Source organism: Infirmifilum sp. NZ (assembly GCF_022693705.1).
Lineage (GTDB): Archaea > Thermoproteota > Thermoprotei > Thermofilales > Thermofilaceae > Thermofilum.
Genome location: NZ_CP094288.1, coordinates 1,516,810 through 1,628,363, shown reverse-complemented (window position 1 = coordinate 1,628,363; position 111,554 = coordinate 1,516,810). Strand labels below are relative to the sequence as shown.

Annotated in this window: 128 protein-coding genes and 1 pseudogene (2 of these 129 only partly in view); 42 read left to right on the top strand and 87 right to left on the bottom strand. The window is 55.0% G+C overall.

Going from position 1 to position 111,554, the window contains the following annotated elements; translation table 11 throughout:
• Positions 1 to 854 carry the 5' portion of an N-acetylglucosamine-6-phosphate deacetylase gene (gene nagA / locus MOV14_RS08910; protein WP_318536976.1) on the bottom strand. It extends 304 nt beyond the left edge of the window, so the window shows 854 of its 1,158 coding nt (coding positions 1-854); it begins with the start codon at positions 852 to 854; its stop codon lies off the left edge, out of view.
• A gap of 176 nt (positions 855 to 1,030) precedes the next feature.
• On the opposite strand from nagA (MOV14_RS08910), the gene MOV14_RS08905 reads away from it, so the two are divergent.
• The 4 genes from MOV14_RS08905 (at position 1,031) to MOV14_RS08890 (ending at position 5,677) form a co-directional block, all read left to right on the top strand.
• Positions 1,031 to 2,200 carry an SIS domain-containing protein gene (locus MOV14_RS08905; protein ID WP_318536975.1) on the top strand — a complete coding sequence of 390 codons (1,170 nt, stop codon included), beginning with the start codon at positions 1,031 to 1,033 and terminating at the stop codon, positions 2,198 to 2,200.
• An 18-nt stretch (positions 2,201 to 2,218) separates the two neighbouring features.
• Positions 2,219 to 3,532, top strand: a complete 1,314-nt coding sequence (locus MOV14_RS08900) for a class II D-tagatose-bisphosphate aldolase, non-catalytic subunit (RefSeq protein ID WP_318536974.1) — start codon at positions 2,219 to 2,221, stop codon at positions 3,530 to 3,532.
• 110 nt (positions 3,533 to 3,642) lie between these two features.
• Positions 3,643 to 4,617, top strand: coding sequence for a BadF/BadG/BcrA/BcrD ATPase family protein (locus MOV14_RS08895; RefSeq protein WP_318536973.1), 975 nt, complete (start codon positions 3,643 to 3,645; stop codon positions 4,615 to 4,617).
• 73 nt (positions 4,618 to 4,690) lie between these two features.
• Positions 4,691 to 5,677: an ABC transporter ATP-binding protein gene (locus tag MOV14_RS08890; protein WP_318536972.1), complete on the top strand. Its 987-nt coding sequence runs from the start codon at positions 4,691 to 4,693 to the stop codon at positions 5,675 to 5,677.
• A 583-nt stretch (positions 5,678 to 6,260) separates the two neighbouring features.
• Here MOV14_RS08890 and MOV14_RS08885 read toward each other — a convergent pair.
• From MOV14_RS08885 to MOV14_RS08865, 5 genes and pseudogenes are all read right to left on the bottom strand, one after another.
• A complete protein-coding gene (locus MOV14_RS08885) occupies positions 6,261 to 6,584 on the bottom strand; it encodes a hypothetical protein (RefSeq protein ID WP_318536971.1) in 324 nt (107 codons plus the stop codon).
• Positions 6,585 to 6,673: 89 nt separating this feature from the next.
• Positions 6,674 to 7,251: pseudogene (locus MOV14_RS08880) on the bottom strand (ABC transporter permease).
• 196 nt (positions 7,252 to 7,447) lie between these two features.
• Entirely contained in the window at positions 7,448 to 7,918 is a 471-nt protein-coding gene (locus MOV14_RS08875) for an ABC transporter permease (protein ID WP_318536970.1), read from the bottom strand.
• Complete coding sequence (locus tag MOV14_RS08870; RefSeq protein ID WP_318536969.1) at positions 7,860 to 8,213, bottom strand: hypothetical protein; 354 nt, start codon at positions 8,211 to 8,213, stop codon at positions 7,860 to 7,862. The genes MOV14_RS08875 and MOV14_RS08870 overlap by 59 nt, the downstream gene beginning before the upstream one ends.
• A 116-nt stretch (positions 8,214 to 8,329) precedes the next feature.
• A complete protein-coding gene (locus MOV14_RS08865) occupies positions 8,330 to 9,535 on the bottom strand; it encodes an ABC transporter substrate-binding protein (RefSeq protein WP_318536968.1) in 1,206 nt (401 codons plus the stop codon).
• A 461-nt stretch (positions 9,536 to 9,996) separates the two neighbouring features.
• Here MOV14_RS08865 and MOV14_RS08860 point away from each other — a divergent pair, with 461 nt between their 5' ends.
• A complete protein-coding gene (locus MOV14_RS08860; protein ID WP_318536967.1) occupies positions 9,997 to 10,719 on the top strand; it encodes an HAD family hydrolase in 723 nt (240 codons plus the stop codon).
• Here the strand turns inward: MOV14_RS08860 and MOV14_RS08855 are convergent.
• Positions 10,678 to 12,279, bottom strand: coding sequence for a PTS system mannose/fructose/sorbose family transporter subunit IID (locus MOV14_RS08855; protein WP_318536966.1), 1,602 nt, complete (start codon positions 12,277 to 12,279; stop codon positions 10,678 to 10,680). The genes MOV14_RS08860 and MOV14_RS08855 overlap by 42 nt on opposite strands.
• A 102-nt stretch (positions 12,280 to 12,381) precedes the next feature.
• Here MOV14_RS08855 and MOV14_RS08850 point away from each other — a divergent pair, with 102 nt between their 5' ends.
• From MOV14_RS08850 to MOV14_RS08835, 4 genes are read left to right on the top strand one after another with little or no spacing between them, the layout of a single operon-like run.
• Entirely contained in the window at positions 12,382 to 13,266 is an 885-nt protein-coding gene (locus MOV14_RS08850; protein ID WP_318536965.1) for a DUF7916 family protein, read from the top strand.
• 7 nt (positions 13,267 to 13,273) lie between these two features.
• Complete coding sequence (locus tag MOV14_RS08845) at positions 13,274 to 13,702, top strand: PTS sugar transporter subunit IIA (protein ID WP_318536964.1); 429 nt, start codon at positions 13,274 to 13,276, stop codon at positions 13,700 to 13,702.
• 25 nt (positions 13,703 to 13,727) lie between these two features.
• Complete coding sequence (locus tag MOV14_RS08840) at positions 13,728 to 14,231, top strand: PTS system mannose/fructose/N-acetylgalactosamine-transporter subunit IIB (RefSeq protein ID WP_318536963.1); 504 nt, start codon at positions 13,728 to 13,730, stop codon at positions 14,229 to 14,231.
• A gap of 18 nt (positions 14,232 to 14,249) precedes the next feature.
• Positions 14,250 to 15,359, top strand: a complete 1,110-nt coding sequence (locus MOV14_RS08835) for a Gfo/Idh/MocA family protein (RefSeq protein ID WP_326403768.1) — start codon at positions 14,250 to 14,252, stop codon at positions 15,357 to 15,359.
• On the opposite strand, the gene MOV14_RS08830 is transcribed toward MOV14_RS08835, so the two are convergent.
• Genes MOV14_RS08830 through nagA (MOV14_RS08820) form a run of 3 tightly spaced genes read right to left on the bottom strand, consistent with a single transcriptional unit; the run spans position 15,351 to position 19,558 of the window.
• Entirely contained in the window at positions 15,351 to 16,571 is a 1,221-nt protein-coding gene (locus MOV14_RS08830; RefSeq protein WP_318536962.1) for a hypothetical protein, read from the bottom strand. The two genes, MOV14_RS08835 and MOV14_RS08830, sit on opposite strands and share 9 nt — an antisense overlap.
• Positions 16,572 to 16,573: 2 nt before the next feature.
• Complete coding sequence (gene glmS / locus MOV14_RS08825) at positions 16,574 to 18,403, bottom strand: glutamine--fructose-6-phosphate transaminase (isomerizing) (RefSeq protein WP_318536961.1); 1,830 nt, start codon at positions 18,401 to 18,403, stop codon at positions 16,574 to 16,576.
• A 3-nt stretch (positions 18,404 to 18,406) separates the two neighbouring features.
• On the bottom strand, positions 18,407 to 19,558 hold the full coding sequence (gene nagA, locus MOV14_RS08820) for an N-acetylglucosamine-6-phosphate deacetylase (protein ID WP_318536960.1): 1,152 nt from the start codon (positions 19,556 to 19,558) through the stop codon (positions 18,407 to 18,409).
• A gap of 258 nt (positions 19,559 to 19,816) precedes the next feature.
• On the opposite strand from nagA (MOV14_RS08820), the gene MOV14_RS08815 reads away from it, so the two are divergent.
• The gene (locus MOV14_RS08815; protein ID WP_318536959.1) at positions 19,817 to 19,978 is read left to right on the top strand and encodes a hypothetical protein; all 162 of its coding nucleotides are present in this window, start codon (positions 19,817 to 19,819) and stop codon (positions 19,976 to 19,978) included.
• Positions 19,979 to 20,038: 60 nt separating this feature from the next.
• Complete coding sequence (gene ptsP, locus MOV14_RS08810) at positions 20,039 to 21,754, top strand: phosphoenolpyruvate--protein phosphotransferase (RefSeq protein ID WP_318536958.1); 1,716 nt, start codon at positions 20,039 to 20,041, stop codon at positions 21,752 to 21,754.
• 1 nt (position 21,755) lies between these two features.
• Here ptsP and MOV14_RS08805 read toward each other — a convergent pair whose 3' ends face one another.
• On the bottom strand, positions 21,756 to 22,031 hold the full coding sequence (locus MOV14_RS08805) for an HPr family phosphocarrier protein (RefSeq protein WP_318536957.1): 276 nt from the start codon (positions 22,029 to 22,031) through the stop codon (positions 21,756 to 21,758).
• 136 nt (positions 22,032 to 22,167) lie between these two features.
• Between MOV14_RS08805 and MOV14_RS08800 the strand changes: the two genes are divergently transcribed.
• Positions 22,168 to 23,223 (top strand): AAA family ATPase, encoded by a 1,056-nt coding sequence (locus MOV14_RS08800; protein ID WP_318536956.1) that lies wholly within the window; start codon positions 22,168 to 22,170, stop codon positions 23,221 to 23,223.
• Between the two features lie 203 nt (positions 23,224 to 23,426).
• On the opposite strand, the gene MOV14_RS08795 is transcribed toward MOV14_RS08800, so the two are convergent.
• Complete coding sequence (locus MOV14_RS08795; protein WP_326403767.1) at positions 23,427 to 26,792, bottom strand: InlB B-repeat-containing protein; 3,366 nt, start codon at positions 26,790 to 26,792, stop codon at positions 23,427 to 23,429.
• A gap of 73 nt (positions 26,793 to 26,865) precedes the next feature.
• Between MOV14_RS08795 and MOV14_RS08790 the strand changes: the two genes are divergently transcribed.
• The 4 genes from MOV14_RS08790 to MOV14_RS08775 all read left to right on the top strand — a co-directional run bounded on the left by MOV14_RS08790 (position 26,866) and on the right by MOV14_RS08775 (position 29,317).
• Positions 26,866 to 27,117, top strand: a complete 252-nt coding sequence (locus tag MOV14_RS08790) for a hypothetical protein (RefSeq protein WP_318536954.1) — start codon at positions 26,866 to 26,868, stop codon at positions 27,115 to 27,117.
• Positions 27,118 to 27,235: 118 nt separating this feature from the next.
• Complete coding sequence (locus MOV14_RS08785; RefSeq protein ID WP_318536953.1) at positions 27,236 to 27,601, top strand: DUF86 domain-containing protein; 366 nt, start codon at positions 27,236 to 27,238, stop codon at positions 27,599 to 27,601.
• A 50-nt stretch (positions 27,602 to 27,651) separates the two neighbouring features.
• A complete protein-coding gene (locus tag MOV14_RS08780; protein ID WP_318536952.1) occupies positions 27,652 to 28,089 on the top strand; it encodes a nucleotidyltransferase domain-containing protein in 438 nt (145 codons plus the stop codon).
• 217 nt (positions 28,090 to 28,306) lie between these two features.
• Positions 28,307 to 29,317: a 2-hydroxyacid dehydrogenase gene (locus MOV14_RS08775; RefSeq protein WP_442786709.1), complete on the top strand. Its 1,011-nt coding sequence runs from the start codon at positions 28,307 to 28,309 to the stop codon at positions 29,315 to 29,317.
• A 157-nt stretch (positions 29,318 to 29,474) separates the two neighbouring features.
• Here MOV14_RS08775 and MOV14_RS08770 read toward each other — a convergent pair whose 3' ends face one another.
• From MOV14_RS08770 to MOV14_RS08745, 6 genes are all read right to left on the bottom strand, one after another.
• Entirely contained in the window at positions 29,475 to 29,717 is a 243-nt protein-coding gene (locus MOV14_RS08770) for a hypothetical protein (protein ID WP_318536950.1), read from the bottom strand.
• Positions 29,710 to 30,267 (bottom strand): hypothetical protein, encoded by a 558-nt coding sequence (locus MOV14_RS08765; RefSeq protein WP_318536949.1) that lies wholly within the window; start codon positions 30,265 to 30,267, stop codon positions 29,710 to 29,712. Before MOV14_RS08765 ends, MOV14_RS08770 begins: the two co-directional genes overlap by 8 nt.
• Entirely contained in the window at positions 30,257 to 30,493 is a 237-nt protein-coding gene (locus MOV14_RS08760) for a hypothetical protein (protein WP_318536948.1), read from the bottom strand. The genes MOV14_RS08765 and MOV14_RS08760 overlap by 11 nt, the downstream gene beginning before the upstream one ends.
• Positions 30,494 to 30,652: 159 nt before the next feature.
• Positions 30,653 to 31,303: a hypothetical protein gene (locus tag MOV14_RS08755; RefSeq protein ID WP_318536947.1), complete on the bottom strand. Its 651-nt coding sequence runs from the start codon at positions 31,301 to 31,303 to the stop codon at positions 30,653 to 30,655.
• A gap of 179 nt (positions 31,304 to 31,482) precedes the next feature.
• Complete coding sequence (locus MOV14_RS08750) at positions 31,483 to 32,349, bottom strand: SDH family Clp fold serine proteinase (RefSeq protein WP_318536946.1); 867 nt, start codon at positions 32,347 to 32,349, stop codon at positions 31,483 to 31,485.
• 208 nt (positions 32,350 to 32,557) lie between these two features.
• Entirely contained in the window at positions 32,558 to 33,496 is a 939-nt protein-coding gene (locus MOV14_RS08745) for an LEA type 2 family protein (protein ID WP_318536945.1), read from the bottom strand.
• 390 nt (positions 33,497 to 33,886) lie between these two features.
• Here MOV14_RS08745 and MOV14_RS08740 point away from each other — a divergent pair, with 390 nt between their 5' ends.
• From MOV14_RS08740 to MOV14_RS08735, 3 genes are all read left to right on the top strand, one after another.
• Entirely contained in the window at positions 33,887 to 34,075 is a 189-nt protein-coding gene (locus MOV14_RS08740; protein WP_318536944.1) for a hypothetical protein, read from the top strand.
• Positions 34,065 to 34,193, top strand: coding sequence for a hypothetical protein (locus MOV14_RS09995; RefSeq protein WP_326403696.1), 129 nt, complete (start codon positions 34,065 to 34,067; stop codon positions 34,191 to 34,193). The genes MOV14_RS08740 and MOV14_RS09995 overlap by 11 nt, the downstream gene beginning before the upstream one ends.
• 116 nt (positions 34,194 to 34,309) lie before the next feature.
• Complete coding sequence (locus MOV14_RS08735) at positions 34,310 to 34,474, top strand: hypothetical protein (protein WP_318536943.1); 165 nt, start codon at positions 34,310 to 34,312, stop codon at positions 34,472 to 34,474.
• 230 nt (positions 34,475 to 34,704) lie between these two features.
• Here the strand turns inward: MOV14_RS08735 and MOV14_RS08730 are convergent, their stop codons facing one another.
• The 10 genes from MOV14_RS08730 to MOV14_RS08685 all read right to left on the bottom strand — a co-directional run bounded on the left by MOV14_RS08730 (position 34,705) and on the right by MOV14_RS08685 (position 41,137).
• Complete coding sequence (locus MOV14_RS08730; RefSeq protein ID WP_318536942.1) at positions 34,705 to 35,175, bottom strand: type II toxin-antitoxin system VapC family toxin; 471 nt, start codon at positions 35,173 to 35,175, stop codon at positions 34,705 to 34,707.
• Positions 35,145 to 35,375, bottom strand: a complete 231-nt coding sequence (locus MOV14_RS08725; protein WP_318536941.1) for a hypothetical protein — start codon at positions 35,373 to 35,375, stop codon at positions 35,145 to 35,147. Before MOV14_RS08725 ends, MOV14_RS08730 begins: the two co-directional genes overlap by 31 nt.
• A 707-nt stretch (positions 35,376 to 36,082) precedes the next feature.
• A complete protein-coding gene (locus tag MOV14_RS08720) occupies positions 36,083 to 36,835 on the bottom strand; it encodes a hypothetical protein (RefSeq protein ID WP_318536940.1) in 753 nt (250 codons plus the stop codon).
• Between the two features lie 734 nt (positions 36,836 to 37,569).
• Positions 37,570 to 37,785: a hypothetical protein gene (locus MOV14_RS08715; protein ID WP_318536939.1), complete on the bottom strand. Its 216-nt coding sequence runs from the start codon at positions 37,783 to 37,785 to the stop codon at positions 37,570 to 37,572.
• 873 nt (positions 37,786 to 38,658) lie between these two features.
• The gene (locus tag MOV14_RS08710; protein ID WP_318536938.1) at positions 38,659 to 39,099 is read right to left on the bottom strand and encodes a type II toxin-antitoxin system VapC family toxin; all 441 of its coding nucleotides are present in this window, start codon (positions 39,097 to 39,099) and stop codon (positions 38,659 to 38,661) included.
• Entirely contained in the window at positions 39,068 to 39,340 is a 273-nt protein-coding gene (locus tag MOV14_RS08705) for a DUF6364 family protein (RefSeq protein WP_326403766.1), read from the bottom strand. Before MOV14_RS08705 ends, MOV14_RS08710 begins: the two co-directional genes overlap by 32 nt.
• Before the next feature lie 250 nt (positions 39,341 to 39,590).
• Positions 39,591 to 39,911 (bottom strand): nucleotidyltransferase domain-containing protein, encoded by a 321-nt coding sequence (locus MOV14_RS08700; RefSeq protein WP_318536936.1) that lies wholly within the window; start codon positions 39,909 to 39,911, stop codon positions 39,591 to 39,593.
• Positions 39,889 to 40,281, bottom strand: a complete 393-nt coding sequence (locus tag MOV14_RS08695; RefSeq protein WP_318536935.1) for a HEPN domain-containing protein — start codon at positions 40,279 to 40,281, stop codon at positions 39,889 to 39,891. The genes MOV14_RS08700 and MOV14_RS08695 overlap by 23 nt, the downstream gene beginning before the upstream one ends.
• Before the next feature lie 296 nt (positions 40,282 to 40,577).
• Positions 40,578 to 40,955, bottom strand: a complete 378-nt coding sequence (locus MOV14_RS08690; protein ID WP_318536934.1) for a PIN domain-containing protein — start codon at positions 40,953 to 40,955, stop codon at positions 40,578 to 40,580.
• 5 nt (positions 40,956 to 40,960) lie between these two features.
• The gene (locus MOV14_RS08685; RefSeq protein WP_318536933.1) at positions 40,961 to 41,137 is read right to left on the bottom strand and encodes an antitoxin family protein; all 177 of its coding nucleotides are present in this window, start codon (positions 41,135 to 41,137) and stop codon (positions 40,961 to 40,963) included.
• A 140-nt stretch (positions 41,138 to 41,277) separates the two neighbouring features.
• On the opposite strand from MOV14_RS08685, the gene MOV14_RS08680 reads away from it, so the two are divergent.
• From MOV14_RS08680 to MOV14_RS08670, 3 genes are read left to right on the top strand one after another with little or no spacing between them, the layout of a single operon-like run.
• Positions 41,278 to 41,499: a hypothetical protein gene (locus MOV14_RS08680; RefSeq protein WP_318536932.1), complete on the top strand. Its 222-nt coding sequence runs from the start codon at positions 41,278 to 41,280 to the stop codon at positions 41,497 to 41,499.
• Positions 41,492 to 41,641, top strand: coding sequence for a HepT-like ribonuclease domain-containing protein (locus tag MOV14_RS08675; protein WP_318536931.1), 150 nt, complete (start codon positions 41,492 to 41,494; stop codon positions 41,639 to 41,641). Before MOV14_RS08680 ends, MOV14_RS08675 begins: the two co-directional genes overlap by 8 nt.
• Positions 41,625 to 41,936 (top strand): nucleotidyltransferase domain-containing protein, encoded by a 312-nt coding sequence (locus MOV14_RS08670; RefSeq protein ID WP_318536930.1) that lies wholly within the window; start codon positions 41,625 to 41,627, stop codon positions 41,934 to 41,936. Before MOV14_RS08675 ends, MOV14_RS08670 begins: the two co-directional genes overlap by 17 nt.
• Before the next feature lie 119 nt (positions 41,937 to 42,055).
• Here the strand turns inward: MOV14_RS08670 and MOV14_RS08665 are convergent, their stop codons facing one another.
• The 6 genes from MOV14_RS08665 to MOV14_RS08645 form a co-directional block, all read right to left on the bottom strand.
• Entirely contained in the window at positions 42,056 to 42,544 is a 489-nt protein-coding gene (locus tag MOV14_RS08665) for a PaREP1 family protein (RefSeq protein WP_318538157.1), read from the bottom strand.
• Positions 42,545 to 43,024: 480 nt separating this feature from the next.
• Positions 43,025 to 43,165, bottom strand: coding sequence for a hypothetical protein (locus MOV14_RS08660; protein WP_318536929.1), 141 nt, complete (start codon positions 43,163 to 43,165; stop codon positions 43,025 to 43,027).
• Positions 43,162 to 43,290 (bottom strand): hypothetical protein, encoded by a 129-nt coding sequence (locus MOV14_RS09990; protein WP_326403691.1) that lies wholly within the window; start codon positions 43,288 to 43,290, stop codon positions 43,162 to 43,164. The genes MOV14_RS08660 and MOV14_RS09990 overlap by 4 nt, the downstream gene beginning before the upstream one ends.
• The gene (locus MOV14_RS08655; RefSeq protein WP_318536928.1) at positions 43,283 to 43,777 is read right to left on the bottom strand and encodes a hypothetical protein; all 495 of its coding nucleotides are present in this window, start codon (positions 43,775 to 43,777) and stop codon (positions 43,283 to 43,285) included. Before MOV14_RS08655 ends, MOV14_RS09990 begins: the two co-directional genes overlap by 8 nt.
• A gap of 150 nt (positions 43,778 to 43,927) precedes the next feature.
• Positions 43,928 to 44,647: a hypothetical protein gene (locus MOV14_RS08650; protein WP_318536927.1), complete on the bottom strand. Its 720-nt coding sequence runs from the start codon at positions 44,645 to 44,647 to the stop codon at positions 43,928 to 43,930.
• Between the two features lie 140 nt (positions 44,648 to 44,787).
• Positions 44,788 to 45,546: a PD-(D/E)XK nuclease family protein gene (locus MOV14_RS08645; RefSeq protein ID WP_318536926.1), complete on the bottom strand. Its 759-nt coding sequence runs from the start codon at positions 45,544 to 45,546 to the stop codon at positions 44,788 to 44,790.
• Positions 45,547 to 45,950: 404 nt separating this feature from the next.
• Between MOV14_RS08645 and MOV14_RS08640 the strand changes: the two genes are divergently transcribed.
• Complete coding sequence (locus tag MOV14_RS08640) at positions 45,951 to 46,160, top strand: hypothetical protein (protein WP_318536925.1); 210 nt, start codon at positions 45,951 to 45,953, stop codon at positions 46,158 to 46,160.
• Positions 46,161 to 46,391: 231 nt separating this feature from the next.
• Here MOV14_RS08640 and MOV14_RS08635 read toward each other — a convergent pair whose 3' ends face one another.
• The 28 genes from MOV14_RS08635 to MOV14_RS08510 form a co-directional block, all read right to left on the bottom strand.
• Entirely contained in the window at positions 46,392 to 46,916 is a 525-nt protein-coding gene (locus MOV14_RS08635; protein ID WP_318536924.1) for a PaREP1 family protein, read from the bottom strand.
• 387 nt (positions 46,917 to 47,303) lie between these two features.
• A complete protein-coding gene (locus MOV14_RS08630) occupies positions 47,304 to 47,975 on the bottom strand; it encodes a PD-(D/E)XK nuclease family protein (protein WP_318536923.1) in 672 nt (223 codons plus the stop codon).
• A gap of 591 nt (positions 47,976 to 48,566) precedes the next feature.
• Complete coding sequence (locus MOV14_RS08625) at positions 48,567 to 48,926, bottom strand: retroviral-like aspartic protease family protein (protein WP_318536922.1); 360 nt, start codon at positions 48,924 to 48,926, stop codon at positions 48,567 to 48,569.
• Positions 48,927 to 49,106: 180 nt separating this feature from the next.
• On the bottom strand, positions 49,107 to 49,241 hold the full coding sequence (locus MOV14_RS09985) for a hypothetical protein (RefSeq protein WP_326403689.1): 135 nt from the start codon (positions 49,239 to 49,241) through the stop codon (positions 49,107 to 49,109).
• Positions 49,242 to 49,369: 128 nt separating this feature from the next.
• A complete protein-coding gene (locus MOV14_RS08620; protein WP_318536921.1) occupies positions 49,370 to 50,092 on the bottom strand; it encodes a glycosyltransferase in 723 nt (240 codons plus the stop codon).
• Between the two features lie 27 nt (positions 50,093 to 50,119).
• Positions 50,120 to 50,548 (bottom strand): hypothetical protein, encoded by a 429-nt coding sequence (locus MOV14_RS08615; RefSeq protein WP_318536920.1) that lies wholly within the window; start codon positions 50,546 to 50,548, stop codon positions 50,120 to 50,122.
• A gap of 141 nt (positions 50,549 to 50,689) precedes the next feature.
• Positions 50,690 to 51,799 (bottom strand): DegT/DnrJ/EryC1/StrS family aminotransferase, encoded by a 1,110-nt coding sequence (locus tag MOV14_RS08610; RefSeq protein ID WP_318536919.1) that lies wholly within the window; start codon positions 51,797 to 51,799, stop codon positions 50,690 to 50,692.
• A gap of 6 nt (positions 51,800 to 51,805) precedes the next feature.
• Entirely contained in the window at positions 51,806 to 52,867 is a 1,062-nt protein-coding gene (locus MOV14_RS08605; protein ID WP_318536918.1) for a GDP-mannose 4,6-dehydratase, read from the bottom strand.
• A gap of 44 nt (positions 52,868 to 52,911) precedes the next feature.
• Positions 52,912 to 53,226, bottom strand: a complete 315-nt coding sequence (locus MOV14_RS10035) for a GNAT family N-acetyltransferase (RefSeq protein ID WP_442786682.1) — start codon at positions 53,224 to 53,226, stop codon at positions 52,912 to 52,914.
• Between the two features lie 162 nt (positions 53,227 to 53,388).
• Positions 53,389 to 54,489 (bottom strand): glycosyltransferase family 4 protein, encoded by a 1,101-nt coding sequence (locus tag MOV14_RS08600; RefSeq protein ID WP_318536917.1) that lies wholly within the window; start codon positions 54,487 to 54,489, stop codon positions 53,389 to 53,391.
• Positions 54,490 to 54,552: 63 nt separating this feature from the next.
• Positions 54,553 to 56,283 (bottom strand): hypothetical protein, encoded by a 1,731-nt coding sequence (locus MOV14_RS08595; protein WP_318536916.1) that lies wholly within the window; start codon positions 56,281 to 56,283, stop codon positions 54,553 to 54,555.
• Complete coding sequence (locus MOV14_RS08590; protein ID WP_318536915.1) at positions 56,280 to 56,996, bottom strand: glycosyltransferase family 4 protein; 717 nt, start codon at positions 56,994 to 56,996, stop codon at positions 56,280 to 56,282. The genes MOV14_RS08595 and MOV14_RS08590 overlap by 4 nt, the downstream gene beginning before the upstream one ends.
• A gap of 19 nt (positions 56,997 to 57,015) precedes the next feature.
• Positions 57,016 to 57,426 (bottom strand): hypothetical protein, encoded by a 411-nt coding sequence (locus tag MOV14_RS08585; RefSeq protein WP_318536914.1) that lies wholly within the window; start codon positions 57,424 to 57,426, stop codon positions 57,016 to 57,018.
• Positions 57,419 to 58,552 (bottom strand): glycosyltransferase family 4 protein, encoded by a 1,134-nt coding sequence (locus tag MOV14_RS08580; RefSeq protein ID WP_318536913.1) that lies wholly within the window; start codon positions 58,550 to 58,552, stop codon positions 57,419 to 57,421. Before MOV14_RS08580 ends, MOV14_RS08585 begins: the two co-directional genes overlap by 8 nt.
• A complete protein-coding gene (locus MOV14_RS08575) occupies positions 58,552 to 59,775 on the bottom strand; it encodes a glycosyltransferase family 4 protein (RefSeq protein WP_318536912.1) in 1,224 nt (407 codons plus the stop codon). Before MOV14_RS08575 ends, MOV14_RS08580 begins: the two co-directional genes overlap by 1 nt.
• On the bottom strand, positions 59,768 to 60,820 hold the full coding sequence (locus MOV14_RS08570) for a nucleotidyltransferase family protein (protein WP_318536911.1): 1,053 nt from the start codon (positions 60,818 to 60,820) through the stop codon (positions 59,768 to 59,770). The genes MOV14_RS08575 and MOV14_RS08570 overlap by 8 nt, the downstream gene beginning before the upstream one ends.
• Complete coding sequence (locus MOV14_RS08565; RefSeq protein WP_318536910.1) at positions 60,817 to 61,401, bottom strand: hypothetical protein; 585 nt, start codon at positions 61,399 to 61,401, stop codon at positions 60,817 to 60,819. Before MOV14_RS08565 ends, MOV14_RS08570 begins: the two co-directional genes overlap by 4 nt.
• A gap of 229 nt (positions 61,402 to 61,630) precedes the next feature.
• Positions 61,631 to 62,527 (bottom strand): glycosyltransferase family 2 protein, encoded by an 897-nt coding sequence (locus tag MOV14_RS08560; RefSeq protein ID WP_318536909.1) that lies wholly within the window; start codon positions 62,525 to 62,527, stop codon positions 61,631 to 61,633.
• A gap of 185 nt (positions 62,528 to 62,712) precedes the next feature.
• Positions 62,713 to 64,017, bottom strand: a complete 1,305-nt coding sequence (wecB, locus tag MOV14_RS08555) for a non-hydrolyzing UDP-N-acetylglucosamine 2-epimerase (RefSeq protein ID WP_318536908.1) — start codon at positions 64,015 to 64,017, stop codon at positions 62,713 to 62,715.
• A complete protein-coding gene (locus MOV14_RS08550; RefSeq protein WP_318536907.1) occupies positions 64,014 to 65,177 on the bottom strand; it encodes a glycosyltransferase in 1,164 nt (387 codons plus the stop codon). Before MOV14_RS08550 ends, wecB begins: the two co-directional genes overlap by 4 nt.
• 25 nt (positions 65,178 to 65,202) lie before the next feature.
• Positions 65,203 to 65,613, bottom strand: coding sequence for a hypothetical protein (locus tag MOV14_RS08545; RefSeq protein ID WP_318536906.1), 411 nt, complete (start codon positions 65,611 to 65,613; stop codon positions 65,203 to 65,205).
• Positions 65,610 to 66,443 carry a type VII toxin-antitoxin system HepT family RNase toxin gene (gene hepT, locus MOV14_RS08540; RefSeq protein WP_318538156.1) on the bottom strand — a complete coding sequence of 278 codons (834 nt, stop codon included), beginning with the start codon at positions 66,441 to 66,443 and terminating at the stop codon, positions 65,610 to 65,612. Before hepT ends, MOV14_RS08545 begins: the two co-directional genes overlap by 4 nt.
• Positions 66,444 to 66,448: 5 nt before the next feature.
• Positions 66,449 to 66,892: a type VII toxin-antitoxin system MntA family adenylyltransferase antitoxin gene (mntA, locus tag MOV14_RS08535; protein ID WP_318536905.1), complete on the bottom strand. Its 444-nt coding sequence runs from the start codon at positions 66,890 to 66,892 to the stop codon at positions 66,449 to 66,451.
• 69 nt (positions 66,893 to 66,961) lie between these two features.
• Positions 66,962 to 67,267, bottom strand: a complete 306-nt coding sequence (locus MOV14_RS08530; RefSeq protein WP_318538155.1) for a nucleotidyltransferase domain-containing protein — start codon at positions 67,265 to 67,267, stop codon at positions 66,962 to 66,964.
• A gap of 1 nt (position 67,268) precedes the next feature.
• Positions 67,269 to 67,457: a HEPN domain-containing protein gene (locus MOV14_RS08525; protein ID WP_318536904.1), complete on the bottom strand. Its 189-nt coding sequence runs from the start codon at positions 67,455 to 67,457 to the stop codon at positions 67,269 to 67,271.
• A gap of 59 nt (positions 67,458 to 67,516) precedes the next feature.
• Positions 67,517 to 68,974: an oligosaccharide flippase family protein gene (locus MOV14_RS08520; protein ID WP_318536903.1), complete on the bottom strand. Its 1,458-nt coding sequence runs from the start codon at positions 68,972 to 68,974 to the stop codon at positions 67,517 to 67,519.
• A gap of 30 nt (positions 68,975 to 69,004) precedes the next feature.
• Positions 69,005 to 69,436: a hypothetical protein gene (locus tag MOV14_RS08515; RefSeq protein ID WP_318536902.1), complete on the bottom strand. Its 432-nt coding sequence runs from the start codon at positions 69,434 to 69,436 to the stop codon at positions 69,005 to 69,007.
• A gap of 42 nt (positions 69,437 to 69,478) precedes the next feature.
• Positions 69,479 to 70,348, bottom strand: a complete 870-nt coding sequence (locus tag MOV14_RS08510) for a hypothetical protein (protein WP_318536901.1) — start codon at positions 70,346 to 70,348, stop codon at positions 69,479 to 69,481.
• Between MOV14_RS08510 and MOV14_RS09980 the strand changes: the two genes are divergently transcribed.
• The gene (locus MOV14_RS09980; RefSeq protein WP_326403686.1) at positions 70,332 to 70,454 is read left to right on the top strand and encodes a hypothetical protein; all 123 of its coding nucleotides are present in this window, start codon (positions 70,332 to 70,334) and stop codon (positions 70,452 to 70,454) included. The genes MOV14_RS08510 and MOV14_RS09980 overlap by 17 nt on opposite strands.
• Positions 70,455 to 70,638: 184 nt before the next feature.
• Here MOV14_RS09980 and MOV14_RS08505 read toward each other — a convergent pair whose 3' ends face one another.
• On the bottom strand, positions 70,639 to 71,355 hold the full coding sequence (locus MOV14_RS08505) for a hypothetical protein (RefSeq protein ID WP_318536900.1): 717 nt from the start codon (positions 71,353 to 71,355) through the stop codon (positions 70,639 to 70,641).
• A 194-nt stretch (positions 71,356 to 71,549) separates the two neighbouring features.
• Here MOV14_RS08505 and MOV14_RS08500 point away from each other — a divergent pair, with 194 nt between their 5' ends.
• The 14 genes from MOV14_RS08500 to MOV14_RS08435 all read left to right on the top strand — a co-directional run bounded on the left by MOV14_RS08500 (position 71,550) and on the right by MOV14_RS08435 (position 84,341).
• Positions 71,550 to 72,251: a hypothetical protein gene (locus tag MOV14_RS08500; protein WP_318536899.1), complete on the top strand. Its 702-nt coding sequence runs from the start codon at positions 71,550 to 71,552 to the stop codon at positions 72,249 to 72,251.
• Complete coding sequence (locus MOV14_RS08495; RefSeq protein WP_318536898.1) at positions 72,229 to 72,471, top strand: hypothetical protein; 243 nt, start codon at positions 72,229 to 72,231, stop codon at positions 72,469 to 72,471. Before MOV14_RS08500 ends, MOV14_RS08495 begins: the two co-directional genes overlap by 23 nt.
• Positions 72,468 to 74,255 carry a hypothetical protein gene (locus MOV14_RS08490; RefSeq protein WP_318536897.1) on the top strand — a complete coding sequence of 596 codons (1,788 nt, stop codon included), beginning with the start codon at positions 72,468 to 72,470 and terminating at the stop codon, positions 74,253 to 74,255. The genes MOV14_RS08495 and MOV14_RS08490 overlap by 4 nt, the downstream gene beginning before the upstream one ends.
• Complete coding sequence (locus MOV14_RS08485; protein WP_318536896.1) at positions 74,252 to 75,133, top strand: DUF4350 domain-containing protein; 882 nt, start codon at positions 74,252 to 74,254, stop codon at positions 75,131 to 75,133. Before MOV14_RS08490 ends, MOV14_RS08485 begins: the two co-directional genes overlap by 4 nt.
• Before the next feature lie 24 nt (positions 75,134 to 75,157).
• Entirely contained in the window at positions 75,158 to 76,168 is a 1,011-nt protein-coding gene (locus tag MOV14_RS08480; protein WP_318536895.1) for an AAA family ATPase, read from the top strand.
• A complete protein-coding gene (locus tag MOV14_RS08475) occupies positions 76,165 to 77,451 on the top strand; it encodes a DUF58 domain-containing protein (protein WP_318536894.1) in 1,287 nt (428 codons plus the stop codon). The genes MOV14_RS08480 and MOV14_RS08475 overlap by 4 nt, the downstream gene beginning before the upstream one ends.
• A 194-nt stretch (positions 77,452 to 77,645) precedes the next feature.
• A complete protein-coding gene (locus MOV14_RS08470) occupies positions 77,646 to 78,593 on the top strand; it encodes a hypothetical protein (protein WP_318536893.1) in 948 nt (315 codons plus the stop codon).
• Positions 78,577 to 79,680: a hypothetical protein gene (locus tag MOV14_RS08465; RefSeq protein WP_318536892.1), complete on the top strand. Its 1,104-nt coding sequence runs from the start codon at positions 78,577 to 78,579 to the stop codon at positions 79,678 to 79,680. The genes MOV14_RS08470 and MOV14_RS08465 overlap by 17 nt, the downstream gene beginning before the upstream one ends.
• Positions 79,673 to 81,232: a hypothetical protein gene (locus MOV14_RS08460; protein ID WP_318536891.1), complete on the top strand. Its 1,560-nt coding sequence runs from the start codon at positions 79,673 to 79,675 to the stop codon at positions 81,230 to 81,232. The genes MOV14_RS08465 and MOV14_RS08460 overlap by 8 nt, the downstream gene beginning before the upstream one ends.
• Positions 81,213 to 81,911: an ABC transporter ATP-binding protein gene (locus MOV14_RS08455; RefSeq protein ID WP_318536890.1), complete on the top strand. Its 699-nt coding sequence runs from the start codon at positions 81,213 to 81,215 to the stop codon at positions 81,909 to 81,911. Before MOV14_RS08460 ends, MOV14_RS08455 begins: the two co-directional genes overlap by 20 nt.
• Before the next feature lie 31 nt (positions 81,912 to 81,942).
• A complete protein-coding gene (locus MOV14_RS08450) occupies positions 81,943 to 82,362 on the top strand; it encodes a hypothetical protein (protein WP_318536889.1) in 420 nt (139 codons plus the stop codon).
• Positions 82,359 to 82,853 carry a DUF1616 domain-containing protein gene (locus tag MOV14_RS08445; protein WP_318536888.1) on the top strand — a complete coding sequence of 165 codons (495 nt, stop codon included), beginning with the start codon at positions 82,359 to 82,361 and terminating at the stop codon, positions 82,851 to 82,853. The genes MOV14_RS08450 and MOV14_RS08445 overlap by 4 nt, the downstream gene beginning before the upstream one ends.
• A 1-nt stretch (position 82,854) precedes the next feature.
• Positions 82,855 to 83,415 carry a DUF1616 domain-containing protein gene (locus MOV14_RS08440; RefSeq protein WP_318536887.1) on the top strand — a complete coding sequence of 187 codons (561 nt, stop codon included), beginning with the start codon at positions 82,855 to 82,857 and terminating at the stop codon, positions 83,413 to 83,415.
• 20 nt (positions 83,416 to 83,435) lie between these two features.
• Positions 83,436 to 84,341 carry a glycosyltransferase family 2 protein gene (locus MOV14_RS08435; RefSeq protein WP_318536886.1) on the top strand — a complete coding sequence of 302 codons (906 nt, stop codon included), beginning with the start codon at positions 83,436 to 83,438 and terminating at the stop codon, positions 84,339 to 84,341.
• A gap of 180 nt (positions 84,342 to 84,521) precedes the next feature.
• On the opposite strand, the gene MOV14_RS08430 is transcribed toward MOV14_RS08435, so the two are convergent.
• The 4 genes from MOV14_RS08430 to MOV14_RS08415 form a co-directional block, all read right to left on the bottom strand.
• Positions 84,522 to 85,541, bottom strand: coding sequence for a glycosyltransferase family 4 protein (locus MOV14_RS08430; RefSeq protein WP_318536885.1), 1,020 nt, complete (start codon positions 85,539 to 85,541; stop codon positions 84,522 to 84,524).
• Between the two features lie 74 nt (positions 85,542 to 85,615).
• Positions 85,616 to 86,794 (bottom strand): glycosyltransferase, encoded by a 1,179-nt coding sequence (locus MOV14_RS08425; protein WP_318536884.1) that lies wholly within the window; start codon positions 86,792 to 86,794, stop codon positions 85,616 to 85,618.
• Positions 86,795 to 87,138: 344 nt separating this feature from the next.
• On the bottom strand, positions 87,139 to 87,576 hold the full coding sequence (locus tag MOV14_RS08420; protein WP_318536883.1) for a hypothetical protein: 438 nt from the start codon (positions 87,574 to 87,576) through the stop codon (positions 87,139 to 87,141).
• A 344-nt stretch (positions 87,577 to 87,920) separates the two neighbouring features.
• On the bottom strand, positions 87,921 to 88,874 hold the full coding sequence (locus tag MOV14_RS08415; protein ID WP_318536882.1) for a glycosyltransferase family 4 protein: 954 nt from the start codon (positions 88,872 to 88,874) through the stop codon (positions 87,921 to 87,923).
• Between the two features lie 739 nt (positions 88,875 to 89,613).
• Here MOV14_RS08415 and MOV14_RS08410 point away from each other — a divergent pair.
• Complete coding sequence (locus tag MOV14_RS08410; RefSeq protein ID WP_318536881.1) at positions 89,614 to 90,363, top strand: hypothetical protein; 750 nt, start codon at positions 89,614 to 89,616, stop codon at positions 90,361 to 90,363.
• 60 nt (positions 90,364 to 90,423) lie between these two features.
• Here MOV14_RS08410 and MOV14_RS08405 read toward each other — a convergent pair whose 3' ends face one another.
• Positions 90,424 to 91,008, bottom strand: a complete 585-nt coding sequence (locus tag MOV14_RS08405; protein ID WP_318536880.1) for a hypothetical protein — start codon at positions 91,006 to 91,008, stop codon at positions 90,424 to 90,426.
• A gap of 419 nt (positions 91,009 to 91,427) precedes the next feature.
• Here MOV14_RS08405 and MOV14_RS08400 point away from each other — a divergent pair, with 419 nt between their 5' ends.
• A complete protein-coding gene (locus MOV14_RS08400; RefSeq protein WP_318536879.1) occupies positions 91,428 to 93,206 on the top strand; it encodes a hypothetical protein in 1,779 nt (592 codons plus the stop codon).
• A 229-nt stretch (positions 93,207 to 93,435) separates the two neighbouring features.
• On the opposite strand, the gene MOV14_RS09975 is transcribed toward MOV14_RS08400, so the two are convergent.
• Both MOV14_RS09975 and MOV14_RS08395 read right to left on the bottom strand, forming a co-directional pair.
• Complete coding sequence (locus MOV14_RS09975) at positions 93,436 to 93,564, bottom strand: hypothetical protein (RefSeq protein ID WP_326403682.1); 129 nt, start codon at positions 93,562 to 93,564, stop codon at positions 93,436 to 93,438.
• A 335-nt stretch (positions 93,565 to 93,899) separates the two neighbouring features.
• A complete protein-coding gene (locus tag MOV14_RS08395) occupies positions 93,900 to 94,175 on the bottom strand; it encodes a transcriptional regulator (RefSeq protein ID WP_318536878.1) in 276 nt (91 codons plus the stop codon).
• A gap of 84 nt (positions 94,176 to 94,259) precedes the next feature.
• Between MOV14_RS08395 and MOV14_RS08390 the strand changes: the two genes are divergently transcribed.
• The gene (locus MOV14_RS08390) at positions 94,260 to 94,970 is read left to right on the top strand and encodes a nucleotidyltransferase family protein (protein WP_318536877.1); all 711 of its coding nucleotides are present in this window, start codon (positions 94,260 to 94,262) and stop codon (positions 94,968 to 94,970) included.
• 13 nt (positions 94,971 to 94,983) lie between these two features.
• Here MOV14_RS08390 and MOV14_RS08385 read toward each other — a convergent pair whose 3' ends face one another.
• The gene (locus tag MOV14_RS08385; RefSeq protein ID WP_318536876.1) at positions 94,984 to 95,793 is read right to left on the bottom strand and encodes a 4-vinyl reductase; all 810 of its coding nucleotides are present in this window, start codon (positions 95,791 to 95,793) and stop codon (positions 94,984 to 94,986) included.
• A gap of 234 nt (positions 95,794 to 96,027) precedes the next feature.
• On the opposite strand from MOV14_RS08385, the gene MOV14_RS08380 reads away from it, so the two are divergent.
• Complete coding sequence (locus tag MOV14_RS08380; protein ID WP_318536875.1) at positions 96,028 to 96,771, top strand: SIS domain-containing protein; 744 nt, start codon at positions 96,028 to 96,030, stop codon at positions 96,769 to 96,771.
• Positions 96,772 to 96,773: 2 nt separating this feature from the next.
• On the opposite strand, the gene MOV14_RS08375 is transcribed toward MOV14_RS08380, so the two are convergent.
• The 16 genes from MOV14_RS08375 to MOV14_RS08300 all read right to left on the bottom strand — a co-directional run.
• Positions 96,774 to 98,060, bottom strand: a complete 1,287-nt coding sequence (locus MOV14_RS08375) for a glutamine synthetase family protein (protein WP_318536874.1) — start codon at positions 98,058 to 98,060, stop codon at positions 96,774 to 96,776.
• A gap of 71 nt (positions 98,061 to 98,131) precedes the next feature.
• Entirely contained in the window at positions 98,132 to 99,490 is a 1,359-nt protein-coding gene (locus MOV14_RS08370) for an NADH-quinone oxidoreductase subunit N (protein ID WP_318538154.1), read from the bottom strand.
• Positions 99,490 to 101,565 carry an NADH-quinone oxidoreductase subunit 5 family protein gene (locus MOV14_RS08365; RefSeq protein WP_318536873.1) on the bottom strand — a complete coding sequence of 692 codons (2,076 nt, stop codon included), beginning with the start codon at positions 101,563 to 101,565 and terminating at the stop codon, positions 99,490 to 99,492. Before MOV14_RS08365 ends, MOV14_RS08370 begins: the two co-directional genes overlap by 1 nt.
• A 14-nt stretch (positions 101,566 to 101,579) precedes the next feature.
• On the bottom strand, positions 101,580 to 103,094 hold the full coding sequence (locus MOV14_RS08360; RefSeq protein WP_318536872.1) for a complex I subunit 4 family protein: 1,515 nt from the start codon (positions 103,092 to 103,094) through the stop codon (positions 101,580 to 101,582).
• The gene (locus MOV14_RS08355; RefSeq protein ID WP_318536871.1) at positions 103,087 to 103,395 is read right to left on the bottom strand and encodes an NADH-quinone oxidoreductase subunit NuoK; all 309 of its coding nucleotides are present in this window, start codon (positions 103,393 to 103,395) and stop codon (positions 103,087 to 103,089) included. Before MOV14_RS08355 ends, MOV14_RS08360 begins: the two co-directional genes overlap by 8 nt.
• A complete protein-coding gene (locus MOV14_RS08350) occupies positions 103,396 to 103,902 on the bottom strand; it encodes an NADH-quinone oxidoreductase subunit J (protein WP_318536870.1) in 507 nt (168 codons plus the stop codon).
• Positions 103,889 to 104,365, bottom strand: coding sequence for a NuoI/complex I 23 kDa subunit family protein (locus MOV14_RS08345; protein WP_318536869.1), 477 nt, complete (start codon positions 104,363 to 104,365; stop codon positions 103,889 to 103,891). Before MOV14_RS08345 ends, MOV14_RS08350 begins: the two co-directional genes overlap by 14 nt.
• Positions 104,358 to 105,380, bottom strand: coding sequence for an NADH-quinone oxidoreductase subunit NuoH (nuoH, locus tag MOV14_RS08340; protein ID WP_318536868.1), 1,023 nt, complete (start codon positions 105,378 to 105,380; stop codon positions 104,358 to 104,360). Before nuoH ends, MOV14_RS08345 begins: the two co-directional genes overlap by 8 nt.
• Before the next feature lie 5 nt (positions 105,381 to 105,385).
• The gene (locus MOV14_RS08335) at positions 105,386 to 106,606 is read right to left on the bottom strand and encodes an NADH-quinone oxidoreductase subunit D (RefSeq protein WP_318536867.1); all 1,221 of its coding nucleotides are present in this window, start codon (positions 106,604 to 106,606) and stop codon (positions 105,386 to 105,388) included.
• A complete protein-coding gene (locus MOV14_RS08330; RefSeq protein ID WP_318536866.1) occupies positions 106,590 to 107,069 on the bottom strand; it encodes an NADH-quinone oxidoreductase subunit C in 480 nt (159 codons plus the stop codon). The genes MOV14_RS08335 and MOV14_RS08330 overlap by 17 nt, the downstream gene beginning before the upstream one ends.
• Positions 107,047 to 107,565, bottom strand: coding sequence for an NADH-quinone oxidoreductase subunit B (locus tag MOV14_RS08325; protein ID WP_318536865.1), 519 nt, complete (start codon positions 107,563 to 107,565; stop codon positions 107,047 to 107,049). Before MOV14_RS08325 ends, MOV14_RS08330 begins: the two co-directional genes overlap by 23 nt.
• 14 nt (positions 107,566 to 107,579) lie before the next feature.
• Positions 107,580 to 107,936 (bottom strand): NADH-quinone oxidoreductase subunit A, encoded by a 357-nt coding sequence (ndhC, locus tag MOV14_RS08320; protein WP_318536864.1) that lies wholly within the window; start codon positions 107,934 to 107,936, stop codon positions 107,580 to 107,582.
• Between the two features lie 128 nt (positions 107,937 to 108,064).
• Complete coding sequence (locus MOV14_RS08315; RefSeq protein WP_318536863.1) at positions 108,065 to 109,363, bottom strand: complex I subunit 5 family protein; 1,299 nt, start codon at positions 109,361 to 109,363, stop codon at positions 108,065 to 108,067.
• A complete protein-coding gene (locus MOV14_RS08310) occupies positions 109,364 to 111,034 on the bottom strand; it encodes an NADH-quinone oxidoreductase subunit 5 family protein (RefSeq protein WP_318536862.1) in 1,671 nt (556 codons plus the stop codon).
• A 2-nt stretch (positions 111,035 to 111,036) separates the two neighbouring features.
• On the bottom strand, positions 111,037 to 111,336 hold the full coding sequence (locus MOV14_RS08305) for an NADH-quinone oxidoreductase subunit K (protein WP_318536861.1): 300 nt from the start codon (positions 111,334 to 111,336) through the stop codon (positions 111,037 to 111,039).
• Positions 111,333 to 111,554: the 3' portion of a hypothetical protein gene (locus tag MOV14_RS08300; protein ID WP_318536860.1), read on the bottom strand. It continues 216 nt past the right edge of the window; the window shows 222 of its 438 coding nt (coding positions 217-438); the start codon falls outside the window, past its right edge; it ends in the stop codon at positions 111,333 to 111,335. The genes MOV14_RS08305 and MOV14_RS08300 overlap by 4 nt, the downstream gene beginning before the upstream one ends.

Sequence of the window (111,554 nt, the reverse complement as noted above, 5' to 3'; positions counted from 1 at the left end):
GGCATATCCGTAGCTGCTATCGAGTCCGTTATTAGTACAACTCTGTTTGGCGTCGCGTAGTCTATGATCATCTTAACTACAGCCTGGTGCAGATGTATAAAGTCGGCTATTACCTCCAGGTAGACGTCGGGGGATTGAAGAAGGGCAATGGCGATGCCGGGCTCCCTGTGATGAAACCTCGTCATGCCGTTAAATAGGTGGTTTGCTTTAGAAACCCCTAGCCTGATGCTTTTCAAGCCATCTTCGTATGATGCATTCGTGTGACCGGCGCTAACAACAATACCAGATCCTTTGGCATACCTCACCAGCTCTTCAGAGCCTTTGAGTTCAGGTGCGATTGTGACCTGCTTTACTATTCCGCATGCCTCTACGAGGTCTTTGAACTCCCTTGCATCTGGCGGTCTAATAAAGGATTTGTTCTGAGCGCCAGCGGCTTCAGGGTTTATGTATGGACCTTCTAGATGAATCCCGAGTATCTTAGCACCGTGGGATGGCTTCCACAACTGTAAGGCCTCTCTAACAGCCTTACAGGACTCTTTCAAAATTTCAAGAGGGGCTGTAACTGTTGTCGGTAAGAAGCTCGTTACACCGTGCTCAGAGTAGTGTTTAGCCATTTCGAGAATTTTACGTGGATCCCTGTCGTTTGTCACGTCAAGGCCTCTGATGCCGTGGGTATGAGTATCTATGAAGCCAGGCATGGCTATGAGTCCCTCAGCATTGATCACATTTTCTGCAGAGCCGCTATAGGGCTCTCTACCCACTTCCTCGATAACGCCGTCTTTAATCGATATATACCCGTTCCTAGTGATCTCAGAGGAGGATATTATTGTGGCGTGTCTTATGACAGTTCGCATAATATCCATGTAGCATTTTTGTGCTTGAATATTAAAACTTATGTTTAAATTTTTGTGTTATAAATGTAAAACGTCATTGATTGGCAATGCACTATACTCCAAGATGTAATTGCATATAAAGCCCGAGTTGCTGTAGACAAACTATTTAATGATAGCAGTAGCTTTTTCAAAGTGATATGGGAGAGAGCACCTTTCCAATTGAAGAGTACACAGCTAAGGGGGCTTTTCATACGATAAGGGAAATTAAGCAACAACCATCCCTATGGATTGAAATTTACAAGGAGATACTGTCTAAAAGCCATACTATCCTAGCGTTCATCGAAAAAGCATTAAGCGGAGGAAATACACATATTTTGCTAGCAGGAGCCGGCACCTCAGGCTATGTTGGTTTTATAAGTGAGGGTTACTTAAGAAGAAAACTTTCGTTAAATGTTAAGGCTCAAGAGTCTCCGGACATCGTGGCTTCACCACATGATCATATCGTCCATGAGAATCCTTTGCTTCTAGTGTCACACGCACGTTCGGGCGACAGCCCTGAAAGCCTTGCAGTCGTTAAACTCGTGGAGAAAATGGCGAAGCAACCGTTCTTCTTAAACATAACATGCAATCGTAACGGTAGGCTAGCTAGATATGGCGAAGGCAAGGAGAATTTCCTGAACATAATTTTGCCTGAAAAGGCAAATGATAAAGGATTCGCAATGACCAGTAGCTTCACTTCTATGCTTCTAGTCGATCTACTTATCCCTGAACTGAAGAATCCCAAGGATGCAGAGGAAAAAGTGAGGAAAATATCTAGCGAGGCGTCGAGAATTCTTTCAAGGGACTCGAACCGAATTAGGGAAATCGCTGAGAGAGAATTCGAGAGGGCCATCTTCCTCGGTAGCGGCGGGTTAAAAGGTTTAGCCGCTGAGGCTTCTCTTAAAATGCTTGAACTATCACGGGGGATTATTGCATCTACGTATAATAGCCCTCTAGCCCTGAGGCATGGACCCAAAGCGTTTATAAATAAGAAATCACTTGTTGTGGCATTCCTCTCGAATAATTACTACACGTGGAGGTACGAGGTCGATTTCCTTGAGGAGTTGGCTTCGGATGAAAACAAGGGTACTATCGTCGTCTTCACACCATTCAAAAACAGGATTAATGAAGCTGATTACGTATTTTATCTCGAGGAGGATTTTTCAGACATAGAACCAGAGTTTTTAGCTTTGCCATATGCTGTTTACGCTCAACTTTTAGCTCTTTACAAGTCCTTAAGCCTAGGCATTACCCCAGATAACCCGTATCCTGAGGGACGGCTTAGCAGAGTAGTGAGAGAGTTTAAGATATACGATATTCCACAGTAGTTATATTCGGTGACAGCAGTGTCCGCTGAAAATCCTCTCTTGGAAGTCGTACGAAGGTACAAAAATGGAGAACTCATCGGTGCCCCTTCGATATGCAGCTCAAACGAGTTTGTGCTTAAGGCCACCTTTAAAGTCGCTGTAGAGATGAATTCTCCGTTCGTCTTGATAGAGGCCACATCGAATCAAGTTAACCAGTTTGGCGGTTACACAGGTTTAACACCATCCGATTTTTACGTGCTTGTACAGAAAACAGCTAAGCAGTACGGTTTCCCTCTAGACAGAGTAGTTGTTGGTGGTGACCATTACGGTCCTCTTCCTTGGACAAAACTTCCACCCGACAAAGCAATGGAGCTGAGCAAACAGCTGGTTATTGAAGCCGTGAAAGCTTCTTTTAGGAAGCTTCACATTGATACTACCGTTCCTTTAGCGACCGATAAAGAGCCTTTATCTTCTGACGTAATTTTCACTAGAACAGTAGAGCTGATAGCAGCAGCAGAGGAGGCGTATGAAAAATCGGGTAGAAACGATTCTCCGATTGTCTATGTTATAGGTAGCGATGTCCCCACTGCCGGGGGAAAATTAAAGAATTCAGAAGAAGTAACCGAGCCAGAAAAACTGCGAGAAGACCTTGAATTATTCCGTGAGAAAATAACTGAAAGAGGCTTATCAGATATTTGGAAACGAGTTATTGCCGTTGTAATAAAACATGGAGCAGAGTTTGAGCATGATAAGATACTTCCGTATAGGCATGAGAAAGTGAGAGAGCTAAAGGAAGTTATTAAAGCCTATCCACATATTGTTTTTGAGGGGCATTCAACTGATTACCAGCCTTATGCTGTCCTAAAACAAATGGTGGAAGATGGAATAGTTATTCTTAAGGTGGGCCCTGCTCTGACTTTTGCCCTAAGAGAGGCCTTAATGTCGCTGAGCATGATAGAGGAGGAGATTTACAGATCTATCCTACCGCAGAAGGTGTCACGCTTCCGGTCTGTTCTAGAGGAAAACATGCTTCAGGATCCCACTCACTGGTCTAAATATTATTCTCCAAAAGATCCGAATTTAAGGCAAAAGCTCTTATTCAGCTTCTACGACCGCAGTCGCTACTACTTAGCTAATCCTAGGGTTTCGCATTCCATTGACGTGCTCTTCGAGAACCTTAAAAAAAGTAGCATCCCGTTACCCCTGCTCAGTCAATACATGCCTACACAATTTAGTAAAGTGATTGAAGGTAAAATGCAACTAGAGCCAGAAAGTCTAGTTCTTGATAAAATCTCAGAAAAGCTTACACCCTATTTCTCACTTATCTTAACCTCAAAGAAAACACCTAGCTAGTCGGGGTATAAACAATATTAGCGTGTCGAAACCTTTCCCGATAACTTAGCAACAATACGAATATTGGTCTCAAGGTTAGAGAAATGTAAATAATTGAATTAGGTAAAGGTATGAGTATGAAGTTCCTGCTTGTAGATATTGGAAAAACGAAAACTGTCAGCGCTGTTGTGGGAGAAGAACTTGAGCTTCTAGGCCTTGGCTTCTCTGGCCCTGCAGACGTCATCCTCGAGGAAGAAGTTATCGTGCAGAACTTGAGCCGCTCACACCGTAGCGCGTTAGAGTCGGCGCAGCTGGATCTAGACGACCTTGACCTTATCGTACTATCCTGGGCAGGACTTGATACCCGAGAACAGCACACTAGAGCAAAAGAGATTGCAGAGAGAGTGGGTCTTCCAGCCGATAAAACCCACATCATCCATGACGCTCTAGCTGCGCTCTATGCTGTCACTCTCGGGAGACCTGGGGTAGCAGTAATTGCGGGAACAGGAGCTATCGCAATAGGCTTAGACGCGGAGGGCAGGACTACTAGGTCCAGCGGCTGGGGTTGGCTCATAGGTGACGAGGGGAGTGGTGCGTGGATTGCGCTACAGGCATTGAACTCGGCATCAAGGGCTTACGACGGTCGCGGGCCATGGACCTCTCTCGTAAAAAGGATTAGTGACTACTTCGGGGTCCATGACCTCCTGGAAATAATCGACAAGATCTACCTGGATGTGTCTAAAGGCGATATCTCCAAGGTTGCTGGGATTTCTAGAATAGTTGACGAGGAAGCGCAGAGAGGAGACGAGATCTCGAGGGCTATCCTGGTGAGGGCTGGAAAGGAGCTCGCACTTTCTGCAGTGACAGTGGCAGACCGGCTGGGACTAGAAGCGCCTGTAGTGGGTGAAGTAGGCAGTGTATTTAAGTCTAGGACTGTTTGGGAGGCCTATCTGCTCGAACTTAAGGAAAAGATTCCGAATGCTATCGTAAAGGAACCATACGTGGGCTCACAGGCGCTCGTTGGCTGCCTGGTTTATGCGATGATTAAAAGCGGACGCGAAGTGGGCGAATCCCTAGTAGAGAGACTTAGAATGAGACTACCCTGAGTCTTATAGCTTGATTTATACCTTTGAATAAGAAACGTTTTTATCTCCTGGAGATGGGTAGAAGCCGAGCTGAATGGTTGAGGTTAGGGTCGAAGGGGTCACTAAATCCTTTGGGGGAGTGCCAGTGCTAAAAAATGTGGAACAGGAGGCTAAAAGTGGACAGCTGGTCTGCATTCTTGGCCCAAGCGGTTCTGGAAAATCAACATTGCTTAAGATCATCGCTGGCCTTATCAGACCCGATAATGGAAGAATACTCTTTGATGGAGTAGACGTTACTGAATTACCGTCATGGAAGAGAGGAATTGGATATGTTTTTCAGAATATAGCCCTGTTTTCGCATTTAACAGTATATGACAATATTGCGTTCGGTATGAGATTGAGAAAGCTTCCTAGGGATGAGATTGACCGGAGAATAAAGAATATGCTAAAACTTGTGAAGATGGAAGGGTTTGAAAAAAGGAAACCCACCCAGCTGAGTGGGGGGCAAGCGCAGAGAGTAGCTATAGCTCGAGCCCTCGTTATAGATCCTAAAGTTCTCTTATTTGACGAGCCCCTAGGTCATCTTGACGCGAAATTGAGGGAGGAGCTAAAATACGAAATCAGAAGGATCCAGAAGGAAACAGGCAAAACTGCCATTTACGTTACGCATGATCAAAGCGAGGCATTTGCAATAGCAGACTACATTTATATCCTACGGGACGGGAAGATAGAGCAAAGTGGAACTCCTATCGAGTTATACCTTACTCCGAAATCTCCTTTTGTTGCTGAATTCGTCGGCCTTAGTAACTTTATCAGCGGCAAGATCATTTCAATGGATCGTGAAAAGTACCTTGCGGAAGTAGATGCCAACGGTATGAGGCTGTATGTGAAAAGCAGTTCTGATGCCCGAGTCGGTGACGAGGTCATAGTGTCAGTTAGACCTGAAGATGTTACTGTGATACCTAACGAGGATGAAGCCTCTCAATTCAAGGAGAAATTCGCGAACATTCTACCAGCAAAAGTATTGAAGAAAGTGTGTAGGAGCCTATCTAAGGTTAGAGCTGGATTTAGGCATCCCTGAGACCTTTAAGGTCGACATGTTTGGAGAAGAAAAATTTAAGTACGCGTCTCTTGAGGAAGGATCCCGTATTTATATAGCGTTCAACAGAGGCATTTTATTCAAAGCCGGTTAAGTATTACTATAAACTCTGTCGGTCCGCACAACGAGATATTTATGCTCGACATGCAACAATTGTGATAACTATCTGCATACATACACTCTGTGCATTTCATGATTTTGTACGTATAATATGGGTTTATCTAGCGCCCCGAAAATGAGCTTATAAATGCGGAGAGAACCAAAGAATATCGGAGAAACTTGTCCCTCGTACCCAATGGTTACGCCTTTAGTGAAGTTAGGCCACACTAAAACCTTAACGAGGCTGAAATCCCTGTAACTTTCCATTTTTAAAACTTCATCTAAGCTTTCATTAATAACATATCGTTCCGGGGCATGAGAGTATTGACGTATAGCTCTAGCGATAGGTAGTCTTTCAGCAATTTTAGCTCATCTAAGTGGGGAATTATAAAAGTCCTTGACTCAAGCACGTTCGGGTATCTAATGCTCCACTCCCACACTCTAACATATGTTTCATTCAAAAAATTCAGAACAATAGCATCAGTTTGAATACCGCCTGTTTTTCATCATCCGTACTGAGCACAACCGGAATCGCTTGCCTATCGTCGCTTGAGGTAACTTCTAAATAAACTATGTTCTCGTGTGTTTGATCGTGAGCAAGTTGAGCATCAAGTAAGAGCTCTCTTTCCTTGGTGCCGGACTTGATAACAACACCTAAGGAGGAATTAATAAGGCTGTAATTTTCTACTCTTCTGTTTAAGGCAATTTTCACCTTTATACCTTTGTCATTTTCCTGCTCCAGTAGGGTAGAAATCTTGGGAGTCAGAAGAAACTGTAGATTCGTTGACACACACCTAATGATAAGCCAATAAGCAATTATGGGTGCATGGAGTGTTGCAAGCATAAGTATAAAAAAGACCCCAATGATGGCGCTCACAGTCATAGGCTGAAGCCGCTAAGATACTTTGCTCCAAGAGTCTTTAAGTACAGTAGCATTATGCCGAATGTTGCAAGTTGCAAGATAGAGGCTTCTGCGGCAACCCTGCCTAACAACCCCCACCATCTGATATCTGAGTATAACTTCACAGCCAGCAGGTCAACGCCTGGTCCTGTGATAAACAGGGGAAGAAGATAGTTGTTGATGCTCCATACATACGTTAATAAAAAGCCGCTGAATATTCCAGGTCCTATCAATGGAAGAACAACCCTGATAATTGTCTGCATGGGGTAGCACCAAGGGTTTGGGCTGCTTCCTCGTAGGCTGTATCAAGATTTTTTATAGAGACCAAGAGCAGGAGGAACATCATAGGATAACTTATGGATGCAAGCCCCAATATGGTTCCAATAAAAGTTCCGTATAAATTATAGTACTTGAAGTAAACTACTTGAAGACCTATGCCGGCCACAACATCAGGCGTAAACATTGGGGCAACGAGGATCGCGGCTAGTATTCTCTTGAATTTGAACTCATGCTTAGCGAGAATGTAAGCTGGAGGTAGTGCAATGAGGAAATCCACCAAGGATACTAACGCACCTATTATTAGAGAGTTTCCGAGAGCTCTCCAGTATGCCTCGGGTATGGATTTGAAGAATTCTAAACCAACGAAATCAACTCCAGTCGGCCTCCTATACGTGACTGCTCTGTAGAATATGAAAAGAAAAGGAGAGATTATCGTGAGTATTACTGAAAAATGGATCCCATCTTTTGCCTCATTACTTTATCACCTTCGTGACCCGGAATGTAAGGTAAGTTGTAAATATGGTGAAAGTTATCAGGATTATAGCAAGTGAAGCCGCTAATCCGTAGTTGTGCATGCTCAAGCTCAACTCAACTATCCTCACGGTCATCACGTCACTGGCCTCTACTCCTCCTAGCAGTAAGGGTATCATGTACCCTCCTGGATTCCACCCAAAACACGCCAAGAAACCAGCTATCGCGCCAGGAGCTGATAATGGAAGTATAATCTTAAAGAACGTTGTTGTAGGGGGTGCTCCGAGTGTCATTGCTGCATCTTCAAGAGAAGGATCAATTTCTTGTAAAGCTGAGGATATATAAAGCACCATAAAGGGCAATGTGAAGATCGAAAAGCCTAGAACTACCGAAATAGGTGTGTAAAGGATTTGCCTATATGTTACTCCGAACATACTGTAAAAGATATCGAATAGTCCTCCAGGGAGGAACATGTTCCATAACCCCATACGATATATAAAGGTCTCCGAAGTAAGGAAAGACCATCAGGGCTCTAATTATGTTTTCAAAGTATATTTTCTTCCGTGCTAGCAAGTAAGCAAGAGGATATCCTATGATTAGGTCAACTGTTGCGGCTACAAGGGTTAAAATAGTAGAGTTTTTAACGGCAGAGGAGTACTGTGTTATAGCTTTAACAAAATTGTCTAAACCCACATAAACAATTTTACCAGTTATGTATGAGTCTCCTGCAGTAACGCTAATGAAAAGTACATTTAGCATTGGGACCAACCAAAAAGTGACTATGTAGATTAAGGCGGGTGTAATAGCGAGATAAATGCCCAGTCGCTCTAACCTGCTACCAAACATACGCTCACCAAAAATCTTGTTTTTAGTTAAAAAGGATATTAACTTCGCGTCAATTGGTTGTAAAGGTTAGACCATTCCTCGGTGTGAGCTTCTATGTAAGAGTAATCTGGGAACACATACCACTCGTACATCTTGTCCAATGGGTAGGGGTATAAGTCTTTGTATATCGGCTTTATCCAATCGGGAAGAAGATCAAAATTGCTGTCATTTAGCAAGTTTTGATGAAGCATTAGGAAGTCCCCCTTGCTATCACGGTACTGTGGGAAGTCAAGAGCGAACCACATTTGTGGACTCATAAGGAAGTCTATGAATATTTGCGCGAGTACAGGATGTTCTACCTTTTTAGGTATCCATGCAATACCGGGTAAGAATACATTGCCCTGAGGCTGAGCTATTCTTGTTATAGGGTATCCCTTAGCTGCCTCAACTGGAGCAAGGTACCACCACCATGCCACGGCCCATGCCTCTCCCCTCTCTAGATACTCCATAATCTCAGCCTCAGACACGGTGTATCTAAGCACATTAGGGTGTATTTTCTCAGCGGCAAACTTTATCACCTCCTGCATTTCAGTCGGGTTCTTGTAATTCTTACCCATTGCTAGAGCTAGGTTCACGAGATAGTTTGCAAAGTGAACTGTTCCAGGTGTAGGTAGAATTACATGCCCTTTGAGCCTTGGGTCAGCTAGATCGGTGTAGTCTTTAATCCATCCTGCCTTTTCCTTATTAGCGAGGATTCCTGCTGTGTCGATTGCCTGGAAGACAACACCATATGGCTGATACTGGAGGAAGAAGGGGTTTATATTTTTCAGATTTCCCATTAGGAAATTGCCTACATATACGGCTGGAGCAACAGCGGAAGCACTCTTAGCCCTAAAGAAATATGACGCCTCGATTGCAACAACATCGTAGGGAGCAGATCTACCCGCTTGTAAAGCTTGAAGCACAGAGGAGACGATAACCTCAGGTTCCTGTGTCCCGACCCACGTAACTTCAATATCGACTCCATACTTATCCTTTACATACTTCTTGAAAGCCGGCACATGATATGTCTCGACCAACCCACCATATGTCCAATCTGCGATTATAACAGTATGCTCTTTCTTTATCTCGTTGATTATCTCTTCTTGCGTCATCCACTTGTCAAGAATGGGTACATAATAGAGTTTTTCAGCCTGGGGCTGGTTTTGGGGTGTGGTCACGGGTTGCTGAGGGGGCCTCGCTCCAATTATCCAATCCACCCCCACGCGGCGAATATTGACGCGAGAATCAGTAATACTAGCAGAGTGGTTTCAAGCTTTGTAAAGGATCCACGTGCCATGTTGTCACTTCTTGCATTAATGCCTGTCCCATGGGGAAATATATTTTTAACTTAGAAGTTGCCTCTGCCTCATAACTAAAGCGTTCTTACATAATTTTTTATTTGGAATAGATCTTTAGGCAGGCTTATATTGAGGAAGACACATTTTTTCTTTGGGACTTTAGACTTCCTTACCTTAAAATTAAAGGTCTCTAAATTTCGAACAGTTTTCCTTGCGGATTATGACGATGCCTCTTGTTGGCACGATATTTAATTCAGGAGGCCTCGACCCTCGGGTACATGAATATCTACTTAAAATACGTGGAAGCATCCGGAAACTTGCTGCGCTGAAGCAATATATGGCAAAATTTCTTAAAGTCACCACCACGAAGAGAAAAGCTGAGTAATATGAGTGAGCTGTTATTTGTTGTGGATTACGACGGGACTCTCGCCAGGGAAAACGAGAAAGCCGATCCAAGCATTGTTGAGTCGCTGAGCTCGCTTAAGCAGAGGAGCGGCTTTAAGCTTGCTTTAGCTACCGCGCGCCCGCTATCGGACATCGAGGCGTTCGTGCCTCTAAGCGTCTTTGACGCGATGGTGCTTGAGCTGGGATCAGTGGTTTACCTTTCGTCCAGGGAGGTGGTCTTCAAGCCGAGGGTTTGGGGTAGGATCCTCGAAAGGATTTCCAGAGAAGTACCCTCGGTGAACAGGGGGGAGGTGCTCTATTACTTCGACCAGGACTCGTTGAAGGTTGCTGAAAAGGTGGCCTCAGGGCTTGGGGAAGCCCCCCTTGAACTGAAGAAGGTTGGCTCTAGAACCTACGTCTTTGCGCCTAAGGGGCTTGACAAGGGTGTGGGGCTTGCTAGGCTGCTTAGACTGACGGGCTGGAGCGGTATCCGTGTTGTCGCAATAGGCGACAGCGCTTCAGACCTGCCGCTTTTCCAACAGGCTTGGACGCGTGTGGCTGTGGCTAACGCCGACGAGAAGGTCAAGGAAGCGGCAGACCTCGTGACTAACGGAGAGTACGGAAACGGTGTAATTGAGGCCGTGAGAAAGATAGTGGGTAAAAAACAGCTTAAATTTAGTTCGCTATCCGAGGATGCCCAGCAACGCAAGTATGAAGGCTATTAGGAACAGCACTATCACAGCTTTGCCGTAGCTGTAGCCCTTGTTCTTGATGAGCCAGTACGTGAACAGTGTGAAGAGAAGCGGTAGCAGGGACGGCATCAGCTGGTCTAGGATAGGCTGGAGCTTTATGGCCTGCCCGCCGTATGACGCTAGGACTATTGGCGTTGTAGCCCTCACGTAGGTTGCTGTAATGCCCCCGACTATGGCCATAGCGAAGCTCATGGTGGCTTCTCTGAAGACCTTCACCACATCGCCCTTCAGAACCTCAGCCAAGGATAAACCGTACCTGTAGCCGTACACGAGGGAGTAGTACTTTATAGCCCAGGATATAGGTATCCAGATCAGTAGCGCGACGACTGGTCCCAGGATGTTGCCGTTCACGCCCAGCGACGCTCCGAGAAGGAAGGCTATGGGTAGCAGCACGAAAAACATTATCGAGTCGCCTAGCCCGGCGAACGGCCCCATGAGAGCTGTCTTGATGCCGCGTATTGTGTCCTGGTCTGCGCCCTGCTCCTCCAGCGAGATCACTATTCCGTAGATCAGGTTATGGAGGTGCGGGTTAGTGTTGTAGAACTCGTTGTGTAGGCGCATCCAGGATTTCAGCTCCTCCGGGTCCTTGCGAAGCCTCTTCTCAACATCCAGCATTCCGTGAGCAAAACCTGTGCCCTGCATTCTCTCGTAGTTCCAGGAGGACTGAAGAAGCCACGAGATCCCGAACCAGCGGAGGAAGTCCTTAGTCGTTGCTTTGCCTGTGAGTGGTGCAGTGGATGTGGAGGTCATCCCCCCGAGCACTTCTCTGTGCGTGAACAGGTAGAGGGCGAATATTACGGAGCCGGCGATGAGCGTTATCGCCATGAGGCTCAGCTTCAAATAGGCGGCGAGGGCGAATCCAAGGATGTAGAAGGCAACAGTCTCCCTTGAAAGCATCATCTTCATCAGGATCGCGGCGCCGAGGGCTGGTAGCACTGCTCCAGCAACCGCCATCGCGTCCCAGAGCCTCACGGTCAGGGGGCCTATCTGGACCACCTGCAACGAGTCGATGAAAGCCTTTACGCCCTGAGGGTTGATAGCGAGCGCCCCTAAGAGGCCCCATATTGGGATAGCTCTGCTGAGCCCCCAGGGGATTGCGCCGAGTATGTTTATAAGCGGTATTGCCCCGAAGTTCCCCCTCTCAATCTCGCGGTCAGCCCAGTGGCTAAAGACTGCGTCGAAGGACCTGACCACGATCTCAAGGTTCATAGTCAGGACTGCGACAGGTAGCGCGAGGGGTACAGCCGCCTCGGGTTTCAGGCCCATAGTTATTGCGACGACCGCGGAGGCTATTGTGCCCGTAGAGGCCTCGGGGACAGTTCCCCCTCCTATGGTGAAGAGGCCCGCGAAGACGAACTCTAGAAGGGATCCTACCAGTAGACCTGTGATGGGGTCACCTAGGATCAGGCCCGTGAGTGTGCCGGCGACGAGGGGTCTCCATATGAATAGGGGGCAACACCATATGTAGTCGAGGCCGAAGATTAAGGCTAGAAGTCCAAGGATGCCTACTTCGAATGGTCCGAGTGCTGCCATACAATAAAGGTTTTACACCACAGATATTTATAAAGTTTTTTTATAAAACTTTCTTAGGTAGTAAAAGTTATAAGCTTCAGGCTCTCGAATGTGCGTCGGGAAATGTCTAGAAGGGTTCTAAACCTGACAGGCAGGGAGCTTGCAAGCATGGGTGCCAAGGATTTCAAGGAAGCAGTCAAAGCCTCTGAGGGTAGAGTGGTTGCGGCAGAGGTCGTTGTGACGGCCAGCCCCTTGGTCGACGGGGTGTCAAACGTCGAGATAGCTTCGCGGTTCGGGGCAGACGTCCTAATTTTGAACATGTACGATGTCCTCAACCCGGCTGTCGCAGGCGTGCCGAGCGAGTACGCCTCGATTCGAGGCATAGCCGAGTTTACGGGAAGATTTATCGGGAACAACCTCGAACCGGTGGACGAGGGTTTGATCCCGGAGGGTAGGAGGCTTACAAAGGTGAGCGTTATACGAAGCATGGAGCTGGGCTCGAGGCTCGTAGTTGTCACAGGGAACCCGGGTCTGGGCGTGACGTGGGGTAGGATAGCAGCAGGAGTCAGGGAGGCGGTTGATGTCGCTGGAGGGCGCGCGCTCGTGTTTGGGGGTAAGATGCACAGCGGTGGGCTGAGAGTTGAGAAAATGTACGAGCTTCCTTTAATCGAGGAGGTTTTAGCCGCTGGGGCTGATGGAGTGCTCGTCCCGGCCCCCTTCACGGTTCCCGGCGCGACGCCGGAAGCTGTGGAGAGTGTCGTATCTCTGGCTTCGAGGTACGATGCGCTAGTGATGTGCACTATTGGGACGTCCCAGGAGGGCAGTCAGCGGGAGGTCGTCAGGAGCATTGCTCTCCACTCGAAGGCCTGTGGATGCGATATCCACCACATTGGTGATTCGGGTTACTCGATGGGTGTGGCTGTCCCGGAGAACATCCTGGAGCTCTCTTTAGCGGTGAGAGGTGTCAGACACACATATAAGAGGATATCCATGTCGAGCTTGAGGTGAGCTTGGGTTGAAGCTGGTATTGGCGAGCCACGGTGGCCTCGGCTGCGAGATGATAAAATCCGTAGCGATGATTCTAGGTGTTTCGGTTTTCGAGAGAGCTAAGTGCGTGGAGCTCCTTGAGGGTGAAAGCCTCGAGAACTACTACGAGAAGCTTTCCAGGAGCGTGGACGGGGAGACGGTGGTGCTCTGCGACCTCTTCGGCGGTACACCAAGCAGGGCGGCGCTCATGCTCCTGCAGGAGGGTAAGGTGAGGGCTGTGCTGACGGGGTTCAACATGCCGATGCTGATCGACCTCCTGTCCAACGAAGCTCCAGATGTCGAGAGCGCCGTTAGGAGCGCCAGGCAGGCTGGAGTTCAGGGCGTGAGAGCGTTTGTGGGAGCGGAGTTCAGGGAGATCTCCGAGAGTCAGGAGAAGTCGCTTATCGAAAAAAGTTAAAAGCAGGTTCAGCAGGTGAGATTTGATGGCATCGCAGCAAAACATCTTCATACGTATAGACGACCGTTTCATTCACGGTCAGGTCACAACCGCTTGGACGAAGAAGTTCGGCGTGACTGCGATATGGGTTGTAAACGACAAGATGGCGGGGAACCCCACTCTCAAGCAGCTCCAGATCATGCTAGCGCCTCCCGGCGTATCGGTCGCCGTTCTGAAGGTCGAGGAAGCCGCTGAGAAGGTGAAAGGCATCAAGAACACAGAGAAGGTTTTGATGCTTTTCGAGAACCCTGTGGATGTCTTGTCGTTCCTCGAGAAATCAGGTATAAAGGTGAACTCGATTCTACTGGGGCAGATGGGGCTCAGGGCAGGCAGAGTGTATATTGAGAAAACCTTCGCCATCGGCCCAGAAGACCACAAGGCTCTTCTCAGGCTACTGGACATGGGCGTGAAACTGTACTACCAGCAGTTACCAGACTTCCCGCCCAAGCCGGTGGACATGGAGCAGAAGATCCGGAGCCTAAAGTTCTGATGGTGAACCGAGACGAAGCTGAGGGTAGGAATCATCGGGTCAGGCTGGTCGGCCAACGCCCAAGCATGGGCTTTAAACGCGCTGAAGTTTACCGTCCGCGAAAGCGGCTTCCCGCAGGTCGAGCTAGCCCGTGCGATGAGCTCAACTCCCGCGAGAGTAGAGTCGTTTGCCAGGCAGTACGGGTTTAGGGAGTGGACAACAAAGGAGGAGGAGTTCTTCAGGGGCGACTTAGATGTCGTCGTCATAGCTTCCCCCAATAACACCCACGCGTACTACTCGCTCAGAGCACTCGAGGCGGGAGCTCATATTGTAGTCGAGAAACCCTTTGCTACGAACGTTAGGGACGCCGAGGAGGTGACCCTCAAGGCCGAGAGGCTGGGTAGGAAGGGAGCGATATGCCTGGTCAGCCGGCTTCTCCCAGCATCGGTCGCCGCCCGCGACCTCATCGCGAGGGGGGATTTAGGCGATGTGCGTGAGTTCAGGGCTGTTATAGCGCACGCGAAGCACGCGTACCCCGACACCCCGTTCGAGTGGCGCATGAGCAAGGAGGTAGCTGGGGGCGGCGTTTTCGCCGACCTAGGCGTACACCCGTTAGACCTCTCGGAGTACCTGACTGGGCAAAGGATCAGGAGAATTTGGGGTAGAATGTACACGCTGGTTGGTGAAAGGGTCGACCCTCGCACCGGGGGAAAAGTTAAAGTAGACACGGAGGACGTCGGTTTCGCGCTGATAGAGCTCGAGAGGAATGCAGTTGGAAGCGTGGAGGCTTCAAAGGTGTCGCCGGGATTCGAGGAGCAGATGAGGGTAGAGGTGCACGGGGAGAAAGGGGGGCTACGCTTCTCGATAGCCGAGCCCCAAACCCTCTATGTCTTCAAGCGAGAAACAGCTAGGGTTGAAAAAGCCTCGCGGGGCTTCGAGGAAATGTATCCTTGGCTCACCTGGCCTGCTCCCAAGAGCTTCGAGGGCTGGGTGTACGCCTACCTCATCTTACTGAAGCACTTCATCGAAGATGTCTCCGGGCTGAGGGAAAGCGCGTACCCCACCCTCCGCGACGGCCTTCGCAACCAGATCCTCTTAAACAGCTTCTACGAGTCTTGCTTCAAGGGTGAGCCCGTCAGCCTAGAGTGAAGCCAGCATACGCGTCAGTGTGCTCTTCACCTCGGCGAAAGTTCTGTCGCTGATCAGTTGCGCCAGCCTCTCGTACGTTACCTCGCCCTCAGTGCTCGAGAGGTAGCCCAGGTAGCCGTTTGAGTAGGAGAAGATAAGGAGATCCTTAATGCCATGCTCTTCAGCGGCTTGAGCGAGCCCCCCGTAAATGTCCGTGTGGAGCTCGAACGGAACCGCTACGATCGCTGCGTCTCCTAGCCGTATCGCCTGGAGAAGCGCCGTCTCCCTAGACGGGTAGTTGGGGCATCTTGAAAACCTCTCGAGCAGTAGCAGGCCCTCGTTCAGCGACTCGCCTACCCTTCCTCCCCTCTCGCTGGGCTTGTAGCTTGACAGAATTCTCCGGGGGTCCTTCAGCTCGACGTCGAGCCTCTCCTGCCTGCTGGCCACGTCATCGAGAGCTAAAGCCTTGCAGTTGCCGGGGCTTGCTCCAACTTGGTCGGCTAGCAGGTAGCCCAGCCTCCTGGCCTCCTCAAAGCTCTGCGACCTCCGGGTAAAGCGCGTGGAGATGTTGCCGGCCGCCCCGTTGAAGAAGAGCACTCCCCCGAAGCCCTTCGACTTGAGGCGCTGTACCGCGTAGCCGACGAGGTCGGAGGATATGAGGAGGTTCTCAGGGCCGAGCACAGTCGGGTGGACTCCGACGTTGAAGAGAAGAGTCCTTGAGCCACCGTAATTGAATACTAAGGAGTACGCTGAGAGAACCTGGTGCTTTGCAGGGTCGTTTCTGTCTGTCGCCACGCCGCGGACGCTTGACCTGCATAGGTGCGCTGATTCCGGTCGAACGGCTTGGGTCTCCGAGAAAAGCTCCTCGACAACGCTGAGGAAGTACGCGTAGTAATCCCCGTCAAAACACTCCCCGCAGAAGGTTAGCAGAGGGGACCTGAAAAGGGTTGCTGGAGCCGAGTGAGTGTGAGTGGCTGAGACTATCAAAAGGCTACTCCCGTAGATCCTCTCCGCAATTCTCGCCAAATCCGAGTATATCTGATCGTCCACTCCGAGAAGGTCCAAGCTGAGAGCCACTAAGGTTTCCTCAGAGTCTAAGGCTAGCAGCCTCGCGAATATGTCGTCGTGGACTCCCTGCGACTTCCCACGGCGCGCGATGTAGCCTGCCAGCGGGTGCCCTATGGGGTTCGGCGGGGTTATCGGCTTCTCGTAGAAAAGAGGCCCGAGGCCCACTGCTACCTCGTCACCGCTTTAGTCAGGTATCGGGGCGCGTCGATGGGTCTCCCGAGCTCTACCCCGAGCCTGTACGCAAGCAGCTGGAGCGGGACCGCGTAGACGATTGGTGCGAGGTGTCTCTCGGCTGGGGGAGCGTGGATGACGGCCAGCTTCTCGCCGCTGAGCTGCGCCAGCCTCCCGTCGCCCTCGAACCCGACGACCACGGTGGACGCCCCCGCTTCGATGGCTGACTGTATCAGCGGGTAGGTTGCCTCGGCAGAGAGCCTCTCGACAGGCATTATGAAGCCCGTGAAGAAGCCGTCCTCGACGAGCACGAAGGGGCCGTGCTTGAACTCTCCGGCTTCAACCCCCTCGGCGTGGAAGTAGGAGACTTCCTTGAGCTTCAGGGCAGCCTCAAGTGCCAGTGGGTACGTGATCCCCCTGGAGACCACGTAGCCTCCCCTGCAGCCCTTCAATAGCTTGACGGCCTGCTTCGCCTCCTCGTCTATCCTTGGGAGGGAGTCCGCGAGGGCGGTTGCAGCCGCTTTGATGGAGGAGACTTTCTGCGCGTGCGTGCCGGCGTCCGTCCTCCCGGACTCCCTGGACGCCTTGAGCGAGATCAGGTAGAGCAGGAGGAGGGTCGAGGTGAAGGTCTTGGTGGCGGGGACGGCGAGCTCGGGGCCCGCGGCTATAGGCAGGTAGACGTTCGACAGCCTTGCGAGCCTCGAGCCTATGTAGTTGGTGACGCCAAGGATGGTGGCGCCTCTGAGCTTCGCCTCGTAAAGGGAGGAGAGCACGTCCCCTGTCTCGCCTGACTGCGATATCGCTACGACAAGGCTGCCCGGCCCGATGTTCTCGACGTAGTAGAGCGGGAACTCGGCGGCACTGGTCACAACGGGGCTCACGCCGACCAGCTCCGAGAGGTAGTATGACGCCACCATCCCTGCGTGCAGGCTGGTCCCGTTTGCTATGATGTAGACGCTTTCAGCGCCGAGGACGAGGCGGGCGGCGAGCTGGAGGTACTTCTCCTGGACCGTGCTCAGCGTCCTGAGAAGTGCGTATGGGACCTCGTAGATCTCGCGGAGCATATGGTGCCTGAAGCCCCCCTTGTCCACCAGTGCTGGGTCGACCTCCAACCTGCTCGGGGGCTTCAGCTGGGCTTCAGCCCCCTGCCGATACACCTTAACCCCACCCCTGCAGGCGAGCACGAGCTCGCTGGGCTCAACCTGGATGTAGCTGTCCGCGAGGCCGTGCAGGGCTGTCAGGGTGTTGGTGACGTAGAAGGCTTCGCCCGAGATGCCTACATAGAGGGGCAGCGTGCTTGCGAAAGCTCCGATGCACTCAGAGTCCCTGTCTAGGACCGCGATCGCGTAGAAGCCCTCAAGGATGCCCTGAAGCGCTTGGAGCGCCTCCACGAAGCCCCTGTCCCTCTCCAGCTCCTCCTCCAGCACGTGGGCAGGCACCTCGAAGTCGCTCCTCGACTGCAGCTTGTGGCCGCTCATGACGACCATGTCCTTGAGCTTCTCGTAGTTGCTGATCGCCCCGTCGCCGGCCACCGCGACTCTCTGCCTGCAGTCCGCGAAGGGGTGCGCGTTCTCCGTTGTCGGTCTGCCGTGCGTGGCGTAGCGCGTCTGGCCGAGCGCGACGCTGCTGGACAGCTTGAGCAGGCCCAGCTTCTCGGCCACGTAGTCCACCCAGCCCACGTCCTTGTAAACGCTCAGCACGCCCTCCTCGACCACCGCGACTCCAGCGCTGTCATACCCCTTGAAGCGCATCCTCTTCAGGCCCTCCACTACGCTGGGCACTACGTTGGATCTGCCCCTCGCTACAGCCCCGAGGATACCGCCCATTCGTCAGCCACCGTATACCTCCACTCCCCCAACGATGGTCTTGACTACGCGGAGCTCATCGTCGAGAAGCACGAGGTCCCCGAGGTAGCCGGGCGCCACGACGCCGAGCTTCCCACCTAGCCCTATGCTCGCCGCTGGCGTTGTTGAGGCCATTCTCACGGCGTCGGCGAGGCTGAAGCCGAGCCTTACCATGTTTTTGACAGCCCTGTCCATCGTGAGCGTGCTCCCCGCGAGCGCCCCCGTGTCGGCGAGCCTCGAGACGCCGCCCTTGACCACTATCTTCAGCCCCCCTAAGGTGTACTCGCCGTCGGGCAGGCCTGTAGCGGCAACAGCGTCAGTGATGAGGACCGTTCTGGAGGGGCCTGCGAGCCTCGCGACGAGCCTGACGGTCGAGGGGTGGAGGTGTATAAGGTCCGAGATCATCTCAATGAACACGTTCGGCTGCTCGAGCAGGGCGAAGGCTACACCCGGCTCGCGGTGGTGGAAGTGCCGCATCTGGTTGAAGATGTGGTTAGCCTTCGACGCGCCGGCAAGCACCGCTTTCACAGCCTGATCGTAGGTGGCTTCCGTGTGGCCGAGGCTCACGGTGACGCCCATCCCGGCGGCGCGCCTTACGAGCTCTGTAGCTCCAGGCAGCTCGGGCGCCACCGTGATCTGCTTGAGGTGCCCCCTGGAGGCGCTGTAGTACTCCGTGAACTCCTCGATGGATGGCTGCCGGAAGAAGCGCGGGTCCATGGCGCCCCTCATATTGGGGTTGAGGTAGGGTCCCTCGAGGTGTAGCCCGAGCACCCTGGAGCCTGAGCCGGGCTTCTGGCTCTCAATGGCCTTCGCCACCTCGGAGGAGGCTTTGAGGAGCACGTCGTGGGGGGCCGCTACGAGGGATGCTAGGAAGCCCGTGACTCCGTGCTTCGCCACCTGACCGGCGACTCGGAGAACGTCCTCGGAGCTGGCGAGGGTGAAGTCCACGCCGCCATAACCGTGGAAGTGCGTGTCTATGAAGCCCGGAGCGACGGTTAGGCCGGCGGCATCTATGATCTTATCCCCCGACAGGTTCTCGCCGACCTCAACAATGACTCCGGACTCGATAGCCACGTCCATCTCCCCGAGATCCAGAAATGGGGTTAGGACTCTGCCTCCCTTAACTACAACCCTCATACGTCTTAACCTCAGCCGGCGCGCAGAAAAACTTTCTGTAACAACACATTGTAGCTCCGACGTGCCGCGAGCAATAACCCTTAACTATCACTGAAGTCAAAGGTTTCATGTGCACGACGAGGTAGCCGAGTTGTTCTACGAGAAAGTCAACTCGAACGCTACCGGAGGTTCCTCGGGCAAGGTCGTGGGTAGGGGTGGCTTTTGCATTCTATTGCAGAGGTAGCGATACCACTTTTTTAGTTCCCCTTGCTTCCTCCGGTGTTCCACTCATACCTTCCCAGGCTCTCAGCGGGCTGGTGGGGAGTTGAGGAAGGGATATTCGAGCAAAGCCCCCTCAGCAAGGCCTTCGGCTTCCGAAACACAGGCTACCCCGCCAGGCTCAGCCTCGTAGCGCTTACCTCAGGAATATTCGGCAATTAAAAAATTTAAATTTAGTAGTGAGTAGTAACCTTTTTTTCTGTGCGTGTTTGAATTCTCTCGATGCGCCTAAAAGGGTTAGTGGCCTCGCCTGGGATAGCCATAGGCAAGGTGAGCGTGCTGAGGAAGACTGACTTTCTGAGCGTTCCAATTGAGGCCAAGGCGTCTGACGCGGGGGCTGAGGCAGAGAAGCTGAGGAGGGCTGGGGAGGTCCTGGCTGGGAAGCTTAGCACGCTGAAGGGGCTACTGCCTAGGCAGGAGCAGGAGGTCGTGGAGGCGCAGCTACTGATCCTCGAGTCCCTGGTGTCCGAGGCGCTGGAGCTGGTCTCGCAGGGGTACTCGGCGGTCTACGCCGTGAGAAGGGTTTACGAGAAGTACAGCGAGATGCTCAAACAGGGTAGCGAGCTCTTCGCGCTTAGGGCCCAGGACCTCCGGGACCTTGCCTCAAGGCTCGTGGCCCTGCTCCAGGGCCTTGAAGGTGGGCGGGCTGCAGGGGGCTGGGAGGTGGCTGTGGGTGAGGAGGTGGACCCGATAGAGTTCCTCGAGATGACTAGCCAAGGGCTTAAAGGGCTTGTGACCAGGAGCGGGGGTGTTACGTCGCACGTGGCTATCCTGGCCCGGCTCAAGGGCCTACCGTACCTCATAGCCAGCGCTCTGAACCTGGAGGCCGTCAGCGAGGGCTCCCAGGCAGTGGTGGACGCGCTTGAAGGCTACCTGATCCTGAACCCTTCGAGCGGGGAGCTGGAGAGGTACGAGAGGCTGGCAAGGCAGTACAGCCAGCTCCTCGAGGTTTTCGCCAGCGAGGCGGGGCTCGAGGCTCTGACCCTTGACGGCCGCAGGGTTAACGTCTACTGCAACGTCGGAAACTTCGAGGAACTGCGGATACTCGACCAGTACGGCTGCGGAGGCGTGGGGCTGTTCAGGGTGGAGTTCGCGTACATGGCCCGCTCGTCCCCGCCCAGCGAGGACGAGCTCTACCAGCTGTTCTCCAGGTCGGTCCAGCTCGTGGGCGGGAAGCCGCTCACCGTGAGGGCGCCGGACATCGGGGGAGACAAGCCCGTCCCGTTCCTGGAGCTCCCGCGGGAGCAGAACCCCCAGCTCGGCTTGAGGGGTACGAGGCTGCTGTTCAAGTACAGGGATGAGCTCCTCGTGCCCCTGGTTAGGGCATTGCTCAGAGCCTCCGCCCACGGCAGGCTCAGGCTCATGCTGCCAATGGTCAGCGCGGTGGAGGAGGTTGAGGAGTTCAGAAAGATCGTCGAGGAGGAGAGGGAGAGGCTCGAGGCTTCCGGCGCGAAGACAGGGGTGCTCGAGCTGGGAGTGATGGTTGAGACCCCGTCGAGCGCGCTCCTCGCTGGGAGCCTGGTTGCGAGAGGGGGTCTGAGCTTCATAAGCTTCGGCACAAACGACCTAACTCAGTACGTGATGGCCGCGGACAGGGGCAACAGCCTCGTAGCGTACCTCTACGACGAGCTCAACCCGGCTGTACTGCGGCTGATAGCACAGGCTGTCAAGCAGGTGAAGGGCAAGGCGGAGGTGGAGGTCTGCGGGGAGATGGCTTCTAGGCCGCTGGCCGTGCCCGTGCTCCTAGGCTTGGGCGTGGAGAGCCTAAGCGTCGCCCCACAGTTCGTGGGGAAGGTGAAGTACGTTGTGAGGAGGCTCAGGCTGGAGGAGCTCGAGGAAAGCACGGCAGAGCTCCTGGAGGGGGCGGAGAGGGCCAGCGAGGTCAGGGAGTGGTCCAGGAAGATCCTCGAGAAAAGCGGGGTAACGTTCTACGAGTAGCCTACTTGTCCTGCTCGGGCAGGACCTCCAGCAGTAGCTTGGTGAGTTGCTCGATCGCTTTATCCTCGTCAGGGCCGTCGGCGACGATCTCGATCTCGTCCCCCATGTCCACCCCGAGGGAAAGAAGCTGGAGGATGTTCTTCGAGTCGGCGGACCTGCCCCCCTTCCTCACAACGATTTTCGAGGAGAAGCTCTTGGCGGTCTGGACAAACACGGCCGCCGGCCTAGCGTGAAGACCGCTCTTGTTAACTATCTTTAGCTTTACCTCGCGAACCATCAGAATACACAGGAAAAGTTCTCACCATAAATACCTTATCCACAAAAAGCACAAATAATTCTTCTCTGCACAGTTGCAGATTCCGCTAGGGGAAATGGTTATTAGTTAGGGGGGTATACAGGTTAGGGGGGTAACTTTGGGCTACTTCGACCCCGAGCCTAAAACCAGAAGAACTGACTTCTTCGACTACGAGGAGCAGCTCGAGGAGTTCAGGCGCGGGCTCAAGTATTCGAAGCTTGTCGCCGTGGCGGGCTTAAGGAGGTACGGCAAGACCTCCCTGATCCTAACCGCTCTGAACGAGATGAAGGCAGAGTACGTGTTCTTCGACTGCAGGCTCCTACCCTCGGGGATGCTGTCCATCCACGACGTCATCTCCCTACTCGAGAGGGAGCTCAGCCGCAGGAGCTGGTTCAGGTCGCTAGCGGAGACCATCGAGGGGGTAGAGGTGGGCGGCTTCGGGGTCAGGTTCAGGCGCAGGGACTTCAGCACGCTCGTCAGCGTTCTCGAGAGGCTAGAAGGGAGGGTTCTGGTCCTCGATGAGGTTCAGGAGCTACGCAGGTCGAGGTACAGGTTCGACTCGCTTTTAGCGCACCTCTACGACCACGCGGACGTTAAGGTTGTTGTCTCTGGGTCCCAGATAGGAATGATGTACCGGTTCCTCCGCGTCGAAAACCCGTCAGCCCCGCTGTTCGGGAGGCCGTTCTACACTGTGAGGCTGAGGCCTCTGGGCAGGGGGCCAGCGCGCGAGTTCCTGCTGAGGGGCTTCGAGCAGGAGGGCCTAGAGCCGCCCGCCGACATGGTGGAGGAGGCGCTGGACCTGTTCGACGGTGTTATCGGTTGGCTGACCTACTTCGGCTACTCCTACTCGAGGCTGGGGGTCAGAGACCTGCGCTCTGTGCTCGAGATGGCCGCTAGGCTAGCTTACGAGGAGCTGAGCCACGCTCTCCAGATCTACGGTGTGGCGAGGCCCAGGTACGAGGCTGTCCTGAAGATCACCGCCGAGAGGGATCCGGCTTCGTGGTCTGAGATCCTGAGGTACGTCGAGTCGCGCGTAGGGAGGGTTCCCAGGAACACGCTCAGCGGCATAATCAAGAACCTCACCGACATGGGGCTACTCGAGAAAACAGCGGAGGGCTACAGGGTCCCTGATCCGGTCCTGCGCCACGCTGTTAGAACGTTCCTTAAGGCTTAGCGACGCGTAGAAGCTCATGTCCGAGCGTTCAGGGAGTCGAGTGCCAGCGAGCTACTCCTTTAAGGGTAATTCCTTTTCAAGCCCTACGTTGGGCTTAGACCCCTAGGGGTATTTATCGTCGAGACCTGAAAGGTAGAGACGTCTCTTCGACCTACGCGACCGCCTCAATCGTGCGCAGGTAGCCTGAGCTGAGGTAAAAGACGTCACTTAGGCCCCGAGCTTTTTAGGGACCTCCGCACCTTTACGTAGAGGACCAGCTTGAGTGAGAGTATCACTGCAGCCGCGAGGCCGAGAGGCGCGAGGATGATGTAAAAATCGGGTAGACCTTCCTCGATTGTGCCGGCTGGGACCCTGTCGCCGCGCGTCGTATAGAGCTCCACGGTGGGCTTCACGAGACCCCCTGATGCTCCTGCACCGCTCGAGGAGAGGACTAGGGCTGCACCGAGACTTGCTTTGGAGAGCGTCAGCGCGCCGCTACCGGTTAGCGTGTAGTTCGCGACGATGATCCTCTCACCGGCAACGCTCGCCACCACGAGCCTCGCTCCCGGCCCGGCGGGCGCAACCTTCAGCGTGTAGTTGCCGTCGGCTGGGAGGAGAAGGGCGCCGGTCGACTGGGATGAGAGCACCGCAGACCCGTTTATGCTGTTCTGCAGCACGGCACCTGCCTCCACGATGATGACGCCCCCAGCGCCCGAGGCCTCGAGCCTGCCCACGTTGCTGAAGCCTACCATTACGCTTCGCCTCAGGATCTCTACAACGCCTTCTCTCGCCTGGCCGAGCAGAGCGCACAGGTCCTCGCCAAGGGCGGGCTCCACCAGTTGGACGCCGCTGTACAGGGAGCCGAGCCCGGGCACCCTGAAAGCCCCGCCGGAGAGCTCGATCACCAGCGTCGAGTTAGGTTTGCCGGGGTCGTAGGCCACGAGTAGCCTGGCAGCGGGAGCGTCGTAGTAACCTATAACCAGAAGCGCGTGCCCACCGACAAGCATGATGGGCGGCGTCCCGGCGTCCACCCTGCGCTTCACCTCCTCGAAGAGCGAGGCCGGAGGGGTGCTCGCGCGGCTTCCCGCGACGGCGGCCAGGTTTTTTATCGTGGCTTTGAACTGGTGCTCGACGACCAGCTGCTCCACCTGGGCTTTTGAGAGGATGTAGGCTTCCTGGGGCACCTTCAGGCTTCCCGTGAACAGGCCGGCGAGTGTGGATGCCACTCCGAGGCTGTAGTCGGGGCCGGCGAGGAGGTAGCTCATCAGGGACTTAAACAGGGTGGAGTTTACAGGGCAGGCTCTAAGCGCGGCTTCGAGGTAGGCTTTAGCGTCGCCCCCTCCCTGAGTCCAGCTTGCGAAGCGGTAAGCATCCCTCACTACGCTGAAGGCTCTCCCGCTCCTCGCCACGGGGACGTAGCCTATCACGGCCACGGCGTTGTCGCTCGCCACCTCAGTCCCGTTCACGTCGGCTATGGCCCTCAGTGTGTAGTTGCCCACGTACGCCGTGACGTTCAAGTAAGCGGTCAGCCCTCCGCCGGGCTCGAGCTCGCACTTGATGGGCTTCAACGTCTCGTTGAACACGGAGAACTTGAGGGAGCTGCAACCGACCGCACCTGCTGACCCGTTGACGAGCACCCTGACCCCGATGACCGTCGGGCTGCCGGCTGGCAGCAGCACAGCCCCTCCACCCTTGTAGGCCTCCTGGCCTACCGGGACAAAACCCAAGGGCGATGCCGCGAGCAACGGCGGCTGAAGCAGGCCCACGCTGATGCTAACGGCGGGGCGCAGCGACACCTTACTGAGCAGGCTACCAGGCCCAAGCACCACCATGTAGCCGGGCGGCTTGACGCTCCACAGGCCGGTCCCCGCGACTTCGACAGCGTCGCCGACACTGATGTCCCCTGCGCCGCCGTAGCCCTCCACCCTCACTAGCGATAGGTTGAGAGCAACTGCTTCAACGGTGTCGCCCTTCCCGGCGAGCCCGCTTGGATCCGTGAAAACCTCCTCGACGGTGAGCCGCATCGTGAAGCCGCTATCATTGAGGCTCAGCTGCGTCACCCTGCCGCGGAGCCTGAGGGGCCACGCGAACACCGCCGTGATCTCGGCATCGCCCGCAAGGTTCAGCGTGGTGTTCGCGGCTGAGGCTTCGCTCACGGTCGCGTTCCCGCTCACGCGCCACCGGTAGAAGACAAAGCCATCGGGTGCCGAGGCGTACAGCGGGTACCTGCCCTTCCGGAGTACGATGGAGCTGCCGTCCCTCAGGCTCTCGTTTCCTATAGCCACGTAGCCTACGCCTGGGGGCTCGGTCCGGAGGGAAACTCTGCCCCCCTCCCTGGGTAGAAAACTCGCGGTGATAACCCAGATTATGCCCTCCCCTGGGGCAGAGGGCGGGAAGGCGTAGACGGCTTTCACGATGTAGGTCCCGGGCCGTGTTATGTTGAGGGTCCTCGTTATCAGGGAGTGCGTGTAGCCTGCGTCCCCGCCGTCCCAGAGGACGGAGACCCTGCTCCCGTTCGCGTCGTAGGCGGCCACGAGCACCTGGGAGTTGGGCGAGCACTTCGCGAAGACCCAGCTGAGCTGGACTGCCGCAATCCCGCCTTCAACGGCCGTGGCGTTGACCTCGCGTCTCGTGAGAGGTATTATGCAGCCCTCGCGCGGCACCAGGGTGATCGTGCAGGAGCCCCCGGGGCTCAGCGAGCAGGAGCCCTCGTAGTTTATCACAGCGCCGGCCGCGTAGACCACGGTCTTGGAGTAAGCCACCGAGTTACTGCTCACGCTCACCTGCAGCGTACCCTGAGAGTCCGTGTAGCCCCTCAGCTCGCCGTTGACATAGACCTCTACCCCTACGGCCGGCTCCCCGGTGGCGAACCTGACACCAACGTGGGGGGTTGCGGGCTGGCTGGGGCTAGGGGCGGTGGATGGGGGCGCCTTCTCCAGCACGTTGACGTAGTGGTCGGCGTTCTCGACGAGCACACCCCTCCTGGGGCTGAGGGGAACCCACGATAGGTCTACGTCGTACCCGTACCCGTACACCTCCACGTAGTCCCCCACGCCCACCGCGGACGCGTAGCTGCTACCTGTCTTGACCCAGACCTCCACGGTGTCGCCCGCCGAGAAGCGGCCGCTGACGTCCTGGAGCACCTCGTCCACCTTAACCTGGAAGGCGATCCTACCCGTGGGGCCCACCGCGAAGGGCTTCGTGTTGTACGCGGTGACCCTACCCCTGAGCCTAACCGGCCACACGATCACGGCCACCAGGTCGTCGCTCCCGTACACAGTCGCGGTGGTCGACTGGGACCTCATCCCCGTTACTTTCACGCCGCCGCCCAGCCCCACCATGGCCCGCGTCACCCAAGCGAGAAATATGTAGCCGCTCGGCACGTTGGCGCTAACAGGGTACGTTCCTGCAGGAAAGCTGGCGCTGGATCCACTCGTGTAAGTGCTCCCGGCAAAGCTTATCGAGGCTCCGATGTAGGAGGGGGCGATCCAGAAGCGCACAGTGTAGGCGTCTCCAGCGGTAGAATAATTGGAGATGAAGAGAGTAACAGCCACTAGGAGCGCTAAAAGAACACGCGGACTCCTCAACATTATTCCCAATATGCCTCCCGCAACCCTTTATTTTTTGCATTTCGCCTAGCGAATGGGCAATAGATAGAACTTAATGAGCGAAGTTGGAAAGCTATATGCAATGAAGGAAGCTACTGAGATAGTTGGCGTTTATCTAAGGATTTGCAGAAACGGGACAAGGAGAGTAAGGTACACTGTGTTAGAACAGTATGACGGTAAACGTGGAGTCCCAGAGACTAAATGCATAATGAGTCTTCCCGAGGAGCGGAAGATAGCCGGATATGCTAGAGTTTCATCTTATATCCAAAGAGATGAATCGGAGAGGCAGGTTGAGATGATAAGCTGATATGCGAAGGAACGCGGGAGAGTGGCGGAGCCTGATGAACCCCAAGGTGCCTAGGTTTGAGCTAGAGTCGAGGTTTAAATAAAGGGCGGAGACAAGTACATAGGGGCTCTGAAGAAACATGGCTCGAGTTGACAAGGAGTATTTTCAAAGTGTTGTGCAAGAGCTAAGGGAGGGACTCGAAGAAATCGGGAAGATTACAGCTTTGAGTTTAGACGAGTTCATGCGCAGCAGGAGCTTAAGGTTTGCAATGAGGTACTCGGTGGTGCTTGTGGTCGAGTCCGCTGCGGATTTGGGTGTAGCAATACTTAAGCAGTGCTTCGGCGAGGGGGCCGGGAGCTACAGAGAGGTTTTCCTTAAGTTAGCTGAAAGGGGGGTGATTAGCTTTAGGACTGCAGAGGGAATGGCCTCTTTGGCTTCGCTGCGCAACATGGGTAGTGCACAGATACTGGAGTATAGACGACGCGAAAATATATACAGCAGCTAAAAGTGGAGGAGCAGATGTCGTCGAGATGTTTATAAGGGAGGTGTCGGAGTTTGTCGCTAAGGATCCTTGAAGATAGGAGAAAGTTCGAGTTCCACATGCTGGAACCCGGTGAAAGAGCTCAGCTAATCGACCTGCTGCGCGAGACGCTACGGACGAGAGGAGATGTGCTCGCGGCCACGGTTTATGGAGGCTTCGTGAAAAACCAGCTGTTCCGCGACATAGACGTTGCTGTTTTCACAGGGTACACTGTGCCGTACGCTAGAGTGGAGGAGTACGAGGACGAGCTCTCAGAAAGCCTTTCGCGCCTCGTAGGCATACCAGTGGACGTGAGAGTAGTGGATTACGCCCCACCCCAATTCCGTGTTAGAGCGCTGGGAGGCGTAGTCTTAATCGAAAGAGTCCCTGCTCTTGCGGCTAGGCTGAGGTTCAAGTCCCAGCAGGAAATCGGGGACATTAAGGCGAAGATACACAGAGCTGTTCGAGCATAAAAGGTAACCTCCTTGAAATGATTTTCCCGCACTCTCGGTGACCTGGAGCTTTCAACTAGTAGCCGAGCGTACCTTAAAACGACGAGGTGATTTGATGGCTTTTTAAAAGCGTAAGGGGGCTGCATGCACTGATGAGGCTTGCCTTAAGGAACAAGCTTACGGGTTAGGTGTCAAGCTTATAGAGTTCACCGTTGTGAGTGCTTTCGGCGGCTATGGGATGGGGAGGAGGTACAGGGTTGTTGTGACGGCGCCTATCCGCGAGGAGGGTATCAGGTTGCTCCAGAGGGAGGCTGAAGTCTTCGTCTTCAGTGAACCCCCTAGAACCGAGGAGGAACTGATCGAGGCGGTTAGGGAGGCCGACGGCCTTCTCGTCTCCTTGAACGTGGAGCCCGTCACTAGTAAAGTTATCGAGAGTGCGGGAAAGCTGAGGGTGATAGCTAGGCACGGCATAGGCTATGATAACGTTGACGTGCAAGCGGCGACCCAGCGTGGAATCTGGGTTACAATAGCCCCGGTTAGCTCTGAGACTGTGGCTGACATGGCTTTTGCTCACCTGCTGTGCCTTGCGAGGAAAGTCCACCCAGCTACGCAGTACATTAAGTCGGGGAAGTGGGTATCCAGGAACCCTTTCCTCTTCATGGGCTTCGACGTTTGGGGAAAGACCCTTGGGATCATCGGGCTTGGGAGAATCGGCCAGGCTGTGGCGAGGAGAGCTAAAGGCTTTGGAATGAGGGTGATTTACTACGACAAGGTGAGGAGAGAGAACGCTGAGAGAGAGCTGGGCGTCGAGTTCCACAACTTAGAGTACCTGCTCAGGGAGTCTGACTTCGTAACACTTCACGTGCCACTAACCCCGGAGACATACCACATGATCGGCGAGAGAGAGCTGCGGATGATGAAGCCCACAGCAATACTCGTCAACACCTCCCGCGGCGCCATCATCGACACGCAAGCCCTTGCCAAAGCCCTAAGGGAGGGCTGGATCGCCGGCGCGGGACTCGATGTTTTCGAGCGCGAACCCCTCCCGCCCGACGACCCCCTCTTGACGCTAGGCGACGATGTAAACTTAACAATGACCCCTCACATAGCTTCAAACACCGTTGAGTGCAGAGTGAGGCTTGCGGTCACAGCGGCAGAGGAGATACTCAGAGTCCTACATGGCGAGGCTCCTAGATTCCCGGTGAACCCTGAGGTCGCGGATGTTCTCAAAGCGCGTAAGATGCAGTGAAGTACCGATCCCCGGCCTGAGAGCCCTGCGGGGTTGCAGCGTAGTGCAGGTTCTGAGAGAGGTTAACGTAGCGGTTAGCGGTAGCGGAGCATGAGGCGCGTCGCGAATTTTTCTCCGTAATCACTGAGGCTCAAGGCTTTCGGAGCCGGGCCGCGTGCTACACAACTACCGGTATCTTCGCCTTCCTGAGGAGCTCCCGGAAGTCCTCTAAGTCGAGCCCCGCGAACAGCGCGGCCCTCCTGATGTCTCCCGTCTCGACGTAGTACCTCAGGGCCGCCCTAACCCTGGGCGGCTGCCTCTCGATAAAAACCCAGTCAGCGCGCTCCCTCCTAACCCTCCTAGCCTCCTCCTCGAGCTCAGCCCACTTCCTTTTCTTCTCCTCTATACTACTTTCACCCACAGACCTCACCCCTCACCAGCTCCAGTGCCTTGGCTAAATCTCTCCTTGGGAAGAAGTGCCCCGTATCAGCCTCGTAGGCTTCGAAGAGCGCGCCTACCTCTGCGCAGTCCACTTTGAGCGCGCCCTCCCTCACCGCCGCGACGAGAAGCTCGAGGGCTCTCCAGACGATGACGCTCGCGTAGGGCTCCAGGAAGTCCACGGCCATTATTGCACCCTTGTTCTCCGTCAGCACGGTGTAGCCCCTCCTTCTCCCAACCACCAAGCAGAGGGCCTCGGGCAGGTCCACGGGCACAGCTAACCTAAGCCTCCTCGACTCTTCAACGAGCCTCCTAGCCTCCTCGAGCTCGTCTGGTGTTTCCGTGTACACAGACATCCCTCCTGCGGCGAGGGAGGAGGCAACCCACTCGACGGTGTTCTCGGATTTTATCTCCCTTAGAACTGACTCGGGTACAAAAACGGTGCTGAAAACCCTGAAGATTAGATCCCTGTGCCGAAAGCGGGCCCAGTCGATTACAAAGCATGTATCAGCTATCGCGAACCTAGCCGACATTCGGTATCCTAGCCCTCACTCTGAGCTCGTTAAACTCCTCGACAGTTAAACCCGCTATCCTCGAAGCCACGTACATGTCTCCCGTCTCGACGTAGTACCTCAGGGCCGCCCTAACCCTGGGCGGCTGCCTCTCGATAAAAACCCAGTCAGCGCGCTCCCTCCTAACCCTCCTAGCCTCCTCCACGTCCTCCAGCGACACACGCGCCCTTAGTTCGAGCATCTCCATTACTTACTGCTTGGGCCTCGCTATTAAACCTTCCTGCGAGCAGGATTTCGATGAGTGAAGCTGTTCGCCGATTTGAAAGCAGTCAAACCAACACTGGTTTCGCTAACTGAAATGCACTTTCACCTGCTGCGACGCGGTCACGCCGTGCTGGGGGGAGAGCTATGGGTCTCCGGGCGTTTTTGCGAAGTCCGGCTTGTAGTAGTCCTGCGTCGCCTTCAAAACCCACACGTTCTTCGCCTTTGCCTCCTCGACGAGCTCCGGTAGCGCGAGGGAAGTGTAGATGACCAGTACCGTTTTAGGCCTCAGCTTCTCCGGGTACCTGCTCTTCAGGAGCTCGAGCTTCTTCAGGAGCCTGCGCAGCTCACCCAGCCCGCTCCTAACCGCTACCTCGCCAACGACGCACACATCGCCGGACACGCCGTAGACGTCGACCTCCAGCTCTGGGAGGACGAGGGGGGCGAGCTCTACGTCTAAGCCCAGCTCAGCCTTAAGCCTGTGCCTGATGATTGACCTCGCCTCCTCCTCTATGTCTACCGTGAGCTTCTCAAGGGTGCGCTCCACTCTCACAAGCCTCCTGTCCAAAGCCCGAATAGCCCTGTTAAAGTCTTCCCTAAGCATTTTCTGCTCCTCCCTGATAGCCTTAATCTCCTCCCTGATGCCTTTGATTTCCTTCCAGATTTTTTCCTGCTCCTCAGCCAATGCGTCCAGCCTCTTGAGGAGCTCGAGCACCCCAAGGTAGCCTGCCACAGCGTACCGGAACTCTCGATCCTCCTCCAGTAGCTTCAGGAACTCCTCTCTGAGCGAAGCCATAGCCCTGCTAGCTAGTAGTTGCTACGGCTTAAAAAATTAATAAGCCTAGCGGGGGTAGGTCCCAGTTGCCAAGCCGACGAGTAAGGGAAAAACAGCGCCAAGCTCAAAAACCTGATATTTTGTGTAGAGAGCCGCATAGGGGGCTGTAGGGGGTGGAGAGAAAGGGTGCCGGTAGCGCTTTAACGCTGAGGGCGCTCCGTTCCCGCCCTAGCGGGGTATAGGGGTCTCTGTATGTACTCAACGCCCGGCCTTTGCTGGTGTGTCTGCGGGTAAAGCTCCATCAGCGCGTACACCTCCGGCGGCACGTCCGTCCTTACGGGAAGCCCCATGCTCCTGGCCTCCTCCACGGTTATGGGGTAGTCGTGGGTGTATCCGCCCTCGGTCAGCTTCTTCGCGACCTCGAGGGCCTTCTCCCTGGGCATTTTCCCGTCGAGCAGAGAGACTATTATGCCCTGAACCTCCCTGAGCGCCTTCTCGGCTATGTCGGCGTACACCAGCATCTCGTCCGACGCCTTGTCCCCCCGCTCCCTCGCGACTCTCACGATGCTCGGCGCCGGCAGAACCCCCATCTGCGTCTGGATCTGCGGGTCGAGGGGCCCGAGGACGGCGTCCGGGTCCATGTATATCTCATCAGCCGCGAGGGCGATCAGGGTGCCGCCGCTCATCGCGTAGTGCGGGACGATGACGATCTTACGGGCAGGGTGCCTCTTCAAGGCCATCGCGATCTGCGCCGCGGCCAGGACGAGTCCACCGGGGGTGTGCAGGATCAGCGCTATCGGCATGTCGGGCGGAGTGGACCTTATAGCCCTTATAACGGCCTCGGAGTCGTCCACGTCTATGTACCTGTACACCGGTATCCCGAAGAAGCTCACCGTCTCCTGCCTGTGGATAAGCGTCACAACCCTCCAGCCGTACCTCTCCTCGATACGCCTTATGACCCTCATCCTCGCGTTAGTTAGCGCCCTCATCGCCAACTGCGGGTTGACGAAAACGTACAGCATCAAGAGCCAGAACAGCAGGGACACCACATCCGAGAAGCCGTCCAAACCAAGACACCCACGTACCCCCATCAACGTGGAAAAATAAAAACCTTCGCAGCCCAGGGGCCCTGCGGTGAGCTAAATTGAAAACGCAACACCCGCACCTGAACAGCCGCGCCTCGTCGGCGAGAACCTCTTCGCGGTTCTCAGGCAAGTCCCAGCAGGCTACCACCGGGACTCAAGCCCTAAGCGGGCAGAGAAAAGTGCCCGAAGCTCAGGGGCGGAGCCCTCCAAGTATATTTGTCTCGATGAGCTTTTCCAGCCTGTACACCTCGAAGCTGTACTTCTCCCCCGCCACCTCTACCGTAGAGTAAGCCTCCACTACGAGCCTCGTCCGCTCCCCGTTCCTGATATGCGTCACCCACCACCTGCTGAGGAAGCTTGGGTTCAGGCTCGTTGTGAAGAGTAGCACGGTGTCCTTCCCTGGGCTCAGCACGACGATTCTTCGCGTCGAGCCCTCTCCCACCTCCACGCCATTCACGTACACCTTGTACTCGATCACAGGCAGAGGGATGGGGAGCGGCTGAGGGTTAAACAGCACAAGCTTGTGGTTCACCTCGACCCCTTCGGGTCCCACGCTACCCCATCTGGTCTCGAGCTCCTTCAGAAACAGCACCAGCGGCCCCAGCGATACCTCCTGGGGCTCCGTCACGTTCAGCCCCGAGAGGAGGTCCGTCTTGAAGGTGAACTCCTTGTCAAACGGGTAGGAGGCCTCCGCTAGCTTCAAGTCTATGACAGCCACTCCACTTACCCTGATCTCCGTCCTCTCCCCCCGCGACACGTGAGATACAAACCACTCCGGAATCTTCTCGTTGTCCAGGAAGCCCCTCAGAGTTATCGTAGTGTTCCCTCTGCCAGCCAAAGCGTAACCTCCACACTCACCTGACCCCACCCTTAAGCCGTTCATGTACAAGTCGAATGTCACCCTCTTGACCTCTATCTGGAAAGGGTTTGGGTTGTAGACCACAACCCTAGCCAGCACCTCGGTCACGCTGTCGTTCACCCCACCCCACGAAAGCTCAACACCCACCACCTCAGGCTTCACAGCCTCACCGGGAGCCCTGAAGCCGTACCAGTAGAGGTAGCCCAGCGCAAAAGCTACAACAGCCCCCACCAAAGCGGCGAGCAGCACCCCCCTTCTCTTCCCACCCACCTGCAAGCACACCTTTTAGAGGAAAAAGCGCGGCCAACGCGCTTAAAGCTTACGACGCGTACTGATAGTCTTTTAACCCTTCTCCCTTTTCTTCCCGTTTTCGACCCATTAATTCCCTCGCTTCGAGCGGACTAGAGAGGGGGTTGCTGGTGGGTGGCCGAGCAACACCTACACGCCTCCTCGGCTCCCATCAGCCACAGCCTCTGTGAACGCTTATAACCCTCCTCGCGCGCTTAGCCATGATAGTCGAGGTAAGCGGAGGTCTGGGAGAGCGTCGCCAGGCGGCTCGAGCTGACGGGACTCGTTAAGGTGTTGTGGCGCCTGAGGCAGCCCTGCCGCACAGCCCCTAGTGGGCGCAGGTTGGCGGGGCGGACCGAAGGCGCGGAGCCCATGAGTACCCCGAAGAGGGGGCCCCGGATCAGTGAAGGAATCGATGTGCCAGGCGCGGCCAGGTACCCGAACGCACACCCGGCTGGAACTACTCATGAGGCATACGACGAAGAGAGCTCGCGGAGAGCTTTAGAGGCCGCTAGGAAAATACTAGAGTACGCGGAGAAGGTGATACGCTGTGGGGGTTGAGAGAGAGCTGGAAGAGGTCATGGAAAGGCTCCGGAGGGAGTTCGGCGCCAAAGCCGTCTTACTGTTTGGGTCAAGAGCGAGGGCGACTGGAAGCCCTGGAGCGACTTTGACCTGCTAATCATATCAGACTTCAAGGAAAAGTACCTGGACAGGGTCGGCAGGGTACTTGAAGCGCTGGGAGATATACCGATAGAGGTTGAGCCGCACCCCTACACGCTGGAGGAGGCACTCGCCATGCTCAAGAAGTGCAACCCGCTGATCGTGGACGCGCTAGAGGAGGGGAAGGTGCTGTACGCGACAGAGGAGTACGGAAGACTCCTGGATGCCTACGAGGAGCTGAAGAAAAGGGGGTTAAGGCGAACAGAGACAACGATAGTAATACCCAGCGACGCAACTTAGCCGTAAAAACGCTCAGGCAAAGAGCTTCCAGACTTCCCGTAAGCGAAGTCAGGGCGACACACTTTAAACAACTCACCGCTACAGAGACACACCTTGGCGCCTCGGCTCCCAGCAATTCTTCCAAAGCGCTTACGACGCCTTGCAGGGCCAGGATGTTACCTTATGCCGTTTTCGAGCTCGTGCATTCCAAGAAGGATCTTATTAATGTGCTCTCCTCTTAAATTACCACATCACTGTTCTGCCGGGAACTTTAGCTCAGCCAGTAAAATCGTATCCGTAACGACTTCTCCTTTTCGTTTAAGCTCTTCATCCGCTGTGACCAATTTGGCTTTTAACCTCTTCGAAAGCCAGAGATACGTTGCATCGTATGTTGTTAATCCCGTGGTGGTGGCTAACCCGAGGATCTCAGCGGCCTCCTGCCAGGATACTTGGACTAGGTTTATTCCAAGGAAGCCAACAGCTTTGAGGGCTTCGGCTCCATCCTGTGGTTCTAGGACTTTGCTCTTAACAGCTTTAGATATCGCCGAGGCAAGCTCATAAACTATAAGCTCGGGTGCATACGCTTCTAACCGGCCAAGGACGATACCATTCTTTAATGCTTTGGCCTCTTTCTCCCAAGGCTCACCGGGTATAATCCATTTTACAGCAACACTTGCATCTACCACTAACCTTACCTTCGTTCTCTCTCCTCCCTCAGCCACCTCACAACAACCTCTGTCGGCACCCTCACAGCTCTAGCTTGGATCTCATCAAGCTTTTTTGATGCCTCCTTTGCAAGCTCCTCCCTTATTCTTGCCTTTATCACCTCCCTAAGGTACTCACTCCAGTTAACATTCACTTGCCGCATCAACTCCCTCAGCTCTTCCGGAACCTTCACAGATACGTTCACAAGCCTACCCAAATAGCTCACCATTCCAGACTACCATCCGGTATATATTAATGTTGCCTTGTATAAGATACCCCTATAGTAGACTTAAGGAGGAATCCCTACGTCCTTTAACCACCCTACCGTTTTTATTCCCCTTTACAGAATTGTAGACTGGAAAACCCGAAGCGGCTAAAAGCCAGCTACGAGAAAAGGTCTGAGTAGCTTAAGAACACCAAGAAGCATGCAGAGACCTTAAAAGACCTTTAACGGGAAAACCGCTGTCCTCAGTTAAGGCTTCCAAGCTTTTACTGAAGCATGAGAGCAGCCCCCTTAGCCAAGATCTCCCCAGCTTCGCGCATGTACTTTTCACAGAGTTTCAGGTAAAGTCCAGCTTTTTGCGATCCTCCGCGTTGAGAACCCCTAGTACAGCTTCACTGGCAAGCTCCTCTAGGGATCTGCCCTTGGACCATCGCCCCCAAAGACCCTTCAAAGTCTTATCAGAGAGATCGTGTCTCGGCAGCACCCCGATGACTGCCTGACCGGGGGGCGTGGCAGGGCTAGCCGAAGGCGCTGAGCCTATGACAAACCGAGAAGGGGCATCGTATTAGTGGAGGAGCAGATACGCCGGGGCGCAGACTGGTTCGAACCAACGCCGCTGCAGAGAGCCTGCCAGCTTACTCGACTAACCGCGGCAACAGGACTAACTTAGGGAAGAAGCTGGCGAGAAGCTAGGCCGGCGGCTAGTACTCCCTACCCACTATGAGGTACACGTTCAGCTCCGCAGCCCTTCTCCTGAGGTGCTCAACGACGTCGGCCGGCGCTGTCTCCACAGCTAAGACCTTCACGTAGGCCTTCCTCCCCGTGAACCTCTCCGCGGCCTCCACGTTCGACAGCAGCTTCGCTAGCTCCCGCTCCGCCTCCTCTATGGTTCTGAGAGACGTCGTGGCCTCGCCCACCACTAGGGGTTCTGGGCAGAAGACATCCACCTCCCTGAACCCGTCCACAGGCAGAGTGACGTTCACCCTAACACCGCATATGAAGCCTCTCTCGGAGAGCAAAGCCTTCACCACGTTGGCCGTGTAGTACTCAAAGGCGCCGCCAAGCGAGTCCCTGATCTCCGCTAAGGCCGTCATAAGCCACCTGAACTTCCTGTCGGCCTCCTCCCATCTCCTAGCATTCTCCTCCCACCGCTTAGCGTTCTCCTCCCATCTCCTCATGTTTTCCTCCCACAGTCTCGCGTTTTCCTCCCATCTCTTGTTGAGCTCCTCCCACCTCTTCTCATTCTCCTCCCACCGCTTAGCATTCTCCTCCCATCTTCTAGCGTTCTCCTCCCACCTCTTCGCGCTCTCCCGCACGAAGGCATTAAAGTCCTCCCTGAGCTTCCTGAGCTCCTCGAGGATCTCGCCGAGGCCCAGCAGGCCAGCCACCGCTAGCCTGAACTCCTCATCCTCTCGCAGCAGCCTTAGCAGCTCAAGCTTCAGGTCAGAGCCCATACCCTTAACCCTTACCTCACGTTACCAATAAGAAGGGTTCTATAAAAACCTGCTATAATGCTTCAGCCGCAACCGCGCCCAGCTACCTCGCCTCTCACCCCCTCGGCCCCTCAATACCATGGAAAGCTACCCGGGCGCGCGACAATGCCCCGCAGCAGGCTTACACCCCGGCCTCCTCAGCCCAAGCTCCACACCAAAGCCTTCGGCATGAGGAACACCAGCTACCATGGCCAGCGCCCTCGAGAGGCTCCGCTCGGCTAGCTTCGTCGGGGAGACGGTGGTCGGCAACACACGCTACGTCTACCTGACGGAGAGGGCCTGCGACCGCAGTGCTACTCGCCAAGCGCCAGCACCCACAGCGCCTTCTCGGTAACGGAAACGGTGACGCCTGCGTGGTGGGGGCTCCTCCTCAGGAAGCCGTAGTCCAGCAACTTCAGGTAGTACCCAGCTTTGTTTCCACTTTCAGCCTTTAAAGCGAAAAGGAGATAAGCCCCCTTAACCAGGTGGAGTAGTGAGTGTCACCAGTTCCCACCCCGGTCAGAGGGCCGTGGGTGGGTGCCCCGCGCGGCGCGAAGAGGGGATGTGCCCGCGGCGACGCGGGCTGAAGGCCGCTAGGACGCGGCCCGCCCCGAAAAGGGGCGACCCATGACACCCCTAAAGGGGGGTCCTCAGAAAAGTGAAGCGGGCAGATGTGCCAGGCGCGGCCAGTGAAGAGCTCTATCCATGCATAGGAGTCAACCACGATCTTCACCGCGATCCTCCTCGGTGAACGGTTTCACCCTTCCCCTGTCGATGCCGAAGACCTCCTCCAAAACCCCCTTCCTCTTCCTCACCACGAGCTCCCGTATGACCATGTCGAGGGATTTTACACCCATCTTTTGGCGTTCACGCTCCAGCATTCTGAGCGTTGACCTGGAGATCCTGATGGTTGTACTATCTCTGTTACGCATACAGATCACTTCGAATATAGTATACAAGTCTACATTATAAACATTATAAACAATATAAACAATAAACATAATCATCTTGAAGCTTACAGGTAACAGATCCAATCCACAGGCCGCGCCTTACTCACAGCTCTCTTCACCCTTCTGAGGAGCCCATCTCAGGAGGTCGCCGGGCAACGCTATCCAGATTCCAATGGCGCAGGAGTCAACGGTGAGACTCCATCCGGGCGAAGATTATGAGGACCTGAAGGGTACTGGTGGGGCTGGAAGAGAGGAACTTATATGAGCTACTTTATCCTTTCCATGAATCTCTCGGTGTCCTCGACAACCCCTCGGCGTGCTTCCGGATCGCCCAGCCCTCGCAGAAACTCACATGCATGGGACTAACCGACATCCAAAGCCTACCGAGCTCCTCATCACCAGTCTCCTCTACAAGCCCCTCACGTACTCCCGGAGCTAACCGTGACCTAAAAGCCTTACACCCTTCCGCTCGTAGGCTAAGCTCTTCAGCGCGAGGGCTACGGCGCTTCGAGCCTTTCACCAGCTTGCCTGAATTCGCCCTTGGCGAGCTTATCCCTAGCCTGCTTCATTAATACCGCCGCGGCTTCCCAGTAGAACTCAGCCAGGTTGCCCGGGTTGACCTACTCGGCTACTAGGCCCCTCGCGTAGCCCTCCGCTGACCGCCCCGCGCCTCAGCCATGCTTTTAAGCTTCCCATAATTTCTCCCAGGAGTACTTACGACGGTCACTCACCCTCCTCGTGTTATTAGTCAGCATTCACATTGAGAGATCCAGGAGTTTTCCGACAAAGTTAGCTGCATGAAGCAATGTCTCTTAAGCGGACTTCATCCTTCTCCTGGCGACTCCATGTGCTTATTTACCCCGGATATAGTCTCAACCCTTCTACCTCAGCCAGCCTGGCCAGCCTTTTATCGTAAGTCAAGAAGGCGTCGAACCCTCTAGCCGATGCGTGCTGAACAGCGTCGGCTATGTAGATCCCGTGCTTGAACACGTAGCCTATAGCACTGGCGAGCGCGTCGTATTTCAGCGACACCAGCCTCAGCTGGTTAAGCCTTGCGAGAAGCCTCGTCTCGCCGATGAACCTCGCGAAGACCTCTCTAGCATCCCCTATGACACCCCTCTTCTCATACTTGTCTAAAACGACGGCAACTTCACCTATGTTCCACACCGAGAAGCCGATCATGAGGTTCCCGGCATGAGCCTCTCTGTAGAGCGCGTCGACCCGCGAACTTCCCTCCTCGGTCACGTACCTCTCGACGGCGGCGCTAGTGTACAGGTAGGCTCTCTGAGCGCCCATCCCGGACCTCGCGCGCCACCTCCTCAGCCCTAAGCCCCGAGGGTCTGTTTGCTACAACCTCCGAGTCCGTATAAAACCTGCTCTCAAGGCCCAGTCTCCCGCAGAGCTCATCGAGGAAGCTCAACTCGTCGTACATCCGCAAGAGCTCCTCTACAACACCACTGAAACTCCTACCCTCCATCGCAAGCCTACTCTTAGCCCTCCTGACGACATCCTCCCTGAGTGAGAGGGTGACCTTGATCTTCCTAGCCAGGGCAATACACCGTCAGTAGATACGTAGGTTTAGATATTTATAGGGTTTCAAGCGTCAGAACGAAGCTGGCAGGCACCCGGTGAGAGAACAGCGAAAGCTACTTACGCCTCGATCGAAGCGCCACACCTCCTGCCCAAGAGAGTCGCCCTGAGCAGGCTATTGTAGCGCCTAAAGCAGCTAAGGCCAGTGAAAAGAGCCTTCGCCGCACCGGAGGTAGCGCCCTACCTGACAGTGCTCATTAAGCTATTTCCACGAGCCTCGCCCTCCGCCGGTACAGCTCGAGCATCTCCTCGGTTACCACGTGCACCTCAAAGGGGTCTCCGATGCCCTTCTCCCAGAGCCTCGCGAGCACCTCACCCGGCGACCTCCTCGTGACCACCAGCACGTCGATGTCGCTCGACAGAAGGTGCCTGCCCTCGGCCACGCTCCCGAAGAGGTAAACCCTGGCGTCCCGGTCCATCTCCCTGACTACCTCAGCGATAACCCTGAGGCGCTCCTCGAGGTTCCTGAAGACCTCCGCGCGTCGCTTAGCCTCTTCAACAAGAAGCCTCTCCGACAACCCTCTCAACCTCCTCAACAACCCTCCTGAGCAGCTCAACCTCCTCCCTAGTGTACTCCCTGCCCACGTACCTGGACGATATGTAGGCGTCCTCGAGGGCGCCTAACTCGACGGCGAATCCTTGGAGGAGCTCCCTAACCTCATCCCTACCGCTCACCTCGGCTACGAGCTCCAGCAGCCTCCTGACGCTACAAGTCCTAGGGGGGTCGACCCCCAGCTTCAGGAGGCAGGCCTTCAGGAACAGCTGGAGGGACTGCTCGAGGCTGAAAGCCGCTAGGTCGTAGAAACCCCTCTCGATCTGCATGAGAGCCGTCTCAAAGAACCTCCTGGACCTCTCTACAAGGTACCGGTGCTCCTCGAACCTAGCCAAAGCAGTCCACCCCCACTACACGCGGATCAGAGCCATGAGCTAACAGCCCGCTTGAACAGAGGCGAACGCCCAAAAATACCTTTCCTGCGTGAATTCCCCCGGATCCCCCGCCCGAGCAGCTTCTCCAGGATCTCTTGAATGCCTCATAAGGTTCGTTAGTGTTCATAATTTCACTCATGGGTTTCGAAATAGATAACTCGTCCGCATCATTGGTGAGGCTTCTGCAAGGTCATTGTCTTAAATTTCTTCAACAGCAAGAATCATCATTAATTGTAACGAATCGAGCGCGAAAGGCATTACTTTATACATTCAACTCCTTCAAGATCCTTGAACTCTTTATCACCTGTTAGAAATAACGCTCCATGCTTTCTGGCTAGAGCATAGCCTAAAGCATCTATGATAGATAGGTTTCTCCCCTCCTGCCTGAGTTTTATGCGTAATGCGGCAGCTTCAACATAGTCTTCATTTGTAGGTGTAACTATATCTACAGTAGCTCTAACTATGCTCAATACCACCAGCGCTCTATCCACTCCGTAATCTCGCACCAATGCATAGGCTAGTTCAAGTAAATTAAACTCACTTGTGATGAGCTCTTCCTCAGCATACTTCTCGTATGCTGGATTACCGCGAAGTATTTCTATAAGTGCGTAGGTATCAGCGTAGTAGCGAGGCAACGCCCTCAGCCATGGATACTCCTAAGCTCGTCTTTAAGTTTCTGCGCATCTATCTTCCAATCCCTCAGCAGTCCGTACATACATTCGATGCGTATACGCACACGTACACCGTTAGGGATGTTAAGCTTCTCCAAGGGCTTTAAGACACCCCCTTCGTATATAGCTTCAATGACCTTAGCCATCCATGATGTCAAGGTATAGAATACCTTATAAATCTTAGGTACATTAGGCTGTACGGCTACTCTCGAGCGGAGTTGCAAGTCACGCAGATAGGGAAAGAGCCTCAAGGCTTTTAGAAGAGGTTAAGAAGCCCCTCAGAGTAGTGGAGAGTCCCGTCTCATCAAACTTAAGCGAATTCATCGGTAATGTGAGAAATAGGTATACGCTGCGCCTCGGCGTGGTGGAGATAGTTGAAGCAGCAACATCGATAGGGCTACACATACTCCGTGAGCGGCTCAGTGAGGAAGCTGAAGGAACGTACAGGTATTTGGGAAGCTCGCAGAGCGTGGTGTACTGTCAAGGGATGCGGGCGGGGGATGATTAAGCTGGTCAGGCTGAGGAACTTGATCGTGCATAGGTACTGGGAGGTCGATGACGCAAGGGTATACAGGGAGGTTAAAGAGGAGGGTATTAGGCTGGTGAGGGGGTTCGTCGAGGAGGTTGAGCGGTATGCCTCTGGAGCTTGAGGAGAGGGAGCGTTTCAGGTTCTTCAGGCTGAAGCCTCGGGAGAGGGAGGAGCTTCTCGGGAAGCTTAGGAGGGGGCTTGAAAAGCACGAAGAGGTTCGGCTAGCTATCCTATATGGATCCTTCCTGAAGGGCTACCCCTTCAGAGACGTAGACGTGGCCGTGTACGTGGCGGCGGAGGGAGACCTCCTAGACTACAAGCTGAGGCTCGAGGGGGAGTTAGAGGAGAAACTGGGTTACCCAATCGACGTAGCAGTACTCACGAGGCCCCACCGTGGTTCGCGGAGAAGGTTCTGAAGGAGGGGCAACCGCTACTGCTAGAGAAGCTCCTACTGAAGGCCGTGAACGAGGAGCACCATCTGTTCGGCAGGAAAGCCCCTCAGGAGAGCTGATCCGGGCCAAGCTCTACCCCGCGCCTAGGTGGCCGTTTCTCGGTGCTGCCCCTCGACTCGCTCGCTGATGGCTGACACCAGCTTCTCAACCTCTCTCAACGAGTCCTCGACGTCCTCCTTCGTGGCCAGACCCTCGTAGAAGTTCCTGTGCATGGAGTCCGCCTTCAGGAAGGCCGTCCTAACCCACTCCCCCAGCTCCCTGGCAACCTCGTCCTTGTACAGCCAGAGATCCCTGTGGGACTCAATCCTCCGCCCCCCTCTCGCGAGCGCGTGCGCCTTAATAGCCAGAGCACAGGCACCCCAGACCTTCTCGCCGGCCTGCCTCAAGTCACCCTTCTCGAGCTCCCTCCAAGCCTGCCTAACCAGGCTACGCGCGGCTTCCAAGTACTCGACAGCCCCCTCCCCTGGATCCATCTCTCTGACCAAGAGATCCAAAATATACTCCTCAGGGCTCGCGCCACGCTTCTCGGCCTCCACCCTAATCCTCCTTGCAATGCTCTCGGCAAGCACCATAGACACGGGGCTCACCCGCCTACCAGCACTCTCTAACCTTTAAACCTAAACACCTCGATTTAAGCCTTAAAAATGAGCCCCTGTAGCCTATGCAAACACTGAGAGAAGGCGACTAAATCGTCCTCTTCGCCAAGAAGGGCGACACGGAAGTGCCCGGGGTCGACGCTCTGGAGGGCCTCAGGCTGGAGGTAGACCCTGCGACGAGGCAGCTAAAGAAGGTTAAAGCGCTACCAGCACTATGAGCATCTGCGCCCTTCCTCGCGGATTGTTTAAGCGTTTCTCTGGGCGTCTTCCTTCGCACCTAGGCAACAGTAGGAGTCATTAGGGAGGTCGGACCTTACCTAAGGCACTGCTCTGCATGCTAGCTGACGCCCTACTTTTCAAGTCGAAGCGCATTTCCGCGCACCGCCGCCAGCTCTTCAGCGTTCAGTATCGCAAACACCTCCCTATGACCTGCGCTCCAAGTCTTCTACAAGTCCCTCAGAGCCTCAGCGATAACCCTCTCAGGTGGCCGAACCGCATAGACGCCGCTTTCAGAAACTCGATCACCAGCCTCGGGTAGATGGCTCCTCTTCTAGCGAACCACTTAGTAATAGCCCCTGCACCAGGAACAAGGCTCACCCCCGCCTACAGTCCCTGAATTCCCTGATGATCTCGGCTAGAGTCTTCCCAGGCTTCGCTTTGCGGGAGACCTCATCCATGACCTTCAGAGCACAGTTAACCTCTTTCCCCCCTCCCTCAACCATCAATGCTCCTAACCACCTCGAGCTCCACTAGACCCCTCACATCTGGCGGTAGATTCACCACCCCATCGACATGAATCACGGGCCTAACAGCTCTAGTCTCGCTGTCGCCCCACCACACCCTGCACCTGACACCACTCCCCTCGAGCATCCTCACAACTTTATGTACTACCGCCTTCTTCAAAACCTTGAGAAGCTCGGCTCCAAGCCCCGTCAAATGGTAGTACTTGACACCGTTGTACTCCACGAGGTTTACAAACCCGTACTCCACCAGCCGCCTCAAGGTGTGGTGAAGCGTCGCAGGGTTGTAACCCCTCTCCACCAAGTCATCGGCAATCCTAGCCACGACCAGGTCATCCAGCAGCTTCGCAAGCCTGACAATGTTGATATAATCGCAAAAGAGGTTTTTCTCTTGCTTGACATACTGCTGAAGCCTAATACCTATATGGTAAGCAGCATCAGCATCTCCACCAGTAGTGTGAAGAACCACGTAAAGATCCCTATCAAGTTGCTCTCCGTACCTCTAATTCATGAAGAACCCTAGGTCGTCTACGACATCACGCGTGATGGGTGCGTCTTCATGGAATATTATACTGTAGTAATGTAGCCCCAAGCTTCTTCCTCAGCCATCACAAAAGGCTCAAGACTTGGCAAACTTCTTCACTCTTTCATGCATATTAGAGATTAGGGTTGTCAGATCTGGTTTGTAATAGTCCCCTGTGGCTTTCAGCAACCATACGCCCCTTTTCCTGGCCTCATCCACGAGCTCCGGAAGCGCGAGCGACACGTAAATAACCATTATCGTCTTCGGCCTCAGCTTATCCGGGTATCTGCTTCTCAACACCTCTGCCTTTTCCAGCAGCTTGTCCAGCACGCTCACACCACCCCTCACAGTGGCTTCGCCTATAACGCACAAGTCATCAGCTACACCGAAGATGTCGATCTCAAGATCCGGAAGAACCAGGGACCCAAGCTCGATATCCAAGCCGAGCTCTTCCCTAAGCCTGTACCTTATAATGGATCTCGCCTCATCTTCCACATCAACAGTGAGCTTCTCCAGCGTCCGCTCCACCCTCATAAGCCTCCTATCCATGACCTCGAACCTCTTGTCAATAGCCTGAAGGGCCCTGTTGAAGTCCTCCCTAAGCCTCGCCATCTCCTCATCATGTCTCTTAAATCCCTCGATCATGTCCTCCCTGAGCCTGTTAATGTCCTCTCTTAGCTTTACAAGCTCCTCCTCATGACGATCAAGCCTCTTCAGCACCTCATCAAGGCCTATCAAACCGGCTACCGCGTACCTAAACTCCTCATCCTCCCTTAACAGCTTAAGAACCCTCGACTTAAGCTCCACCAGCTCCATCTATAATCTCCAGCTGTGAGGGGAATAAAAACGTATCTAAGCTGAAGCAGCCTGAGAGCCAGCCTTGGAGGATGACGACCGTTGCCGTTATACGCATAGGCCCTGGAATTTTCACGACGCTTCTCGGATTGTACAGTTTACTAGACTTTTGTGTATACTTCTATTCCCAGCTCTTTAGAAGCTTCTATCGCTCTTTCCTCCGCATACGGGGTGACGATCACGAGCCTTTCAGGCTTCTCCCCCGTCCTCTTCGCGTAGAACTCAGCCTTCCTCTTGAAACAGTACACATCCGACACCCTTACATGAGACGACACCTCGATTAGTATAATCTTTCCATCCTTCACCGCAATATCCACTTCAACCTCACTCGGGTACCCAAAAACTTCACCCGCCTCATCGTACGCACTCCACCTCTCAACCCTCAAGCCCAACTCCTTTTCAAGAACCCCCCTCAAACCCTCCCTAAACGCATCCTCAGCCATTATCCCCCATCTTGCACCTAAAGCGGAGAGATGACGGTTAACAAGCTCAAAGCCCCTGTTCATATCCTCTCTAAGCCTGGCGATTTCCCTGTCGTACCTCTCAAAGCCCTTATTCATATCCTCCCTGAGCTTAGCGAGTTCCCTATCATATCTTTCAAAACCTCTCTTCATATCTTCTCTAAGCTCAGCTATCTCTTTATCATGCCTCTCAAAGCCCCTAATCATATCTTCCCTAAGCTTCACGAGCTCCTCCTCAACCTTAAGCATCCTCTCCTCCAGCTTAACCATCCTCTCCTCATGGCGATCAAGCCTCCTCAGCACCTCATCCAAGCCTATCAAACCCGCAACCGCGTACCTAAACTCCTCATCCTCCCTCAACAGCTTCAGCATCCTGGACTTCAGCTCCACTAGCTCCATCGCTCAACTCTACATAGGTATAAAAGGAAATAATAAACTTTCGTACGCACGACCGTCATGACTTCCTATCACAAAAGCCCTCGATCTTGATGATGACTACTAAAACCCATACGAATTCCCTAATTGCGAAGCCAACGAGTATATAAAGGGGTCGAGGGATCGGATGCGCGGTGCTCACGGTTAGTCACAGTAAGAGCAGCGGTGAAGCTCATTGGGTCAGAGAATAGCTACATAGCGAGCAATGCTCTCGTCGAGACAGGGGCCAGGATGGCCTCAGTGGACAGGAGCCTGGCGGAACGCATCGGGGTTGAGTACACGGGGGCTAAGCCTTATACCGGTATCCGGCCACGGAGTCGAAGCAGCGGAGGCTCTGATCCCCTGAGCTCGTCTTAGAAGGTGAGGCCTTGAAGTCCGAGGCTGTAGCGGTTGCCGAAACACCTAGAGAAGTAAGGGAGGATCTCCGAAGAGACAAATCGGATGAGCACCTGATCCCAGGCCTTCAAACCCTGGAGAGAGCGGGGATAGGGCCGAAACCGGCAACGGGAAGATTGGAGAGAAGAGCAGGGCTGAGGCGAGCTTCAAGCACTCTCCTTCCCGTAGGTAAGTGGGGGTAGAAATATCTGTTTGTATCGAAAACCTTAAGCCCGCTAAGTCTAGATACAATACCGCAGATAAACTTAGAAGGTTCTGGGGGTGTCGCTGCTCCCTCATCCCATAGATCTCATTAACCCATGGGCTATCCTCAGCAGGCTCAGAGCACAGGGCTCCGTCACCGGGAAGCATTCCCACCTTAAAGGGGATCCAGAAGTATTTAGGCCTTTTACCTATTCACCCCCTAAGTGAAGTTAGGGGTTTCCTGGCGGTCTCTTCTGCGAGGCTTCTCTTAATATTTTAATCATTCTCTCAATGTATGGTAGCCTCTCTTTAACGGCTTCCTTATCAAGTTTACCCTCATGGAATCCCCATACGTGTAGGTAGTTGGCTCTATCCCAACCGATGTAGATTTCCTCGTCGATCCTCCTGGCGGCTTCGCGGGCAACAACCTCAAGGTCGGTCACAGTCCATCTACCCCTCTCTCTAACTCTTCCAAGTATTTCGGTTAAGCCCAGGTTATAGGCTAACGCCTTCACGACCTCCTCAGCTGCCTTATACAGTTTCTCGCTTGCCTGGGCAGAGTCCTTGTCCACAAGCTCGGAGCCCTCCCTGAAATATTTTTCAGCGAGTTCGAAGTGAACCCTAGCCTCATCGTTGGGATCCAGCTTAAGCTCGTGGAGAAGCTTCTCCACAACATACGATTCCAGGTCAGCACCTAAGCTCCTAACCTTGTCAGCAATAACCTTAGGTATTGCAACAGCCTCACTTAACGACATAGCCTTCCAGCATACGATGATCGCCGCAGCTTAAATTTACTGCTTCACCCAGCTAAGGTTAGGATGCCGCGATCTTGGTACAGATAAACGTGAAGAACATTAACTTAGCAACAGGCTAGCACGCATAGCCAAGAGCTCGCTTTCACAGCCGATGGCTATGAGAACAGGTCTTCTAGCATTTTCCACCTCAACTTCGCCAAGCGCAAGCCCCTCCTCACCACCCTCCCACCTCCCAACCCCACCTCCGCTTCACATTCAACCCGAAGCCCCAGCTCTGAGGCTAAGGATTCGGGAATTTAGTGGAAGTAGCACTGGTATCCGCGACAGCCTTTAACTCCGCACATATGTGCTACACCTCCAGCAACTAGATCACATCCAGCTAAGAGTTCAGACCTTCGTGTATACTTCAATTCCTAGCTTTTTAGATGCCTCTATCGCCTTTTCTTCTATATACGGAGTTACTACCATGAGTTTTTCAGGCTTATTTCCAGTTTTCTCTACATAAAGCTCTGCTTTTCTCTTGAACTCATATATATCTGACGCTCTTACGTGAGATGCTACTTCTATTAATATAATCTTTCCATCTTTAATCGTAACATCTAATTCAACTTCACTTGGATACCCAAATACTCTACCCTTCTCATCGTACGCACTCCACCTCTCAACTTTAAATCCAAATTCTTTTTCAAGAACCCCTCTCAAGCCTTCTCTAAATGCTTCTTCAGCCAATATTCCCCATCTTGCACCTAAAGCAGATATGTGACGATTAACAATCTCAAATCCTTTGTTCATATCCTCTCTTAGCTTGTTCATTTCCTGTCTAAGCTCGGCTATCTCTTTATCATGCCTCTCAAAGCCCCTAATCATATCCTCCCTAAGCTTCACGAGCTCCTCCTCAACCTTAAGCATCCTCTCCTCCAGCTTAACCATCCTCTCCTCATGGCGATCAAGCCTCCTCAGCACCTCATCCAAGCCTATCAAACCGGCTACCGCGTACCTAAACTCCTCATCCTCCCTCAACAGCCTAAGAACCCTCGACTTAAGCTCCACCAGCTCCATCGCTCAACTCCGATTATGGTTATGAGGGAATATAAACGTTCTGTACGCGTGTTGTTACGACCTCCTGCTACATATTTGGTGCAAGGGTTCTTGAAATGGCCAGGAACTACAAGATGCTCGAGTTTGACGCTAGTACGTCTCCCTCGCGGGTTTCGACATCAACAGCTTGCCTGCACGCTTGCTGGTTAAGGCTTTCAGCACGCACTCCGAGGTCGCTCTTGTAAGATTTCTCCTATTCAGGCTTAAGGCGAATCTAAGGCATTCTCGCACCTAAGCTCTTAGGCAAGTCTTACGGTTTTCTCAGATAACCATCTCTCAACCGTGAAGAACTCGTTCAACGTGAAGGTCCGCTCCTTGTATGCGGCGTGGGATGTGGCCGAACCCGGCAACGGGAAGGTTGGAGAGAGTCGAGAGCTACATAACCTGAAAACCCTCGGTAAATCCCACTGCGCCCAAGCTCCTGTCTAGGCTCTCACGCCGCCAGGCCTCCCTTCTTCAAAGAACTTCCCAATGATCCCGAAGCAGCCCCAGGCTCAAGCCAGGCCCCGGTCATACTCCTGTAAACCCTTCTAAAATCCCTCATGCGCTCCCTTATAGCAGGTAACCTCCCTCCGGTGATATCTCCTCTATCTCTCCTGTTCTTGGATTAACTTTAAAGCCCAGAGCCTCAAGCGCGTAAACCCCCAGCAAGGGTGTCGGTGTATTCAGCTCGGCTACGAAGGTAGGCCCCCTTCTGCCCTTAACCTCGACTTCGGCTAGATACAGCTTGGTCCTAATTCTTCTCCCATCAGCTAGGGTTACTTCAGCTGTATAAGGCGTTTCGTAGAGGCCGAGCTCCTCAATAACATCGGATCCAAGGACTATGTAGGTAGAGCCAGCATCAACAAGCATCCTAACGCTCCTCGACGACCTATACCCATGGACAATAACGTCAATATAAACAAAACCCATATTAACCACTCCACAGTTGAAGCCTACCTCTGCATGCGGAGAAAAGCAGTTTTATAAACTTTCCACAACTCAGTAACTGCCAGTACGACGACTAGCCTGCACTTTTAAGCCGAGCGCAGAAAGCTAGTTCTGCGAGAAGCAGGTTATGAAGCTCGAACCAGCACTTTGAAGAACCTGTACTCACGCTCCCAGAGCATCCCTGACCCTCTCCAGGGAGAGCCTCCAGTAGAACCCTGAGCGCCTAGCCTTAGCGAGGGCGGCGCGGACAGGCCCCAGCGTAACCTCAACGTCGCTGACATCGCTGGAACGCTGCACGCGGAACAAGCTGCGCGCCCCGCACCCGCCACAAGCGAATCGAGCACTCAACCGACTGTTTGATTTATGCTTCTCCTCTGCTTCCCCCGAGGCTTCCCGTGGATTGCCGGCAGAGCCAGGAAAGCGTCTCAGAAGAGCCGAGGCCAGGGTCCCCGCACCACCACGCGCGCTAGCCTTGCCCGCGGAGCCCCCTGGGATGCCAGGTAGAGCAGTAGCTTCCCCGTCGCCGCGAGTATCCTCGCGTTCGCCCTAACCCTGCCCCCGATCCTCGGCCTAGCCCTCCTGGGGGGCGGCTCGTACACCAGCTCCCCAAGCCTGAACCCTCTCGCCCAAGCATAGGCGAGCAGCTCCCCGCCGAAGGTCTCGCCCAGCACAGGCCTGAAGCCCGCGAACAGCCCCCGCCTGTAAACCCTGAAGTTCGAGAACACGTCCCCCACCCCCACAACCCTACCCACAGTCGCCGACGCCACCCTCTCCGAGAAGCGCGGCAGCCACGCCCTCGACGCCACCAGCAGGTCAAGCCCCCTCCCCGCGAACTCCCTCAAAAGCACCGGGATCAGCTCCGGCGGGTTCTCAAGGTCAACGTCCAGCGTAACCACCACCGGGTACCTCGCAACCCCCAACCCCACCGCAAGCCCACCCGTCTGCCCAGCACCCCGCACCAACACAGCCCTATCAGCCCACCGAGCAGCCTCCAAGTACGTCCCATCAGGCGACGAGTCATCCACCACAACCACCTCGTGCCGAACACCCCGCAAAGCACCCCGAACCCGCTCCACAAACACCCCAACATACTCCCTCTCGTTAAACGTAGTCGTGACAACAGAAACACCCTCAACACCCAAAGCCACACCAACCACCCGCAACCCGCCGAGGGCTCAGTAGCTCCTCCTAGTCAGCCTCGACAGCAGTACGCGGCCCGCCCCCTCCCTCCCCGCAAGGTACCTGAGAGCGTTCGGCAGAGTCCCCCTGAACCACGCATCACCCAGAGTCTTCTCCGCGTAGACCCCAGCCAGGAGCGGGAACGGCAGCCTGTAGGGAGCCTCAGCGGACCCAGCCCGAATCGACCTGCACGCAGAGAGCGCCACCCAGAGCGCCCTCTCAACCCCCAGCTCCCTCGAAGCCTCCACAGCCCTCCTCGACAGCCACCGCTCCAAGGTCAGGCAGTCGATGAGCAGAACCATGTGCTCCTTGTACACCGCGTGGGCCGCCGCAACGGCCACCTCAGCCTCCCTCGCCAGCCCCCTCACGGCCACCCCCTCAACCTCGAAATCCTCCGCGTAGTCCCTCAGGAGCCCGCCAGCCATCCATGTATGCTTAGAGCTAATGACAGGTGTTGCAACATTCGTTGCGATAAACGATAGTATCAGCTCCAGAATCCCGTAACCCTGATTGCAAGGTCAATACCGATGTGCTCACAGCCATGTTTAGCCCAATTTAGCAGTTAGCTAAAATCCCTTTATGACCTCTTTGATTTTTTGCGCGATATAAGCTATATCTTTGTCATTAAGTTTTACGCTTGATGGAAGATTTAATCCTCTACATGAGATATCTGTTGATACAGGGTACGAAAGATTTGCATACCCTCGGTATGGTGGCATTTCATGTAATGGGTAGAAAAAGTTTCTTGTTTCAATGCCATACCTCCTCAGTTTCTCTGCGAGTTTATCCCTTGATATGCTTAACTTCCTATCTATTAATATTGAATAAAGCCAGTAAACGCATTTAGCCCAAGACATTTCTGGATGCAATGTAATGCCTTCCACCGAGGATAGTTCCTCTGCATACAATCTAGCTATTCTCCTCTTTTTTTCAATAAACTTCTCTATTTTACTCAGTTGAGCCACGCCCAAGGCTGCTTGGAGGTTTGTCATACGATAATTGAAGCCTACTACATTGTGCCAGTACCTCTTCCTTGGATCCATTCCATGATCCCTTAAAATTTTCATTTTTTCTGCTAATTCCTTGTCATTGGTTAAGCACATTCCGCCTTCTCCTGTAGTTATTACCTTGTTACCATAGAAGCTGAAACAACTGACATGACCAAAGCTACCGACCTTTCGACCCTTATACTCTGCACCGTGAGCTTCTGCAGCATCCTCAATAACGTAAAGTCCATAGCGCTCCGCAATTTCCATGATTGCATCCATATCGCATGGATGACCGTAAAGGTGCACAGGGATTATTGCTTTTGTACGTGGAGTTATTGCTTCCCTTATACTGCTAGGACTGAGACACCAGTAATTTGGATCTATATCCACTATACTTGGTTTTGCTCCAACATATAATACTGCATTTATAGTTGCCGCAAATGTCAAATCCGGTACAATGACTTCGTCATGCGGTCCAATACCTAAAGCAACTAAGGCTAGGTGTAGGGCTACTGTACCATTTGAAGTAGCTACACCGTATTTAACACCAACATACCTGGCAAATAGATTTTCAAACACTTGGATGAACTTTCCTGTACTGCTAACCCACCCGCTTCTAACAGCTTCTACAACGTTCTTAAGCTCCTCTTCGCCTATTTCGGGCTCCGCTACCGGATACTTATACATATCCTTTCACATCCTTAAGGCTCTCGTGAATATTTTATTTTCACTCGGGTAGTTTGGAGCATCCCATGGAAATTTTTCGCCCCTCAGCCAACGGGACCAGCGGTTAATCTCCTCCTTGACCATTATTTCTACTAGCTTATCAAACTTTACTCTGGGCCTCCAGCCCAGCATATGCTCGGCCTTTGAAAAATCTCCAACCAAGCATGGCACATCTAAAGGTCTCATAAACCTCTTATCAACTCTAAGATAATCCTCCCAGTTTAATCCAGCAATTTCAAACGCTTTTTCAACAAACTCCTTTACACTATGGGCCTCACCTGTAGCGATCACATAATCATCCGGCTCCTCTTGCTGGAGCATAAGCCACATACTTTCAACATATTCAGGAGCATAACCCCAATCGCGTTTAGCGTCCAGATTACCTAACCTGAGCTCTTTGCTTAAACCTAGTTTTATTTTTGCAACTTCGTTCGCAATTTTACGTGTAACAAACTCTAAACCACGCAACGGACTCTCATGATTAAATAGAATGCCATTTACAGCAAATATTTTATAGCCTTCTCTATAAATTCTACTAATCCAATAACTATAAAGTTTGGCGGCAGCATATGGGCTCATCGGCCTAAAAACATCGTTCTCATTGAGAGGCTTCCCGCCATTGAGCAAGCCAGTTTTGCCGAACATTTCACTGGTTGCTGCATTGTAAAACTTAGCTTCTGGACAGACTTGGCGGATAGCTTCGAGAATCCTCGTCGTAGACAGACCGGTTATATCTCCAGTTGCAACAGGAGTTTCAAAGCTAGCTTCGACAAAGCTTTGAGCTGCTAGATGGTAGACTTCATCTGGCTCAGATATCTTTAGGGCCTCAACTATTGAGCCATGATCGCTTAAATCTATAGGAATAAGATTTACTTTATCGAATATATTGAGATATTCTAAACGCCAAAAGTTTGGAGTGCTGAGCCTACGGTAAGTGCCGTAAACCTCATAGCCTTTATCTAGGAGTAGCTTAGCGAGATAAGCCCCATCTTGACCCGTAATGCCAGTAATTAATGCTCTTTTCCCCATGGTTTCTCCTCTCTTGATCGCTAAGGTAACAATGGTTAAAAAAGCTATAAAAGTTTTATTTCCATTTCATAGCAATCAACAAAGCTATTTCTAAAACTACGACTGCAATTGTTTATTCGCCTAATTATATTAAAGCCTAAAGTCTTATATAGAGAAATAGCCCGATAATTGTCTATGTCCACAGATCTAATTCTTTCTAACCCTAATTCTTTAGCGAGTTTAATCGCGTAGCGTAGGGGAACCTTCGCTAAACCTCTACCTTGAAAACTCTCTAAAATGGCAATGCCAAGGATTCCCTCCTTTCCATATATGTCGACATGACATATTCCCGTTACTCTGGGACCTGAGACCAGAAGCAAGATTGTGTTTTTATTTAATATACTGTGGAATAATCTTACTAAGAAAAGATATCCCCCAGAATGCCCTGAGGATACTTCCTGTAATACTTAATGATGTTTTTGCATCTACTTATCTCCTTGTAAAAATTATATATTTTAAATATGTCTGCAATAGTGGCTTTTTTATGAAGAGCTTTTCCATGTCTTCAGCACCGTTTTCATAAATTTATCTATAAATACATCCCATGACATTTCTGATTTAAGTTTAGAGAAACCAGCTTCTCCCAGTTTTTTCCTCATTTCTGTATTCTCTAAAAGCATTATTACAGCTTCTGCAAGTGCTTTAGGATTTTGAGGGGGGATCAGTATACCGGTTTTTCCATGTTCTATTACTTCATCAAAACTCCCCACTCTTGTTGCAATTATAGGTTTTTTGAACGCGTAAGCAACGGGTATTATTCCACTTACTGTACCCATCGTGTAAGGCAATACGATGATCATAGATTTTTGAAAAAGACATGCTCCCAACTTGTAACTTATAAACTTGTTGAGTAATATATACTTACTCCTATCTCTTATCATAGAGTAATATTTTTCCTGACCACTACCCGCGATAACTATTTTTACTTCTGGATATTTTTCCGTGATTAAAGGCTCGGCACGTATAAGATATTCCAGGCCCTTATATTCCTGGACTGTCCCAAAGAATAGTATCCATTTCTTCTCGCCTTCTTCTTTTACTTTGTATCTATAGAAATAAGGAGCGTCCCACTCATTTGTAAACACCGCAACTTTTGAAGGAGATATTTTATGAAACCTTAACAGTAAACGCTTAAGTTTCTCCGCATCCGTGATTATTAAATTGGCAAATTTCACCTCTAATACGGTTTCAATCCACGCTATGAGAGGATTTTTAATACCTATTCTTGGAATAGGCTCCATAACATAACTAACTGTGTAAACCCCATAAAATATCTGACATATTCTAACTAGTGGGAACATCAGTAATCCAAGTACACCACCACCGCTGTACATTAGAATTATATGTGGCTTGAAAGAAAAAAGAGCAACCAATGCTTTTACTAAATCTAGCATCATATTCCTGCCTAGGAATATTACCCTAACTTCCTTCTCAAATTCTGCTTCCTTATATTCTTTAATTTTCGAGGATGTGATAACAAGTACTGATAACCCTCTCCTAGCGAGTTTATTACCGATTTCGGTAGCTATAAATGGAAAAGGAGTAACTACAACTATTTTTACGAATTTTAGATCATCATTCATAAATAATTATCACCATACCATATAATCAATTTCTCGCCTCATTTATTCGGAAGAATGAGCTTATTAATAAAGGATAATAGAATATCCGTAATTGAACACTAATGACTTTACTTCATTCAAATAATGATATTCATTATAATCGATGAATACGTTAACACGGACATGAATCTTGCCCACGAGGAGATTATGCGAATTGAAATATACTATGTCAGAACCTAGCTCAGAACGGTTTTCAGACAAAGGAAGCAGCTTAACAGTAAAGTACCTTAGGTTCTCAACGTAGTGAAAGACGTCAATGGACTTTAAATCTAAGACAACAGGTTTCACATCTGAATAGTACTCATTAAGTAAGACAGCCGATTTTATATCTGCGTAGGTTACACTTGTTTTATACCTATATAATGGATCTAGAAAAATACTGCTCTCAACACTACCCATGGCATAAGATACCGCACCTGTTGAGAGCATTATTCTAGTACTTATAATTATTGCTAGTGTCAATAGTATTATTGTATTTTTCATATATCTCCTAAATGGAATTTTTCGTAAGAAAATCGTGACAATAGATTTGTAGAGATAGGGGGAGATAATAAGTATGTAGATTATGGACAAACGTCCAACACCAATAGTTGTAAGTTTGAATATTTCCGCGGCAGATGATATATAAAACAAACATGCTGCAACTGCTATTAGAGAGTCTATAAAACCTCCTCTATTTCTTAATAAGTTTATAGAAGAATCTAAACCAGCCATAAGTATAAGAAGGGAAATCAGGGCATCTACAAGCAACCTTAAGTAGTTCAAGTATGTCGGTAAGGAAGAAACGTTAATAAGTTCATAACCGTGGGGTAGAGGTGTTAAGTATAAAAGGTTTGTAACAAGATTTATAAGTGGCTTAATAATACTGTTTGTGAGAAGAGCATATGTTAGAAACCAGGATATCATCCAGAGCAGTGTTAAAGTCATAACGAATTTTTGAGAGGAAGGCACTTCACTTCCATACCACTTGTATGTAAGAAGCAAAGGTATTATGGCTAAAGAACTTATTAACGCCCCTATACCCGAAGACATATAGTGAAAGCCATTAAAGGATATAAGAATGAGGATCAAGATGACACCAGTAGGACGCCGTGACCTTTGATCGCCTAAATAACTCATAAATGAATACAACAGTAAGCCAAGCATGAAGAGACCTGCCACATTTTTCGATGTAGAATGCAATGTAACCACATAAGTGGATTGAGAAATAATTAAGTAGCTACCGATCAAGGCAGAAGCAGTATTGCCCGTCGCCTTCTTAATATATAGATACGTTACTAGCGGTATTAACCCTAAAATGCAAGTGTTCCAGATGTATTTTATGATGACCACTTCATCCATCATTGTAATGTACTTGAATATTAATGAGAAGAATATGTAGCTGTATATTTCGTAATAATATGGGGGCGGCGATAATAATTCGGGTATACTAGCTTCTTTCAGTAACTCTACATGATCTTTATTTAGTAAGCTCTTCAAAACGTAGTACTCGGAATGAACATCTTCGCCAAGGGGGTAATACGAGATGCTTTCATAAGATAAGGCGAGAGTAAATGATAATATAACCAATATGAAAATTAGCAGAGAATGCTTTAGTTGCTCCCCATACATGATCGAAAGAATGATGTTTAATCCAAGTAGACATAAACCTAAATACGCAATGAGAGGAATCTGAATTATAACACCAATAGCCAACAGAAATACTATACTCGTTGATAGAAGCAGGAATACTAGTGGTTTTACCAATATTTTCATGGTATGTATTTTAGCACTTTTTTAATTAAACTGTATCGCCTCACTGCTTCCTCCAATACTAAAAACTTCTCAATGAAATTCCTACCGTTTTGAGACATCTCCTTTAACCTCATTACGTCGAGCCCTAGTAGATATTTAAGTGCTTTAGCGATACTGTGATAACTAAGATCATCTAGTAGTATACCCGTATTAGCTTTCCGGATTAACCAAGGTATCCCTCCAACTCTTGAGGCAACTGGTATGACACCGCAGGCTAGGGCTTCCAATAAAACTGTAGGTACACCCTCCTTTCTCGACGGTAAAATTATGATCTTCATTTTATTATATATGTAAGGTAATTTCTCATGAGGAACATACGACATGACATCAACATGCAGGTTCGATAATGAAGCTTCCACTATATTTCTGAGACTGCCATCTCCTACTATAACTACACGGGGCATTAGCCCCTCCTTGTATAGGGATTTAAGGGCGGGAATTAATAGGTCTATACCCTTCTCTCGTTCAAGCCTTCCTACGAAACCTATATCATAGAATCTATCCGTAATCTGCTTGATTATATTAAACTTCTTTACATCAATAAATCTTAGTGCTAGCGGTAGCCTTATTTTCGAGTATCTCAACTTAATCGGGTCCTCGAAGGACGGATCGATAATTTCTGTAATAACTGCATCAGATAGTCTAATTGCTAACTTAAGGCTAAGGCCAGTCATGAACGGATCTTTTTATTAATCAATACACTACTACCTTCTTTCTGAGTAATCGTAAAATGATCAACACCATAAGCATGTCGGGAACGCCGATGAAAAATAACGCTGTATTAAAATTAGAGCGTAGCTTTAACACAGCAACAATGAAGCTGAGCTGGATTCTAACATAGGCGAAGAACTTCGTCAATACACTAGCATTGCCACCTCTTGGGGGCAACTTATATTTAAAGTCATAGACGTAAATAGATTTTTTATTAGAATACTTTAAGTCTCCTATTATATCAGGGAGATGTGATACAAAACTGCCTGTGATAATTATTACTCGTTTATATACCCATGAAAGAATGGTTGCTAGATTAGCTAGTAGCGCATAATTGGTTGGGGAAGGCAATGGAAAAGTAAAGACTGCTATGGTGTCTTCGGACTCAGCCATGATCTGAGGAATACGTATTCTGTTCGAGCTTATTATATAATGGGATATAGTACTTTTTCACAATATTTTCCCATGAAAGCTCTCTTTCGGCGAAACGTCTCCCATTTTCCCCTAAGTGCTTTCTTAGTATAGGCTGGGTTATTAGCGATTCTAAAGCCCCTGCTAAAGCCTTTACATCGCCCTTATCTACTAGTATGGCATTTTCATGATTTTTCAGGTAATCAAGATAGTATACTAGATTGTAGGCAACAACAGGTAATCCAGACGCTAAAGCCTCTAATATTGCTAATGGGGCCGCCGCCTCAATTATAGATGGATGAACATATATATCGCATGATGCCATATATGATGCCACATCGTCGTGATGAGGGATCTCGCCTAAAAACTCCACAAATTTCTCAAGGTTGTGTTTTTCAATATATTGGCGCAATGATTCAAAATATTTGAATTCTCCTCCCTGTTTTCCGAATCGTCCGTGAAGAGGACCTATGAATATAAGCCTAAAGTTTTTAATACCAGAAGACACAAGAATTCTAGCAGCCTTTAAAAGATCTAGCTGGTTCTTACTTGGATGTACTCTTGCAACATAACACACTAAAACATCTACGTCTTTGCCCTTAATCATTTTTTCTCGAACTTCAAGGCTTCTTTTCACCGGGTTAAAAATTGAAGTATCAACCCCGTTAGGTATGAATACTGCAGTGCCGCCTATTCTTCTTTTAATCCAGTTTGTGATTACTCGTGATGGTGCAACAAATATCGTTTGTCTAGATTTAAGATACTTCAAGAGGAAACGTAGTGCTAAGTGGCGAAAACTAGATCTAGCGAACCAGGGGGGATAATGAAGTGATAGTAAAATACTTTTGTAGCTGTAGCGAATTATAGAGCTATAGCTACCGCATGCTATTAAATCGTGAAAATGCAGAATGCAGTTATCGCAATCAATACCATGTAAGACAATGCTCTTGAAAACTTTAGATAGCGTATTTGATGCTATAGGATTATATATGCTTACTTTAAAACCGTTGCTAGAAAGCTTTAATGATAGTTGCCATATTATTTCCTCTACAGCGCCTTTTTCGCTGGGGATAGGAATATCCATTGGCCCTATATAGATTATCCTCACTAGTAATCACCTGTTAAACTCATATAAACTTTTAATAATCTTGAAACAAGTTGTTCTGGCATAAACTTTCTTACTGCCTCGGCCTTAACCCTTAGCGATATATCGGAGAGCCTATTTTTGTTATCAGCTAAGTCAAGTATTATATCTGTTAACTCGTCGAGATCCTTGTAAATCGGTAAGGATTTTTCAGTACTAAAGAGCTCGTATACTAGTGGAGACTGCTTGAGGATGACTGGCATTCCGCTTGCCACCGCTTCACAAGCTATTAAAGGGGGGAAAGTAAAGAAGAAGGTTTTATCGAAGCCTAAGAAAAGGACATCTGACATAGCGAATAGTTGAATCGGGTCTTGTTTTTCGACTATCAGCACCCTATGATTTAAGCCGTACTTTTTGATCAGCATTTCTAATATGGAAAGATAATCTAGCGATAAATCTTGATATACTATGTTAGTGGGTGAGATAATTAGTCTCAGACGACTATTACTTCCTAGTGCTTTATTAAAAGCCTTTAAAAGCTCGAACACGCCTCGTTGAGGAGTTATATGCCCGATGTAAGATATTACGAAATCATCTTCTTTAAGTCCAAAGAGTTTCTTGTATTTTCCTGTAGAACTTCTTAATGAATTGTAATCAAAATCAAAAAACTTCTTTGGAACTATGGGAGGAATGTAGAAAGTCATTTTATCTGTTAGCTTTGTTCTTTTTACCAGAAATTCCTTAAGCAATTTAGAGGTAGCTATCACGGCTTCGAAAGACTTCATTAAAAGGAGAAGCTCTGTAAATTTATATTGCAGAAGCTTAAAAGCATCTGGACCATAATATATATGAGCGATTATTCTGAAGTCTTTACTTCTTGACGGGGTCAATTTATTTAAAAGCGCTGGGAAGACGCTACTATATGAAAGGATATGAACTATATCCACATCAACCGTTTTCAACTTCTCGAAAATCTTGTATGTTGATGTCATCCACTCCCAAACACTTGGAACAAGTCGTTTAAAATGGATCTTTTCTTGAGGTAATAGATTTCGTGCTGTCTCCAGCGAGAAGATGTAGGTACTTAAACTCGTATTTCTTTTAACTGCATCAATAATTCTCTTAGAAAGAATTCGATGGCCCTCTATTACATTATCGTTAAAATAATCAAGTGTTAGAAATGCTACACTTACATCTCGTATGTTCCTAGGTTCAAGCGAGTAAACGATATTGAACCTTCTAGACATTGATGGGATCACTATCATACGGTAACAATTTTACTCTCCTAAATAGGATGCCTATTCCTCTAGAACTAGGTAATTTAATCATTTCTAAGAGACTCCCATACTCGTGATATTTTAAAAAAGCTTGGAACGTATCCAAGTAGGTTTCGACAGATGCTTTAAGTGGTATAACAAGGTTGCCTCTGCCTTTCATGAGCTGATTTATAATCAATGCTTCAATGTGGTTCCCTGGCTTTATCGTCTTCTTACCTGAACTTAGTTCAATAACGTTCTTTAAGGCATTAACTATGCTATATACTATTATAACTGGTTTAACTAGATGTATATTGTACCTAAGTATGGATAGCAGTGCTTCTTCATCAATTGTTCCCAGTATGTAGTCGGCATGCATAACGTTAGCTAAGCTTATTGAAAAATCCTTAAAGGTAGAGTGTCCTGCTATAACTGCGAGTTCTAGCTCTGGTCTAAGAATATGTATGCTTTCCTTGAAGTAGCCTAATTCGCTGATTACTTCCTTAAGCTTTATCACTTTAATGTAGCCAAGGGTTCCAACGTAGATTCCAGGTTGCAAATCTACGTCTATATCGTAACCATTTATCGTTCTACGAAGCGTTAATGAATAGGTTCCCTTGCTAACTGCCTTATACCCAAGTTTTCCAATGATGATCGTTGAAGCCTTAAGCATTGAGACCTTATCAGTAAACAGTAGATCAATATCAGTCATATCGTAGGGGAAGGGCTTAATGGTTTTGAAAACGTAATACTCTATTCCATTACTGTTTAGCTCTTCAGCTATCATTTTCAGCTGTTTGAGGTATAACTGTGTTAGCTCTATTCTTTTCCTAAGATACGACCTATGAGTTTCTGAAAATAAATCAAACAAAGTGTGCAGAGATGATAAAACTTTTCCTTCCTTAGCTATCTGGAAAACCTTACTAGAAATTTCCTTGATTTTTATGCTTGGAAACGCTTCTAGATTAAGTTTTCCCATGCAATTATCTACAACGATTCTTAATGCCACTACATTATCTCTGTGTATCTTATTCAAGACTCAGGGCACCTCGATATAATACCGTGTTTATTCAATTCTCTGATAATTATTGGAAGTATTTCCACAGGCCTCTTATTGGTAGTATCGATTAGTAGCACTGGATGTATGAATTTATTTAAAGCCTGATATTTTGTATCCATGAGATTGCAAAATGACATGGTTAATCGTTCTTCAGACTTTCGCTTTAATGCTATTGAGGGATCAGCATAAACGTAAAAGTAGAGAGGCCTTAATGGTTGGATCCTCTCTAAAAAACGGGCAATCCTGACCATGTCGTTGTTACTTATTTTTGAGGTCAGTGACATCAAAACTACGAAATCAGGGACATACCTATCGGCTATAATTAAGATCTCGTCCTTGTATAAAGTTGCCAAGACTGCAAGAGGGAATATCTTCACAATAAACCACACTAAAACTCCCGCAATTTCGAGTAGAATATAGAACTTTTTGCTTTTGAAATATTTTGATACCATGTAATTCAAGTACAGGGGCTTACCTCTTGCAAATTTGTAGTCTATTCTCTTTATCCGGAAAAGAAATCGTATAAGAACATACATTATTGTATGATGACCTCTCATCCTAACGACCTTAACATTGTATGAACATTTTCTGAGAACATTGGAAAGATAGTGTATTATCGTGGATTTTCCACTACCATCAATGCCGTAAAAAACTATAATATACCTTATTTTATAAATGTGTGCCAGTCAAAGGCACCTATGCGCCGTGCATTTTCCTGATTCTCCTAGAGACAGTAGCGTTATTTTTACTGTGTGAAGATTCGTGTATAGAACTTTCAAATAGCATCTAATGTTTGATCAATCCTTTTATCTCTCCGATGAGCATTGCTAAGTCAATGGTATATTTCATCGTAAATACAGATAGGAAATCTGCCAGTCCGGCGCTGCGAGAAACTCGCAGGAGTCTTAGTGCATAAAGCATTGAGAGCAATGGGGCGATTAGATTAAGGTAAGTTAGCCTCCTGAGAACTATGTAGTCGCGGAGAACTCTTCTTCCGCCGCTCGTTAGGTCTTTTTCTATTCCTTCCCCGTATCTCATGTGCTTTCTGAGGTACGCCGCGAAAGAGGGCTCATCGACTTTGATTATCCTCAGCGTGGGCATGTACACGTATTTCATGCCTTGAATCGTTGCCAGGGCCGTCGCGCACCTGTCTTCCCCGAAGTACCGGGAGAGCGGGGGATAGCCATGTATCTTGCTTAGGGCTCTGCGTGAGAAGATTCGTGCTTGAGGAATTATGGAAGGCTTGTTCAGGTTCAGCTCTCCCTCGGATACTACGTCTATGAACGCGTTGAAGATCGAGGTAAATCGTTCGAGTCTTAGAACCTCAAGGCGAGGAGCGATGGCGTCGTACTCGCCTGAGAGCACTCTCCCGAAGTTCTCTACGAATTCGGGGTGCAGGATCATGTCGCCATCAAGGAATACGAGAAAGTCTCCTGTTGAATGCACGAAACCCATGTTACGTGAGAGTGAGAGGGAGGTTCCTGGGTCGCGCAAAAGCTTGACATTGTAGAAGTCGTTCTTGAATTGAGCTAGAAAGTTCGCGGCGAATTGGTACGTTCCATCATCGGACATCCCATCGACTACTATCAGTTCAACGATATACTGTTTAGAAAGTCTTCTAATGGAATCTAAGACGAAGGGTATTGTTATTCTATTATTTTTGGTCGAAACTATAACGCTCACTAAGGTCATGGTATGCACTTAGAACGGAGTACATAATGCTTCTCATCAACCTTGCTAGCAACGATGCGTTCTGATTTCATGCCAAAAAAGACATACTAACTGTTCCTAAGTATATGACCCTCTACTTCAGAGAGGTAGGGGTACTCGTGGCTTAGTATCAGTACTGTCGGTGGGGAAAGCATGACTTAGCTTTCTTGTTTTTGTTCGAACATGCTAAAGATGGTTTCATCAAAGTGGTGTGGATCGTGCTTTCTTCTCACTAGGAAGTGGCTGCTTTCGCGAGCCAAGGGACAGCCGAGGCGGTCGTACCACGCTAGAACTAGGTCATCCGGGAGGGGTTGGGCAACTAAGCGGTAAAGCACGAGGGGCGAGGTTCTTAGATCCGGCGCCTCGATTTTTACGTCTGCTTTATTGAGGATACGAGCTATCCTTTCGCCGGCTCTCCCGTCGCCTAATGGGTTTTGCGTGCATTTGCTTATTCTCTTTGTTAGGGCTCGCTCGAAGGTGGATAGTATATCTTCTTTCTGCGTTCCTGCTAGCTCCGATACTCCGAGGGCAATGCACTCGGGGTATTCTGTGTTGTACCTTAGTATAACGGTGGGTACTTTGAAGGTGCATGTGTCTACTTGTACGCCGCCGCTGTCTGTGAGCACGACTCGGGCGTGCTTAAGCAGGCCTAGGAATTCGAAGAAGCCGAGTGGTGGTAGTAGAAGAATGTTTTCTGATTGGAGTGCTTGCTCTAGGCTGTAAGCCTGTATGGCCTTCTTGGTTCTGGGGTGGACTGGGAAAACTACCTTGAACCTGTACTTTCTTGAAATTTCTACTAGTGCCGAGATTATTTGGGAAAGGGTTGACGGATCGTCGGTGCTAGCCTGTCGATGAACGGTGACCACCACGTACTCTCCTGGGTTTAAGCCATGCTCTTCGATTAATTCCTTGCCGCGTTCATCGATTACGCTTTCGTAATTTCGTATTACGTCGACCTCGGTACTGCCAGTTACGAAGATCTTACTGTATGGTATTCCCTCGTGGACCAAGTAAATTTGGGCTAGCCGTGTGAAAGCGAAGAGAATGTCTGCAATATGGTCGGCTACTATTCTGTTGATCTCCTCCGGCATTGTTCTGTCCCAGCTTCGCATGCCGGCTTCGAGGTGAGCAAAGGGTACATGTGACTTGGTGGAGGCGAGGGCTGCCGCCAGAGCCGTGTTCGTGTCGCCGAGCGCTACGACCACTCTGGGTCTGAGTTCATTGATGACTTTCTCTAGTCCTATCATGGCCTTGGCGGTTTGCTCTGCATGGCTTCCACTCCCGACGCCTAAGTCAACGTCGGGGTCAGGTACTCCCAGCTCCTGAAAGAAGACCTTGCTCATCTCGTAGTCGTAGTGCTGACCGCTCCACACCAAGGTGTACTCCTCGCGTCGAAGGTTCCATAGGACGGGGGCTAGCTTGATTATCTCGGGTCTCGTACCTGCGACGACCATTAAACTCATAAGAAAACCTCCTCGTACCTTTGTGCTAAGATTTTCCAATCGAAGTTTATTTCGACGTACTCCCTCGCCTTTTCCACAAGGCTCCTGTATTCTTCGTAGTTGTCGATAATCTGTAGGGTTAGACTTTCTAGGTCATTTATGTCACGGTAGTACAGCAAAAAGTCCTTAAACCACAGCTTGAACTCATAAAGATCTGCTGCAATTACAGGCCTAGAGCAGGAAAGAGATTCGAAAATCTTAACAGGTGTGCCTAGGTTCATTTGGATATTTTTAAAGGGCGCGTAGACTATGTCTGCAGCTGAGATGTAGGTGGGGATCTTTTCCTGGGGCTGTGGGGGTACGAGCTTGACGTTGTCCTCTACTCCCAGGGACCTGGCTTTTTGCTTGATCTCGAGGTCTAGGTGGCCGTAGGTTTTCCCTACGAGGAGGAGGAGTGCTTTGGGGTGTCTTGGCTTGAGCCTTGCTGTGAGCTGGAGTAGTGCCTGCCAGTCGATCCACTCGGCGATTGAGCCGTAGTAGAGCAGTATGGGGTCGTGGTTCTCGAGGGCGAGTTCTCTCCTCGCGGTTTCCTTGGGTGTGGGTTTGAAGAGCTTCGTGTCGACGCCGTTGGGTATGAGGTGTGCTGGCCTCCTGGCGTGCTTGTCGACGAGTTGCTTCAGGGCGTGGGATACGGTGACCACCTCGTCACTGTTCCTCAGGTTGTAAATCGTTATGGCGTAGACTGCCGTGTGCACGAGCTTTTTTGCGAGCCTGTTTCTGTAGTAGGCGGACGCCGACTCGGGGTAGTGGTCGAGGTAGTCGAAGACTGTCTTGACCCCCTGCCTCCTGGCCAGCCTTACGGCGAACGTCGATGGGAGGATGTTCGCGTGGACGATGACCTCTACTGGCTCGCGCTCGAGGGTTTTCTTCAGCGCCTCGTAGAGGGCTTTCGCGTTTTTGAGGTAGTACGTGCCGGGGTTTCCGGCGGGCTTGGCGGTGGGGAGGATGTCTGTGCGCCTCAGGAATCTTTCGATGCTTGTCGAGATGGGGTAGCTGGGGTATCTCAGCAGGTAGATGCTGTGGCGCTCCGCCCAGTGCCGGGCTAGGTGGTAAAGCCGGTTCGGCAGGGCGTTGTTTATCAGGTCGTTGGGCGGGACTAGGAGTATGTTCGTGCCTCTCACCCTGCTTTAGCTACCTCTCCTTCGGTTATAAGTTAGCTCGCGCTGAAAGATTCTGAACCCCCTGATTGGAACCGCGATCCTGTAGAACTTCACCTGGGGTCACCTCGACCCTGCAGTAGACGAGGTCGGCGCTGTGGAGGTGGCTGAGCGCGTGCCAGAAGTTGTGGATCCTGGTGTCCACGTCGTTGAGCACGACGACGCCCGCGTCCTTCGGGACGAGCCGCCTGGCGAAGTTTATGGTGTCCCACTTCCCCCTGGGCTCCCTGTAGACTACGCGCTGGTGGTTTAGCCGCTCGCCACACACGATGGTGAACGGTAGGCCGAGGCGCTCGAGCTCCGCCGCCTTCTCTTCGACGTGCCTGCGGTCCCTCGCGAGGACCACGACGAAGGGCCTGCCGGCGCGCTCCGCCGGCGGCTCGGTGCGCAGCGCGCTCACCGCCCCTCGCGCCTCCTGAGGAACCTAGCTATGTGCCTCTCGAACTCCTCGGCCGCGGCTATGAGCCTGGGTGCGTCGCTGTACAGCTCGTCGTAGTCCACGTCCAGGTACCGGTGAATTATTATGTTCCTCAGCCTTATCCTCTTGATGAGCTCGCTGGCCAACTCTTCGGGTATTACACCGTGCTCGGCGAGCTTTTCGACGTAGTCTTTCGCTGTGAAGCAGGGTCCCCAACCCATGGACGAAGCCACATGCCTGGCTACGTCTACCAGCGCCTCGACGATGAGCTGGTAGCCCCTCTCGAGGACTCTGCTGAGGATCGGTGAGCCTTTCACCTCGTCTAGGGGTTTCTTGAGCACCTCCTCCCGCAGGAAGCGTGCCTCGGACTTGACGAAGTCGAGCCTTCGCTTCACGACAGCTGGGTCCACCGATGTGGGGTCCTCCGATAGCAGCCACTCCCTGATGGAGAGCTCCCTGTACTCGCCGTACTCCCTGAAGGCCTCGTCCACCTCCCTCAACAGCTCTCCGTAGTAGCCTCTGTCGATGATTACGATGGAGTTCCTGACTATGCTGGCCTTGACCTCGGGGTCAGCCCGGTCCAGGTCTATTACGTCGACGAGGTCCTCCGGGATGCCCAGGATCCCGGCTATGTCGGCTAGGAGGGATGCCAGCGTTTCGTACTTCCCCCTTCTCTCGCTCAGCTTCACCGCCACGTCCAAGTCGTGGGTGCTGAGCCCCTTTCTTGCCAGTGAGCCCGTGATCGCCAGGAACGCTACGCTGGGGTACTTCGCGGCCAGGCCTCTGAGCTTCTCGAGGCCCTCGTCAGACACCCTGATCAAGCGCCAACCCCCCGCCGGGAAGCCTGTGCGGCTGCCATGATCCGAGCTAGCATCGATGAGTAGCCGCTCTGCATCTTCGGGCATCCGCGGCTCGGTTGTGGGTAAGCATTTTCGCTGAGCTGCTTCAGCTTAGAGCCTTCGTCCCTGTCCACTATTTTGACCCCCCTCTTCAGGATGCTCGCCACGAGTGCTGGCGATGCGTACTCCAGATCGAGGATGGAGATCTTCTCCTCGGGGATCTGGAGCTCCTCCGCCAATTCAGCCGCCACATGCGGAATGACGCTCGGCTTCGCTGTTACAACGGCTATATCTATATCGCTCGCCGGCGCAGCCCTCCTCTCAGCGTAGCTCCCGAAGAGGTACATGAGCTTGAGCTGGGGATACCTCTCCGCCACCCTCCTAAGCACTTCAACCAGCTTCCCCCTGTCAACCACCCTCATCACCTCATCCCCCGGTCCCGCTGCAGATTCGGACGCCTCGAGGCGTTACAGATTCACTGCAGTCCTCGGCTAGAGCTCTACTCCGTACTTCAGCGCTTCACTCACTACGCTTATCTCCCTCCTCCTCTCCTCGAACTCCTCCGGCGTGTAGCAGAGCAGGTCTACGTCTACCGGCGGCAGCGCCCCCTCTCTCCACAGGGTCTTCAGAATGTATGTGGCTCTATCCGTGAAGCCCATCCCCTCGAATGCCTTGGACACCACGATGAGGTCTATGTCTGACTCCTTCAACGCGTCTCCTCGCGCTCTGGAACCGAAGAGTATTATCCTCGCACCCGGTATGTGCCTCCTGATGGCCTTCACGACCCCTTCAACCATTTCATCCACTCCTCCCACCCTCAAGCACCTCCCCGGTGACGTGGTAGATCAGGCTCTTCAGGTAGAGCTGGGCCGCATACTCCGCCGGCAGCGCGCAGGTGTCGTAGTCGCCCTCCTGGCAGGCTCTCTGCGCCCACTTGAGCGCGCTCAGCGCCCTCTTGCGCAGGGTCTGAGCGTACTCGTCGCTCACCGACGGCTCGCCGCTCGAGCTCCTGGAGCCTGGGGCGCGTGGCCAGTGCTAACTGAGGATTAGCTCACTGGGCTGTGCCCCTGGTGTTGAGGGGGTTGGGCCTTGAGGGTTGCTGGGCGGAGTGCGGTGATGAGCGTTGAGACCTCGGCCCTGGTGAGTGTGCCTGTTGCGAGGGCGGCTAGGATGTAGCTGGCTGTGTAGACGGCCATCCCGGCGGCTGCCTTGAGGAGGGGGTGGGTTCCGGCTAGGAGTAGGGGGAGTGAGGGCAGGGCCGCTATGAGGGCTGGTAGGAGGGGGGTGGGCTCGAAGGCGTTTTCCCGGGCTTTGAGATAGGTGTACGTGAGGCCCGCGGCCTGCGAGAGGATGATCGAGGCGGCGACTCCCGGGGCCCGGGCGGAGAGGGTGAGGGGGTATATGGCGGCTAGCTGGGTTAGGCTTGAGGCGATGGAGGCCTTGAGGACTGTCTTGTTGTCCCCCCGCGCGACGAGGTACTGGGTGAGGGCCGTGGAGCCGAAGAGGGGTAGGAGGTACTGGAGGGCGAGGATCCTGAGGGGGAGGGCAGCGGCGCTGTAGGCTTCGCCGTAGATCGCCTGGACGAGGGGCTCCGCGTATAGGAGGGTGTAGACGGCTATCGGTGCGGAGATGAGGGCTGAGGTCCTGACGACGTGCCTGAGGGCTCGCCTCTCGCCGCCGTTGGAGGAGGAGATGTAGGGGAGGGCCATGGAGGAGAGGGGGGTGACGAGGACGCCCGCGAGCGCCGAGAAGTTCATCGCCGCGGCTAGGGCGCCGATCTCCGCGTTCCCAAGGAGCTGGCCGGTCGCGGCGGTTCTGGCGAAGGCAACCAGGGTGCTGAGGACCCCTGGGAGCCAGAGGGGCGCGCCGAAGGAGATGAGCTCTCTGAGGCCGGTGAGGGTGGGCCTCCAGGGGCCCGTGGCCCTCCGGTAGAGGGCTAGGGCGATGAGCGCGGCGAGGAGGTAGGCTGCGCTGTGCCCGGTGACTGCGCCGTAGTAGCCCGCGGCGAGCGCCAGGCTTGGGACGAGGGCCGCCCTGAGGAGCTGGAGCGCGACGCCCGCCTTCGCCGGGACGTCTGCCCTGCCCACAGCCGTGAGGAGGTTGGCCGCGGCGAGCGGGATTGCCAGGGCTACGGAGAGGGAGGCTAGGGCTACCGTCGCTGCGAGCTCGGGCCTCCCGACGGCCTGAGCGAGGAGCTGAGAGGATGCGAGGCCGACGGCGGCTACTGCCAGTGCGTTTAGGAGGGCGAACGTCAGGGCTGTGTCGAGCACCTGCTTCGAGCTCTGCCTGTCTCGGGAGGCCTTCCTGACTGCGGCCTGGTCTACGCCGAGCCACGAGAGGAGGGCTAGGAGGCCTGCGGCGGAGATGGAGAGGCTGTAGAGGCCGTAGCCGCTGGGGCCGAGGATCCTCGCGATGGCTATCGACGCGAGCCCGGCTATGAAGGTGGCGGTTAGCTGGCCGGCTGTGAGCCACGCTGTACCCCTGAGGAAGTCCTCGAGCTCCACGTGCCCCTACCCGGCTCTACGCTTCAAGCCTCACGGCAACGAGGGCCTGTAGAGTGGTGGTGTGTTGAGGTAGCTTAGCCCCGCGAGGATGGCTAGCCTTGCGTCCCTCGCGAGGCTGAGGAGCCCCTCCGCCGCGCTCCTCATCCCCAGCCTCAGGGCTAGCTGGGCTTTCCGGCTTATGAGCTTGAGGCCCAGCTCGTAGGCCCTGATGACGAGGGCCTTCTGGGGCCAGACCCTCTGGAGCACGGCTAGGAGCGCTTCGCGGAGCACGGGGCTCCTGATGCGGCGTAGGCGAGATGCGAGCACGAGCAGGGCCCTCTCCGCGGGCTTAAGCCTCCAGTAGATCCCTGAGCGCCTGGCTTTAGTGAGGGCGGCGCGGACGAGCCTCGGCGTAACCTCGACGTCGACGTCACCAAAGGAACACTGCCCGCGAGAGAGGGCCGAGCGCTCGCTCCCCGCCATAAGGAAGACGAAATTTATTCTATTGAAAGAATATATGCTTTTCTATGGGGTGATGAGGTAGGCTTTGAAGGTGGCGTTGGGGTTTAGGGGCACTGTTGTGGCGTTGCAGAAGCCCTGGGGGAGGTCCCTTGTGGTCACCACGATTAGGGGTTTCCGCAGGGAGGCGCAGGTGAGGGTTGCTGTGTCGAGCCAGGTTAGCTGCTGGGGTGTGGGGTTTCTCAGGTAGAGGTGTATAAACCTGGCCGGGCTCGGGTCTGCGACTATGGGGGTGTGGTTCAGGGATGCGACCAGCCAGGCTGTCCTGTTCATGTCCTCAAGGGCATGCGGCGTGTTGCCTGGAACCATCGCGTAGGGGAACTCGCGTATAGCGGAGGTGTACTTCGAGGTCATTGGGGAGCCTGCGAGGTAGTAGGCTGACGGCAGGGCCACCGTCACGGCCAATGCTACGGCGAGGAGCCTCCTGTCAGGGTTTGCCTCGAGCATACTCAGGAAGGCGAGGGGCGCCAGGATTGGTGAGAGCTGGATGAGGAACCTGTACCACGTAGCGGCGGCGGTGTAGGGTGCGATCAGCGGCGAGGCCCCGGCTAGGAGCAGGGCTATCGCGGCGACTGCCGTGTACCTCGGCTTGTGCCTCGTGAGGGACGCGGGGAGCAGTATGGGTGCTAGCTCGGCCGCGATGTAGGCTAGTGCTTGCGGGGCTTCGTCTGTGTAGTCGTAGGGGACGAGGCCTGGCGGTGCCAGCTGGGTGTAGGGGTTCGGCGTCACTGGGGCTTTCCAGTACCAGAGCTCGAGGAGCGTCGAGGCTGCAAGGGCTAGCAGCGGTGCCGCGGGGTTTCGACGCCTGCTGAGGGTTTCCCAGAGCCAGTAGGCTGAGAGTGCTATCGCCGCGAACGCCGTGACCTCGTGGGACATCGCGGTCAGGACGAGCAGGGATGCCTTGGCGAGTGGGGCTGGGTTCGCGGTGTCGAAGGCCGCCAGGGTGGCGACGAGGAGGATGCTTCCGAGGTGCTGCCTCTAGTAGTCCCAGGAGATCCTGAGGTTGAGTATGTACAGGGAGGAGAGGACCGACGCGGCGTAGCCCTTCCGCCAGTCCCCTGAGAGTCGCGCGGCGTAGACGCAGGTGGCGGCGGCGAGGGCCCCGTAGGCTAGGGGCGGGTATGCCTTGAAGGTGAGCCACGCGCCTGCGAACTTGGCGGGGAGGACTAGGAGGATGTCGAGGAGCGGGGGGTGTTCCTCATCGCGCCCATCCAGTGGTAGGCGGTGAACGGGTTCAGCCTTTCGAGGAAGTCCTGGAGGTGGGCCGTGTACTCGACTGTGTCCCAGCCTATGTGCCAGGGCCAGTACTTCAGCTCGGGGTAGAGCCTCAGGAGGAAAGCTGTTAGGAAGGCTAGGGTTACGGCTCTTCGAGGCGTGTTCGGGCTCAGCTTCCCGGCTAGGAGGGGCCTAGCGGCGGCCAGCAGGTTGTGCAGCGCCGGGGCATCGGCGAGGAGGATGGGCTGGGATAGGAGGAGGTGCGCCAGGGAGGGTACGAGGTTGAGGGCTGAGAGGGGGACTATGAGCAGGGCTAGGGGGAGGGCTCTGGGCGTGTGCAGCGTGCCCACAGGGGGGTTCATCAGGTCGTAGTCCAGCATGGACTGGATGGTTGAGGCTAGGCGGGCGAGGACAAGGAGGGCGGCGTAAGCCAGGTTGAGCGTGTACGTTGAGGCCACGCTGTGCGTCCTCCAGAAGGCCTTGACGTTCATCAGCGCGGCCGCCAGGGATAGCAGGAAGTCGGCCCAGAGGAGGTAGTCCAGGCGCACCATCGTGACGAGGCTAGGGTTTTCCCGGAAGACGGCTACTCCGTGGAGGCCGGCCATGAGGCCTAGCGCGTTGAGGGCGGTGGCGGTCAGGAGCCAGAGCCTCTCCTTCATTTTGCTCACACGCCGCTCCAATGTCGTGCTCAAGTAAAAAAGTTACTCTGTGAGGGGGTTCCCTGGCTTTCCGCGCGCCTATGGGCGGGCTTCACGACTCCTGCGCAAGCACCCTTCCGCGCGGAGCCTCGGGAGTTGTTCGCGAGTGGCCTTTGGGTAAAAAATATAATAGCTCGGCCTGCTTGTATGCTCTCAGTGTAGTGATGGCTAGGGTCTCAGCGTACCAGGGCTTCGGTGTTTCCTTTGTGGTCGCGGGCTGCGCTCTAGCGGTTGCCACTTACCTTCTCCTCGGCCTCGTGCCTCTGGTGGCCTTGTGGATCGGCTTGGCGGTTGTCGGTGCAAGCATGGCCTTGACGCCCTCCCGCCTGGAGGTCTCTAGGGAGCTTCTGGGGCTAGTCGACTCCTCGCTGACGAACATGGCTGTGGCGCTCGAGTTCTTCAGGGTTGGTAGCTACAACCTGTACGCGTCGTACGGCGGGGAGGTGTACGTTTTTGTGTCCAAGAAGCCTATCTCCAGCGTGCCCGCTGAGAAGCCGGACTTCTTCGTGAGGGTTGAGGGTGATAACGTGGTTATTGCTCTCAAGTCGCCTGTGAGCGGTCTTGTTTCGGGCGGAGGGGGTGACTTCTGCGGCCTCGTCGAGGAAGTGGCTGTGGACAGGCTTGGGCTGGCAGAGTGGGTTCGGTGCGTTGAGCGCGGCGGGGAGGCTCTCGTCGAGTTTAGAGGGGGAAGGGCCTCCAGCCCTTACAGGCTCACTTCGACTGTCGGGAGCATATACGGGATTGTGGCCGGGAGCGTGATGGCCGTTCTCAGGGGTAGTGCCACTGTGGTGAGCGACGTTGAGGAGGGGGGCTTGAGGAGGGTTGTCGTTAGGGGTGGGGCTGGTGGAGAGGGAGCATCTGGCTAACACCCTCCTCGCGTTCATGATCTTCACGACCTTCTGGGCTCTCTACTCGCTGGGGGAGGGCAGGGTTGACGCCTACATCTCGATGTATGCTCTCGAGTACTTCGTCGTGAAGGCGGTGCTCAGGCCGAGGCGCGCCACGAGGGACTACCTGGCTGTCGCTCTCTTCGCGGCTTTCGCGGTCGCGGTCGCACTCAGGGTTCTCGAGGTGCTCGGCTTTTGAAGCGTATTCTCCTCCTGGCTTTGGCCGTCCTAGCCTTATCTGCCTTGGCTCAGCCCTTTCTGGTCAGGCACGTCGACCCCTCTCTGGTCCCGGAGTCGGGGCCCGACGCTCTGGCTCTCGCCAGGCTGTACCTGTCCTACTCCTCGTACCTGGCGGGCTTCGACATCGCATCTGCTAAGGACATCCTCACCAACGCCTCTGCGGTTTATGTGCCTGAGCGCTACAGGGCGGCCTACCAGAGGTTGCGCGAGCTCCTTGACTCCTACACGGGGGCGATCAACGAGAGCAAGGCGCTGCTGGACCTGGCGGAGGCTTTGTACGTGAAGGGGGACTTTGGGACTTCGCTGACCGTGCTCGAGAACGCTTCCACAAGCTTGAGCGTGGCGGAGATCCGCTACTCGTACGTTGAGTCAGCTGTGGAGGTCCTGCGCTCCCTCGGGCTCCCGGGCAGCGTGCTAGACCAGATGACGTCGAACCTCAGGTACCCGCTGGACGTGTTGAAGGAGAGGTACGTCGCCCTCCGCGACAAGGTCAGGGAGGCTCTCGAAACCGCTGTGGGGACTTCCCTGGAGCTGGAGGTCTCCAGCAGTGAGGTCTTGTACGGCGAGTATCTGGGTGTCAGCGGGAGGCTTGCCTCCGTAGAGGGGTCTGGAGTGCCGGGTAAGACCGTGTACGTGTACCTCGACTCTGAGAGGTACACCACCGTTACCGACGGTGAGGGCTACTTCAGGCTGTGGATCCCCGTGAGGGTTTACCAGAGCCCTGTGAGGGTCTACGGGGAGTTCTTGTCGGATGGGTTCTACAAGTACGCGAGGTCGCGGGACGTGTACGTTAAGGTTGTCTTCTACGAGCCGGGCCTCGAGGCGTGGCTCGATAACCAAACTTGCCTGCCGGGGAGAAGCTTCTCTCTCCACGTGCGTGCGGACGAGGGGCTTGAGGTCAGCGTCGAGGGGCCGTTCGGGTTTAACGCGAGCTTTGCTTCAAACGGCTCGGTGTACAGCTTCTCTATCCCTGTCCCTGCTTCAGCCCGGGAGGGTACGTACACCATCCGGGTTGCCAGCTCCCCGAGGGGCGTGATTGCACCAGGCCTGGTGACCCTGAGGGTGAGTGTGGTAAGGTTCACGCCGAGCGTTGAGGTTAATGCCCCAGCTTTCATTTTGACTGGCTTCACGTACGCTATCTCGATTTCGCCGAGCGTGGAGTCCCGGCTCAACGTTTACACTGCTCCAGGCGTTTTCACCTATGTTCAGGGTTACAACGTTTCCTTGAGTGTGCCTCACACCTACCTGGATAGGAGGCTCAGGGTAGTGCTTCATGTCTCCCCGCTGGATCCTGGGTATAGGGCCGTGGATCTGGGTTTGGAGCTGCCGGTTTACAACGTTTTCGTCTTCCTGGTGGCAGGGGGTGTGCTGGTGTTTGTTGCCCTCGCGTTACTCCCTAGGGGATCCTCTGGTGGTCCCCTGAGCCCCCCTCTTGAAGAGGCTTTGCCCGCGGGAGCGGCGTCAAGGCGCGGCGGAGAGGTCAGGGAGGATGGTTTGAGGGGCCTTTTCCAGTCTCTGGTGGAGCTCCTGGAGAGGCTTAGCGGTGTCAGGTTTGAGCCCAGCTACACTATTCGGGAGTACCTTGGAGCGGTCAGAGGCAGGGTTTCCGAGGCTCTGTGGAATCCTATCAGGTTCTTCATGCTGAGGCTTGAGGCGGTGCTTTACAGCCAGCTTGAGGGCGAGAGAGCTTTGATAGAGCGCATCATAAGGGCTTTTGTGAGCACCCTGGGTGGTGGGGGTTGAGGGGGTATATTCTTCTCGGCTTAGGCTTGGCGCTTGTCGTGCTTGTCTTGATGGTTGCCCTTGTCCCGTCTACAGACGACTTTTCACCTGACAACCCTCTCTGGAACGGCCTGACGGCTTTCTGCCAGGCGTTTAACGTCAGCGTTGTCGGCGTCGCGGATATAGGAGGGTTGCCTCGCGACTCAGCCTTAGTTATTGTAGGACCCTCGCTCAACCTGTCAGGCGCCGGTGCCGCGGGTCTGAGGGGCTTCGTCGAGGAGGGCGGGTTGCTCGTCGTCGCGGATGACTTCGGCTCGGGGAACTCTATCCTGGAGGCCCTCGGGGTCTCTACGCGCGTAGGTGGTGCGCTTCTGGAGGACGGTGTCTTCATGTACAGGTCTCCTTTACTCCCCAGAGCGGTTTCACGGGTTAATGGCAGTGGCTTTGATCTTTACTTGAACTACGCCAGCTACGTGGAGCCTGACGGGAGGGGGGTTTGCCTGGCCTACTCGTCGCCTTTCAGCTACCTCGACTTGAACTCGAACGGTGTCCGCGACGAGGGGGAGCCCTACGGGCCTTTCTGCGTGGCCTACGAGGAGCCTCTGGGCCGTGGCCGGGTAGTCGTCCTCTCAGACGCGTCAATTTTTATAAACTCGATGCTTAGTATGGGAGGGAACTATGAGATGATAGGGAGCGTGCTGGGCCAGAGGGGGGTCTACGTCCTGGGCGGGCTTTGGAGCGGGTCTACCTACACTTACGCGAGGTCGCTGATTGTTGGTGCTGTAGGCTTGGTGTACGGTTCGACGTTGAGGTACGTGAGCGTTCCCCTGACTGGCCTGCTCGTTTACGTCGTGTCTCTCCTTGTTTATAGGAGGGTGAAAAGAGTTATCCCTAGCTGATATGAACATTGGAGGTGGGTGTTAGTGGAGGGTGGTAATAGCGTTGGGGAAACTGCTCTAGTAGCTGAGGCGAAAGCTTTCCTGAGTCGGGCAGCCGAGATCCTGAACAAGCTTGACGCCTATATCGTGGGCTACGACGACCTTAAGAGGCTACTCCTGGTAGCCACGCTCACGGGGGGGCATATCTTCCTCGAGGGGCCCCCTGGGACCGGTAAGACTAGCATGGCTAGGGTCTTTGCGAGCCTTATTGGAGGCTCCTTCAAGCGCGTCCAGATGACGCCCGACCTTCTTCCGAGCGACATTATAGGCACGTACTACTTCGACTTGAGGAGAGGGGAGTGGGTTTTAAGGAAGGGGCCTGTCTTCACGAACGTCCTGCTTGTTGATGAGCTGAACCGCGCTCCTCCGAGGACGCAGAGTGCTCTGCTGGAGGCGATGCAGGAGAGGGAGGTCAGCATTGAGGGCACCAGGTACGCTCTTCCAAAGCCCTTCCTCGTGCTCGCGACGCAGATGCCCATCGGCACAGAGGGTACCTACCCCTTGACACCCGTGCTTATAGACCGGTTCGCTTACGGGTACCATACCTCCTACCCCGACGAGGGGATCGAGGCTATGGTTGTTGAGATCTCGGACGCTGTTGAGTCTGTGCTCGAGGAGGCTCCAGGCGAGGCCCCGTCGAAGCTCAGGCCCTCTGTCGGGCAGGAGGAGCTCCTCAGGGCCATGGACCTGGTGAAGAGGGTTTATGTCTCGCAGAAGATCTTGAGGTACATTGTGAGCCTTGTCGGGTTTGTGAGGCGTTCCAGCGAGGTCCTCGTGGGTCCTTCGCCTAGGGCTAGTATTTGGCTTTACCGGGGGGCAAGGGCCTGGGCTCTCCTGGAGGGAAGGGGGTACGTTATCCCGGACGACGTTAAGAGCATTGCTAGGTACGTTCTGGCTCATAGGGTTGTTTTGAAGCCGGAGTTCCAGTCTGAGGGCGTTTCGCCCTTCGATGTTGTGGAGAAGGCTTTGAAGAGCGTGGAGGTCCCCAAGGTATGAGGATCAACCTCCCGGATCGCGGCTTCGCGTTCACGGCTATGCTGCTCTTCCTTTGGGCTTCAGCCCTTATCCTTCGAGACCGGCTGTTAGCCTTGATTGGCGCTGGGGCATCGCTCCCCCTCCTACTCGACTTTGCGTGGCTCGTGCGCTCCTCTCGAGGGCTGGTGCTAGATGTAAGGGGCTCGCCTCTTCAGGAAGTTTGGGTTTGGGAGAGGCCTGGCTTCGAGGTTGTGGCTGGGGGTTCGTTTGAGCCCGTCGGGCTACCTAAGTGGTTGAGGGTTAGCGGGGTGGAGGCTAGGGGGAAGGTGCTGCTGTACCGCTTCGAGGCTGTTTTCAGGCACAGCGGCGTGTACAGCCTTGAGGCCCTCGTTGTTAAGGTTTCCAGCAGGCTCGGCTTTTTTGAGCTCCTGGAGGAGTTTCCAGTGGGCCTTTCCTTCCGCGTCAAGCCCGCAACGCTCTTCTGGCTACAGCAGGCTCTCGCCTTGCTCGGGATTGGGGAGGGGTTACGAGGCCGCACGCCGAGGGGCGTCTCACCTCAAGTCATCTACTCGAGGTTTATTCCGGAGGAGTACGTCGAGAGCAGGGAGTACTGGCCCGGCGATAACTTGAAGTTTATTGACTGGAAGGCTACAGCTAGGAGGCAGAAGCTGTTCGTCAAGGAGTTTCGAGAGGGGGCTGGCTCCCAACCTATGTTGACCTTCGACACGCGGTGCCTCGGGCCGTACACCTGCGACGCTGTGGCTTCGGCTGTGCTCTCGCTGGCTGTGGGGCTTACAGCGCAGGGTGTGGGTGCCTCGGGTGTTTACGATGTCGAATCGGGACGGCTGCTGGCTTTCAGCTCCCCTCACGGGGTTCTCGCGTACGTTGTCAACAGAGTCTTGGAGTCTAAGGTCGCGGACGAGCTGGACTTGTATGAGTTTATTGAGCCCCCGACGTTTTACGAGCTGCGCAGGGTTTTGAAGGAAATAGCTGGTTTAAGCCTACGGTTTGAAGGCAGTAGTCTGGCGAAGGTGCTGTCGCACGGGAACATCGTGTATGCTACTACCCTCCTCCACAATACTAGCGAGGTTTTAGATCTCGCCTCCAGCGTCTCCATGCAGGGCGGGACTTTGAGCCTCGTTGTGCCGGCTGAGCCGTGGCTGGATGCCCGTAGCGAGGCGGAGGCTGGGGTAGTAAAAGCCAGCTTTCGAAGAATCCTTGGAAAACTTTCCTCGACAGGTGCCCGTGTGCTTCTCTGCGGGGAGGGGGCTCCGGGCATGCTGGTTGTTGAAACTTCCGCATGAGACTCTTTCAGCGCGCACTCTGGGGGCTACGAGTGTTTTGCTGCAGCTAGTGATGCTTGCGTGGCGCGTCACAGTTTGCTCGGATGGGTTAAGGTGCAAGTGGAAGCTGGCGTCCATCGGGCTTTTCAGCAGAGTGTGTGAGGTAACGTTTAAAGGGAGAGGGCTCGTGGGAGGGTTGGGGGGAAGTTCTGTGGATGGCTGATTTGGCCAGAATTGTTAGAGCTTGGGTGATCCTGATCGGGGTGTGCACGAGGGGGGAGGTCCTCAGGGTTGCCCTGCTGGTTGTTTCCCTGCCGCTTACGCTGTCCTCCATCTACCTCGTCGGCTCGGTTGCTGTGACCCAAGAGGCCGCGACAATAGCTACAACGACTCTCGGCCCGGCTCAGCAGAGGCCTGGTTGCATCTGGGCCAGGATTGCCTACGCGCAGATCGGGGGTGAAGGCCTCGTACCTGTTTATCTCGTCGGGAATACCGGTGACTTCCTCAGCATGTACGGTTGCAAGGCCGCGTACGCTGTCGGGGGCGCCAGCGGCGCTCTTCTAAGCGTCGAAGCCTGGAAGAGCTTTGCTGGTCGCGATATACGCTTTTCAACACCCCTAGGGGTTTACAGTGTGGGCGTTGTGGGCTTCGTTGAATGCAGGTACCTTGGAGGGAGCTTTGCCGTCGTGAACTTCACCGTGGGCGAGGGAGGGCTGAGGCTTTGCCCTCAGCCTTTGACCCAGCTGGAGGTGGTCGGTGACCTCGGTGCCGGCTTCTCGAGACTCATGCTTCTTCTGGCACTCCTGTCACTCCTCCCGTTCGCGGTGGCCTCCCCTCTAGCCTTCTCAAGGGCTGTCGAGTCTATCTCCCGGGAGATCTCAGTGCTGAGGGGTCAGGGTTTAGGGCTCGGTGAGCTTGAGTCCGCTGTATTTCTGTCTCTCGCGAGCGTAATCCTCGTCTCATCCGCCTACGGTGTCGCCGCCGGCGTCGTGATCGCCCATGGTGCTCTCTGGGCTTTGAGGTTCTTCGGGTTTACCGTGTTCTCCAGGCCTCTCCCCCCGCCTACAGTGCTGGCGCCATTCACCATGCACGTCGTGGTAACTATTCTTTCAGGCTTCCTGGTCACACGCTTCAAGGTGGGTAGAAGTGAGGGTGCTTGCTGAGGTTGCCCGCGTCTGGGGTTTCAGGCTACACGTTTTGGTGTTTCTCCAAATCCTGCTGATGGAGCTCGCAGTCATCGCCTCAGGCTCGCTTCTATTCGGGGTCTACGGGTTCTACGATAGTATCGTGGATGCCGGGAGCCCCGGGGCTGTCGTTGTGACGAGCATCTCTTTGGCACCTTTCACCTCCGTCGTCAACGTTGGCCAGCTAAGGGAAAGGCTCGGGAGCGTTCCCGGCGTTGAGATCGAGGAGAGAGTCTACGCGCTGGTTAGGCTAAGGAACTCAACGGTAATCTTAGTGGGTCTAGGGGAGGGGGCCCTCAAGAGTGTTTCCTCATCGGCCAGCTCCGCGCGACAAGGCTGCTTGCTGGTAGGGGAGGATTTAGCACGTGAGCTCGGCGCGCGCGAGGGGGTAGAGATTCTTGTCTACTCGCCTTACACTTCCCTCCCTTACGTTCTCCGGGTCTGCGGCCTCGCCAGTGGGTGGCCCTACTCGTGGATGCTCGTCTCAGACCTTACGACTGCCCGTTTTATCCGCGGGTTTGGGTCGTCTCAGGCTTCGGTTGCCGTAATCCGCTCTGAGAGGGGGGCCGCTGCAGTGCTGGAGGCGCTCGGTTCTGGTCCCTACGGGAAGGGCGTCGGGGAGAGGGTAGTCCTGGCGGTTAGGAGTGCAGGTGGCAACTTCAGCGCGAAACTTTACTCGGCTTACGCCGGTGAGGCGCTTGACAGGCTTGGAGTCCCGGTGGAGGTTTTCCAAGCTCTGGTTGTGGCTGTGTGCGCGACGCTGGCTGTGTCTGCCTTGATGCTTGGAGGGTTTGTGCTCGCGGCGCGGGCTAGGGAGTTTGCCGTGTTAAGGTACACTGGTGTATCCTCGAGGTCCTTGAAGGCCGGCTTGGTCGCAGTGCTACTTGCCTACGCGGCACTAGGCGGGGTTCTGGCGGGCCTTATCCTGTGCTACGCGCCTTTGGGTCTCAGGCTCTTCGGGTTCGTGGTGAGGCCTGCTCCCTCACCGATGGTCCTGGCCGCGGGCGTGGTACTTGTCTGGGTCTTCGCCTCTGCAGGCGTTTTGGGAGGGGAGGTGTTTGAGTAAGCTACATCACGCAGCTCTGGGATTGATTCTCTGCGCGGGCCTGCTACTCCACCTGCTCCCTTACCTTATTACGGGTGAGCCCTTTTCGACCGACGTTTGGCCGCTGATTAGGGCGAGTGAGAGAATTGCTTCGAACTCGAGCTTGAGAATATGGGATGACCGCGCCTTTGATGGTTACAATAACAGGTGGCCTGGCGTTATACTAGCATCTGCTATGTTCTCGCTGGTTTCAGGTGTTGGCGTCGAGCTAACCTACAGCTTCTCCCTCCTTGTGGCTTCGCTTTTGTCGTCTTCCCTGATGCTAGGTGCTTTCGCTAAGCGCATCATCGGGCGGGGTGGCCTTGCTGAGGCTTTGCCTGCGGTTTGGCTGTTTTACCCGTCAGTCGCTGTTTTCGCGTCCTCTCTACTCAAGGAGGTTTACGCCTACCCGTTTCTCTTCGCTTTGCTTCTCCTTACCACTCGCGGCTCGCGCCGGGACGTGCTGGTGGCTACGGTGCTCATGGGAGCTCTGGTTCTGAGCCATCACCTGGCTTCGATTATGGCTTTCTCGCTGTTTTTGAGCTTAGCTGTAGTTTGCACAGGCTTGAAAGCTATTGGCTACTACAGGAAGCCGTGTCCTATTAGACCGGTTAGGAGCATCGTGCTGGGGCTTTTAACAGGGGGGTTTTTCCTTCTGTACTACACGGCTTACGGTGGTGCTGGGTTACGGTTGAGGCTGGGGTTCGCAGACGCGGCTATGCTCGCTCTGTACGCCTGCTACCTCACGCTGGGCGTTGTCGTGTACTTGAGGTTCTCGAGGGTTGGCTATGTCGAGGGGCTTGTTGGCGTGTTGGTGCTTCTACTTTTACTGTTCTCGTCGCGGACGCCCGCTGTTGTAGGGCTCAGTGTAAACTACGGGGAGCTGTTACCCTATGTGGCGCCTGCTTTCGCTCCCTTCATTTTCCTGGTTTCGAGGAAGCTCCCCCGCAGGGAGCTGTTGGCGGCGGTGTATGCTCTCTCCCTTCCGCCGAGCGTTTTCTCCCTCTACGTGCTATTCGCCAAGCCCGAGCTTGCTTCCATGCTTCACAGGTTTTTGAACTACTTCTCTCTCCCGGCAGGGGTGCTCGCATGTGTGCTGTCCAGTGCTGGGAGGCGAGTTATCAGGGCTGGTGTGGCTCTCTCGCTGCTTCTACTTGCTCTCTCAGCCTTCAGCCTTGTCACGCTCTCAAGCTTCGGGGGCGGCCCCGCCTTCTACTGGCGTTACAGTGAAGCAGAGGTCGAAAGCCTCAAGGGAGTGTTGGGGCTTGTGAGGGGTGGTGTCCTGGGCGGCGACGATAAGGTTAGCTACTTCTGCGCAAGCGTCTTGAGAGTTGATACCGGCAGTGTTCTAGCTTACTCATACGCAGGTAGAGCGCTCCCGACCGGGTTCCCATCAGTGGTCCTGAGGGATTACTTTTCCAAAGGCTATGTGAGCGGTTTGAGTGTTTACCCAGTGGAACCTTTCCTCTCTTCACTGCCCAGGTTTAGCAGGCTCTTTGACTCAGGTGAGGTGTTTGTCGTTGCGGGAGGCTAGGATCGTGCTTGGCTTAGAGAACGTTTCGAAGTCTCTTGGCAATACCAGAGTGCTCGACGGGGCCAGCCTGAGCGTCAGGGCAGGGGAGTTTGTCGTCGTCAGGGGGCGGAGCGGGGTGGGAAAATCCACTCTTGCACGGATAGCGGCCCTCATCCTTAAGCCGGACTCGGGGCGCGTGGTGTTTAACGGTGTCGATGTTACAGGTTTTGATGATGGGAGGCTTTCTAGAGTCAGGCTGAGCTATATCGGCTACGTTGACCAGTACTTCTCGCTCATAGACTCCTATACGGTCTACGAGAACGTGGAGCTTCCTTTGAGGATCATGGGCTTACCTCCGGGTGAGAGGCGCGTACGCGTAGAAAACTCTTTAAGGCTCCTGGGGATCGAGAGCCTGTCGGACTCCCTGCCTAGCGAGCTCAGCGGGGGGCAGAGGCAGAGGGTTGCCGTGGCGAGAGCCGTCGCTAAGAGGCCTTTGCTACTCGTCGCGGATGAGCCCACATCCAACCTCGATAACTACTCAGAGGCACTGGTGGTTTCGCTGTTTAAAAGGCTCTCAGCCGAAATCGGGGTGGCCGTGCTCATGACTACAACCGACCTTGTTACGAGCTTCCCGTCGGACAGAGACCTTACGCTTCTAGATGGCAGGATTGTTGATAGGGAGGCAGTAAAGAAATATTAGACTGGTTTTTAACCGAGTGGGTGTGTTTACCTTGCGCGGCGCTCTCTGGCTTACCTTCATGCTACTCGTACTCTCCGTAGTGCCGGCGTTCTGCGACCCTCTGGATGACAGGGTTTCACCCATCATCAAGGATCTCGAGTACCTTAGCGGCAAGGGGGTTGACGTCTCGAACGTGACGAGGAGCCTTAACGCGGCGATAAGGCTCTACGAGGCGAACCGGACGAGCGAGGCCGCGAGCCTCCTCGACAACATCTCGTCTGAGGTGCAGTCCCTGAAGGCCACCGCGGAGGAAGTGTCCTTCAGGAAGGCCGTGACCAAGTACTCGCTGGCAGCGCTCGTGCTCTCACTCCCTCTAGTCGCCTACCTCGCGATCCCGCGGGTGTACGTGTACGTCTGGTTCAGGCTCCACCGCGGCTGGCTCGTCGAGAAGAGGAGGGGTGGTGGGGAGTGATACTGGACGAGGAGGTCTTCGCCGTGATACTGGCCGTCGTTACGGTGGCCTCGGTTTTCGCAGCGGCCCAGCTTCTGCGCCCGGAAGTTCAGGAGCCCTTCACGGCGCTGGGGCTGCTCGACGCCCAGTGCAGGATAGGGGACTATCCCAGGAGGGTTATCCCGGGGCAGCCTATAGATCTCTGCGTCTTCGTGTACAACCACGAGGGCAGGCCGATCTACTACAAGGTCGTCTTCAGGGTGGGGACCAACGGGACCATCCCCTCTAACTCGACGCCCTCCCCCGAGCCGCCCATCGCCGAGTGGAGGGGCGCGCTTGCCCACGGCGAGAACGCCACCTTCAGGGTGTCCGTGGCCGTGCCTCAGGGCTTCAACGGGAGCAGGGCGGCCCTGATCTTCGAGCTTTGGGTGTACAACGCGACCGAGGGCGGTTGGGTGTACACGGGCAGGTGGACTCACCTCTACGTGGATGTCGTCAGGCCGGGTGTTTAGCGTGGCTACGCTAGAGGAGTACGCGGCTTCCAGGTCTCGCGGGAAGCTGAGCTACAGGGTGCTCAGGGAGGTCTACGAGGAGGTCTCCAGGGGGGCCGTGGAGCTCGTGGACCCCTCCCCGCCGTTAAGCCTGGCGGGGTACCTGGCTAGGCTTGACTACAGCCTGTGGTTCTGGTCAACCTTGACGCTCTCCTCCGCGACACTGCTTCTAGTGTACCTCAGCTGGGCCCAGCCCGCGCTCACCGTCCTCAGGTACGTTTTCGGCTCGCTCTTCGTCCTCTACCTGCCTGGCTACGTGCTCGTCGAGGCCCTCTACCCTTCGGAGCGCGAGCTCAGCCCGTTGGAGCGCCTCGCCCTGTCCATCGGTCTCTCGCTGGCCGTGGTGCCCCTGCTGGGGCTGCTGCTGAACTATACCCCGTGGGGGATAAGGCTGACGCCTGTAGCCCTCACCCTCTACGCGTTCACAGCTTCGGTCGGCGTGCTCGCCGCCTACAGGAAGTTGGCTGTTGTTCGGCTCGAGACCGAGCTGGTCAAGCGTAAAAATAAATCGAGACAGAGGTAGTTTATGAGTCGGGGATCGAAATGCCGTCCAGCGGTGACGTCACGGCGGTTGTGCCGACGCTCGATGAGGAGGAGGGCATCGGGCTTGTCATAGACGAGCTCAGGGCCAACGGCGTCGGTAGGATAGTCGTCGTGGACGGAGGCTCGAGGGACAGGACGCGTGAGATAGCGTCCTCGAAGGGGGCTAGGGTTGTGATACAGGAGGGCAGGGGGAAGGCCCTCGCGGTCAAGACGGGTTTGAGGTTCGTCGAGACCCCCTGGGTGCTAGTGATAGACGGGGACCACACCTACGACGCGTCCTACCTCGGTGCGATGCTCAGCGCCGCGGAGGGCTACGACGAGGTTATAGGGGCGAGGCTGATAGGCAGGGAAAACATACCCCTACTCAACCGCTTCGGGAACTGGGTTATCACGAAGACCTTCAACATCCTGTTCGGCACGAGACTGTCAGACGTATGCTCGGGCATGTACCTCGTGCGGGCGGACGTGCTCAGAGAGGTCTGGTTCGAGGGGAGGGGCTTCAGCGTCGAGGTCGAGGTCGCCGCTCACGTCGCCAGCACGTCCCGCAGGATCACCGAGGTCCCAGTCCGCTACCGGGAGCGCAAGGGGAGGCCTAAGCTGGGCAGGCGCCACGGGCTCCAGATCATGCTCGACGCGGTGAGGCTCGCCTGGCGCTACAACCCGACGGTCGTCGTCTTCGCCCTGGGCTCCGTGCCGCTGCTGCCGGGGGTTCCGATACTCCTCTGGGTGTTCTACGAGTACGTCTTCCGGAGGGTCGAGCACTTCGTCTGGGCGATCATCTCGCTCCAGCTCGTGAGCGTGGGCTTCGTCTCGATGCTGCTCGCGATAGTGTCCCTCTACCTCAAGCGGATGGAGTACAGGCTGACGGAAAGGATCGAGAAAGCGGTGCAGCAACGCTCCAGCTGACCGCGCCCCGCATCGAGAGTTATGGATTAGGATTTACGCGGGTTAGAGCCTTTGATGTTGCGGGCTGGGCGTCCTTTGAGCTTAAGCCTGCTTGCTCCCTAGACAATCGTATACAGGTGAAGGATTGAGCCCCGGGATAGTACCAGCAGGGTTTGAGGAGCGTTGTTGCCGAGCGCTTAGCTACAGTCCGGCCGTGTACACCTTGAGGTACCGCTGGATAGCGATGTCCCACGTGTACCTCGCGAGCACCCTCTCGTAGGCCTTCCTGGCGAGCTCTCGGGCGAGCCCCCCGTCGCTGAGGACGAGCCTGACCGCCTCCGCGAGCCCCTGAATGTCGCCCGGCTTCACGAGGACGCCTGCGCCGCCGCCGAGCAGCTCCACGTTCCCGCCAACCGCTGTAGCAACGCAGGGAACGCCCAGGGCCATCGCCTCCAGTAGGGCTGTGCTGAGCCCCTCGTGATACGATGGGAGCACGAAGGCGTCGCTTCCCTTGACTAGCTTCAGGGCCTCGCTCCGTGGCTTGTAGCCCAGCACGTGTATGTTGCCGCTCCTCGCGGCTAGCCGCTCCAGAGCGGGACGTAGGGGGCCGTCGCCGACGAGGACCAGGTGCGCGTCGACGTTGTGCCGGAAGAAGGTGAAGGTCAGGTCGAGGACACCCTTCTCCCTGGAGAGCCTGCCAGCGTAGATCACCTGCCTGTCGTAGAGGCGCGTCGCATCGGAGGGGAGGTCTTTCAGGTCTATGGCGTTCGGCACGTAGTGGACGTGGTAGCCCATCCTCCCGTAGGCCCTCGCGACGTCCCTCGAAACCGCTGTAAGCGCGTCAGCCCACCTCAACGCGGCCCGCTCGACGCCGCGCGCGAGCTCGCCCAGGGGCCGGCCGTAGAGGAAGGAGATCTGGTCTGAGAACACCCCGTGGAGGGTGAGAACCTTCCAGCCACCGGCCAGCCGCATGGCGGGCGCGGATGGGATGTTGTGCGCGTGGACGACGTCGTAGCCGCCCCGCCTGGCCAGGGAGGCCGCGGCGGAGAGCAGCGTGAAGCTGGGATTCGAGAGGCCCTTTCTCCTCACGCATCGCAGCCTGCCGCATGACAGCACTTCGACGAGGAAGCCCCTTTCCCGAAGCTTCTCGGCGAGCTTGGAGACGTGCTGTGCCACACCACCGATGCCGTTGGAGGTCGGGGAGATAACAAGTACTTTCATGTATCGCGCCTTTTGAACGGGATGGCGGGGAAAATATATTGTTTAGTTCGCTGTAAATGCCGGTGCTCGCATTACTAGGGTTTACTGCTGGACGCGAGTCTCTTCACCCTCAGCACGTATTCGACTTTATCGAGGAGATTTCTTTTAAAGTTCTCGTACGTAAACATCCTTGAAACTTCCATGCTCTTCCTTCTAAGCTCCACGTAGTCAGCACTAGATTCAAGTCGCTTTACTATTCCCGGAACCTCCTCTATGCTTCTGTAGCCGAGTACATCCGAAACCCTGCTTACTACGTCGTGCCACGCTCCGCCATCCCGGTATACGATAGGTACAGCACCCGCAGCCATTGCCTCGACGATCGAAATCCCGAAGTGCTCGGGAAACTCTGGGTGGAGGTAAAAGCGGGCGGCCCCGAGGTACTCGAGCACCCTGGACCTTGGTAAGTTAGTCTCTAGAATAACGTTGTTCAAGCCTTGCTCCTTGATTTTTCGCTCTATGCTTTCAAGTATTTTCTGCGAGTGCTCGGTGGTGGAACCTATAATGACGAAGTTGTAGTCCCTAAGTTTCGCCGCGACATCAACTACTTTGTGAAGCATTTTGCCGGCAACGAACCTGCTGGTAGTGACTATAAGTTTCTCCCTATTCTCGTTACTGGACACTCTGCTGAAGTACTCCACATCAACGGGCGGGTAGACTACGTCGGCGACGATGTGATGGACCTTGAATATTTGCGCGGCAGTCCAAGATGAGTTCGTAAGCACTCTACCTGGAGTGATTTCATTCTTGAGAGAGTTGGCATAGAGTCTCACAATCCAGTCGTAAAGCCTCCAGTGAGGTGATTTGTCCTTCTCTTTGAGGAAGTCCGCCCAGGCAGGGTAGTGGATGTAACTTATATCAGTTGGAGAAGGGATGTTGCTCTGCGTCTCAAGAACAAGGTCGTAGTCCCCACTTACTTTACTGAGGTATTCTGTGAAAAACCTCTTGTAGACAGTCAGTCTCCTGAGCCTGGAAAACCTTCCGCGCATCACGCTCCCTAACTTATAGGCAACAGGAAGCTGCTTAACAGCTACATTGAACTCGGTAACATCAATGTTAAATCTTTCCAGAACTGTAGCCCTCTCTAAAGGTGTAGAAGAAAGTATAGTTACGCTATAACCATCTTCTCTGAGAGCCTTCGCGGCGTTCAGGGCAAGGAACTCTGCGCCGCCTAAAACATCGAAGAAGACGTGAACAAGGAGAACCCTACCTTTCATAGCTTAACACTCAAGCAATGATTTGAAGTATTAAAACATACTCACTTCAGCTTACAATACTTTGTTTTGTAAGCTATTGTAAAGTTAATTATTATCCTCAAAAAAGCTATGAAATGCATTAGGGAATGTCTTCAAAATCTTTTCTGAGAGTTAGAGTAAACAAGTAAATCCTGTATGAACACAATAGTGAAAATCACCTATAGCACCATCTTGCCCCCGTTCACTAGTATCTACGCGGTTCACCAATGCAATTTTTGAATCTTTTTACCTCAGCTTCTTTATGCTTTCTCAACATCTTCTGCTGTAACTCACCATGATCTGCTTCAACCATTCTTTAATGAGATTCAGTCTCTAAACATAACTACCGAACGGCTTTGTGCGAGAAAAACAATTTCAGCCCATCCGCTCTTTTTCAGGATCTTTCGCATTTGAGGAAAAACAGCTTGCCACCAAACATCTACCCGCTCCCACCATGCGAAAAACCATTCCCGTGGCAGGCCGAGATCTTCGGGTAAGCAATAATCTGTGTACCGGTAAACTATAGCCTGTGCGGCTTCACTTCCGTTACTTCTCCTGATAGAATTCGCAAAGCTGTCAAGCGAGGAGACTAGTAGCATGGCTAGAACTGAGGGGGTGATTTTCCGCTCGTAGTAATACACTTGTGCCGGAGTGAAGTTACAACCTTTAACAGCGTCGCTAATATTCCTCAGCCTTCTTGCATAAAAATTCAACCTTCCTTTAACATACCTAGATTCTGCGAGGCTCGAGGGAGACTTCTTCATGTTTGTGGTAAAGGGAAAGGAGAGGATACTTCGTGCAAGAACGCCGCGCTTTATAGCTCTAGCAACGAGCTCCCAATCCTCGCCGACATTTAAATCTCTCAGTGCACTCGTAGCTAAATTTTATACTCCCGAGGGCTAGGCCCTCCGCTTTCTCCCATAAGGCAAAGAGAACAAGGTGCTTTGCTCTAATCGGAGTGTGTTCCATGAACCATAGGTTAACTGTAAACGAGATAAGTTTTATTTTGATGAGCATGCCTTCATGGTAAAAATGGGAGTTCATCGACTGCACGGCGAGGCAGAAAATGCTGTAGCTCTGATGAGAGGGTTAGAATCGAAGTAATCCGCTAGTTGTCTATAGCGTGCATTATAAGGTTGACCTCCTCCTGAATGATCTCATTCCAAGGTCTAAGCCTAGGGGCTTCGACGCTAACCCTGCTAGCTGACAGCAAATCTGTAGCCTCGTCAGCCATGGCATCGACGTCGAGCTCCCGGACAAGCCTGACACCCTCCAATTTCCCGTAGTAGGTGCTCAGGGCTGGGATATCGTACCCTACGATTGGTGTGCCAAGTAAGAGGCTTTCAGCCACAGCGTACGGGAAAGCATCCTGGTGGCTCGGGTATAGCATGAGCTTTGCCTCCCGCACGAGCCTGAGCCTTTCTTCTCTGGAAACGAAGCCTGCGAAAAGAACCTTATCACCTATGCCGAGCCTTCCGGCGAATTTGCGGAGTCTTGCTGCCTCGCGGCTTGGGATGTTGCCGGTAATGATAAGCCTGTAATTGTTGAAACTTCGAGCTATTTTCCTGAAAGCTAGGAGGGCTTCCACGACGCCCTTAGTGACGCTGGGTCTACCGCCAAAAATTAGGTAGTCTTTCTTTTCAGTAAACCCCTCCCGAATGCCCCTAATTCGCATGAGGTCTTCCTTATCAAGTGTGACGCCGGGATCCATGTAGAAAACTCTATTAGACTTCTCCAAACCCATCTCGAGGCACACGGCTTTACTGATACCGAGAACTAACGTATAGTTATTTAAGACACTTTTAACTCTGCGTTCGTATAATTCGTCGCTGAAAGACTGGAATGCTTGAGCTAAAGTTTTCCTTATTTCCTCGCGTATTCCCCCGTACAGGCAATCATAGTAAACTCGGGTTGCCACTTTTAGCGCCCTCACTCTATGCTTTAGCGCGTAGAATGCTGGCAATTGCAGGATGGCGATTGAAGGGTTCCCTTCCTCTGAGGCGATTCGATTAGCAAGCCACAGCGAGTCCCAAGTTTCATGCCACGACAGAACAGCATCCACGCGAGGTACAAGCCTGGGGTTTTCCCGGACTAAAAAAGAAGGGGCGAGCAAGAAAAGCAGTTGATATGCACGCCTTGGGATGGTTGACTGAGGTCTGTGCCCCAAGTACCCAAGAATCCTTACCCCTTTTACTGCAAGCTCTGATAAAGTTTTCACATCATAGCTCCAGGGGTCAATAGGGGGTATGAGCAAGTATGGATCGATGCCGCGCGAGCAGTATTCTAGCAGTGACTTTTTAGCTCTATAAGCTCCTCCGCCTGTCACCGGGAAAGGGTTTGAAACGACGAGAACTTTCATCAAAGACTGCAGTACTGAGACAATAAATTTTTTATGTTACTTGAGAACCTGATGAAAGCACCGAGGTTTCATTAAGTATACTCAAGATGCTTAATTAAGCAGAAGGGCCTCCTAAGATAATGCTGGATACCTGGGTCTATCCCTTCGGAGCTTACGGTGCTTAAGCTTTAAGCTTCTCAGCTTATGATTCTGAAGCTTAAAGAAAACCTTATTGCTCGAGTCCGCCGCAGTGAGCTTATCATTTAAGACTACTTTACCTCCCACTGTAAAGGCTAGTTCATGTATGCAGGAAACCTCTCCCCATTGCTGGGAGTAGTATTACAGCGCCAAGTGTGATCGCTTTAGTTTTCATAGCGTTTTCTTTAGTAGGATGCAACTACGAAGATTCTCAGAACGCTTTCAGGGGAGAAGGCTTTTAACTCTGTATTAATTCCCCGAGGCGATGATAGTCGTTTTGACTCACGACGTGGACTACTCGGTTAGGGGGCCTGGGGTTAGGCACGTGCTTGAGAGGAGGGAGAGGTTTGAGGGCTGGGTTGTTGAGCGCGTGCTGCGGGAGGGCTTCAACCCGTACTTCGGCGTGCCGAGGGTGGTAGAGGTCGAGGAGGGGCTAGGTGTGAAGTCGACTTTCTTCTTCAGGGCTTTCTACGACGACGGCGGGACCGTGGAGGAGTACGCTGGGGTCATCGGTGAGCTGCTCAGGAGGGGTTGGAGCGTGGGGCTACACTTCAACGACCCTGGGCGCGTCGCGGAGGAGAAGGCTTTCATGGAGCGGCTGGGCTTCAGGGTTGAGGGGACGCGGGGCCACTTCCTCCGGGTCCCGGATTTCGCGGCTCTGCGCTCTCTGGGCGTGAGGTTCGACTCCAGCGTCTCGTACGCGAAGGGCGGTTGCGACGAGCGAAACGCGGGCTTCTTCGAGGTGGAGGGGGTGGTGGAGTTCCCCGTGACGCTCATGGACGCGTACATGTTCACGTACGACCGGCTGGACGAGGAGGGGGTTGTGCCCTTCATCGCCGGCTGCGTCGAGAGGCTTAGGGGCCGGGGCGCGAGGCTGGTCACGCTGCTGTGGCACGACAGCTCCATCTACATGAGAGGCGGGCGCGCGTACCCGAGGGTGCTTGAGGCGCTGTCGAGGTACGAGCTCGTGGACATGGCGACTGCGTACAGGATGGTTGCCTCGAACGAGATCTGACGCCGGGAGACACCCGTAGGCTTGGGCCGGGCTCCGGTGCCCCTTTCCATGCTTCGAGCTTCACTTCTGCTGCCTCTGCTCCTTCATCCTCTTGTAGGCTAGGCCGAGCATCATCGAGGCGTATATGTGCAGCTTCCAGGCTTCGGGGTGCTCCCCGTACTCCCTCACGGCCTTCCTGGCCAGCTCCAGCAGCTCCTGGGCTTCCTCGAGGCTCAGCTCCTCCTTCTCGCTCTTGTCTAGGAGGTCGGCGAGCCTCTTCCACCCCTCCCGAGTGAAGGGGTTCGAGACGGCCAGCCTCTCGAGCTTCCTGCCCACCATTGCTTCGAGCCCCGAGATCCTCTCGGCGAGCTCTGAGGTTCTGCTGTCAAGCTTCTCCTCAAGCCTCTTCAGCTCCCTCTCGACGCCGTCGAGCCGTTTTTCGACGGCCTCAAACCTTTCGTCCACCCCGGTAAACCTCTTGTCGATGGCTTCAAACCTCCGGTCTACCTCGGTGAACCTCTCGTCGATTTGCTCGAATCTTTTCTCGATGTTGGCGAACTTCAGGTCTATTTCCCGGAATTTGCCTCCCAGCCAGTAGGCTAAGGCGATGATCGTCGCGAGCCCTCCCACCCCTCCGATGGCCGAAAGTACGCTGAGGATGTCCACAGCTCTCCTGCTAACTATCTGCGTTAAGGTACTTATATCCTTGGTGCATCTCCCCCTCTCTCCGTGCTGACTTTATTTTTTCAGGGGAGTGACTTCACACAGGAGGGTTCCAAGGCTACTCGGTCAGCTGCTCGCCACTGTAACCGAATATTTGCATCCTAGCAGCGTCCAGGCCAGCTTGCCTTCATCACCCCTCGCCTTTCCGCGAGAAATCACTCACGGGGACTTCTCCTTTACGGAAAGTGTTACCCCAGCCGGGGCGACACGCCCACTGTAGGCAACCCATGAAAACCTCGAAAGGGAGCCCTCTGACCGGTGGGGTGGGTAAATGCGCAGGCGCGGCCGGGGCATGGGTGTTTAGGCGCCTAGAGCGGTGATGTATTGCTTGCGGCCCGGAGTGTAGTGCGGTTAACTTTATCTTGATAGGTTTGGAGTCAGGCTTGGTCGTGATGGGCTACAGGGTTGTCGTCGCATCGATTGCCTCGCGCAAGGCTCTCGCGATTGCGCGGTCCCTAAGGGCGGCTCTTGGGGCTGAGGTTGTGGGCGCGTCCCACAGGAGGCACCCCTTCGCCTACTCGCGGCTTTTCGACAGGGTTGTGGTGCTGGAGGGCGCTGCGCGTGGCGGGGCCGAGTGGGGGCTTGCTGTGCTCGATGTTGCTGAGGGGGTTGGGGGCGACGTGGTTGTGCCTGTGGACTTCCTGGACGTCCTCTCGCTCTCGCGGGTTAAGGGGCGCGGGCGGGTCGCTGTTATCGCTCCGGACTACGGGCAGGTCGTCGTCGCGTCGAGCAAGGCAGGGCTCGCGGAGCTACTGGGAGAGAGCCTCGTGCCCGCTTCGGTGGTCGTCGGGGACGGCTCGGGGGCTGGGGCTGTCTACAGGCTTAGGCCTCCGCTCGTGGTGAAGGGCTTGAGCGACGCGGCTAGCCCGGAGTTCTTCCCTGACGTGGAGGGGGCCGTGGAGGCAGCGGCGGCGAGGGCCCCGTGCCTGGTTCAGGAGTACGTGCCGGGGAGGGGTAGGGGGTACGAGGCGGTCGCCTTTGAGGGGGAGCCTCTGCTCGAGTTCACGCACGAGAGGGTTGTCGAGTACGATCCCGGGGGCGGTGCGAGCCTGGGGGCGAGGGGGCCTGTCCTGGACCCTAGGCTATACGGGGTCGGCAGGCTGGCGCTCTCGAGGCTCCGGTGGACCGGGCCGCTGATGGTTGAGGTCAAGCGGGTGCCCGCTGAGGAGAGGTACTTCGTGGTGGAGCTGAACCCGAAGTTCTGGGGTAGCCTGGACCTCCCCGTCTCGCTCGGCTACCACTTCCCGGCGGTTCTGGTGAAGGCGGCGCTGGAGGGGGTTGACTCGGCTCGGGCGTTCGCGAGGGGGCTGAGGGTCGGGGCCGGTGAGTTCTACTGGGTTCTGGACGGGTTCAGGTACGCGGCCAAGCTGCCCGGGACGTGGCTCCGCATGGCCTTGAGGGCTAGGCGGAGCGACGTGAGCCTCTCGGACCCTGCTAGGGTCGCGGCCCAGCTGGCTGTAGCTGTTGAGAGGCTCGGGGCGGAGCGGGAGGGCTGGCTGCGCTCCCTTGAGAGGGACTACGCCAAGCTGAGGCGATTCTACGGGCGCCTCGTGGGTGCCGGGAGGCCACTCGCGATCCTCGACTTCGACGGGGTGATCGTGAAGCTGAGGCTTGACTGGGGGCGAGCCTACAGAGCGCTGGAGGAGCGCGGCTTCAGGAGGCCCTGGGAGAGCGTGACGGGGACGCTACGGAGACTCTGGAGGGAGGACAGGGTTAGGTTCGAGGAGGCGTCGCGCCTACTGCAGAGCTTGGAGGAGAGGGCACCTGCGGAGCGCCTGCTGGGCGGCGGGGACCTCGAGGGGCTTGAGCTCTGCGTCGCCAGCATGCAGCCCGTCTCCGTACTGAGGAAGCACCTGGGCGGCGTCAGGCTCTACGGACGGGACAGCGGCTACGGGCCGTTTAAGTCCGAGATGTTCAGGGCCTGCGTGGAGGAGCTGGGGTGGCGTGGGCCCGTGGTGGTGCTGGACGATGACCTGTACAACTGCGTGACGGCGCTTAGGATGGGCTTCTACCCTGTCAGGGTGGTTGGCGACGCGTACAGGGCGGTTGAGGCGCTTAGGGTCGGCATCCTCCCCGTGGGCATCGAGGATCTGAGGGGCTTCCTCGGGCTGCTCAGGCGGCTTCAGGCCAGGCCCGGGTAAAGGCCTCGCCCCAGCTACTTAACGCTCTCCGCTTTTGCACGGCATGAGATGACGTTAATGCCTTACGCGTGCTTGAAGACCTCATCGCGAACCGCCGACTCGCATTTGAGGGGCGCGGATGAGCCCAGGGAAGTCTTCAACCTTTAAACGCCGAGTAAGCCTCCTCTAGCTCCTCGTAGGAAAGCCTGCTCTTCACGAGGCCTCTCATCCGCGTGGTCGCAGAGGGGCCTCAGGCGTTTGCGAAAGGCTCCATGGCTTTGCGTAGAGCTTTGCCGATTATGAAACCTAGTCTTCGAGCCTTTTCCGTGAACCTTCTCAGCGGTTTCCCGCTGACCCTAACGCGGAGACCTCTCTTCATTATACTCGTCACTGTATACGTCTAGAAACCAATCTAAATGCGTTTTTACCGTTCGACGAGGACGGTCGTCGAGCGCCTTCCGCTTGTTAGATAAATGTGGCAAGAACAGCCCCCATGTCCTGGTCGTGTTTCTAATTAACGACTTTCACCATCAGGCGCGTTATAACCAGCGCTTCCCGGCACTGGTGTCGTGCTGTGCGGGAGGTTCGCGGGACCCAGTTCAAAGGGGACACAGTGCTCCTGGAACATTGTTATATTCTAGTATAAAGTAGTTGTATCTGAAAATAACCTTGTTATACTACAGTAAAACAAAGTTACGTTGAAAAATAATGATGTTATTGCTGGGATTCCTGCTTCTGCTCCTGCTCGAGCTTCTTGAGCTCTTCCTCGATCTCCTTCTCGATCTCCTCTATGGGCTTGGGTGGGGGGGTGGTTGCGAGGGTGTAGCCGATCCAGGCTAGGATGCCGAAGACGCCGGCCACGGCTAGGAAGAGGGTTATCTGCACGACGAGCTGGCTCCAGGGTGTGAGGAAGACGAGCCACGCGTAGGCGAGGATCACGGCTATCGACGCTACGAGCAGGATTGCCCCGACGAGCTGGTCTCTGGACATACGCTTACTCAGCGATTGCACAATTTATATTTTTGTCGCCTATTCCGGAAAAATTTATCTTTGGGAGCGCCGCTCTCCACTTGTATGCTCAAGGCTGTTATCCTGGCGGGCGGGCTCGGCAAGAGGCTGAGGCCCTTGACGAATGACAGGCCTAAGCCGCTCGTGGAGGTTGCTGGCAGGCCTATCGTCGTCTGGCAGGTGGAGTGGCTGAGGAGGCAGGGTGTCTCGACCTTCATCATGTGCGTTGGGCACCTTAAGGAGAAGTTCCTCGAGATCGTGGGGAACGGGTCCAGGCTCGGCGTGAAGGTGTACTACTCCGTGGAGGAGGAGCCCCTCGGCACCGGCGGCGCGCTCAAGAACGCTGAACCCCTGCTGAAAGGGGAGGACGTCTTCGTGGTGGTGAACGGCGACGTCCTGACGAACCTCGACGTCTCCAGGCTCGTGGAGAAGGCTAGGGGCGCTGTGGGCAGCATCGCCCTCGTGCCCCTCCCAAGCCCCTACGGCGTCGTGGAGACAGATGGTGAGGTGGCGAGGAGCTTCGTGGAGAAGCCCCTGCTGAGGGAGTACTGGATCAACGCCGGAGTGTACGCCTTCACGCCGAGGGTCTTCGAGTACCTGCCGGAGAGGGGGGACATCGAGAGGGAGGCTTTCCCGAGGGTGGCTAGGGAGGGGCTTCTCAGAGCCGTGAAGTACGACAGCGTAGCGTGGAAGAGCATCGACACTCACAAGGACATCGAGGAGGCTGAGAAAAGCGTGATACCCTACCTCAAGGCCTTCCTCGGAGATCAAGCCTAGAGAGGCCGGCTCCTCACACTCTCCTCGTGATCACGAACTCGCAGTAGGGGTCTCCCCTCTTTATGCACTTCGTCTCGCGGGGCTCGACGCCCTCCCTGCCCACGCCCCAGCTAGCAGCCACGAAGCCAGCGAGCAGGCCGCGTATCATCATGCTCTCCGCCTCCTCTATCTCGCCGAGGTGCTTGCACTCGACGCTATCATACACCCTCGCCGCGAACCTCCAGTCCGTGAACTCGGCGACCTCGAGGACGCCGTAGCCCGTCAGCCTGAACACGTGCTCGAGTAGCCTCGCCTGGTCCTCGCGCCTCCTAGCGAGCCTCGAGTAGAACTCGCGGTGCATCGCGGCGCCAGAGTCAAAGAACGTGTGGTAGAGGATGTAGCCGAAGCCCGTGCCCATGTGCCTCCAGCCGTAGAGGAGAAACTCTCGGAGGACCGGCTCCCGAAAAATAACGGCGCGGATGCCCCCTAGTAGCGGCGGGAAGCCCCAGGCGTCGACGGCAACCCCCTCGATGACCGGCGGGGAGTGCTCGACTCCTTTCACGTAGGGCGTCTTGGCCAGGCATTCCCTGATCCTCTCGACTGCCTTGCTGTCGGGAGGCTCGCAGGCTATGAAAGCCCAGAAGGGTTCGCCGGGCCTGCCCGTCACGTGCAAGCTCAGGATGGGCGTGTCGTTGCTCGCGAAGCACTCGGAGATCCTCGCCAGAACTCCCCTCGCTGTCAGAGCCTCGGGCGCGAAATCTACTCTGAAGGCGTGGGGCCTGCCTCCGGGGATGACCACGATCCTCCCGCTATGGAAGGGTAAAAATTCCCCCGCTGCATCCATATCGCTTTCTCGTTTCGTCAAGGTTCCTTATATTTCTATCTTTTTCATTTTATGCGGAAAGCACTTTCCATAATAAAGATAATGTTCTTGCAGCGAGTTTCCAGTAAAAACGGGATAGGTTGCGTCTATTTTGAGCCCATACGCTAAACCCGTCCTTTCCCCTACGATCTTCGTTGAGAGGCGTGGCGATGCTTTAAATAGCCGGGGGCGCGGTTTCCGTATGAGGTGTGAGCGGTGCCGGGTACTGCTCTCGAGAAGTTCTACGTCGCTGTTACGGAGCTCCTGGGCCAGGTTTTCTTCTCGGAGGAGGGGAACCTCGAGAAGGCCGCTGGGCTCGTCGCGGAGTCGCTGGCCAGGGGCGGGTTCGTCTACGTCTTCGGGACTGGCCACTCGATGATCATGGCGCTCGAGATGTTCTACAGGGCTGGTGGGCTCGTCAGGGTTTACCCGCTCTTCGACCTCAGCCTCTCGGGCCTCGGTGGGGCTTTGAGGAGCACTTTCCTCGAGCGCACGCCGGGCTACGCTAAGGCTATCCTCGACTCAGTCCCCCTGTACCCGAACTCCGTCCTAATTATCGTGTCGAACTCGGGTAAGAACGCGGTGCCCGTCGAGATGGCCGACGAGGCGAGGAGGAGGGGACTGAAGGTGATAGCCGTGACGAGCGTCGAGTACAGCCGGAGCGTCCCTGCCTCGAACCCCCTCGGCAAGAGGCTGTACGAGCTGGCCGACATCGTGATCGACAACAAGGTGCCGGCGGGTGACGCCGTGCTGAAGCTGGAGGGCTTCCCGCAGAGGGTCGCGCCCGTTTCCACCATCGTGTGCGCCTTCATACTGCAGTCCATCGTGGCTAGGGCTGTGGAGATACTCCTGGAGAAGGGCGTCGAGCCTGAGGTGTGGATGAGCTCTAACGTCCCCGGCGGGGATGAGGCGAACAGGAGGTTCCTGGAGAAGTACCTCGAGAGGCTGAAGCCGCTCTAAGGCTACCTGTCGAAGTACCTCTTCAGCTCCCACTCCGTCACCTCCGTCTGAGACGGGGTCGCGCCCGTGGAGCTGATGTAGCTCTCCCACTCCTCCAGCTTGGAGGCGACCAGCAGCCCTATGGCCTCCCTGCCACCGCCTTCAGGGAGGGTTGCGCTACCAGCAAGGCTCGCGGCTTCGTGTAGGGTCCGCGGGACGGCTTCGAGGCCTGCCAGCTTGTAGGCGTTCTCGCTGCAGGGGGGCGGGGGCTTGAGGCTCCTACTCAGCCCGTCGGCACCAGCCGAGAGCACAGCCGCCAGTGCTAGGTACACGTTCCCGGAGGAGTCCGGTAGCCTGTACTCGACGGTCCCCGAGGCGCCTCTTGGGCCTCTCGGTACCCGGACGAGGACGGACCTGTTCCCCACACCCCACGCGACGAGGACGGGGGCCTCGAAGCCTGGGATGAGGCGCTTGTAGGAGTTGACGGTGGGGTTTGTGAGTAGCGCGTTGGCCCTGGCGTGGGCGAGGAGGCCTGCTATGAAGCTGAGCCCCTGCTCGGTGAGCTGGCCGTCCTCCACGAGGATGTTCGACCCGTTCCTGTGGGCGCTGAGGTGCAGGTGGAGGCCGCTTCCGGGTAGGCCTGTGAAGGGCTTGGGCATGAACGTCGCGCTTAGGCCGTGCTGGGCGGCCTTGTGCCAGACGACTTTCTTGATGAGGAGCAGGGCGTCGGCCGCCGCTAGGGGGCTCATGGGCTCTGGGAGTAGCTCGTACTGGCCCGGCCCAACCTCGTGGTGCGCCGAGTGCACCCCTATGCCGGCGTTCTCAAGCTCCTCTATTACCCCGGCTAGAAAGGAGGAGGCTGTGCTGCTGAGGGGTGACCAGTAGTAGCCGTTGTCCGCGGGCTTGTACCCGCTGGTGAGGTAGAACTCGACCTCGAGGCCAACGAGGGGGTCGAAGCCTAGCTTCTCGGCAACTTCCCTGAGGATGTGGCGGGAATAGGTGGGGAGGGGCTTGGACCCGTAGTAGAGGTCTCCAATGAGGATGGCTGTTCTGCCTAGGGGCGAGTTGACCAGCCTCAGGGTGGAGGGGTCGGGTATGACTGTGAGGTCCGAGTCTTCGATGCTGGCTAGGCCTAGGGAGTAGCCGTCTACCCGGAAGCCCCCGGTGAGCGCTTCAGGGTTCTTGGCCTTGAGCACCCTCTCGTGGATCCTCCCGTCTAGGTCCTGGAAGATGACTGAGAAGTACCTCACGTCGCCGCGGAGGACGAGCCTTTCAAGGGCTTCTGGCTCAAAGGCCTCTGCTACCCGCATATACGCCTACTAACGGAAGGTTTGAAAAGCTTTACTGGTGAAAAGCTGTAAAAAATTCCGAGCCTCCAGCTTTATGGCTGTATGAACAGCGGGATCACCGCGGCTGCAACCGTAATAGCCGCGCAGGCCTCCACCGCCGCGACCGTCGCCCTGTAGCCCTGCAGCCTCACGCTCCCCGGCTCGAAGTAGATAGCTTTCAGTAGCCTGGCGTAGTACGCGGCCGCGATGCCCGTGTTGATGAGCGCTAGGGATGTCAGCCATGGGGCCGTGTACACGGGGGCCAGGAAGAGGTACAGCTTGCCCCAGAAGCCCGCGAGCGGCGGCAGCCCCATCAGGCTCAGGGTAAGTATAGCCGCTGAGGCCGCGAGGGCCGGGTTGGCCTGGGAGAGTCCTCTCAGCTCGTCGAGGGCTGGGGGCTTGCCGCCGTGCCTGCGCACCGTCCTCGCGAGCAGGAAGAGGCCTGTCTTCGCGAGCGAGTAGGCTAGTAGCTGGAGCGCAAGGCCGTAGAGGGCTATCCTCCTCGCCTCGGGGGCGGCGAGGGCCGCTAGGCCCACCAGCAGGTAGCCTGCTTGGGCTATGCTGCTGTACGCGAGTAGGCTCTGGAGCCCTCTCTGGAGCAGCGCGGTCACGTTGCCGTACGTCATGGTCAGGACGGCTAGGGCGCCTACGAGCAGCAGCCACTTCTCCTGGGCCTGGGGTATTAGGATCGATGAGAGCTTGTAGAGCGCGAGTATTGTGGCTGCCTTGGAGAGCGGGGCCACTGCTGAGACGGGGAGGGGGTCTGAGTAGCCGTAAGTGTCGGGTAGCCATGCCTGGAAGGGGAATACGCCTATCTTGAAGCCGACTGCCGCTAGCAGGAGCGCCGTGGCGCCCAGGCCGGCTGCGAGCGGTATTGAGACGGGGTGGCTCAGCTGCAGGCTCCCCGTTGCTACGGCTACGACCCCGAGCGAGAGCAGCAGGAGGTTTGAGGCGGCTAGGCTCATGAGGCCGTACTTCGCGGCTCCCGAGGCGGAGTACGCGTCCCGCGGTATGGCTATCAGCGCGTAGCTCGAGACGGAGAATAGCGTCCACGAGGTGAAGAGCACCGGTATGCTCCCCGACCACGCTACCCCCAGGAGGCCCGTCACGCCCGCGATCGCGAGGATGTAGGCCCCGTTCTCGTACCTGTACTCGCCCGCCGGCCCCCGGAAGCCAGAGACGCTGATCAGGGCGTCGAGCAGGGCTATGGCCGCCACCGCAAGGGAGAACCAGTCTGCCGCGACCTCGCGTTCCCGGATGGGGGTGAGGGTTAAGCTGTAGAGCGTTAGGGCTAGGAGCGACGCTAGCGCCGCCACGGCTGTGGCGTGGGCCAGGGCTCCCCGCTTACCGGCGAAGAGCAGGGCAACGATGGCTGCCGACGCGACGCCCAGGCTAGCGTAGACTACTTCCATCACCTGAACCACCCCGTCAGCACGAGTAGCAGGAGGATTGAGGCGCCGAGCCAGAGGTAGATCAGGTAGTGTGGGGCTCGGCCTGTCTGCATCCTCCTGAAGCTTGACCAGAGGGCCTTGAAGAGGTTCACGAGGTGGGTGTGGAGGAGCGCGTCGTAGCCGGGTTCGATGAGCCTGTACGTTATCCTCGAGAGGCCTGTGAACGCGGCCGGCAGGACCCTGTGGTAGAGCGCGTCCACGAGGCCCGAGTCTACGAACCTGTACGTTAGCTCTGAAAGCTTCCTGAAGCCCGCGACGATCACCCTGTAGTAGACTGGGTTTATGAGCCACCTGTCGTAGAGGAAGCTGTGGATTCCCCTCAGGAGCCCGCTCTCCCTAACCCTCGCGTAGGGGTCCCATGCCCTGAAGGCGTACAGGTACAGGGTTGCTAGGAAGCCTAGGAGCGCTAACGCTAAGGTGGCCTCTGTGGCCCCTGCTATGGGCGCCGCCTCGGACAGCGGGGCGCTCTGGGTGACTCCTAGTGTGTGCTCAAGCGTGGACTCGAAGCCCTTGCTCACGAAGGGCCAAGCTATTCCGAGCCCCAGGCTGAGCAGGCCCAGCGTGAGGTAGGGCGCCAGCATCGCCGGGCCGGGCTCGTGGGCGTGGTGCTCGCGCGGCGTCCCCGCGAACACCCTGGCGAAGACGCGGGCCGTGTAGGTGGCCGTGAGCCCGGCGGTTACGACGGCCAGCAGCGTGGGGACCAGCAGACCAGCCTCGGCTGACAGGTGGATTATCTCGTCCTTGGTCCAGAAGCCCGCGAAGGGAGGTATCCCGGAGAGGCTCAGCGCCGCGAGGAGGAACGCCGTCGCTGTGAGCTTCATGGATGAGGCTAGGCCCCCCATGTCGTCTATGAAGCGGCTGTGCACTGCGTGTATCACGGCTCCGGCCGCCAGGAAGAGCGCCGCCTTGAAAACCGCGTGGCTCATCAGGTGGGCTAGACCCGCTGTGAGGCCGCCTATCGACCCGAGGGCCAGGGTGCCCACGGCTACGCCCATGAACATGTATCCCAGCTGGCTCGCCGTCGAGAACGCCAGGATGAGCTTCAGCTCCCTGCTGACGAGCGCCATCGTAGCCATCATGAACGCCGTGAAGGCGCCTATGAGGGCGAGGCTCTCGAGGAAAGAGGGTATGGCCTGCGGCGCGCCAGCGGCCGCTAGCGCCGCGTGGGCGGCCACGAGGATTGGGGCGAAGCGGAGGAGGAAGTACACGCCCGCCTTGACCATCGTAGCGGCGTGGATCAGCGCGCTGACAGAGGTTGGGCCCGTCATCGCGGTGACGAGCCACTCGTGGAAGGGGAACTGGGCGCTCTTGGCCATGGCGCCGAGGAAGAGCAACCAGAGGAAAGCCGGCAGAATGCCTCTGGTGAGCAGGCTTGCGGCCCACGTGCCCCGCGCGACCTCGCTTAGGAGCGTTGTCCCGAGGAGCGTGTGCAGCGTCGCGACCCCGAATACCATGCCGACGTCGCCTAGCCTCGTGAAGACTAGGGCTCTGAGCCCTGAGTGGCTGGGCTCGAACCACATGGGCACGCCTAGCGCCCTGCGGCCTGGGTCTCCGACCCACCTCTCCTCCTCGTCTGTGAACCAGTGGCCGATCAGCGCGTAGCTCGCAAGGCCTGTGCCCTCCCAACCTATGAACATGGTGAGGAGGTTGTCTGAGAGGACGAGGAGCATCATGCTCCCGACGAAGAACGTGAAGAAGAGCCAGTACCTCGTCTCTCCCCCTTCTCCGCGCATGTACTCGTAGCTGTAGACCGCTATGAGGAAGCTGAGCCAGGAGACCACGGCCGCCATGATCGAGGAGAGGCCGTCGAAGAGCACGCCGATGTTGACGCCCAGGGTTTTGACCCACTGGAAGTACACGTGGACCTCGTGGCCCTGAGCCACCTTTAGGAGGCCGACGGTCGAGGCTAGGGCTGACAGTAGGAGCGCGGCGATGGAGACGAGTGACTTGGCTCGCCAGGACGACTTGCTGAGCACCATGACGGTTGCGGTCGCGAAGTAGGGTGCGAGCCAGGCTAGTAGTAGCGCTTCCTGCAATGTCCTTCACCCTTTTAGCCACGGATCACCTGCGATAGCTGAGTCACCAGGGGGTCTATTAGGGGGGATGCAAGCAGGAAGGAGGCGATGCCCATTGCCGCTAGGAGGGCTAGGGGCAGTAGGAGCTGGCTCTTCGCCTCGCGCGCCTCGCTCAAGCGCAGTGGGCCGTAGAATATCCTCCGCATCGTGAGGAAGGCGTAGGCTGTTGAGAGCCCTATGCCTACCAAAAGCGCCAGCGCTGTGCCCGTGTACCACGCGGGGCCAGCCTGCAGCGTCCGCTCGACCGCGCCCCTCACTATCAGGTACTCGCTCCAGATGCCGGCTGTGGGGGGTATACCCGTGATGTGCATGAAGCCGAGCAGGGCGAGGGCCGCCGTGTAGGGCATCTTCTCGGCGAGTCCTCCCATCTTGGTTATGTCCCGCAGCCCGTGGTAGGTCGCTATCAGTGCTCCCGCGACGCCGAAGAGGACTGCTTTGCCGAAGGCGTGGACCATGTAGTGCAGGAACGTGCCTGCAACCCCGTAGGCCGTCACGGTTGAGAGGCCTAGTAGCAGGTAGCCCATCTGGGAGATGCTGCTGTAGGCTAGGAGCCTCTTGAAGTCGGTCTGGCTCAGGGCCATGAGGCCCCCATAGATTATCGTGGCTAGGGCCCACACCGTGAGGATGGGGCTGTTGGCGGCGAAGGTGCTGGGGAAGAGGACGTAGACTATCCTGAACATCATGGCTCCTCCCAGTCCGATGAGGTTGGGGCTCAGGAGGGCTGAGATCGGGGTTGGGGCCTCGGCGTGGGCGTATGGTAGCCACATGTGGACGCCTAGGACCGCCAGCTTGACGGAGAGGCCCAGGATCATGAGCCAGAAGGCGTACTGGGCTAGCGCTACCCCCTCGCCCGCCGCGAGCCTGTAGCTACCCATGGCGTCGATGAAGTCGAAGCCCCTCTGGAAGCCCACGGTCAGGGCGCCGATGAGGAACAGTAGGGCGCCGACGTGGGTCCAGAGGAGGTACATTATCGCTATTCTGATCCTGTCGCCGTAGCCGTAGAAGGCTATCAGGAGGAAGCTCGGGATGAGCGTGAGCTCCAGGAACACGTAGAACTCGATTATGTTCGTGGACAGGACTGTCCCGATCATGGCCTGCGAGAAGAGAGTGTACAGGAAGTAGTAGGACCTCCAGCCCGGCGGCCTGACGCCCTCGTGCTCCATCTCCTCGAAGCGGTGCTCCATGTACGGTATGCTGTAGAGAGCGATCAGCGCTGTGGTGATGGCTATCGAGAACGCAACGAGGAAGGAGGGGGCGTCGAGCAGTAGGCCGAATGTTCCGAGCCCGTCAACTGTGAAGCTTAAGGGGTCTGCCCACGGCTTGCTAGACGCGTGGAGCGCGTAAGCTGCCAGCAGGGATGCTGCCGAGGTAAATAGCGCGAGGGAGTTGATTACACCAGCGGCTTTCTTCCTGTTTCCCAGGAACACTGTCAGTACGGCTGAAGCTAGCGGCGCTAGCACGGCCAGCCATAAAAACGGGACACTACTCATTTTCACCACCTCTTAAACCCGGAACCTCATAAACATCAACACTCCTAGTCCTCCTGAAGAGGAGGACGAATATCGAGATCAGAACACCTACTTCAACACCGCTGAGAGAGATCGCGAGCAGGGCGAGCGATGAGGCCTCGTCAGGTACTCTGGAGGCCAGCATGAGGAGAGCCAGGAGGGCGCCGTTGAACATCACCTCGAGCGATATCAGCGCTTTTACCGCGCTCCTGCTTGTGATGGCGCCTAGGGCGCCTAACCCCATGAGAACCGCGGGGACAACAAGCAGTACAGGCGACTCCATCTACACCACCTCTCGTGCATCCGAGGAGCCTCCGGACGCGAGCATGACCCCTGCGATGACCAACACGGCCAGGGATGCCCCGAGGTAGAAAACGGCGAGCGGGTGCTCCTCGAAGAGGATCTCCTGCACCCTCGAGGGTTTCAGCGCGGCGACGGGTGTGGTGCCCTGCGAGATGCCTGTGAGGAACAGGTAGAGCGCCAGCGTCAGCAGAAGCGACGCGAGGGCTGCGGGGGCGAGGGACTTCCTCTCAAACCCACCTGTGCGACCTATCAGCACGACCCCAAACACCACAAACATGACCGTCGCGCCGACGTAGACCAGCGCGTGGAAAACTCCTACGAATCCGTAGCCCAGGAGCGCGATCAAGGACGCGGTTGCGAGGCCGGTCAGCCCGAGCATGACAGCGGAGTAGAAGTCCTCGCGCGATTTCACGGCAAGGCCCGCGGCCACCACTGCCGCGAGCGACGCTAGGGCCAGGTATACATCAAACAGATTAAGCCAGCTCATGCCTCAACCCCCTCTCCTCGTCAAAAACCGTTTTAAGCCTCCTAGCCCCGCCCGCCACCGCGGGTGAGACGGGCTCCTGCGAGAACCTCTCCGGCGGCACTACGAGCTCGTTTAGGGACTCGTAGGCTACGTCGTGGACCTTGGTCATCTCAAGGGCGTTCTGGGGGCATATGTCCACGCAGAAGCCGCAGAAGATGCACCTCTGGTAGTTGACGCCCGGCCTCCCCTTCCTGTCGGTCTTGGTCCTGTACATCTTCATTGCAGAGGCCGGGCATATCATCGCGCAGAGGCCGCACTGTATGCACCTCTCAGGGTAGTAGCGGATCAGCCCCCTGTAGCCCTCCGGGGGCTCGACGTACTCCTCGGGGTAGTAGACCGTGATCCTGTTGGGGAAGAGCAGGTACTTCAGCCCTGTTGCAACTGCTCTCAAGTGCAGCTTGAATGAGGATACGGGTTTAGACAACACCCACCACCCTTAGGAGTATGGATATTAAAAGGGAGATTAGAGAGAGCGGCAGGTAAATCCTCCACCCCGCTCTGAGCGCCTGGTCAAGGCGGTACCTGCCGTAAACCGACCTTAGGAAGACGATGAAGAGCATTAGGAGGTAGGCCTTGGCGAACAGGAGGACACCTCCGAGGCCGGGGTAGAGGCTGTAGAGCGGGGCAACCACGGGCTCCCAGCCGGAGAGGAAGAGAAGGGTGTAGATGAGGGATAGGGAGTACAGCTTGAGGTACGCTAGGCCCATCCCTATGCCGAATATTATCCCGCTGTACTCCACGTAGGGGCCGGCCACTATCTCCTGCTCGCCCTCAACGATGTCGAAGGGCAGCTTGCCCGCGCTCATGACCATGCCCACGAAGAACGCGAAGGCGGCCACGGGGTTCAGGAGAAGGCCGGGGAGCCACTGCCTGGAAACGGCTTCCTCGAGGTCCAGCGTCCCGTAGAGCACGCCCATGGAGAGAGCGCTGATGAAGACGACGGCCTCGTAGGCCAGACCCATGAACGCCTCCCTGACGGCACCCTGGATGGCGAACTTGTTGTTGGAAGACCACCCCATGAGCAGGACTGAGAGCGGTACAGCCGAGATCGCCGCCAGGGCGGCTGGCAGGGAGTAGGGTGATTTTATGGGCGAGAAGCCTGGCGCAGCTGGGATGAAGGCGAAGGGCACTATGGCGAGGGTTAACGCCAGGACCGGTGCAAACAGGAAAGGTAGCCTGTCAGCGGTGGCGGGGATTATGAACTCCTGGAACATGTAGCGCGTGCCGTCAGCCAGCATCTGCAGCACGCCGCCGAGCCTCCTTGTCACGTACAGCGGCCCCACGCGCATCTGCACGCGTGCCGCTATCTTCCTCTCAGCCCAGATCACCGTGAGCAGAACGACAAGCGCTGTCAGCAAGCCCGGGAATATCAGAGGCGCGAAAACCTGCGGGCTAAGGAGAAGCCTCAAAAGCCAGGATAATGCGTCTCCCCAACTCATGCCGATCACCTGTCCGCCTCAGGCGGGAAGTAGTCTAGGCTACCGTAAATCGCCGGGAAGTCCATAAACCTGTGCCCGGGCATCAGGTACCTGAAGAGTATGACGTTGCGGAAGGAGGGGGTTACGACGCGGAGCCTGTAGGGCTTCGTGGAGCCGTTCCCGGTCACGTGGTAGAATATCTCCCCGTGGCCCATCTCCACCCGGCTAACCGCGTCACCCTCCGGCAGCTTGAGTGAAGCGAACACTCCGGGGAACTTCACCCTCCCGGTCTTCGCAACCTGCTCGCGGAGAGGAGGCGGGAGGAGGCGCAGGTACTTTTCCGAGAAGAATGGCCCGTCGGGGATCTTCCTCAAAACCTGTCGTATGATGCTCATGCTCTGCTTTATCTCCTCGACCCTCACGAGCATCCTGGCGAGGGCGTCGCCCTCCTCGCGCACCGGCACCTCGAACTCCAGCTCGCTGTAGGCGGCGTAGTCCTCGGCTAGCCTCGCGTCGTACCTGATGCCGCTGGCCCTCAGGTTCGGCCCGACTATCCCGAGCCTGCTGGCCTCGCTCTTCCTCAGAACACCAACACCCTCGTACCTCGCCCGAACCTGGGGGTTGTCGAGGAATATCGCCATGTAGTCTCTGAGCCTCTTTTCCATGTACCTTATCGCCTTCTCAGCCTTATCCGCGAAGCCCTGGGGTAGGTCGCGCCTCACCCCGCCGGGCACGCTGTACGTGTGGGTTAGCCTCGAGCCGCTCAGGTCCTCCGCTAGCTGTATCCACACCTCTCTGTCCCCGAAAGCCCACATGAACATGGTTGAGTGGTTGAGCATGATCCCGGCTATCCCCATCCCGTAGAGGTGGCTGGCGATCCTGTTGATCTCGCTGAGCAGGGTGCGCAGGTACCTGGCTCGTGGGGGCGGCTCCACGTCCAGCAGCTTCTCGAGCGCGCGTACCAGGCCTAACGTCACGTTGTGGCTGTCGATTATCGTCATCCTCTCGAGGAGCGGTATGGACTTGATGACCTCGCGGCCCTCGGCCAGCTTCTCCATGGTGCGGTGGACATAGCCTATGTCCGGGTCCACGCTCACTATGATGTCCCCCTCAAGGCGTACTATGAAGCGCATATGCCCTGAAGCGGGGTGCTGAGGACCTATGAAGAGCTCGTACGTCGACTCGTCTCCCTCCTTAGCAATGAGCCTGCTGTAAACCACTCCGCCTGCCTCACTCGACCTCAACATAGGTACCCTCCTCCACCACCTTGAAATCCTTCCTTAGCGGCGGGGGCCCGGACCAGTCTGGGGGTAGTAGTAGCCTGCGCAGGTCCGGGTTCCCCTCGAAAACCACCCCGAGCATCTCCCACGTCTCCCTCTCCAGGAGTATGGCGTTTGGCCAAACGTCGATGAGGCTCGGGAGCTTCGGGTCGTCGCGGGGAACGCGCACCCTTATCTCGACGAGCACGCCTCTCAGGTCCTCGCGGTAGCTTTCAGCGTGGTAGACGACCTCTACGACCCCCTCCTGAGGCCAGTCTACACCCTCAACGGAGGCGAGGTGGTCGAAGCCCAGGTTAACTGTCTCCTCCGCGAGCTCGCGCAGCCTATCAGGGGTCGCTCTCACCTTGACTACTCCGCGCGCAGCGGCTGCCTCGAACCCCTTTTCCCTCAGCTTCTGCTCAACCAGGCTAACGGGTTCTGCTCCACTCACCCTTCCTCACCTTCTCCTGGAGCATCAAAATCGCACGGGCGACTGCTTCAGGCCTGGGCGGGCAACCGGGTATGAAGTACTCGACGGGTAAAATGTCCTTGGGCTTCACGATGTTGTAGCTGTTGTAGAACAGCCCCCCGTCGATAGCGCACGCGCCCATGGCTATCACGAACTTGGGCCAAGGCATCTGGTCGTAGACTATCTTCGCGGCTTCACCCATCTTCCTCGTGAGCGTTCCCTCGATCACAAGCAGGTTGGTCTGCCGTGGGGAGTTGAATGGTAGGAATCCGAAGCGCTCCGCGTCGAAGCGTGGCGCGCTAGCCGCGGCGAACTCGGCTCCGCAGCAGGAAGTGGTGAAGTGGACGGGCCAGAGGCTGAACGCTATAGCCCAGTCGCGCAGGGACCTGATCGGGGTTTTCTCCACGAGCCACTTTGTGGCCTTCCTGGCGGACTCCTCGATGTTCCCCACAAGCACGAACCCGAAGGGGCACGACATAGGCTCATCCTCGGCTAAATCCTCCAATCCTCGATCTTGTCAGACATGGCGACACCCCAGGCGACGACGGGGAGGAGCAGAGCCAGGACCGAGGCTACGGGGATGAGAGAGGCCCTGGAGCTGGAGAAGGGGAGCAAGTAGAGAAGCACGACCAGGGGCTCGACCCCGAGGTACAGGATCACGTAACCGTAGTACTGGAAAGGCAGCCTGGTCTTGGCCTCCCCCGAGGGCGGGTTGCCTGCCTCGTACCTGACGCGCTTGAACCTGCCCTCTGGACCCCTCTCGAGGAGCAACGCTAGCAGTACAACTAACGCGCCCGCAAGAAGACCTACCGACGTGACGAGGAATAGCGTCGTAGCGGGGCTAGGCATGAAGCTCCCTTCATACTCCCGCGCCGCGTATATAAACCTTAAGTTACTAGACATATATACACTTTTTAAGTTAGACAATGAACTCAGAACACCTTTCTTTTACATGTATCAGTATTGCCTTTACAAAGTTAAAGAGATGGTAAAAAATTCTCAAGCACCTTGGCGTAGAGGAGGAAAACGAGGATGCTCGCGGACACCAGGCTCAGTGCTAGAATGGAGGGTAAACGCTTCCCGTGCAGAGGTTCCCCGCTTCCCGCAGCTAGGGTGTACACTACTCTGAGGTAGTACGCGAAGGAGATCACGACGGAGGCCAGGAAGCCTAGCCCGAGAGCGAGACTGCTCTGGAACAGCCCGACACCCATGTAAAGCTCGCTCCAGAAAGTCGGGAGTGGTGGGGCTCCGGTTAGGCCCATTGCCGCCAGCACCACTGTGAACTTCAGGATATTGTCCCTCGAGGCCGTGCCCGACAGCCTTGAGAGCGACCTCGTGCCGTAGACGGCTAGGAGCACACCTGAAACGATGAAAAGCGAGGCCTTCAGGAGGCCGTGGGCTAGTATGTGGAGGAAGGCGTATCTTGTGGCGAGCGCGTTCCCTGTTGACCACGCGAGCAGGATGTAGTTCACGTTCGCCACGCTGCTGTAGGCTAGGAGCCTTTTTAGGTCGTCCTGCCTGAGTGCCGACAGGTTCCCTACCAGCGCCCCCGCTAGCGCGAGCGGCGCGATAATGGTCCTCATGAGCTGGTCTCCGCCCACGAGCCTGTACACGAGGACGGCCGCCGACTCTATAGCTATGCCTGACAGGACTGCGCTCGCGGTGCTGGGTGCAGCCATGTGCGCATCTGGGAGCCAGAAGTGCAGGGGGAAGAGCGCGGCTTCGACGCCGAAGCCTGCAAGCAAGAGCGTTTTCGCCAGCGGGCTTGCGGATCGGGCTGCCTCGATCGACGTGTTGCCGGTCTCCACCACTGTAAGCGCGATTCCCGCCAGCGCTAGCGCTGTTCCAGCTCCGCACAGCATTATGTACTTCAGGGCGGCTTCGGCACCCTCCTTGTCCCTATGGTAGGCAGTGAGGGCTACGACGGAGACGCTGAGAACCTCCCAGGCGATGAAGAGCCTTATGAGGTCCGTCGAAGCCGCGAGCAGTGTGGCGGAGGAGCAGAGAGCCACTGTTAACGCGTTGTGGGCTGAAACATCCTCGCTGAGCAGGCTATAGGCCGCCAGGACTGCAACCAGCCCTATCGCCGTTGAGGTTAAGCCGATGAAGCCCGCCAGCGATCTTTCAGAGGCGGAGCAGAGAAGAAGGTAGGCCAGCACGCTGGCGGCAGCTATCGTCGAGGCTACTCGTCGAGCCTCCCCGCTTTTGACTCTGGTCAAGATCAGCGACAGTTCCCCTGCGAGAGTAGTGATAATAACAGTTTCTTCAAGCGTCATCTACGTCACCCCCAGGACAACCATCAGAAGAACTAGGAGCAAGCCCATAAGCCACAGGGTGTTGACCGATGGGATGCCTCTCTGAAGCTTAACAGAGATACTGGAGAGGGTTCCAGTCAACCAGGAGGCGAGAGCTGTGTAGGCGGCGTCAACGTAGAAGCCCCTATCGGCTATGCGTGCAATCGGCAACATAGCTTTCCTGAGACTCCATCCCTTCGCCCTGTCCCAGACGGCATAGGACAGCAGCAGGCCCGCGACGAGCGCTAGGAGCGCAAGGGGGTTTACATCGTAGAACTCCGGCTCAGCCCCGAGTAGCTTAGAGACCTCGACGAGAACAAGGTACCCACCGAGCGTTAAGGAGGCCAGAAGCACTATAGGTAGCAACATAGGCAGGTTATGCTCGTGAATCCTTCGGGCACCGCAGCAACCGGAGAACAGCCTGAAGAACAGCCTGAAAATATACATAGCTGAGAGAAGTGAAACCGTGAAGACTAGCACTTCTCCCGGTAAGCCTGGGTACTTCTCCTCGAGAGCCGTGAATATGAGCTCTTTCGTGAAGAAGCCCGGTAAAGGTGGGACACCTGCAAGGCTGAGCGCTCCGATGAGGAAGGCCACCCCCGTTACTTTCATCCCGCTGCCCCACAAGCCCCACACTTTGTCCAAGTCACGCGTTCCGACCTCGTGTATGATGAGGCCTGCGCAGAGGAAGAGCAGGGCCTTGAATAGCGAGTGGGAGACCAGGTGGAGCTGGGCGGCTGTCCACGCTCCTAGGCCGAGAGCGAGGAACATGAGTGCAAGGTGGTTAATGGTGCTGTAAGCCAGGACTTTCTTCACGTCGGATGCTCCTAGAGCGGACAGGGCGGACAGCAAGGCGGTGATCGTTGAGAGCCACACAATCGTCGATAGCACTACTTCGCTTGAGGCGATGAGCGGGTAGAACCTGGAGATCAGGTAGACTCCCGCTTTGACCATTGTTGCAGCGTGTATGAGCGCGCTGACGGAGGTTGGCCCCTCCATCGCGTCGGGAAGCCACACGAAGAGCGGGAACTGGGCCGATTTGCCTACAGCAGCGAGGAGGAGCAGGAGTGCAACCGGTGTGATCTGCCCGCCGAGCCTAGTGGAGGACGATAGGATGGATGGAATCTGCGTTGTACCCACAGCTGAGAGGATGATCGCCGCGGCCACTATGAAGCCGATGTCCCCGATCCTCGTGACCGTGAAGGCTTTTAGGCCAGCCCTCCTGGCCTCGGGCTTCTCCCACCAGAACGAGATCAGGAGCGCGCTGCACACGCCGACGAGCTCCCAGGACATGTAGAGGATAATGAGGTCAGTTGAGAGCACCAGTAGGCTCATCGATGCTATAAAGAAGAGCATCAGGGAGTAGTACCTCACGTACCCTGGGTCGTGCTCCATGTAGCCGAGGCTGTACACGATGATCAGCGACCCAAGGATGTTTACCACGCACAGCATCAGCTTCGACAGGGGGTCATCGTAGAGCTGGAGCCCAAGCAGTGAAGGCTGATCGGAGGAAAACGCATATAGAACTGACAGCGCGGCCGCAGCGAGCGAAGAGACTACGCTGAGGGCTTCCACCGCCTTCCTGCTCCTACCTAGAATGGTCACGAGCGCTGACGCCGCAAACAGCTCAAATACCAGGGAGTCCGCGAGCATGCTCACCACCTCAGCTCAGAGACCTCCTGCGGATCGATGGTCCTGAAGCGCTCCCAGACGAGTATGATGATGGCCATGGCGAGGGCTTCAGTCGCCGCGGCTGCTATTGCGACGAGAAGGAAAATGTCCTGAGCCGTAGCCCCGGAGTTCGCGCAGGCAAGGCCCAGGAGGAGGAGCGAGCCGAGGACCATGGACTGGAGCCCCATTATCACCTTCATCATGTTTCTCGTGGCAGCTATAGCCGCGAGGCCCGCTGTTACCAGTGTGAGAGCCGTACTCACGATCACAAGCTCACCACTCATTCTCCACCACCTCGGACCGTGTGAACACCCCCGAGAAGCGCAACCAGCAAAAGGATTGTGAGAAGTGAGAAGTCACGGTAGTCGGCTTCCCTCAAGACAGCTCTACCAGCGAGGCTAGCCTGATTGCTGGAAATGAGGAGCAACGCTGCGAGCACTATGAGGAACATGAACACTAGAGCGAGCGTGTAGATCGTGTCTATCCTTGCCTTCTCCCCTGC

Bases quoted from the DNA above. Each gene is read 5' to 3' on its own strand.
- MOV14_RS08905 (WP_318536975.1), top strand. From the start codon at position 1,031: ATGGGAGAGAGCACCTTTCCAATTGAAGAGTACACAGCTAAGGGGGCT.
- MOV14_RS08895 (WP_318536973.1), top strand. From the start codon at position 3,643: ATGAGTATGAAGTTCCTGCTTGTAGATATTGGAAAAACGAAAACTGTC.
- MOV14_RS08890 (WP_318536972.1), top strand. From the start codon at position 4,691: ATGGTTGAGGTTAGGGTCGAAGGGGTCACTAAATCCTTTGGGGGAGTG.
- MOV14_RS08875 (WP_318536970.1), bottom strand. From the start codon at position 7,918: ATGTTCCTCCCTGGAGGACTATTCGATATCTTTTACAGTATGTTCGGA.
- MOV14_RS08860 (WP_318536967.1), top strand. From the start codon at position 9,997: ATGAGTGAGCTGTTATTTGTTGTGGATTACGACGGGACTCTCGCCAGG.
- MOV14_RS08855 (WP_318536966.1), bottom strand. From the start codon at position 12,279: ATGGCAGCACTCGGACCATTCGAAGTAGGCATCCTTGGACTTCTAGCC.
- MOV14_RS08850 (WP_318536965.1), top strand. From the start codon at position 12,382: ATGTCTAGAAGGGTTCTAAACCTGACAGGCAGGGAGCTTGCAAGCATG.
- MOV14_RS08840 (WP_318536963.1), top strand. From the start codon at position 13,728: ATGGCATCGCAGCAAAACATCTTCATACGTATAGACGACCGTTTCATT.
- glmS (WP_318536961.1), bottom strand. From the start codon at position 18,403: ATGGGCGGTATCCTCGGGGCTGTAGCGAGGGGCAGATCCAACGTAGTG.
- nagA (WP_318536960.1), bottom strand. From the start codon at position 19,558: ATGAGGGTTGTAGTTAAGGGAGGCAGAGTCCTAACCCCATTTCTGGAT.
- ptsP (WP_318536958.1), top strand. From the start codon at position 20,039: ATGCGCCTAAAAGGGTTAGTGGCCTCGCCTGGGATAGCCATAGGCAAG.
- MOV14_RS08805 (WP_318536957.1), bottom strand. From the start codon at position 22,031: ATGGTTCGCGAGGTAAAGCTAAAGATAGTTAACAAGAGCGGTCTTCAC.
- MOV14_RS08795 (WP_326403767.1), bottom strand. From the start codon at position 26,792: ATGTTGAGGAGTCCGCGTGTTCTTTTAGCGCTCCTAGTGGCTGTTACT.
- MOV14_RS08790 (WP_318536954.1), top strand. From the start codon at position 26,866: ATGAGCGAAGTTGGAAAGCTATATGCAATGAAGGAAGCTACTGAGATA.
- MOV14_RS08785 (WP_318536953.1), top strand. From the start codon at position 27,236: ATGGCTCGAGTTGACAAGGAGTATTTTCAAAGTGTTGTGCAAGAGCTA.
- MOV14_RS08775 (WP_442786709.1), top strand. From the start codon at position 28,307: ATGGGGAGGAGGTACAGGGTTGTTGTGACGGCGCCTATCCGCGAGGAG.
- MOV14_RS08765 (WP_318536949.1), bottom strand. From the start codon at position 30,267: ATGTCGGCTAGGTTCGCGATAGCTGATACATGCTTTGTAATCGACTGG.
- MOV14_RS08760 (WP_318536948.1), bottom strand. From the start codon at position 30,493: ATGGAGATGCTCGAACTAAGGGCGCGTGTGTCGCTGGAGGACGTGGAG.
- MOV14_RS08755 (WP_318536947.1), bottom strand. From the start codon at position 31,303: ATGGCTTCGCTCAGAGAGGAGTTCCTGAAGCTACTGGAGGAGGATCGA.
- MOV14_RS08740 (WP_318536944.1), top strand. From the start codon at position 33,887: ATGAGTACCCCGAAGAGGGGGCCCCGGATCAGTGAAGGAATCGATGTG.
- MOV14_RS08735 (WP_318536943.1), top strand. From the start codon at position 34,310: ATGCTCAAGAAGTGCAACCCGCTGATCGTGGACGCGCTAGAGGAGGGG.
- MOV14_RS08720 (WP_318536940.1), bottom strand. From the start codon at position 36,835: ATGGGCTCTGACCTGAAGCTTGAGCTGCTAAGGCTGCTGCGAGAGGAT.
- MOV14_RS08715 (WP_318536939.1), bottom strand. From the start codon at position 37,785: ATGCGTAACAGAGATAGTACAACCATCAGGATCTCCAGGTCAACGCTC.
- MOV14_RS08710 (WP_318536938.1), bottom strand. From the start codon at position 39,099: ATGGGCGCTCAGAGAGCCTACCTGTACACTAGCGCCGCCGTCGAGAGG.
- MOV14_RS08685 (WP_318536933.1), bottom strand. From the start codon at position 41,137: ATGGCTAAGGTCATTGAAGCTATATACGAAGGGGGTGTCTTAAAGCCC.
- MOV14_RS08675 (WP_318536931.1), top strand. From the start codon at position 41,492: ATGATTAAGCTGGTCAGGCTGAGGAACTTGATCGTGCATAGGTACTGG.
- MOV14_RS08670 (WP_318536930.1), top strand. From the start codon at position 41,625: ATGCCTCTGGAGCTTGAGGAGAGGGAGCGTTTCAGGTTCTTCAGGCTG.
- MOV14_RS08665 (WP_318538157.1), bottom strand. From the start codon at position 42,544: ATGGTGCTTGCCGAGAGCATTGCAAGGAGGATTAGGGTGGAGGCCGAG.
- MOV14_RS09990 (WP_326403691.1), bottom strand. From the start codon at position 43,290: ATGGTTGAGGGAGGGGGGAAAGAGGTTAACTGTGCTCTGAAGGTCATG.
- MOV14_RS08650 (WP_318536927.1), bottom strand. From the start codon at position 44,647: ATGGAGCTGGTGGAGCTTAAGTCGAGGGTTCTTAAGCTGTTAAGGGAG.
- MOV14_RS08645 (WP_318536926.1), bottom strand. From the start codon at position 45,546: ATGGAGCTAGTGGAGCTGAAGTCCAGGATGCTGAAGCTGTTGAGGGAG.
- MOV14_RS08635 (WP_318536924.1), bottom strand. From the start codon at position 46,916: ATGTCGTTAAGTGAGGCTGTTGCAATACCTAAGGTTATTGCTGACAAG.
- MOV14_RS08630 (WP_318536923.1), bottom strand. From the start codon at position 47,975: ATGGAGCTGGTGGAGCTTAAGTCGAGGGTTCTTAGGCTGTTGAGGGAG.
- MOV14_RS08625 (WP_318536922.1), bottom strand. From the start codon at position 48,926: ATGGGTTTTGTTTATATTGACGTTATTGTCCATGGGTATAGGTCGTCG.
- MOV14_RS08615 (WP_318536920.1), bottom strand. From the start codon at position 50,548: ATGGCTGGCGGGCTCCTGAGGGACTACGCGGAGGATTTCGAGGTTGAG.
- MOV14_RS08610 (WP_318536919.1), bottom strand. From the start codon at position 51,799: ATGTATAAGTATCCGGTAGCGGAGCCCGAAATAGGCGAAGAGGAGCTT.
- MOV14_RS08605 (WP_318536918.1), bottom strand. From the start codon at position 52,867: ATGGGGAAAAGAGCATTAATTACTGGCATTACGGGTCAAGATGGGGCT.
- MOV14_RS08600 (WP_318536917.1), bottom strand. From the start codon at position 54,489: ATGAATGATGATCTAAAATTCGTAAAAATAGTTGTAGTTACTCCTTTT.
- MOV14_RS08595 (WP_318536916.1), bottom strand. From the start codon at position 56,283: ATGAAAATATTGGTAAAACCACTAGTATTCCTGCTTCTATCAACGAGT.
- MOV14_RS08590 (WP_318536915.1), bottom strand. From the start codon at position 56,996: ATGACTGGCCTTAGCCTTAAGTTAGCAATTAGACTATCTGATGCAGTT.
- MOV14_RS08585 (WP_318536914.1), bottom strand. From the start codon at position 57,426: ATGGCTGAGTCCGAAGACACCATAGCAGTCTTTACTTTTCCATTGCCT.
- MOV14_RS08575 (WP_318536912.1), bottom strand. From the start codon at position 59,775: ATGTCTAGAAGGTTCAATATCGTTTACTCGCTTGAACCTAGGAACATA.
- MOV14_RS08565 (WP_318536910.1), bottom strand. From the start codon at position 61,401: ATGAGAGGTCATCATACAATAATGTATGTTCTTATACGATTTCTTTTC.
- wecB (WP_318536908.1), bottom strand. From the start codon at position 64,017: ATGAGTTTAATGGTCGTCGCAGGTACGAGACCCGAGATAATCAAGCTA.
- mntA (WP_318536905.1), bottom strand. From the start codon at position 66,892: ATGAGGGTGGTTGACAGGGGGAAGCTGGTTGAAGTGCTTAGGAGGGTG.
- MOV14_RS08530 (WP_318538155.1), bottom strand. From the start codon at position 67,267: ATGGTTGAAGGGGTCGTGAAGGCCATCAGGAGGCACATACCGGGTGCG.
- MOV14_RS08515 (WP_318536902.1), bottom strand. From the start codon at position 69,436: ATGGCGGGGAGCGAGCGCTCGGCCCTCTCTCGCGGGCAGTGTTCCTTT.
- MOV14_RS08510 (WP_318536901.1), bottom strand. From the start codon at position 70,348: ATGTCCCACGAGGTCACGGCGTTCGCGGCGATAGCACTCTCAGCCTAC.
- MOV14_RS08500 (WP_318536899.1), top strand. From the start codon at position 71,550: ATGGCTAGGGTCTCAGCGTACCAGGGCTTCGGTGTTTCCTTTGTGGTC.
- MOV14_RS08475 (WP_318536894.1), top strand. From the start codon at position 76,165: ATGAGGATCAACCTCCCGGATCGCGGCTTCGCGTTCACGGCTATGCTG.
- MOV14_RS08470 (WP_318536893.1), top strand. From the start codon at position 77,646: ATGGCTGATTTGGCCAGAATTGTTAGAGCTTGGGTGATCCTGATCGGG.
- MOV14_RS08435 (WP_318536886.1), top strand. From the start codon at position 83,436: ATGCCGTCCAGCGGTGACGTCACGGCGGTTGTGCCGACGCTCGATGAG.
- MOV14_RS08430 (WP_318536885.1), bottom strand. From the start codon at position 85,541: ATGAAAGTACTTGTTATCTCCCCGACCTCCAACGGCATCGGTGGTGTG.
- MOV14_RS08425 (WP_318536884.1), bottom strand. From the start codon at position 86,794: ATGAAAGGTAGGGTTCTCCTTGTTCACGTCTTCTTCGATGTTTTAGGC.
- MOV14_RS08420 (WP_318536883.1), bottom strand. From the start codon at position 87,576: ATGAAGAAGTCTCCCTCGAGCCTCGCAGAATCTAGGTATGTTAAAGGA.
- MOV14_RS08410 (WP_318536881.1), top strand. From the start codon at position 89,614: ATGATAGTCGTTTTGACTCACGACGTGGACTACTCGGTTAGGGGGCCT.
- MOV14_RS09975 (WP_326403682.1), bottom strand. From the start codon at position 93,564: ATGAAGAGAGGTCTCCGCGTTAGGGTCAGCGGGAAACCGCTGAGAAGG.
- MOV14_RS08395 (WP_318536878.1), bottom strand. From the start codon at position 94,175: ATGTCCAGAGACCAGCTCGTCGGGGCAATCCTGCTCGTAGCGTCGATA.
- MOV14_RS08390 (WP_318536877.1), top strand. From the start codon at position 94,260: ATGCTCAAGGCTGTTATCCTGGCGGGCGGGCTCGGCAAGAGGCTGAGG.
- MOV14_RS08385 (WP_318536876.1), bottom strand. From the start codon at position 95,793: ATGGATGCAGCGGGGGAATTTTTACCCTTCCATAGCGGGAGGATCGTG.
- MOV14_RS08375 (WP_318536874.1), bottom strand. From the start codon at position 98,060: ATGCGGGTAGCAGAGGCCTTTGAGCCAGAAGCCCTTGAAAGGCTCGTC.
- MOV14_RS08370 (WP_318538154.1), bottom strand. From the start codon at position 99,490: ATGGAAGTAGTCTACGCTAGCCTGGGCGTCGCGTCGGCAGCCATCGTT.
- MOV14_RS08360 (WP_318536872.1), bottom strand. From the start codon at position 103,094: ATGAGTAGTGTCCCGTTTTTATGGCTGGCCGTGCTAGCGCCGCTAGCT.
- MOV14_RS08355 (WP_318536871.1), bottom strand. From the start codon at position 103,395: ATGGAGTCGCCTGTACTGCTTGTTGTCCCCGCGGTTCTCATGGGGTTA.
- MOV14_RS08350 (WP_318536870.1), bottom strand. From the start codon at position 103,902: ATGAGCTGGCTTAATCTGTTTGATGTATACCTGGCCCTAGCGTCGCTC.
- nuoH (WP_318536868.1), bottom strand. From the start codon at position 105,380: ATGAGTTGGGGAGACGCATTATCCTGGCTTTTGAGGCTTCTCCTTAGC.
- MOV14_RS08335 (WP_318536867.1), bottom strand. From the start codon at position 106,606: ATGTTGAGGTCGAGTGAGGCAGGCGGAGTGGTTTACAGCAGGCTCATT.
- MOV14_RS08325 (WP_318536865.1), bottom strand. From the start codon at position 107,565: ATGTCGTGCCCCTTCGGGTTCGTGCTTGTGGGGAACATCGAGGAGTCC.
- ndhC (WP_318536864.1), bottom strand. From the start codon at position 107,936: ATGCCTAGCCCCGCTACGACGCTATTCCTCGTCACGTCGGTAGGTCTT.
- MOV14_RS08315 (WP_318536863.1), bottom strand. From the start codon at position 109,363: ATGACGCTTGAAGAAACTGTTATTATCACTACTCTCGCAGGGGAACTG.
- MOV14_RS08310 (WP_318536862.1), bottom strand. From the start codon at position 111,034: ATGCTCGCGGACTCCCTGGTATTTGAGCTGTTTGCGGCGTCAGCGCTC.
- MOV14_RS08305 (WP_318536861.1), bottom strand. From the start codon at position 111,336: ATGAGTGGTGAGCTTGTGATCGTGAGTACGGCTCTCACACTGGTAACA.